This is a genomic window from Spirosoma soli (assembly GCF_042684525.1).
Taxonomy (GTDB): domain Bacteria; phylum Bacteroidota; class Bacteroidia; order Cytophagales; family Spirosomataceae; genus Spirosoma; species Spirosoma soli.
Map to the genome: position 1 here is coordinate 230,686 of NZ_JBHULN010000003.1, position 115,343 is coordinate 346,028.

A 115,343-nucleotide genomic window follows, 5' to 3' on the forward strand; every position below is an offset into this window, starting at 1 on the left:
TAACGAAAACGGGCCTGAGTTGACTCAGGCCCGTTTTCATATCAATAAGCTTACTTTTGTTTACATATCACTTTCGTCGGCTTTCTAGAAACGCTTCAATTCGATCCATGGCCAAGGTCATTTCATCAACGGTGGGCAGGCACACAATCCGGAAATGGTCATCATGGATGTAGTTAAATCCTGTGCCCGATACCACCAGCACTTTCTGCTCAGTCAACAGATTTAATACGAAGTCGTCGTCGTCAGCAAATCGAAACTGAGCCAGGTCAATTTTGGGAAAGATGTACAGGGCTCCTTTAGGCTTTACGCAGGTGACACCCGGAATAGCCGTTACGCGATCGTAGGCCAGCATAATCTGCTTGTGCAGGCGTCCCGTTGGCATCACCAGGTCGTTGATGCTCTGATAACCACCCAGGGCTGTCTGAATAGCGTATTGCGTTGGTACGTTAGCGCACAGGCGCATGCTCGCTAATAACGTCAGGCCTTCAATATAGGACTTAGCCCGGTGCCTGGCTCCGCTCAAGATCAGCCAACCACCCCGAAAACCAGCTGCCCGGTAATTTTTCGAAAGTCCGCCCATAGTGATACACAGGGTGTCATTCACCATCTTGGCGATGGGATAGTGCACGGCTCCATCGTATAGGATTCGGTCGTAAATCTCGTCTGAAAAGACAATGAGCTTATGGCGCTCGGCAATGCGGGCAATACCCTCCAGTACCGACTTGTCATATACAGCACCGGTTGGGTTATTTGGGTTGATAACCACAACAGCCCGTGTACGAGGGGTAATCTTACGTTCGAGATCCGCCAGATCGGGGTTCCAGTCGGCGGCTTCATCACAGACGTAGTGCACGGGTTTACCCCCGCAAAACGCGACAGAGGCCGTCCAGAGCGGATAATCGGGCGATGGAATTAAGACTTCGTCGCCTTCGTTCAGCAGCGCCTGCATCGCCAGCATAATCAACTCACTGACGCCGTTGCCAATGTATATATCGTTAATGGTTATACCGGGTAGGCCAATGTTTTGGGTATGATGCATAACGGCTTTCCGGGCGGAGAATAAGCCCCGGGAGTCAGCATAGCCCTGTGCATTGCGAATGTTTAGGATGATGTCGTGGACAATTTCGTCGGGGGCGTCAAAGCCAAACGTTGCCGGATTGCCAATGTTCAGACTGATGATTTTGTACCCCTGACTTTCCAGCTCGAGCGCTTTCTCGTAAACAGGCCCTCGAATGTCGTATTTAAGGTGCGTAAGCCGATCGCTTTTTAAGATATCCATACCCGGTAATTCCATCCCGCAAAAGTACGGAACCGCCAACGAATACGTCTATCGGTCCGTCATTTTGCACTAAAACGTAAGCAGCTTACTCTATGACAATTGGCGATTCAGTTGTCGAGGCAGCGTCAACATATGATAGAATGGCTTTGATATCGGCATCGGTCAGATTAGTGAAGCTTGACATCGCTATCTGGTTAAACTTATTATAAAGCTGCACGCCATACGAATCGCCAGAGGCTACTACTGCTTGTGAATTACGAATCCACTTTAACAACCATGCTTCGCTGGGGGCTCGTTTTGTAACACCAGCCAGGCCCGGCCCAACAACAATCTCTCCGGTGGTAGCATGACACTGAGCGCAATTGTTTTGAAAGAGAGTTTTGCCATGAAGCTGCTGCTCATTAAGCGCCACCGATTTGTTAATTGACGCCCTTTGCAATGAGGCCTTACTTCTATTTCCGGTATTAGCCTCAGCCACATCATTTGGGTACAAAAAGGCGGAGGTAAACAGCAAAACAACACTTAGGACAACCAGAACAATGAGTCCGGTTAGGGCGGTAGTCAGCGAACGAAATTGATTGGGAGAGAGCATAGACGTAGGTTGTTGATAACGAACGAAATCTACAGGCCAGCCAGGTGAATAGCAACATTCTTATGCTCTTATTTAAATAGCATACCCCGCCCTTCTTTAGGTGCCACGAATAAGCGCTCAGCGATATTCTTTTCCTTTAACGCTTTTCGCAAATCATCTGCGGGCTCAAACAAGCCGTCGTCGCCTTGCTGAAACGTACCAAAATGAATACCGACGGCCTGCCGGGCGTTCAGATCAATGAACGCCTGTACAGCGGTAGCGGGTGAAACATGTACCGGCGCCATGAACCACTCTGGCCGATACGAGCCAATTGGCAACAGGGCAAGTTTGATTGGCCCCGTTTCACTCCGGCTGGCCTGCTCGGCGATTCGCTTAAAATGGGATCCATAACCACTATCGCCACAGAAGTACGTTGTTCCAAACGGGGTGTGAAGCAGATAACCACACCATAGCGTTTCGTTTCGATCGCCCATGCCGCGGTTACTGAAGTGCTGCGCCTGCGTACAGGTGAGCCGCAGTTTATCATTCACCCTCAGCGTATCGCCCCAGTCTAGTTCGCGGCTAGTTCGCCCACCTACCGATCTAGGCAAATACGACACCCCCAGCGGGGTAACGAACAACGGATTATAGGCCTTAACCAATTTCTTAAGCGTAGGTAGGTCAAGGTGATCATAGTGGTTATGACTCAATAACACGACGTCAATGGGTGGCAACTCCTGGAAACGCAATCCAGGTGGGCGTTTGCGCTTCACGCCCAGCCACGACGTCGGTCCTACACGCTTCGACCAAACCGGGTCGGTCAGGATGTTCAGGCCGCTGGTTTGCAGCAAGAATGTAGAGTGGTTGACGAATGTAACGACCAGACTATCGCCCATAACACGTGTGGCTGGTTTGGGGCCAACAAACGCATCGGGTTGTTCGGGCCAGGGGCCTTTATCCCGGTGGAGAAGCCACTTCAATAAGCCTCCTCCTTCCCGCTCAGGCATGCTGGGATTAAAAAACTTCTTACCATCAAAATGATCAGTTATCGGGCCCTTATAGCGGGGTGCGCAAGAGGCTAACGACAGCAGAAAGCAGAGAATAAAGAAACGAGGTAACAATATAGCAGGCATAGAGAATGGCGTATATTGGCTGATGTAACGCTCGATAACCACGCTTAGTTTTAACCGCTGATAGCAACCGGTTTGCTGTTTGCACAAAGGAGTGAGCCCGTCAGGTACCAACATCCTGGTGGCATTTGATAGCGAGCGACTTTGATCGGATAAGAAATAACCAAGAGCATCGCCTAAAACAACCGCATCTGCCTAAAACTTCCCTCGTGCTCCAGCAACCATTGTTTACGCCACAGTCCACCCGCATAGCCCGTGAGGGAACCGTCGGAGCCAATAATGCGATGGCAAGGCACCACAATCCAGAGTGGATTTTTGCCATTAGCCGCAGCGACCGCCCGAATCGATTTCTCGTCGCCCATCCGCCGGGTTAGCGCCAGATACGATAAAGTTGTCCCGAACGGTACGTCCAGAAGGGCCCGCCAAACGTTTTGTTGAAACGGAGTACCCGCGGGATTAATCAGAAAATCGAACATCTTTCGGTCACCGGCAAAGTATTCCTGTAATTGCAGAACGGCCTGTTCCACTGGGCCGGGCAGTATCTCAGCAGGCTGACCATCAGTCGTAACATCAATGCACGAGATGGCGGATACACCGTTATCGTCGCCCGTGATTCGCACCAGTCCAAGCGGGGATTGAAAGTAGGTATTAATCATTTTCTGTAGATCATGTTCACCCGAGTGGTTTAGTGAATCATGCAACGTTTTCAGGTAATAAACCTCTACAATCTTAACTATTTGTTTTGGCAACCGATGCATAAAAAACAGAAAGCCTGCTCTCCGCAGAGTCAGGCTTTCCCGGTAAGGCATGATCGAGTTGTTAGCGTAACGGCTTCGCTAGTTTGACGCAAACTTCAAAATACGTCCTTCACCGTAATCGCAGATGTATAGTTCGTTCTTCTGATCTTCCCCAAAGGCAGAAACAGACCCAGCTCTTGAGATAATTTCCTGATTGTTGGCGGCTTTAGTACCATCTGGCGTTAAGGCCCACACTCGGCCGCTGGCGAAGTCGCCGTAAACATACTTACCACGCAGGTCAGGGTTTGCCGCTCCGCGATAAACAATTCCCCCGGTGATAGAAACGTCGCCATTGCTGTGGCTATACTGCCAAATTGGGCTAACCAGATCCGATGCCTTGGTATCTTTGCTGTTGTAGTCGGCCTTACCTTCTTTGATCCGCCAGCCGTAGTTACCTCCTTTAGTCACAATGTCGACTTCTTCAATTTCATTCTGTCCAACGTCGCCAGCCCATAACTGCCCTTTTTCATCAAAGCTGACACGCCAGGGATTACGTAGTCCGTAGGCAAAAATCTCTTCCCGATAGCCCTCTTTATTGCCTTTAAACGGATTGTCGTTCGGAATACCATAGTGGCCTTTCTCGGTGCTGTTGACATCCACGCGCAGAATTTTACCCAGCCAGCTGCTGCGGTTCTGTCCGTTATTCTGCGGGTCTCCCCCACTTCCACCATCACCCGTTGACACGTAGAGGTAACCATCCGGGCCGAACAAAACTTTACCACCGTTGTGGTTGGAATACGGCTGGCTAAACCTGAACAGGATCACCTCAGACCCCGGATCAACCTCCGAGGAATTAGTTGACGACGCTTTAAAGCGGCTAACAATCGTTTCGCGGGGCTTATCTTTTGTGTAATTGACGTAGAAGAAACCGTTCTGCTTGAAATCAGGATGAAAAGCTAAGCCCAAAAGCCCCATCTCGCCCCCGTATGAAACCTTGTTACGTATGTCAAGGTACGTTCCGGCGGAAGCTGCGTTTGGATTATTATCAAACACCCGAATACGCCCGGCCTGCTCTACAACAAACACGCGGTTTGTGCCATCGTTGGCATGGGTGTACTCTACCGGTGCGCTGAATGTTAACTTTGGATAGGCATTAACTACCTTAGCCGCCAGCCCTGCTGATGGCCCCAGCCCGGTGGAGTCAACTGACACAGCCTCGGGGTCTCTTATACGCTGGCAAGCGGCCGATAGCATCCAGGAGACACCCGACGTAGCCGCCAGCGAAATCACAAACGTGATTATAGCTTTACTGAACATGATGATACGATCTAGTTTAAAGATTTGTAGTACAAATCAGGTTCCAATAGTTGAGGCCGAACTTTGCGGCCTACTTTTTGTTTCAAAATCAACGATCTGTACAAGTATATCAGGTGGCTTTGACGACTTAACGATGTTGCCACCGATGTAGTGATTCTACAGTACGGGGTACAGTTTCCACTATGTACGCACTAATTTATCGCGCGGATGCCTCCTACGCCTGACTCTCTTTATACCGGTACCATTATGACCACCGCCACTAGTACATTTCTTGATCACCTATTGGCCCAGCGGACACAGTACCGCTACAAACTTCCTTCTCGGCCCGACGCCGGGCGGTTCATTGATCACCTCATGCGGTTACTGTTTCCCGTAACGCAGGATTGTCAGTCCTCTTCGCAACATGTGGAGGAGACATACCAAAAACTTCAGGAACAACTGATTTGTCTGCTTCGGCCATTGGAAAAGAATTTACCGGACAGTCCCGTTTCGATTGCCGATCGTTTCTTCGAACGTTTACCGCCTATTTACGATAGCCTGCTGCTCGATGCGCACTCGATCGCCGATAATGACCCGGCTGCTGTTGGCATTGAGGAAGTGATTGCTGTGTATCCGGGCTTTTACGCAATTGCCGTTTACCGAATTGCGCACGAATTGCTCCAACTCAATGTGCCCTTGTTACCCCGAATGTTGACTGAATATGCCCACGGTCAAACCGGAATTGATATTCATCCCGGTGCGCAGATTGGTCGATCGTTTTTCATTGATCATGGCACCGGCGTTGTCATTGGTGAGACGACCATTATCGGCGAAAACGTCAAAATTTACCAGGGTGTTACCTTGGGCGCAACCCACGTAGCGAAATCAATGGCGCAAAAGAAACGCCACCCGACGATTGAAAACAACGTAGTCATCTACGCTAATGCCACCATTCTGGGCGGAAACACCATTGTTGGGCACGACTCTGTAATTGGCGGTAACGTATGGCTCACCAATAGCGTGGAAGCTCATTCGCTGGTTTTTCATCAGCACCAAACCGAGATCCGGCTGAAGTCGCTGGAATCTGGTGAGCCCATCAATTTTGTCATTTAGTCTCCTAAAGCAAGTCTAGTGAGTGAATTAAGTGTAGTAGGTAACTGACTGCGCTTACTTCACTCATTTTACTTAATACTCTGACATCCATGAAAGCGAACTCTATTCTAGACACTATAGGCCAGACCCCCCACGTTCGGCTGAATCGACTCTATCCAGGCTATGAGGTTTGGATGAAACTCGAACGGGCCAACCCCGGAGCGAGCATCAAAGACCGTATCGCCCTGGCCATGATTGAAGACGCCGAAGCCAACGGCCTGCTGACCACTGACAGCACCATTATTGAGCCCACATCGGGCAACACAGGTATAGGACTGGCTATGGTCGCGGCTGTGAAAGGGTACAAACTTATTCTGGTCATGCCGGAATCTATGAGCGTAGAACGGCGTAAGATCATGGCCGCCTACGGTGCTCAGTTCGACCTGACCCCCCGCGAGAAAGGCATGAAAGGAGCCATTGAGCGAGCGCATGAACTGCTTGCCCAAACCCCCGGGGCCTGGATGCCTCAACAATTTGAGAACCCGGCTAACATTGAGGTTCATAAGCGGACGACAGCGCTGGAAATCCTGGCTGACTTTCCTGAGGGTTTCGACGTATTGATTACGGGCGTTGGCACGGGCGGGCACATTACGGGTGTGTCGGAGGTGTTGAAAGAACACTTCCCAAACTTGAAAGTGTACGCTGTTGAGCCCGAAGCGTCTCCGGTTATCACTGGTGGAGCACCGGGTCCGCACCCTATCCAGGGCATTGGTGCGGGCTTTATTCCCCAAAATCTGCACACCAGCGCCATTGATGGTGCTATTGAAGTAAGCAAAGACGATGCTTATACCATGGCGCGCCGGGCCGCATTGGAAGAAGGTTTGTTTATTGGCATCTCGTCGGGGGCGTCGTTAGCGGCCGTCGCTAAAAAACTACCAGACATTACGCCCGGTAGCCGGATTCTTACGTTCTGTTACGACACTGGCGAACGATATCTGTCGATAGAAGGCTTATATCTGTAAACAGAAGCCTTATGCCCGAAAAATCAACAACATTGCGGTTACTTAAAGATAGCCTGTTTATCTGTGCAGGTGTCCTCAGCGCTGGTATGGGCCTTAAAGGATTTCTGCTCTCAAGTCATTTCATTGACGGGGGCGTAACGGGCATTTCTATGCTTGTATCGGAGCTGTCGGGCGTACCCCTCGCCCTATTGCTGCTGCTCATTAATTTACCGTTTATTGCGCTGGGTTATCGCCAATTTGGGCGGGGCTTTGCCTTTAAAAGTATTCTGGCCATTGCCGGGCTTTCGCTGTGTTTGGTCATCGTCCCCTATCCAGATGTAACACCTGACTTACTGTTAACCGCCGTCTTCGGAGGTTTTTTCATAGGAGCTGGTATTGGGTTAGCCATGCGGGGCGGTGCCGTTCTGGATGGTACCGAAATTGCGGCCTTGCTCATCAGCCGAACCAGCGCGACCCTGAAAGTCAGCGACGTTATTCTGCTGCTAAACGTCTTTATTTTCGGAACGGCGGCATTTTTTCTTAGTATTGATCTGGCCCTGTATTCAATGATTACGTATTTCGCAGCGTCCAAAACGGTCGACTTTCTTGTCCACGGAATTGAGGAGTATACAGCTGTGCTTATTATATCCAGGCATAATCAGGACATGCGCGATCGGATCATTGAACGAGGCTGGGGCGTAACGATCTTAAAAGGTCACGGAGGCTACGGAAAACACGGTCACCATCAGGATATGGAGAGTGTTCTTTATGTGGTGCTCACCAGGCTAGAACTGAGCCGGTTACGTAGAATAGTCGGTGAAATAGACGAAAACGCCTTTATCATTCAACACGGAGTTGACGATGTGATGGGCGGCAAAGTAAAGAGCCTACCATTACATTAACGTAGGTAGTCATTGATTGTCCAGGAAGCAGTCATGCATCGTAAGCTTTCGAGTCGTTGTTCTTACCGACGAATGACAACAACTGACTTTCTATTTACCCAGGGCAAATTGCTCGATGGTCATCTGGGGTTTGCCTAAGTCAGCCCAGGTTCGTTTGGCTTCAAACGTTTCTGGGTACTTGTTGAGCGCTTCGGTAATGTGCCACCCATAATCAGCCTGAGTCGAAAATGGTCGCCCTAGTTGCATAAGCCAGGAAGGCGTCGTTAGCACCGATAACTTCTCTTTCTTGTAGGCAGTCACAAAACGCTGGGCTGCTTCGTGCTGTGTCATAGCTTCCGGCCCCTGAATTACGTACTCCTGATGCTGACCCGGTTGTGCTAACCGGAATGCCTCAACGACCTGCCTGCCATAATCCTCACCAGCCACGTACCAGGGCCGAACCTCTGACCGTCCCACCAACAAGATAAACCTTCCGGCCCGCTGGGTCTGAGCCAGTGAATCCATGAAGCAGGATGGATAGAAAAGGCTGTACGGAATCCCTGATTCTTTAATCAGCTTTACGGCGGCCTGCTTGACATTGAACACCCACCACCGGTAGCCATTCGTGCCCTGATACCGCATGATGATGGACGACAGATAACCAATGCGTTGGACACCCGCTTCGTGAGCGGCCTGAATCAGGTTAACGAGCCCCTGGCTTTCCGTATGAAAATCGCTTTGCTTCTCGGTTTGTGCCACCGACAGATTCAGATACACGGCGTCCATACCCTGTAACCCATTAACCAGGCTCGCCCGGTCACGCATATCTCCCTCAACCACCTCGGCTCCCGGAAACATAACGTCAGCCTTGGCTACATGGCGGGCAATGATGCGTACTGAAAAATTGGTTGCGTCTCGGTTCGCCTTCAGAAACGCCTGGGTAACGGGCTGGCCAAGCATTCCGGTCGCGCCGATGATAGCAATGGAAGACATTTTATGAGCAGGTTACGTTCGGGCGCAAGATAGATAACGTAACACAATCCGGGCAGCTCCTCACAAACTTTGTTTAGCGCGCAATACATTGGCTTCCAGCTGGTCATAAGACGAATATCCCCTGGCCACCAGGAATAACTTATCGCCATTGTCTACAATCACCGAGGGAAAGCCATTGATGCCATACTGAGCAACCAGATTAAACTCTGCCCAGGTCTGTTCTTTTATGGCATTATCTGACAGATGCGCGATAAACTCATCGGGGTCAATGTCGAAGGGTTCAACTAACGATCCATAGTTAGTATCCTGATTAAGATCTACTCCATCGCGATAGAGCGCATTCTGAATGGTTGTAGCGAACTCAAGAGCCCGCTCGGGTAATACCGCCTTAAACAAGGTCATGGCCATACCTGGCTTTTCCGAATCGGACGTGTAGTGGCCCGGCTCAAGAATTTGTGTGTGGTAAGCTTCTCCAAAGCTGACACCAGTATGCTCCTCTACAACTTTAGACGCCTGCTCAATGTAAGCTCTCATCTCCGCAATTGGCCTCACCCGGCTTCCGGTCATCATACCGCCACTAAGCACATCGAAGTCAAACGCACCAGAATATGTTGTGTAGAGTCGACGAATGACCGGACTAAAGCCGTAACACCAGCCGCAGAGGGCGTCGTAGATATAAATAATTCGGGGGCTAGCCATACAACGAACAGGGACAATGAATAACGATATACCTACCTACGTAGAAAACCGTTATTCATTGTCCCTGTTCGCGATTCATTTAATTAACGCAGGCCGCGTACAAACCGGCGCATGGCTTCACGATACACTTGCTCTGATTGATCGAGGGGCTGCTGATCCTTTAAAAGCATAGACAGCATGATCATACCGTGCGATACCGACCACCACTCAAAATACAACCGCTTTATACTTTCCTTCGACTTGGGAATGAACGAGAAGATTATTTCGCTGACAATGGTGCTGACGGCCTGCATAGCCTCCGATTCGTAGACAGGCATGTTGCAGTAGGCACCGTCGAGGTTATACATAACCTGATAGATTTCGGGCTGCTGACGGGCAAACTCCCATTGAATGAGCGAGATCTCATAAAGTCGCTTTTCGGGGTCGCGATAAAGCTTAAGAATCCGGTCGTATTCCTGGTATAAGTGACGAAACCCCTCGTTACGAATCTCATCCAATAGCACATCTTTACTATCGAAATATTCATAGACAATGGGGGCACTGTATTCAATCGCATCCGCGATTTTCCGAATTGAAACAGCTTGCCAGCCTTCACGGCGGGCAATTGCCTTTGCTGTGCCTACGATCCCGGAGCGGGTCTGTTCGCGATTACGCGGTTTACGCTCGATGGTTTCCATAAAAGTAGGTTATCAGTCTTTAGTTAACGGTGTTAAATCGGCTGAAAACTACGTATTTATGATGATATTATCCAGATGAAATGCAATTATTCTAAAAATAATTAAATTTTATCTATTATTTATTTCACAATAATTTGATTATTAGTACATTATACAACAAAGTATTTTAATTTGTTAAATTAGTAACTTAAAGCCTCTTAAATAGATTCATTCTTTTTCGGCCAGTAGCCAAACAGCCTCATCACCAAGTGCATATGGTTCTCCATCGACCGTGCCGTAGCAACCAATTATGGTCAATCCCACGTCGGTAAACAACTGATTTAACTCGGCCAGTGTGAAAACATAGTGTTGCGCTGTTCGAGTATGCGTTCTGCCCCCCTGCACGTAGGTTAGATGCGAGTCGATACGACTGGCAAGAGGATCATATTCGTTCTCGACCAGAAACAAAATATCATCGCCAATAGGTTGCCAGCTGCGGGCCTGATAATCAGGCAAAACCGACTCGGCCACCATTTGGGATTGGGCCAGGAACCGTCCTCCCGGTTTGAGCAAACTAGAAATCCTGCCCAAAACCGTTAGCATGTCTGGCCGGGGGAAAAAGCTAAAACTGTTTCCTAGACAATAGGCCGCGTCGAAGGGTGCATTTTGGGAAAGTTCCGCCTGGGGCATGGTCAAGAAATCGTCAGCCAGGGCGTTTATTACTACCTTCTCGCGCTTAGCCACCGTCTGAATTTCAGCGACGTACTCCGTCGATATATCGACTCCGGTTACATGCGCCCCCATTCTGGCTAGCGGAATGGCGTGACGACCATATCCGCAAAAGATATCGAGAAGTCGATCACCCGGACCAAAGTCGAGCGTGTTAACAAGCAGTTCAAGATCGAGTTGAGTTTGTTCCTCGGTTTGAGCCGCTTTCCAGGCTTCCTGAGGTAACCCGTAGAAAAAATTATGATACCAGGCCATCTGAAGAGCTGAAGAGCGAAAGAGTGATGGGGTAGGCTGGGCACTCTTTCGCTCGTTTATTCCCTATTTAATGTGTTCGAGGGTTTCGTTAATCGCGTTAAAGTTGGGCACTTCGCCTGCGTTATCAAGCACCTCAGCGTACTGGATGATCCCGTTGCGATCTACGACAAAAGCTGATCGTTTACTTACGCCTTTCATATTCATAACGAACGTTTCGTAATATGTATCATAGGCCTGTGAAACGTCCTTATTGAAATCAGACAACAAGTCGAACGGCAAATTCTGCTCTTCTTTGAACTTAGCGAGGGTAAAGGGAGAATCGACGGAGATCGCTACGATGTCCGTGTTTAGCCCGGCGTAGACACTGATGTTATCCCGCATTTCACAAAGCTCGGCCGTACAGACACTCGTAAACGCCATTGGAAAGAACAGGATAATCAGATTTCTATCTTTAAAGCTCTCAAGTGAGACTTCTTTTTTGTCACTGTTAAATAGAGTAAAAGCGGGGGCTTTCTGGCCGGGAGACAGCATAAACGATGGTTTGATAGGTAAGAATTACGATTTTGTTTACGACAAAGCTACGGCTTGTGCCATTTTAAAACGTAATTCGTAGCTTGTAAATCGTACATCAATTTATGCAAACATATTGGGGCATTGACTTAGGCGGTACTAAGATTGAGGGGGTTGTTCTCTCCGCGCCTTCGCCCGACGCCGTTCTTATTCGTAAACGCATTGATACAGAAGCTCAAAAAGGTTATGACCACATTCTGAATCAGATTGTGCGGCTCATTGACATGCTGAAAACCGAGACCAACCTCAGTCCCCAACGTATTGGTTTCGGCACCCCAGGCACCTTCGACCCGGCCCGCCAAACCATGAAGAATTGTAACACAACCGCGCTGAATGGCAAACCCATGAAGCAGGACCTGGCGCGGTTACTGGGCTTACCGGTAGAGGTGGCTAACGACGCAAACTGCTTTGCGTTAGCTGAGGCCACCTTGGGTATTGTGCCCGACGTAGTACCTAACTATCAGACAGTTTTCGGTGTCATTATGGGGACTGGCGTTGGGGGCGGTGTTGTTGTGCGAGGACGAGACGGGCAATCGCGCCCTGCGCAACCGTTTGTTCTGAATGGCTTACAGGGAATTGGTGGCGAATGGGGACACAATATTTTGGAAGAGAACGGCTACCCTTGCTACTGTGGTAAACGAGGCTGTACAGAGCAAGTGATTTCGGGGCCGGCCTTACAACGGTACTATCAGCAGTTGAGTGGCGAAGAGCGTACCATGAAAGACATTATGGAGCGGTATACGGCGGGGAATGATCTGTTTGCCAGCCAAACCGTGAATCGGCTATTGGAATATTTCGGACGGGCTATTTCGGTTATCGTCAACATCCTCGACCCCGACGTTATCGTACTGGGCGGGGGCGTCGGCAACGTCGATTTACTCTACACCGAAGGCATTGAGCGGGCCAAGAAGTACGTGTTTAATTCGGGCGAGTTGAGTACTCGTTTCCTGAAGCCGAAGTTGGGGGACAGCGCCGGCGTTTTTGGTGCCGCGATGCTGTGAGCGGCTCATCGTCAGACATCAATTAACAGTTTTGCTTCAATCATTCACCTAGTTGCCCTCACCTGATTTAGGAAGTTAGGGTTATTTTACGGCTAGCTACACAAAAGAAGAGATCGGCACATACCGATCTCTTCCTTATTACCTCAGTAATCTACTACTTATCTCGGTCGTCCGCCACCGCCCCGGTTACCGCCTGCTGGTGCGCCACCGGCAGGAGCACCACCCTGTTGCGGCTGACCACCGCCGTTGTCGCCCCCTTCGTCTTTCAGGTCGTCGTTGCCACCGCGCCCCCGACGGCGTTGGGGTTGATCGAAGCTGAGCTTACCGAACTTGTAGCTGAAGTTAGCCCGTATGCCCGCATTGTAAAGGCTCGTTACGCTGCTCTGGTTGAAAATTGGCGAGCTCGATTCAGATCGGACCACGAATGGATGATTAAAAAAGTTTTCGGCTGCAATACCGAAGCTACCTCGTTTGTCTTTCATGTCTTTTTTGACACCAAGGCTGTAGAAAGCAAATCCGCCCTGATAGCCTTGCAGCTGAATTTGCTTACCTCGAATGAAGCCGAAGCCCTGAACGCCCCATCCGTTCTTCAGGTTCAGGCTCGTAAAGAATCGACCCGTTACGACCCAACCCGAATTGCTGGCGCGGTAGGATAAGATGGAGCTGTTGTTAGTCAAGTTCGCATAATAAGCGTCGAAACCACCACCTACCTGCCATTTTGAGAATAGCGTTGCGTTACCGAATAAATTCACCCCATAAGCTTCTTCCCGACCAATGTTCTCATAGGTGGTTATAATTGGCAGAGGCAACGCCGGGTTTATAATATTACCGAAACCGGTCGTATCAGTAGTGCGTACGCTCGTGATTGAGTTGCTGGTACGCCGGTAAAACAGCGTAGCGTTCACGTAGACACTTTTGATGTAGGCGCTATTGCTGAACTCGAAATTATCCGTTAGCTCAGGCGACAGAAACGCATTACCTTGTGTGATATTCGTTGGGTTGGCAGCATTCGGATTCGGGTTCAGGAACTGAATACCCGGTCGCTGCAATCGGCGGTTGTAAGCCAGTTTAATCGTTTTACCTCCCTTAAGTGCTTTCGAAATGTTAATGCTGGGCACTAAGTTGCTGTAATCTGGAATGCCCAGATCCTGTCCGGCCACAGCCCCTGATTCACCCGCCTGCGTTCTTGAGAAGTCAGCCCGAATGGTTGTGTACTCATACCGGGCTCCTGCTTTAATCGTATACTTATTTTTGGTGGTTATGGTGTACGATAAGTAGCCAGCGGCAATGTTCTGGTCGTAGTTCAGCGTATTGGCCGGACGGGTTGGATCGATTTGAAAAGGCCCAGTACCTACCCCAAAATTATAGCTATAGCTACTCTCCACCCGGCGCGAAATGCCTTTACCACCAAACTCGATCAACTGATTTTTTCCGATAGGAGTTTGGTAGTCAGCCTGAATCGTTGACTCCTGGTTGTAGCTGTTGTTCAGGTTTTGCTGACGTGACGTAACCGTCGCCAAATCGGACGCGTTCAGAATGTCGGCCGTGAAATCGTTATTCCGGTTGTTGCGGCTAAACTGTGCCGAAACGCTTAACTCCTGCTGTGGCTTATAGGTATGCGTGTAATCTATATTGGCATCCACCGTTCCCGATAAGTCTTTTGTCTCTACGTTTCGGGCATTGTAGACCGGGAAATAGGCACCGCTCGACTTAGTTATAAAATTATCCTGATACTGCACGTTATTCCGAGCCCCGTATCGCAAACTGGCGGTAATGGCGCTGTTCTTGCTGATGTCATAGTCAAACCCGAGCGTGTATTGTCCAAAGACACCCTGGTTGCGCGTATCGGCCGACTGCTCGGTGGTATTTACGTTGCTACCGTTGATGGTTTGCTGGGTATTGGCAAACTTACCCCGAACGTTGTAGTTCGCCCGTCCGAATCCGCTCAGGCTAAAGCCCATCTTACCCGTTCGTAGGTTCCCGTTCAGACCAAGGTTACTTCCCCGGTTGCCCACGCCCGAATCCAGATTCAGCGTAAAGCCCTGTAAGGTTGTTTTCTTCGTGATAATGTTGATGATACCGGCAGAGCCTTCGGCGTCATATTTAGCCGATGGCGACGTAATGACCTCAACCGTCTTAATCATATCGGCCGGAATCTGCTTGAGAGCATCGGCTACACTGCTGGCCACAATCGTACTGGGTTTATTATTGATCAACACCCGAACGTTGCTGCTGCCACGCAGACTGACATTACCATCTAAGTCCACCGACAAGAGTGGCACTTTCCGCATGATCTCAGTGGCATCACCACCTTTGCTCGTTACGTCTTTTTCGGCGTTGTATACTAAACGGTCTACCTTCTCTTCAACTAAAGCCGCCTGCCCAACAACATTTACTTCCTTCAACGTCCGAATATCCGGCGCCAATTGTACCGTGCCGAGTGCTACGTCGCCCCGGCGATCAAGCTTAACGCTCGATATGGTTTTGTTGCGATAACCGACAAACGAAATTAACAGTTGAAACTCACCTTGCGGCAACTTATTAAGGGTGAACTTACCCTGATCGTCGGCCACGGTACCGTCAATTGGCTTTTTTGTCTGAGGATTGATCAGGGCGACACTGGCAAACTCAACCGGTTTGTTGGTCGTAGAGTCTACAATGACGCCAGTCAGCTTAGCATTACCCCGGGGTGAGTCGTCGGTAGATGTGCCGGGGATGACACCCGTTGGCCGTTGCCCTCCCCCACCGGGCAAGGTCGGGAACTGCGCCCACGCGGCTCGCGGGGCCACTAATGTTGTTAAACCAACAAATAAAAACGGTAATGCTTTTTTCATGTTCAGGTAACTATTCAATACAGGTTTGGCCCACAAAGTTGAGTTCAGTTCTCTTATAAAGACAACTTAGTTGACCAAATTTCCAGCTAAAATGAAGGTAATCTCAGAATAATACACAAACGGCCTTGTGTAAGTACGAGCGGAAGCTATTACTTAAGCAAAAAGCTCTGGGTGATTTTTGAGTTCTGCGTATTCTGACGGTGCCATTACTTCTGGAACATCACTCGGCTCAGTCCGTGACGTAATGCGTTTGCTGATGCTGATGCTGTGCATCCGGCTCGCCGGATATTGAGCCGCCAGTAGTTTCAAGGCGTCCTGCTCGGTCAGATCGTCGTGCAGCCACGCGTGTTCAGCGTCGGGTGTTAACAGGCAGGGCATCCGTTTCTTGGTGTTATGAATTGCCGCCAGTAACGGATTGGCATCTGTAGTAAGGAGTGTGTACGTGGCTATCAACTCCCCAGTTTCGGGATCGGGCCATTCGTCCCACAAGCCGGCAATAGACGTTATTTTTTGGCTAGTAGACGTAATATAAAAAGGAAACTTCTTGCTGCCCATGGTATGCCACTCGTAGAAACCAGTGACTGGAATCAGACACCGCTTTCCCGACTGAGCGGCCGATCGATAGGACGGTTTTTCGTAAACAGTTTCCGAGCGGGCGTTGATCGTCTTGGTTCGGATGTCGGCGGCATCGTCGCGGGTTTTGGCCCACCTCGGAATCAGGCCCCATTGTATCATCTGGAACCTACCAGGCTCCTGGCGAGTCACAATGGGCCACGTTGGAAATTGGTAGGCATTCGCGTGATAAACGGGCTGAAAGTTTGCCGACGGAGGCATCTGAGCTTCATAGCGAGCTTCGAGCTCAAGAGACGTAACGGCAAGTGATTTATGAAAGCACATGAGCTATGGCATACGCGACAGGGCGTGTCGTACTAAACAAATAAACACCCCCTCCGGTTATGCCAATCACAACAATGTACTGAATACCTTACACCATCTCATGAACCAACCCAATGAGCCAACCGCTACGATTGGCGATACTGACCGCTCGCTGGCCGACCTCGAACGCGACACCTGGCAACAGCTTTCGGCGGCCCTCAGTCAAGACAAAGACGGTTTTAAAACAATGACCCTGGCGACCTCCACCAATACCGGGGCCGATGCGCGCACCGTCGTACTGCGGCAGGTAGATGAAGTTCATAAGTACCTATGGTTTCATACCGATGCCCGCGCCGAGAAAGTCATTCAACTGGAAGCTCATCCCAATGCTACCTTATTACTCTGGGACGAAAACCGCCAGGTTCAACTTCGGCTGCATATCGAAACCCGTTTACACACCGACGACTACGTTGCCGACGAACACTGGGAGAATCTGTGGGTTGGTGGTCGTAAGTCATATTTATCGGAGCGGACTCCCGGCAGCGAGCAGCCAGCCCCATACCCAGGCTTTCCCGAGCACCTGGGCGAGAACCTCCCCAGCGAGCAAGAAAGCAAAGCGGGACGGATCAATTTCGCGGTTATCGAATGTCGCGTGTTGATCATGGAATATCTACACCTCAGCCGCAAAGGCCAAACACGGGCTCAGTTTCAGTATGAACCGGTAGGGAAAATGGTATGGCTGGCCCCATAGTTGGTGTGGCTTCACTCTTAACGCTTACGCTCCCGACGGGCTTGACGCCAGGCTGAAAAATCTTCGTAAAATCGGTCCAGAAATACGGCCGGACTGACGGAATAATACACTCCGTTTAAGGTAGCTGGCCCAATGGGAACCTGTTGCTGAAGAGTGTAACGATAGCCACTCATAAGATTGACGCCGAACCACCGAAGCGCCCGCAACCCCCGCAACGGCGGAAATTTGACGGATACCGACAGGCCAATGCTTAGCGGTACGGCTACGGTTCGACGAGAATCCGCTTGTTGGTTGTCGATGTCAATTACGTCATAGCGTGCCGCACCGAGCCCTACTTCCAGGGGCAAACTTAACTCCCAATATTTTCGTCGGAAGAAATAAGGCTCTATATAAGTCGTTGCGTACTGTAACCGTCGATAAACTACATCGTAGCCTTCCCACGATTCGTGGATTTGCTGACCCGTAAAGTAATATCCAATACCGACTTTAACATTGGCAGGAAGTAAGAATCCCGCCCGGGCTCCCCACACATTAATCGGATTACGTAGCAAAGGTAAATCAGCGTCTTTGAAGTAGAAAAAACGCTGATCAAGTTCAAAAATAAATTTCGGTTTATCGGGATGTTCATTCTTTCTAAACTCCAGCGTATCCCCTGATTCTACTGGCTGAGCGTATAGCTTGAATCCAGCTATCAACCAGAACAGGGCAACGATACGTACAGAATGCAGCATACTACGTTAGAAATTACGAACGAGATTATAACACAAAACCCCGAACATGACCTAGTGTTGTAACGGACGTATAAGCCAGTACGCTGGTCACACCATTTTTGTGTCTATGCCTGTAAGCATTTTATGCTGTCAACAGTTATATGCTTCAATCATCGATTTTTCTTATGGCAGCACATGATCGGGCTTTTAACTATGACATTGATTACCGCACGCTGAATATAAGAGAGCACCCCGAGTTGTACCGTGTTGGAAAAGGTGAGCAGGGCGTACTGTTAGTCCAACCTTACAAATCCGAGATTTTGCCTCATTGGAAGTTTAAAACACCCGAAATCGCTCAGGAGTCGTCAGAAAAGATTTATCAGCTCTTTTTGGAGTATAAAATGAAAGGCGACTTTATTGGCATGGACATGGCCCGCAAATTTCTGCAAATGGGCTATACCCGATCCCGACGATACGCTAACCACAAAACCGGTCAGAAATACGACGGCCCCGTTCCCGACGATCAAAAAGGCCGATCAGGCGCTCACGGCCGCGAGCAGCTTCCGCGCGAGGAAGACCCCATCAAAGCTGAATCGGCCCGAATTTTTTACGGTAAGTACCTCGAAGCGCGCGAAGACCCAGACTATAAACGGCTTAAGAAGGAGTGGCAGGAAAAATATGGGTAGTTCCTAATCCTTTGCGACCTTTGCAGCACCGCTAACGTCATTACAGTGTAAAATCTTACCGCAAACGACGTTACCGGCTTCGCTAAGAACACAAAACCATACTCATGCAACTCCTTGACGGTAAACTCCTTTCGGCACAAATCAAGCAGGAAATTGCGGCTGAAGTCGCGCAGATAAAAACGCAGGGCGGCAAGATTCCCCACCTGGTGGCCATTCTGGTTGGCAACAATGGTGCCTCGGAAACCTACGTAGCCTCGAAGATGAAAAACTGCGAAGAGGTCGGTATGCACTCCACGCTCATCCGTTTCGATCCTTCGGTGTCTGAGGCTGAACTGTTAGATAAAGTCCGCGAGGTAAACAACAACCCCGACATGGATGGTCTGATCGTGCAGCTCCCCCTTCCGGATCATATCTCAGCCGACAAAGTGATGGAAACCATCAACCCCGCGAAGGACGTAGATGGATTTCATCCGATCAACATCGGCCGCATGGCCAAGGGCCTGCCAGCCTACATTTCGGCAACTCCACAGGGCGTGTTAGAGATGATTAAACGCTACGATATCAAAACGGCTGGCAAGCATTGCGTTGTAGTAGGCCGCAGTCAGATTGTGGGTTTGCCCATGTCTATTTTAATGCAGCGGAACGACTATCCCGGCAACTGCACCGTTACCCTAACCCACAGCCGCACGCAAAACCTGGCCGAAATTTGCCGTTCAGCTGACATTCTGGTAGCCGCCCTGGGCCGACCCGAGTTCATCACGGCCGACATGGTTAAAGAAGGCGCCGTTGTGATTGATGTAGGCCTGGAGCGTGTGCCGGATGCATCAAAGAAAAGTGGGTTTGCCTTGAAAGGCGACGTAAAATTTGACGAAGTAGCGCCAAAAACGAGTTTCATTACGCCCGTTCCCGGTGGCGTCGGCCTCATGACCATCTGCTCACTGATGCAGAACACGGTGAAAGCTGCCCGGGGTGAGGTGTACTCTGCATGATTGAGGAAATACAAGATAAAGTGCGAGATAAAAAATAATGAAAAGGAGATGGCATGGCCGGAGGAATCGTTGACTGACACCAACGTCCGATATATTCTTGATCTTGATGGGCAGATTTTTGTCTTTGAAAACGTACCGGCCCGTGTCAACTCGATAACAGGAGAACAGTTTTTTTCCCCAGCAACGGTGCGCCGAATCCAACAAATCGCTTTATCATCTCAGACAGCTAACCGAACAATTGAAGCTGCACAGGGTGAGGTATACAGAGTTTTAAGGTAATTATGTCTCAATTTTTGCCGAATTCGTTCCGTGTACAGTTTTGTCATCAACGTAAAGCCTAAGTCTTATAACAGCAAGAAAGTCCACAGTTACCACAGTCGACTAGAGACCGCTTTTAGAGAAAGTTACCCAGAGCATGTGCCTATACCCGCCGAAATAGAATTATACGGCCTTGTATACCACTTCTTTAAGACTGACATTGGTATTGATGCAGATAACCTAAGTAAGCCCATTTGGGATTCTTTAAAAGATGTCCTGTTTATTGATGATAAGCAGGTAAAAATGCGCACTGCTGGAAGTTTCAATCTGGCCGTAAACGACTTTTGCTATACTTGATGTTTCTGGCTTAGAAGGTAGTATAGGATCACAACTTCTTGACGCCTTTGACACCGAAGAACATGTATTATACATTGAATGTGGTCGTTTTACAGCGGATATGATTCGGTTAAACTTAGAAAGAGATGGAAATTAGGCAACAATATTTGCAGCGTTATCTGCATGACATAGCCATAGATCAACTCATGGACGATTATGAGGCTAAAGGCTATCTGGTGACCAGGGCAGAAAAGGTTGGTGAATATCAAGCCGATTTGGTGGCCAGAAAAGGTGATGAGGTAGTTGTAGTTGAAGTGAAGGCGGGCAAGATGACACCTAAAAAGCGAGAAGAACTTACCGCTATAGGAGACTATGTACGTACAAAAGAAAATTACAAGTTCTTAGTTGTAGTTGCCATTCCGCCCAAGCGTAAGAAAATTACGGTACCGAACATTGAATCGCTGTTGTTGGATTACTTCAAAGAACATATTCCTAATGACTTGCAAAAGCTTTATGCGCAGATAAATATAACCTCTGTTACTAGCGTCAATCTTAATGAAGTTACAGTAAACGAAACAGGTGATATAGTTGTCAATGGAAATGCATTAATAGAAGTTGAGCTCCGCTACGCCAATTCACTTATAGAACCGTTTGATTTTGATGGTATAGCCAGTGTGGAAGTGTTCCCATGTAGCTTTGATGCTGTTCTCACCTATACCTCCGATAAGCAATTAGCTGTTGAGCAAATGAAATCAGTAAGCGTTGACACCTCTGACTAGTTTGAGCTCCTCACCCCTTAACAAACTTTAACAGCCTGTTCCATCCCGAACGGGCTGTTTTTTTGCGTATTTTTGGCGGCAATTACCTAAAAGCAGTCTGCTAATTCTAATTTCATATGCAATCATTTAAACGCCTGAACACCCTCACGGGCTGGCTCGTGTTTGTCGTCGCGCTCATTACCTACGCGAGCACCGTCGAACGGACCGCCAGCTTCTGGGACTGTGGCGAGTTCATTGCGTGTTCGTTTAAGCTTCAGGTACCGCACCCGCCGGGGGCTCCTTTCTTTTTGTTGCTGGGCCGGCTCTTTTCAATGCTGTCGCTCGGCGATTTGACCAGCGTGGCTTACTGGGTCAATATGGCATCAGTGCTGGCGAGTGCCTTCACCATCGCCTTTCTGTTCTGGACAATCACGTTACTAGCCCGAAAGCTTCTGGCTAAGAATGAGTCAGACTACACCACGGCCGATACGCTGCTGGTGATTGGCACAGGAGCGGTTGGCGCGTTAGCCTACACCTTCTCCGATACATTCTGGTTCTCGGCCGTCGAAGCCGAGGTATATGGCATGTCGTCGTTTTTCACGGCCATCGTGGTATGGGCCGCTTTTCAATGGGAACGCATTGAGGACGAAGCAGCTGCTAACCGCTGGCTTATTTTCATTGCTTACCTGACTGGCTTATCCATCGGGGTTCACTTACTGAACTTAGTAACGCTACCCGCGCTGGCGCTGATTTACTACTTCAAAAAGTACCCCAAACCTACGTTCTGGGGCGGGGCGACGGCCTTCGGTATTGGCTTAGTTATTCTCGGCGTCATCAACTCAGGCATCATTCCGGGATTGCCCGGCATGGCGTTTGCCGTTGAGCGGTTCTTCGTCAATACGCTTGGCCTGCCGTTCACGTCGGGGGTTATCTTTTTTACCATCGTTTTCCTTGGCGCGGTTGTCTACGGTATTATCTGGTCGGCTCGCCAGAAGCGCGTGGTGCTGAACACCTCACTGCTGGCGTTGGCGTTCGTCTTGATTGGCTATGCTTCCTACATGCAGGTGTTAGTCAGAGCGGATTTCAACCCGCCCATCAACGAAAACGATCCTAGTGATGAGCTGAACTTCCTGTCGTATTTACGCCGGGAACAATACGGTAGCCGCTCATTGCTATATGGCCCCGTTTTCACGGCCCGCCCTATCGATCAGAAGCAAGGTGCCCCCATGTGGAAAAAAGAAGGTAACAAGTATGTTGTCTTCGATCACCAGCCCGAGTACGTTTACGCACCGGGTGATGAAATGCTTTTCCCTCGAGTCTACAGTAGCCAGCAAAATCACCCTCAGCTGTATCGCCAGATGCTTGGGTTAGCGGAAGGTCAGAAGCCGACTATGGGAGACAACTTGAAGTTCTTGTTCAGCTACCAGCTGGGTCACATGTGGTGGCGCTATCTGATGTGGAACTTCGCCGGGCGGGAAAGCGACGAAGAAGGCGCGGGCTATCTCCTGCCCTGGTCCTCCGACCAGAACGCCCCCGACTTGCTGAAGACCAACAAAGCCCGCGATAACTTCTACATGCTGCCTTTTGTGCTGGGTTTGTTCGGTATCGTCTTCCAGTACTACCGGCGTCGGCGCGATCTGCTGATTGTAGGGTTGCTGTTCCTATTTACCGGTATCGCCCTGCAGGTCTTCCTGAACTCGCCCCCCTCCGAACCTCGTGAGCGGGACTACATCTACGTTGGTTCGTTCTACTTCTTTGCCATTTGGCTGGGATTGGGCGTAATGGCGATTGCCGAAGGACTACGTAACACGCTTAAATCAGCCACCATGCGTAACGGTCTGGTAGCCGGTTTATGTCTGCTGGTACCGGTTATGATGGGCGCCAAGAGCTGGGACAACCACAACCGGAATCACCGCTATCAATCGGTCGACTTTGCCAAGAACTTGCTAAACTCCTGCGCGCCCAATGCCGTGCTATTTACCGGTGGCGACAACGATACGTTCCCGCTTTGGTACGTGCAGGAGGTAGAAGGCTTCCGGCGCGACGTACGGGTGTGTAACCTGAGTTTGCTGGGCACCGAGTGGTACATCCAGCAAATGAAGCGCAAAACCTACGAGTCAGAAGCGCTGCCGATTTCGCTGGAGTTCGACAACTTCAACAAAGGCAAGAACGACATTGTACCGTTCTACGAAGTAGCTGGCGTTAAGAATGGTATTGATCTCAAGCAGTATATCAACCTGATCAAGACGAACAGCCCGGCCGTGCAGGTTCCGTTGACCAATGGCGACATGACCAGTGTATTGCCGTCGTCGGTACTATTCCTACCAATCGATAAGGCAGCCATTGACAAAGCGAATTTCGTACCGGCGGCCCTGCGTCCTCTGATGAAGGATACCTTGCAATGGACCATTGGCAAGAAAGACCTGTATAAGCCTGACCTGATCATGCTCGACATGATTGCCACCAACAACTGGCAGCGGCCTATCTACTTCTCTAGTACGCTCGCGGGCGACAACTATCTGAACCTGAAGAACTACATGCAGTTGGAGGGCTATGCCTATCGGCTGATGCCGGTGGCCGTTCCTGGCGCAACCGATGGGTACGTCAACTCGAACATCATGTACACCAATATGACCAAAAAGACCTTCTGGCGGGAGTTCGACAATCCAGATGTGTATTATGATGAGACGTACAAGGGACCACCGGTAATCTCCGCCCGTATCGCTTTCTTCCGGCTGGCCGATCAGTTCATTCGCGAAGGCAACAAGGCCAAAGCACGCGAAGTACTTGATTACTCGCTGAAAGTGATCCCCGACAAGAGTATACCATTCGACCAGATCTCGTCGAACTACGTACGCTTCTTATTTGAGGTGGGCGATGCCAAAAAGGCACTGGATATAGCGAACACGATGGCGACCCGGGCCGACCAGAACCTAACCTACGCCAAGAGCGGCCAGGGGCGGTTTGGTAACCCGGACGCAGATTTGTACATCCTGCAAACGATTGTTGAGGCCTGCAAAGAAGCTAAGCAAACAGCTGCGGCTAACAAGTTTGAAGCCATCTTCCAGAAGCACATCAACTCATTCAGTTAATCAGCCTGCACCAACTCACTTTAAATAGTTAGAGTTTAGTGTGAATAGGTTAAAAAAAACTCCGGCCTGTTATCGCTACGTAGTGATAACAGGCCGGAGTTTTTTACGCGTACTTGTAGCAAGTAAATCCTCAGAAATCGTTCACGTTATAAGTCGTTGATACAACCCGGTTCCAGTCGGGGTGGCGTTTGAGATACACCGATACAAATGGGCAAAGCGGCACAATCTTCAGGTTATTCCGCTCTACGTATTCTAGTACCCCCTTCACCAGATGCGAACCGACACCCTGCCCTTCCAGACTTGGATCGACTTCAGTATGCGTCAAAGCGAGCGTTTCGTCGTCCACATTTTGGTATTCAACAATCGATAACTTATCATCCGTTTTCAGCTCGAAACGGTGTTTGTGGTGATTATCCGTGATGGTAGTGTCGGCGAGGTTCATCATATTTTGAGGTTGCGTTACCACTTTACCGTAAAACAGGTGTACTTGTTCAGCAATCGGGTTTATTTTCGCAATAAATTCGTAGACCCTCCTCCCGTTATGAACCGCCTTGACCGCCTGACTGCCATTCTAATTCATTTGCAAACCAAGCGGGTTGTCCGCGCCCAGGAGCTTGCTGATCGCTTTGGCATTAGCCTGCGAACTGTTTACCGCGATGTCCGATCGCTGGAAGAAGCAGGCGTTCCCATTGGAGCAGAAGCAGGCGTCGGCTACTTTCTGACGGATTATCACCTGCCACCTGTCATGTTCACCAACGCCGAAGCCAGCGCGTTGCTGCTCGGTGCCAAGCTGATCGAAAAATGGACCGACGATTCAGTACGTACGGAGTTTGATTCTGCTCTCTTCAAGATAAAATCCGTGTTGAGACGTCCTGACCAGGAGCACCTCGACGATTTAGCGCCTAACGTTGATGTTCACCGACCAATTACCCGGACACCTTACGCCAACAGCTTATTGAATGACGTTCAGAAAGCGATCGGTCAGCACCATGTTCTTAAACTTCAGTATCATTCACTCTACAACGATACAGAAACCGAGCGTGAGGTTGAACCGGTTGGCCTATATCACTACGGCTCGGGTTGGCATTTAATTGCGTTTTGCCGAACGCGCCAGGACTACCGCGATTTTCGGGTCGATCGAATACGCGAACTAACTAACACTGGGCAACGATTCGCCCGGCACGAACGCCTGTCGCTTCAGGAATACCTGGACCGCATGGATTGCGACATGCCCTCTATTGCGGCTACCGTTGTTTTTCCTAAAAAAATGGCCCGTTACCTGCAGGAGCAGAAACACATCTACGGGTTTCAAAGCGAAGAAGTTCTTGACGGCTTTGTACGCATTCACTTCTTGACACCTTATGTTGAAGGGCTCGCCCGTTGGCTGCTGATGTACGGAAAATCGGTAACCATAGAGCAACCCGATTTGCTACTGAACATAATGCAGCGATTGACCGAAGAGCTACGCGAGCACTACTTGGCCGAGCAGCCCGTCATGCCTTGACTAGGTAGTCATTCGTGGCCAGGTATAGTCAGGTGTTTGTCAAGCATTGTTACTGCTAAGAAGCATACAACTTACGACCGCCCTGTAGCTCGCCCGGCACTTCTTGACAGCACCTGATCACGAATGACCATTTAATAACATCCATTACGTTCCTGCGACGTTGTAACATCCTGCTGACACACTGTTGTCAGTAGATAGCCTGATCTTTGGGTCATAGTTCACCGCTAGACGCTTAGGATTATGCAGACCCCGCAAGCCCTTTCGACATCCTTCATAGATCATATCCTGCACGCAAGACGCAGGGTTAAAAGTTGGCAGGAAAGTGCATACGATGAACTGGCCAATGGCCCTACGCTTGTTCGTGCAAACGTGATTAACCTGTTAGAGGGAGATGTAGAAGGCGAAAGCTGGGAAGAATACCTGCTCATGTACCGACCCGACGGCTCCTGTAGCTTCGTCAGTATGGAGCGCGTTGTCGGTTGCATAGGCGACCGCTCGGGTAGCTTCGTTTTGCAGAGCGTAGGCAGCTATAAGCAAGGTATAGCCACGGGCCAGCTAACTATAATGCCGGGCAGTGCTACCCGCGGACTAGTTGGTTTGCAAGGTGAAGGCCAGTTTGTAACCTTAGCAGGAAGCCACTCGACCCTTACGCTCACTTGTGCAATTCACATTTAACAAAACTTCGCAGAACCAACAATTCCTATGAAACTGAATGCAAGTATCATCACCCGCCGATTGCTGGAAAGTAAGCAGTTCTACTCTCAGGTTTTGAATTTCGGCGTTACGTTCGAGAACGAATTCTATGTCTTGCTCCATACGCCCAACCATCAGGCTAAACTAGGTTTTTTATTACGTGATCATCCTACGCAGCAGCTCCTGTTTCAACCGGCATTTGCGAAAAAAGGCGTTTACTTAACCATTGAAGTCGCGAATGTGGATGAAGAATAGGAACGTACAAAAGCGTTCGGCGTTCCCATTGCCATTGAACTGCGAGACGAACCCTGGGGCGACCGTCATTTTGCGATTGTCGATCCCGACGGCATCGGCATTGCCCTTGTTACCTACGCTCCTCCCGCAGAGGTCTGACGAACAACGCTATTTATAGGCTGGGATGCCCGTAATCTCTGCCCCCAAAATCAGCAGGTGAATATCGTGTGTACCTTCGTACGTACTAACCGATTCAAGGTTCATTAAGTGGCGCATTACGGGGTAGTCGCCCGTTATGCCCATGCCACCCAGAATCTGACGAGCTTCCCGGGCGATGCGTAAAGCGACTTCGACGTTATTACGCTTGGCGAGCGAAATCTGAGCGGTGGAAGCTTTGTCTTCATTCTTCAGCATACCGAGCCGCCAGCAAAGTAGTTGCGCCTGGGTGATGTCGGTCAGCATTTCGGCTAGCTTTTTTTGTATCAGCTGAAAGCTGGCAATGGGTTTGTTGAACTGAATGCGTTCCAGGGCGTAGCGCCGGGCTACTTCATAGCACTCCATAGCGGCACCCAAGGCGCCCCAGCTAATGCCGTAGCGAGCCTGGTCGAGGCATTTCAAGGCACTCTTCAACCCAAACGCTTCGGGCAACAGATTTTCTTTGGGTACCCGCACATCCTGGAACACCAACTCACCCGTGGTGCTGGCGCGCAGGGACCATTTGTTGTCGATATGGGCCGTTGAAAAGCCTTCCATACCCCGTTCCACAATCAGACCGCGCACTTTACCCTGTTCATTTTTGGCCCAGACAATGGCAATGTCGGCGATGGGCGCGTTGGTGATCCAAAGTTTTGAACCGTTGAGCAGATAATAATCGCTACGCTCAATGAAGTTCGATTCCATACTGCCGGGGTCGGAGCCGTGGTTAGGTTCAGTCAGACCGAAACACCCAAGCAATTCACCTTTGGCCAGCCGGGGCAGATACTTCTGCTTCTGCTCCTTCGACCCGAACGCATAAATCGGATACATGACTAGGGAGCTCTGCACCGACACGCAGGAGCGCAGGCCGGAATCACCCCGCTCGATTTCCTGCGTCATCAGTCCATAGGAGATCTGATCAAGTCCTCCCCCACCGTACTCGGTTGGGATGGTAGCGCCAAATACGCCAATCTGACCAAATTTGGTGACCAGGTGCTGAGGGAACTCCGCCCGTTGCGCGTAATCTTCAACAATGGGTGTTATCTCCCGCTTCACAAAGTCGCGAACGGCCGACCGTACCAACTTGTGCTCGGCCGTCAGCAGGTCATCCAGGCAGTAAAAGTCCGGCGACTCATACGAGTCAACCTTATTACGCGATGAGGTTGTGGTTACGGATTGCATATAGTGTCAACTCCAAACGTAGTCGCTTGTTAGCTATTCTGGCAATTTTTACCAATTCGTTGCCCAGAGGACCCATTCGTGTATGAGACTGCGCTTTTTTTGACAGGATGAACAGGATTAGCTTAACCGCAACCAATCCTGTTCATCCTGTCAAAAACAAATTTATCCGGTACATTAAGCCATTGCCAGTTCCTTATTGTACTTATTGCGGTACTCCAACGGCGACAAGCCTGTTATCTTTTTAAACGTAATCCGGAATGCTTTCGGGTCTGAGTAGCCAACGCTGTACATCACTTCGTTTACGTTACCGCGCGAGGATTCCAGGCTCATTTTAGCCGCTTCGATCTTGACCCGCTGAATGTATTCAACAACGGAATTAGCCGTGGCTTTCTTGAAACGACGCTCCAGATTTCGGCGCCCAATGGCAAACATCGACGCTAGCTGATCGACCGTTATTTTCTCTTCAACGTTCTGCTCAATGTATTCCTGGGCTTTTTTAATTGCCTCATCGCCGTGCCCTTTCTGCCCCTGAAAAATGATGAACGGAGATTGGCTGGTCCGTTCGATCTCGATCTGAAAGGCCTTCGACATAAACACCGCCGTATTCCGCCCCGCGTATTTTTCGATCAGGTACAGAATCAGATTGAGGTATGAAAATGCGCCCCCACTCGAATAAATCCCTTGTTCGTCGGTAATAATCTTGTCTTCAACCAACTGTACATCCGGAAATAACTGCCGGAATTGATTGGCAGCCATCCAGTGCGTAGCGCATTGCTTACCAGCTAACAAGCCTGTAGACGCCAGCAAAAAAGCGCCGACGCACAGACTACCCACTTCGGCTCCTTTCCCATAGTGTTTGGTGATCCAGGGAATGAAATCCTGATTCATAGCCAGTGTTTTCTGAAGATCGCCATCCAGAGCAGGTATGATAATCAAATCAGTTTTTCGGATGTCATCGGCAAGGGCATCGGTGTACACCGTGTACTTACCACCGGCCACGGGCACCTCCTGCGAAAGGCCAACTAACTGCACCTTGCAAAAGGCCGGTTTACCGAGGGTAGATAAGTACTTATTTACTTCGGTGAATACTTGACGAGGCCCCTCAACGCTACCTAGAACAGCGCCCTTAGGCACCAGGATTGATATATGTTTCATGGAGGAAATTAACCAGGTTCTATGTCGCAATCTACCCCAAAATCGTCGGATTTGCACCCCTTACCTTACTATAGGTCCGGCTACCTTTGCTAGGGTGATAGACGAAACCTTTAACCTTTTAAACACCCAATCTAATGAACACGATCAACCCTGCTGCCATGCCCCTGTCAACAGTTACATCAACTGGCAACCGCAAATTCATCACAATTCTGTACTGGACGCTGACGGGTCTTTTCTCGCTGCTGATGCTTATGGATGGCATTGCGGGGGTTACTCGGGAAGAAACGGGCCAGGAAGTAATGCGCCACCTCGGTTACCCAATCTATGCTATGGTCATCTTCGGTATCGCCAAGATTCTGGGAGCCATTGCCCTGATTCAACCGAAATTCCAGACAATTAAAGAATGGGCGTATGCAGGCTTTACAATTAATTTTCTGGGCGCTTTTGCCTCAAGAGCCTTCGTCGGCGACGATACAGGCTTGTTGATAGCGCCCGTTTTCATGCTCGCCGTACTATTCGTTACGTATTTCGTTTGGAAGAAATTTGAACAGGCAAAGAAATCCTGATCAAGTAAACACCTTTTCCAAACCGCTATAAGCAGTACGTTCCAATAACCTATTCTACCTTTAACAGACCCAGGCAATGATCGAAGTGTTTAAGACAGATGTTCGCGATCAGGACCACGCAAATGTGCTCCTCGATTGCCTCCACGAAACCTTTGCAGGTCACACGGCCAGTTTTGATCTGGAAGACTGCGAGAAAATTCTGCGGGTTGAACACAAAAATGGCCTTGTTGAAGCTTCTCTTGTTATCGATCTGCTCAATCAATACGGATTCATCGCTGAGGTGTTACCCGGCGATGAATCTATTGATTCGATGGCTTTACTGCGTTGTTACTTGTTGCCATCGTAATCGTAAAACGGCGTTTTCTGCGGGGGTGTTACCAGAAAGCGTAAAAGCGGCATCTTATTTGTGGTGATTTCCCTAACCCATTTCTGATACCGTGATGCGTATTGTGCTAGCTTTCCTGCTGTATCTGGCCTTCTTGCCTTACGGATATGGTCAGGTAAATCCGCCCGTTAAAACCCAGAAAACCGTCTTTACCCTCAAAGCCGTTGACGACAAAACGTCGGCTGAACTATCGGCTCAATTTACGGTAGAAGCTAAACTAGCGAAAAAGAAGTTCTCGGGTAAGGGTCAATCAGGCAAGCCATTCTCGTTTATACTGACCCGGACCGATACCCTCAATGTTATAAGCAGTGTGCCAGGTTACTATGAAAGTGAAGAATTAATGGTGGTTTCCTGCGACACCTGCCCAGACTATGAATACGTTGTCCGGATGGAAAAAGAAGAACCCAAGCCCGACAGCGTTTTTCGCAACTTGCAGGTCAACCAGGCGTTCCGGCTCGATAATGTGTACTTCGATCAAAGCAGCTACGTGCTACGCTCGGAGTCGTACCCCCAGTTGAATAAACTGGTGAAGACTCTGGTCAATACCCCAAAACTAGTGATTGAGATTGCGGGGCATACCGATAACGTTGGCGACCGGCGACTGAATCAGGCATTGTCGGAAAACCGGGCGAAAATCATTACGACCTACCTGCTTCGGAACGGTATTGCCGAGAATCGACTGCGTTACAATGGCTACGGCGACACACGACCGGCCGCTCCCAACGACTCGGAAGAAAACAAACGCAAGAATCGACGCGTCGAATTTGTCGTGCTGGCTCTGTAAAATTTTAGTTACGAATTGGTTATTAATTGCGTTGTAATGGTGTTCTTGTCTTGAATAACCCACAACCAGTTAATGACAACGAGTGAACAATCAACGGCTTATTTTGTAAAACCCGATTCCATTGTCCGTCGAATCTGGGGCGACGCCGATGTGATATTGTTGGTGTTTGCCGGTTCGGCCGCCGAGTTTGCCCTCAACCGAGCAGTAGACTGGCTATTTTTTACGGGTAAGCTCCCCGCCGATCCGATTGCCCGGCTCTTTTCAACGGTACGTTACGCCCAGGAGATTGTGTTTGCGCCTGAACATAAAGCCCGGCAAGCCATCAGCCGCATGGGAGCTATTCACGGGGGGGTTGAACAGAAACGGGGTTACCAGATTCCAGATTGGGCCTACCGCGATGTGTTATACATGCTCATCGACTATTCACAACGGGCATTTGAAACGCTGCACCGCCCCTTAACCGATGGCGAACGTCAGGAAGTATTCACCACCTTTCGGGCCGTCGGTGCGGGCATGAACGTACCAGATTTGCCCACATCTTATGCCGACTGGACAGTTGACCGGCAGGCTCACCTCAACCGCGACTTGGTACGTAGCGAATACACCAACAAACTGTTTATGCGGTATCGGGAGCAACTAGGCAGTTGGCGGTATGATTTGCTTCGACAGGCGCAGGCCGTACTAGTGCCCGAGCAGGTTAGTAACTTGCTGGGGTTACCCACAAAACCGCTGCTTTCCTACTCCATTGGCTTGTATAAGATCCTGAATGCGGCTGGTTTACGCTCCGTTGTACAGCGAATTCTGTTACCGACTGAGTACCTTGCACAGATTCAGGACTTAGACAAATAAGATTGCCATTTGGTGTTTGTCGCTGGCTGCACCTATCGGCAATCATTTCTTCATCAACATGACTTCGAGTACGCCCATCACCACCTCCGTTTTCGACTTGTTCAAAGTTGGACCGGGGCCATCGAGTTCGCATACGATTGGCCCAATGAAAGCTGCCTTTGACTTTCGACAGCGGTTAGGCAGTCTATCCCCTGATGTTGCCCAACAGGCTGATGCCATTCATGTTCATTTATATGGTTCGCTCAGCGCTACCGGAAAAGGACACGGTACCGACCGGGCTGTCGTAGCGGGTCTGCTGGGTTGGCAACCTGAAACAACCGACCCCGACGCTCTGCTAGGTTTACTAAAAGATTCAGCCGTCGTTTATGCGGTTCCGGTAGGAGATCGAACGATTAGTATCGGCCCAGAGCAAATCTATTTTCAGCGAAAACGATACGATTCTCCCTACGCTAATACCATGGTTCTTCAGTTGCTGGCCCACGACCAGGTCCTGCTGGAAGCAGAGTATTATTCAATTGGGGGCGGGTTCATTATCCGAAAAGGTGAACCCGAAACCCCACTGACGACTGCATCCGTACCGTATCCATACAGCTCGATGGCCGAGTTGAAAGCGCTGCTAAAAGCACACAGCCTTACGCTCGACGAGTTGCTGATCACTAACGAGATGAGGTTGACGGGTAAAAGTCGAAGCGAGGTAAATCGGCGGCTCGATCAGATTTTGGACTTCATGCACAAGGCTGTCCGGCGCGGACTTCGTCAGAAAGGCACCTTGCCCGGCTCGATTAAGCTCAGCCGCAAAGCGCCTATTTTATTTCAGCAGGCCAAGGGCATGAGCCATTCGTCGGATAGCTTTCTGATCTTTCTGAACGCCTACTGCCTGGCCGCATCGGAAGAGAATGCCGCTGGAGGTATTGTTGTGACGGCTCCCACGTCAGGAGCATCGGGCGTCATTCCGGGCCTGACGTATCTGGCCAAACACCATTTTCACTATGACCGGGCGACACTGCGGGCCGGCATGCTGGCGGCTGCGGCCGTTGGTTTTTTGGTGAAGCACAATGCTAGCATCTCCGGGGCAGAAATGGGCTGCATGGGCGAAATTGGTACGGCTTCGGCCATGGGAGCCGCTTTCCTGACACGCTGTGCCCAACCAAACGGGTCAATCAGTGCCATTGAAGCCGCGGCTGAAATTGCCATTGAACACCACCTCGGCATGACCTGCGATCCCATCGGTGGCTACGTTCAGATTCCCTGCATTGAGCGGAACGCCATGGGCGCGGTTAAAGCCTACAACGCCTTTCTGCTGGCTACGTCCGGCGCGGCTTCGTTCCAGAAGATTTCACTCGATGCGGTGATCAAGGTTATGAAAGCCACCGGCCGCGATATGTCGACGAAATATAAGGAGACGTCCGAAGCTGGACTCGCCTTAAGTGCCACAGAGTGTTGATAGTTAGCTAGCTGGAAAAAACAATTAGGGGGCCTTGATGTGTTAACGACACTAAGGTTGATTCAACGACCCCTACCTACTTGTTTTTGCGAACATGGCAACTATCTATACACCCAAGCAGCAACGGGTTTTGCTCATCACGAGCATTATCATCATTGCAGGCTTCATTCTGTACGGCCTAAGCGGTTACGCGTCGGCTTTTCTGGGCGCGGGTATTCTGTACGTCGTATTCCGCCCCTGGTTTACGGCGTTAGCCATTAAACGCAAGTGGAATCGTCCGCTGGTAACGACACTCATCATTATTTTTTCCCTTGTTGTTATCATTCTACCCTTTTTAACCCTGAGCCTGCTGCTCATCAGCCGCATTCAGTACTATAGTCAGAACGCCGACGACATTTTAAATCTGATTCACAAGGGCGAAGAGCTGACTGGTTTTAAAGTTACAAGTCCGCAGAATGTGCGTCAGATTGTGCAACAGGGCGCTACTTACGCCAGTCGGCTGCTCCCATCGTTGGCCGGAGGGGCGTTGAACTTCATTGTCATCATTGGCCTGATGTTCTTTACACTCTACTTCATGTATGTACAACAGGAAACCTTTCAGAAAGGGCTTCAGAAATACCTCCCTTTTAAGCGTGATACGCAGCGAGAGCTGGGCGAATCATTGAAAAACAACGTTAACGCCAACGTGCTGGGTCAGGTACTCGTTTGTTTGGTACAGGGGGCTTTGACGGGCCTGACGCTTTGGATTTTTGGCGTGCCCGATGCACCGTTCTGGGGCGTAGTGGGCTTTTTCATGGCGTTCATACCGGTGCTTGGTACGCCCCTGGTATGGGGCCCCGCCGGTTTGATTAAGCTCTCGCAGGGCGACACCGGCCAGGGCATCGGTATTCTGGTTGTTGGTATCGTCGTCATCATCAATATTGACAACCTCTTACGGATTATGCTTGCCAAGCGCATGGGCGACATTCACCCGCTCGTTACGCTGGCTGGTATCGTATTAGGCGTCCCCATTTTCGGTATTTTGGGATTAGTGATCGGGCCGCTGTTGGTATCGTACTTTATTGTTCTAATTCAAGTCTTTGAACGCGATAACCGCTCACTGGAGCAGGAAGTTGCCGTCGATCAGGTACGAGTACAAGAAGCCGCTGAGCGAGAGACGTAGGAAGCCATATAAACTTTTATTGGTTGCACAAGGCCGTAGTTTGAAACTACGGCCTTGTGTTATCTGGCCTCCGACCGGTGTTCAATAACTAACCAGCCATACACCTGTTGATAGAACTCCCGCACGTATCGACAGGCAACAGTTTAAACTGTTTTTTCAACGTCAACCACAAACCGGCCTACCCCGTTGGCCGATTAGGGTTACTCTACCCACAGCACAATTGGTGCCTTCTTTTATAAACTTTATAATAATAAATTATAAACTTCTTATATATTACACGAAAACAGGTTTATACGATATTATAAGTAGACAATTAATAAATTGCCAGAATATTATATTGTTTTTTATAAATAGATAGTACTTTTGTTAAAAATTAAAATTTGGTTAAAACTATACTTAATCTACTTCATGAGAAAACTTTTATCAGGCAGTTGGCTACTGACTATCCTGTTTGCTTTGCCCGTATTAGCGCAGGATGTTACAGTGAGTGGCCGTGTCACTTCATCAGAAGACGGCTCGGGATTGCCGGGTGTGAGTGTACAGCTCAAAGGCACAACCCGCGGTTCAACCACCGACGCTACCGGAAATTTCCGGTTAAACGCTCCGGCCAACGGTCGACTGGTATTCAGTTACATTGGCTTCTCGTCCCAGGAAATCGTTGTAGGTAACAAGTCGACGATCGACGTTAGCTTGGCTCCCGACGCAGCCAATCTGGACGAAGTAATCGTTACTACGTTTGGAACTGCCAAACGGGCGTCGTTCACAGGCTCAGCTGGTACGCTCTCTCCAGACAAAATTCAAACCCGTGTTGCTACTAATATTTCGCAGATTCTCTCCGGAGCAGTATCGGGTGTTCAGACAACGGCCGGCAATGGGCAACCCGGCGAGGCTCCAGACATCCGTATCCGGGGTTTCGGGTCAATTTCGTCGGGCAGTGATCCACTTTATGTGGTAGATGGTATTCCATACTCAGGTAACATTGCCAGTATTAACCCTAATGACATCGAAAGCGTCTCAGTTTTGAAGGACGCGGCATCAACTGCTTTATATGGTGCCCGAGCTGCTAATGGCGTAGTCGTAGTGACAACTAAGAAAGGCCAGAAAGACCGTAACACAATTAATGTTCGCTACACCAAAGGATTTAGCTCACGAGGTCTTCCGGAGTACGACCGGGTCGGCGTGGGTCAATACTACCCGCTGATGTGGGAAATGTACCGGAATAGCATTGCCTATCGAGCCACGAATCCTGTGGCCCCGGCAACGGCTAATCAGGATGCTACGAACCGATTGATTAGCCTGGTCGGCTACAATGTATATAATGTACCAGATGATCAGGTAGTTGACGTCAATGGGCAAATGAATCCGAATGCTCAGCTCAAATTTTCGCCTGATGATCTGGATTGGGAGAAGCCTATGCTGCGTCAGGGCAACCGCGACGAATTAAACGTAAGCTTTGCTGGTGGGCAAGCTAAGTCGGATTACTTTGTGTCGCTGTCGTACCTGAACGATAAAGGGTACCTGATTCGCTCCGACTTCGAGCGAATCACCGGCCGGCTCAACATTAACTCGCAAATGAAATCCTGGTTCCGGACCGGAGCTAACCTGGCGGCTACCTTTACGAAGTCGAATCAGGCAGATGCGGGGGGTAATGGGGGAAGCACAACATTCGTAAACCCTTTCTTCTTTTCGCGGAATATCGGCCCGATCTATCCGGTTTACGCCTATGATCCGAACAATCCGGGGCAGTTCCTTACGCTACCTAATGGCGACCGACGCTGGGATTACGGTAATCTGACGGCTTTGGGTCTACCAGCCCGGCCTCAGTTTGGGGGCCGCCATTCAGTGGCAGAAACCCTACTGAATCAGAATTACCTTCGTCGAAACGTACTCAGTGCGCGTGGTTACGCCGAGCTTACTTTTCTGAAAGATTTCAAGTTTTCGGCAAATATTGGTACTGACATTACCAATAATAATACCTACACCTATGGAAACCCGGAAGTCGGGGATGGGGCTCCGGCGGGTCGTGCTTCACATGAGTTTCAGAACATCGCCAGTTACAACCTCAACCAATTGCTGAACTACAACAAGTCGGTTGGAAAGCATACGTTGGATGTCTTGTTAGGCCACGAAAACTTCCAGCTCAATGACAATAACCTGGAAGGGTCGCGCTCGCAACAGATTCTGGAAGGTAATTACGAACTGGCCAACTTTACAACAACCACTTTTCTGTCTTCGGTGTACAACACCCGTCGGGTTGAAGGTTATTTCTCGCGTGTTAACTATGACTACGATCAGAAATACTTTCTGTCGGCTTCGATTCGGCGCGATGGCTCAAGTAAGTTTTATACAGATAGCCGTTGGGGAAACTTCTATTCGGTCAGCGGAGCCTGGCGTTTAGATCAGGAAGATTTCTTACGATCTATTCCAAGTATTAACTCGTTAAAACTGAGAACCTCCTACGGACAAACGGGTAATGATGGTGGTGGAAACACAGCTCAATTTGCCCAGAATAACACAATTAGTTATTACGCCTGGCAACCCTTGTATGGCTTAGGCTCCTGGAACAATGCTTCAGAAGCGGGTATTCTGCAAACAAGTCTTGGAAACCGAAACCTGGAGTGGGAGTCAAGTAACGCCTTCGACGTAGCGCTGGAGTTCAGCCTGTTTAAAGGTCGCGTATCAGGCACGGTCGAGTACTTCAACCGCCAGTCTGCCAACCTGATTTTTGCGGTACCTCTACCTTTGTCAGCTGGTATAGCAACCGTTACGCGGAACATTGGTACGATGTATAACCGGGGATTTGAAATAGAACTTGGCATTGAGCCGCTTCGTATCAAGGACTTTGTCTGGCGCATTGATCTGAACGCAACCCGGATCAAGAACCAGATCACAAAAATGCCGGACGAGAACCCTGAAATCATTGACGGAACCAAAAAGCTGGCAGTAGGTCGCTCAGTGTACGACTATTGGGTGCGTGAGTATATGGGCGTTAATCCAGCCACGGGCGAGGCTCAGTACCGGGCCGCTAATTTTGTGGCCAATAACTCACGCATTACCGAAGCCGGCGATACGCTTACAACTAGCCTGAACAACGCTCGTTACCACTATAGCGGCTCGGCCATACCGGCTTTGTCGGGCGGATTTACCAATACGTTCCGCTACAAAGGACTCTCGCTTTCGGCATTAGCCGTCTATCAAATAGGTGGCAAAACATACGATGCTACGTATGCTGCCTTAATGAGTTCGGGGGGCTATGGTAGTGCCAAACACGTAGACATTTTGAGCCGCTGGCAAAATCCTGGCGACATCACCAATGTGCCCCGAATGGACGCAGCCCGGACAACAGATTTTGATGCGGGCACTTCGGACCGGTGGCTCACCGACGCCACATACCTGAACCTCCGTAACGTTACGCTTTCCTACCAGTTACCCAGCACACTGGCTAAAAGACTGTTTCTGGAAGGTGCCCAGGTATACGTAAGTGGTGAAAACCTGCTCATTCTATCCCGCCGGAAGGGTATGAACGTTCAGCAACAATTTAACGGAGTAACCGGCAACGCATTTAGCCCGGCCAGGAGCCTGGTACTGGGTGTTTCGTTTACGCTTTAATCGTCAGCCAACTCATGAAAAAAAGATATTTAACCCTCCTCATGGCCCTTGGCCTGCTCACAACCGCTTGTGAACAAGAGTACCTGGAAACATCTCCCACAGGTAGCGTCGACGCTGGCGCTGCCTATGCCACCACTAAAAACGCGACAGCGGCCATTAACGGTATCTACCGGGCCATGGTAGTGCGATACTTAGACTCTCAGGGGCATTTTGGCCATCCGGCCATGATGATCATTCTGGATGTACTGGGTGAAGATGTGTTGATCAGCAATACGTCGAATACCTGGCATCTTACTGAAACCCGCTGGCAAGCGCACCGTTCAGAAACTTCGGTTGGCGATGAAATGCCTTACCGGATGTATTACCGGATTATTGGTAACGCGAATATTGCCATTGCGAACATCGGCAATGCCGCCGGTACTCAGGCCGAACGTAACCAAATCAAAGGCGAAGCGCTGGGACTACGGGCTTTCTCGTATTTTAATCTGGTGCAGTTGTACGGCAAACGGTATGATGCCGCGGCTAAACCGAATAGTCAACTCGGCGTACCGCTGGTACTGGCCCCCACGACCGAAGGCTTACCCCGCGCTACTGTAGAAGAGGTTTACGCGCAGATTAACAAAGATTTGGCCGAAGCAGCTACCCTGCTCACTTCGACACGTACCTTCAAGTCGCACATTAACCTCGAAGTGATCAAAGGCTTTCAGGCACGGGTGGCACTGACCCAACAGAACTGGGCCGATGCCGCTAAGTATGCCGCTGAAGCCCGCAAAGGGTTCACGCTCATGAGTGTGGCTCAGTATCAGGACGGATTTTCAGACATTAGTAATCCGGAGTGGATATGGGGCTTTGATCATCTCGAAGATCAGTCGGAGTTCTTCGGCGCGTTCCACTCGTATATTTCGAGCAATTTTAACTCCACAAACATCCGTGTGAGCCCCAAAGTCATCAACAGCGCGCTCTACGAACAGATTCCGACGACGGATGTTCGCTCGAAGATGTGGGTAAAAACGCCGACCGCAGCTAATTCAGTTGTGCCAACGGGTGGTGTACGGGTACCCTATATCACGCAGAAGTTTCGGCTGCCGGGGACACCATCGACCAGTACGATGGGCGATATTCCCTACATGCGTGCCGCCGAGATGTACCTGATCGAAGCCGAAGCGCAGGCTCGTTTGGGCAATACGGCCGCAGCGGCCAGTACGTTGTTTGACCTGGTTAGTAAGCGTGACCCATCTTACAAGCTTTCGACCAAAACAGGCACCGGCCTGATTGATGAGATTCTGTTTAACCGGCGCGTCGAGCTCTGGGGTGAAGGCTTCCGCTTTACTGATCTGAAACGCATGGATCTACCGCTAAATCGGAATGGCGCTAACGCGAACAGCGCCGTTGTCGTACTTTTCGATGTCAAGGCGGGAGATAACCAGTGGGAATTCCTGATTCCTCGCCGGGAGCTAAACGCGAACAAGGCCATCAAGCAAAATCCGCTGTAAGAAGCTGCTGATTTCAATACCTAACGGGCCTGACCGAAGACATTCGGTCAGGCCCGTTGTTGTTTAGACGCAGTTCTTTGTAGCCTTGCCAGAGTAGATAATACGTCAAGTTACCGTCATTCTGTGAAAGCCTGAATAAGTCCCTTTAGCTCCTAATATTCCTGAAAACTATCCAGCCGTCGGTTCAGGTCGAAGGCGGCACTGATCAGACCCAGGTGCGTGAACGCTTGCGGGAAATTACCCAGGTGTTCGCCCCGACGACCTAACTGTTCGGCAAATAAGCCCAAATGATTCGCGTAACCCAGCATTTTCTCAAACAAGAGTCTGGCCTTTTCGACCTGCCCCGCCCTGGACAGGCATTCGACGTACCAGAAACTGCACATCGAAAATGTGCCTTCTTCGCCTTCTAAACCATCCTGAGCACCGCTATCGAGTCGGTACCGATACACCAGCGAATCTGACACCAGCTCCTGCTCAATGGCTTCGAGTGTAGACAACCAACGCGGCTCATGCGGATGAATAAACCGGACCAGCGGCATCAGCAGTACCGCAGCATCGAGCGTATTCGAGCCTTTAGACTGCACAAAAGCCTGCTTTTCCTCGCTCCAGAAATTAGTGTAGATGTCCCGGTAAATGTCATCACGTACCTGACGCCACCGTTCAACAGGTGCCGGAAACGCCCGATGGTCCACCACCTTAATGGCCCGGTCCAGCGCTACCCAGCACATCAGGCGAGATTGCAGGAATTCGCACTCTTCACCCCGAACTTCCCAAATGCCATGATCAGCGCGTTGCCAGTTGTCGCAAACGTACTCGATTTGTGGCTCCATTTTCTGCCAGAAAGAGTAGGTTACGGCTCCGTGGTATTTATCGTGCAGGTAAATCGAATCCATTAACTCACCGTAAATGTCGAGCTGAAACTGCGAGTAAGCCCCGTTACCAATTCGCACCGGTGCCGACTGACGGTACCCTTCCAGATGGTTCAGTTCCTGCTCGGGCAGTTCCCGCTCGCCATCAAGCGTGTACATCAACTGCAACGTTTCACCAACTTCATCAATGGCTCCTAACTCCTTTTCAATCCATTGCATAAAAGCAGATGCTTCCTCCTGGTAGCCCAGCCGCAAGAACGCGTACATAACAAAGGCCGCATCCCGAATCCAGGTGTATCGGTAGTCCCAATTGCGGTGACCGCCGATTACGGAAGGCAAGCCGAACGTCGGAGCCGCTACGGTAGAACCAAACTGGAACGAGGTCAGCAGTTTGAGCGTCATAGCCGACCGGTTCACCATCTCACGCCAGCGGCCGGTGTATTTCGATTTGCCCACCCAGGTTTTCCAATAATTGACGGTGTTGTCAAAACCGGTGGTTGTGTAGTGGTGTAACGCATCGTCCACCGATCGCTTTACCTCATCGGACGATGATTCGATTACGAAATGGGCATGCTCTTTCTCGCCTAAGGTAAATTCAGCATAAACATCCTTACCGTCGATTACTAATGGCACGTTACTCATCAGCCGAAACGAAGATTGCGAATTAGCCAGGCTGGTAAACGTAACTTCATGCGGTCCTCCTTCAACCCGGTGTTCCGCGCGGGCGTAATCGAACCGGGGCAGGCAACGCATTCGAAACGGCACCTTTCCGCGGGTGACCACTACGTTGCGGACGAGCACGCAGTTCGTTTCGGCCGTTTTTACCGGCATAAAATCCGTTAGTTCGGCGACTCCCTGATCCGACAGAAAACGGGTCAGCAGCACGGGTGTATCGGGCAGGTACAGCTGCTTAGTTTCTACATCGTCTATCTGAGGACTGATGTCGAAGAAACCGCCTTTCTCGGCATCGAGTAACGACGCAAAAACACTCGGCGAATCGAAGCGGGTAAAGCACATAAAGTCAATGGAACCCGCCATTGAGACTAAGGCAACGGTATGTAGATTTCCGATAATGCCATAATTACCAATGGGTTGATAAGTACCTGGAGACATGATCCTTCGGGTGAATTGATAAATGGACCGTATTCGTCCGTAAGAGTAACCCGAAAAGCCAGTGTCTGTTTTGTCTCAATTAAACCCGGCAAGCGACCTTAGGCTTTTAATAACTGAACCGAGCATGGGTTCAGTTATTAAAAGCCTAATTGATTAAAATCCATGTATTCCCAACTTTGTCTGTATACTCCAATAAACCATACTGTCTAGAGATAACAATATGAGGCATATTCAGGCTTGTGCAATCTTGTGATCCAGTACAGGATGCTTTGAAAACAGTGATTAAGCCACTGTTGTACGGATACTCTTCTGAGTACTGCGCTTTAATTATCGATGACTTTGCATAAATAGATTTCTGCGCCAGTCCTAAGCCGACATACGGCCTGTTCGTATCAAGGCCGTTATAAACGGCGATTAAGTTATTGTCTTTAGCTTCAATTGTAGTTGCAAGCATACTATTTGACCGGGATGTCAAGATGACCTGTTCCCGTTCACAAGCCGCTCCACACTCTTCTCCCCCGCAATATTGTGTTTCGGCCTTGTATTCTATTGTTAGAGTATCCTGCTGGTTGGCTTGGTTCCGAAATACAAAAAAAGGTTTTTGCTTGTAGATGTTCATCCATGACTTGGCTTCAGGGGTTAGCTTACCATCGTTTGGATTCTTACATTCATCGGAGCAAGCGCTGATTAAAGCTATTATACACAATAAGACAAGAAGTCCATTGCTGCTATTGATTAGCACTTTACACATAGAACGGATAGTGGCTAGTTGACTACTATTTTACAGTATAAATTCTTACTTCGATCCTTGGGTAACGTAGAAAACTTTTAGCGCTAGTAGCTTGGAGTTATACAAGCATTGAAGTAAGTGTTCAAATTAACGCTTAATGAATCGACGTAAATATCGTTTATTTCCCGAACGTGCTTCCAGCAGATAAGTCCCTGTCGCTAGACTTGATACATCAACAAGTACTTGTTCATTGAAGTCCATTTTTGATAATGGCATTTTCAATTGGCCGGACAAAGAGTAAACATTCAACTGAAAACAACCTTTATCAGGTACAGTTAACGATACCTTCAGCCAATTTTCGGTTGGAATAGGGTATACTTTAAGATTTACATTCTGCTTTGTTTCCTCAACCACTATTGGTTGAGTAGTAGAATTGGCTAACCGTCCCCCGCAGCTATAGTTCGGAAATAAGGTTTTTCTACCTGAGCTTGTGATGGGCCTCCGCTACCATCAGAGCGACGATGCACCCAAGCTTTAATGGGCATGTTGATAGGTCCAGATAATGCAGTGAATAAGGATTGCGAGGCAATCGTGTTGGCTGTGCCCTTTTTAACGTTATCGAAGTAAGCAGTGTCAATTGAGGCTCCATACTTGCGTAAAATTTTTATCAATGCTTTATTATTACCGTAATAATCATCTTTTTTCGAAGACTCATAATCTTCTATGGATTCTGTTGTCCCGCACTCGGAGACCGGTTTTTTACTAATTTTTACTTCGTTTTGGGCTATACTAAAAATCGAATTTAAGCACAGAAGTAAAGTAAAAGTGAAGAATTTTAAGTAAAGGAGTTTCATTTTATACATGGTTTATTTTTCAGCAAAAAGAATATTATAATGTTAACAAACTATAACTAATTTATTATATGTTTATTAAAATGTTTTTTTACAGCCCAAGTGTATACATAAAAGTACAATTAGCCTACTTATTTATAGATTTTAGTCCTCACGGAATGAGTATATAGACATCATTTATATAGACATCATTAGACAATTGACTTAAACAAGTATTTAAGGACTAAGCAGGAGCTTAACCAAGATGAATTCAACATCCTTTTCTCCTCTTTATTTTTGTTGAGTACCAATATGTAGCACAAATAAAAACGCCGATAACCCTTTCAGAAATTATCGACGTTTTATTAATATTCAACTTGCTTACTGCCGCGTCACTTTACTGGCGCCCGATGTTTCGGAGTCGAGCGAACCAACCTGACCCAGATTGGCATGGCTGGCTCCGCTGGCATCAACCGAGGCCTTATCGACACTCATACCCATAGCGTCTAACTTACTGGCCCCGGTCAGATCGGCCTCCAGCTGTGTAGCACGACCACGGAGCACTACGTTTGATGCGCCCGAGAGACCGATGGTCAGGTTCTTAACATCGCCGTCAAATACAGTGCGACAGGCTCCGCTCATGTCGATGTTGAGGTCGTTGAAGTTTCCGAACTCAACTAAGCTAGCCTTCGACGCTCCCGACAGCTTCAGCTCGTCGATGGATGGGACAGTAATGGTCAGGCCAACGCGGTTACGGTTCCCCCAATCGAATATTCCTTTACGGTCAACCGATACGTCCAGTGTACTACCGTTCACCTTTACCTCAATGTCTTCCAGGTCTTCTTCGCGTCCGTCGGCCACTACCTTATACGTAGTCCCTTTTCGGAAACGTACGACAAAGGCTCCACCAACGTCTACCTTCGAGAAAGCGCTGACGTTAAACTGACGGGTATTGCTCCCAACGTCATCAAAGTCATCGCCGAGTTCATTGGCCACGGCATTTTGTACATCGTCGGTCAGGTCGGTGACGTCATTATCTTCGCTATCGGCATCCCGGTTCTTCTCACGGGGGAAATTAATACAAACCAACCCGTCCACCTTAGTAAACTTCCAGAGACTGGCGTCCATACGATCAATCTCTTTCTCACCGAACTCATTGCGAATGTAGCGGGCGAAATCCTTCGTCATACGGAATGGCTTCTCGTACGGAATCATCAGTTCCATGTCCAGGTCCTGCCCACGCCAGTGCGCCTTGGGCAGCAACTCAAGCGCGTTATCAAACCGCACGACCGAATCTTTGACAGTGTACACATATTTCGTCTGGCGGGCATTGGCCTGCGCTTCGGCCCGGTTACTACCCTGTGCTCTGAATTTCTGTACCAGATTCAACGTAGCCCCCTCATAACCCAACAGTTCAATAGATGGCCGTATGTCCCAGTTGTCGTAATCGTCGTCGACATCGTTTAAGGCAAATGTTGGCACAGCCGCGGGTACGTTGAGTACTTTATTTTCTTCAACGGTTGCCCGGCGCTGGAAGCTGTTGATCAACGGCGCAGTCGTACCCCCAAAGATTACTAAGCTCACCAACCAAACCCCGGCTAATGTTAGTGCAGTACGGCTGCTCAAGACGTTCCGGGTAGTGATGAGCATAATACCTAGAATAGCTAATCCAAACGCGGGAATTATACCGGCCACAAACCCCGAAAGCACCATCGGTACTGACAGATCGGACCGGATCAACTCGGCCGGAAATCCACCAGGTCCAATCGCGGTGGTTGACGACAAGCCGATAGCGGCTGCCAGAAAAGTTAGGCAGACAATCATGAAAGCAAAGGCTATCACCAACATCAGGATACCAGCGAACACCCGAATAATAGATACGACCCCGCTCAGAAGTGGTCCTAGTGCGCTACCTAATCCGCTGATGATGGTAGCAATCGCCCGGAAGGGAAACAGCAGAATCCGGGTAAGGGTACTTTCGCTAGTAGGCGATTCGTTGATATTTAAGTTTTGCTTGATACTGTGCTCAATGTTCGACAACGTAATCGGTTGGCCCTGCATCTCCATTTTTTCGGTCAACGTATTGGCCTGGGGCGAAATAATCCACAGTACCAAATAGAGCAGAAAACCTACGCCGAAGACCACAATACCCAACACGAACAACAACCGAATAACGCCCGTGTCGACCCCGAAATACGAAGCGATACCAGATGCCACGCCCCCTAGCACTTTGTCGTCGGGGTTCCGAAAAAACTTCTTAACCGTTTTGTCTTCTTCTATGGTCACCACGCCAGGCAAGGCAATCCACATAGCGATATAGGCGAAGAGCGTAAAGCCGCTGACAGATCCAAAGAATTCGTCGGGTCCGTTCGTAGCACCGGCCAGCGATGGCAAGCCAACGAATAAGGTTACGAAAATGAGCCGTACCCAGACTACGTCCATGTTGAAGTAGTAGGCTAATCCGGCCGCCACGCCCCCCAACGTTTTCCGGCGCAGGTCACGAACGAGTCGGCGAGGTTCGGCCGCGGGGTTTGATCTATAAGGCGGAGGAGTACCTCCTACGTTTTGGGTGCCCGCGAACCCTTTGCTTCCGGTGCCCGGCCCCTCGCTGAAGGCTGAGTTACGTCCGCCACCGGCTACCAGCACCTCTTCTTCCTCAACGGCTTCGAAATCGGCGACGGTTCCCATGGCCGCAACCAGCTCATTGACATCTTCTAACGAAACAGCCTGCTTATCAGCGGCTTTCAGTTTGGCGAGGAGTTTCTCGGCAATCCGGTTCTCGATGTCGGTCACAATCTCCTGACTGTCTTCGTACGTAGAGAAGTACTGCTGCACCGATGTCAGGTAGTTTTTCAGTTTATCGTAGCCATCTTCTTCGATATGGAAGATGACTCCACTAATATTTATGCTGATGGTCTTTTTCATGGCTGTAGAAAAGAGAATAGGTTAAGCGTTGGTTGAAGGATTAGCAGGATCGGGTGCGGGTGAAACAGTGGCAGAGCCATTAGCGGGCTTTCTATGCTGGTCGGTCTTTCCAATGATGGAATTTACTGACTCTGCCAATTCCTGCCAAGTTTCGTTCAGGGCATCCAACGAATTTCGACCCAGCTCGGTCAGAATGTAGTATTTACGCGGTGGTCCGGAGGTAGATTCTACCCATTTGTAATCGAGCAAGCCAGCGTTTTTGAGCCGGGTCAATAAAGGGTAAAGCGTACCTTCTACAACCATGATACGGGCGGAGGTTAGCTCGTCAAGCATATCGGAGGCATATATTTCGCCCCGCGATATGATATGCAGAATGCAGAATTCCAGTATGCCCTTTCGCATCTGCACCTGAGCGTTTTCGATATTCATTGGTGTACGGCTGTTTCGTTAATTTCTTGGATCAAATGTACAGAAAGGTACTATGCGATGCAAGGTACCTTATAATTATTTCGTTTATTTATGGACTAGTGGTTGAAATAAACTGATGAGTGGTTGTGAGTACAACTGTGAATGAACTGCGTTAAGAGTCAAGAATGATCTTAACATTTTTTGTTTACCGACTCATAACACAACCAAGCTATTTGCCAATCACCCTAGTTTCAAAATCTATTGTTGCGGTCATTTGCGGGATACGGCAAGATATATAGGTCAACATAGTTTTGCCTAACCCATTCATTCACAACCTCATAAGTGAGACGTAAATTCATAAGAAGATAACTTAAAGCAGTTTTGTAGCTCAAATTGACAGCGACACACCAAGCCCAGCGAGCGTCGGTTAAACTGGGGACTTCGTGAGATGGATTATGTACTTAGGGTTGCACTGATTTTCCTTATATTTAATAACCCTAAGCTCACTAATTGTATGAAAGCCTGTATCACAAGTTGGATTTTACTCATCACTGTTGTTACCAGCCTTGCACAACCGGTTGGCGTTGTCGCTATCGAAGACCCCCAATTTGATGCTCAGTTTGTCCAACGGGCAATACCCCAGGTCACCGGTAAACTCCTCCACGTAAGCCCACAGGAAATAAAGGAAACGACCATTACCTATACGCCCGTTACACTTTTAGGACAGAAAACGAAAACTGCTCAGTTAGCCGCGGACGGAAGCTTTCAACTGGAACTGGACTATCCGCTGCCTTACCAGCAGATCTGGGTACACGTTGGCGAGCTGTTTTATACTGGTTTGTACGCCAATAAACAGCTTTATGTCGAGTTAGACGTACCCAAACTAAAAGCAGCCGGAAAGGAGCTTGCTTTTAAGGCAGACGGCGTGCGGTATCTGGGCGAAGATGGGCCACTAAACGAGTACATGAATGAGTATATTCTCTTCAAGCGGGCTGACAAACTGGCCCTTTCTTCTCGCATGCGGCAGGTTCGCCAGTCCCAACACCCGGTGGAGACCGAAGCGCTGGCCGCTTTCACCTCTATTTCCGACACCCTGGAAACGATTCAGGCTGAGTTTGTCGCTACTCATCCGTCTCCCTACGCCTGGCTACTCGAGAATGAGCGCCTGTCCGAGTTTTATAGCCAGATTTGTCTTCATTACCGGGGAGGGCATGCAATGGAAGCGGCTCTTTTCGATCAAATCAAGGCGCATAAGACCTACCTACGATCCAATAGCAGCTGGGTCTTTTACATGTACTTGTCTGCTTATTTTCGCCAGCTCCCCCCCAATCGAATGATTGTCAGTTGGAGAGACGTGGTCCATTTGTCCGATCTAACGGAGTCGGAAAAGGCCGCCATTGATTCCTTACGGAGTACGGAAACGCTTTCGCCCGCACCTGCCCATCGGGCCCAGTGGAAAAAACAGTTGGAGCCACGAATGCGAAAATTGCACCAGGATCGGAGGATTGCTCGAGGGATTCATTGGCTGGATAGTCTCTATTCCCCCTCTAGAGCCGACATCATGAAGTTGCAGTTGAATGACAGTAAGGATATTGCCGAACAGAAAGCGGCCCTGGAACAGATCCTGCCCAGTATGACTACTCGCTGGTGTAAGGTGATAGCCCAGAAAGAATATGATCATGCTGTTGAGCAGCTAGCCTCGGTGAATAGGGCATTGGCCACTTCGGGAAATTCACCCACTGCAGCCGGTTTCGGAAGCCCTTTACAGCAAACTGATTTTGGGGCAACGCTGTACAAGCTCTCGAGCATGAGCGGGGCGGATTTTCTAGCCAGGCTCAGGCAGAGTTTTGCCGGGAAGGCCATCGTCCTTGACCGGTGGGCAACCTGGTGTGCGCCCTGCTTACAAGAAATGCCGCACAGTAAAAAACTGCAGCAGGACGCTAAAGACCTACCGATAGTATTTGTCTATGTTTGTACAGCTCAAGGTTCAGACGAGGACAAGTGGAAACGAAAAATAGCGGAGTTAAAACTGCCAGGTATTCACTTTTTCATTGATGAAGCACTAGATGCGAAACTGGGGGAGTTGTTCTCTTTCAGGGGTTACCCAGGGTATGCCTTCATCGATCAAAAGGGGGTCTATAAGCCAGGGGCTATCACGTGGCTATCAGTGATAAAAGGCAAGGAAGACTTGGCGGCACTGCTAAAGTAAACGGGTGAAGCGTATGAAGTCTGTCAGGGTCTAACATCTACACCTACTAAAAGTGAGCTTGTAAGCGCAGATTAACTCATTCTCACATAACCCTCTTAACTGAGACGGAGAAACGTTCATGAATATTCAGCATTGGCTGGTCATCGAATAAGAAAAGAGTATAACTGTCGTTCATCTTGGGAAGCCGGTTAATCAGTCTTAGTGCCGCATGCTGCATCCCAAGCATCCAATTTTACCCACATTAAGGTGATCAGTCAGGAGATTCAGCCCGTTGACCGTCGTTTACGGAGGCTGGGCTAACCAGTGAAAGTCAGCTTTCACTGAATGGTGATTTTAACAACTGTCAAGCACTATCCATGGCATACGGTTTTAGGTTTCGCCAAATAGTTTAACTTAATTTTGCTTGCTCAGTCACGCTTATTTCCCCAGCCAAACCTTGAATTCTTGGACTCGCTCTGTACTCACAAATACTTCGTGGCGGTGCTTTGGCAGCAGTTCCAGCCTGATTTTGGTGGCCGAGTAAGTGTCAATGGATCGGATGGCGGGGCGAGCTACGATCCATTGCCGGTTCACACGGAAAAAGCGGTCGGGGTTGAGCATTTGATATAACCGGTCCAGGCTGTAGTCCATCGGCAGATGCAGCCCTTCGTGCGGTACTAGAAACGTGGCCCGTTCTTCGAGCAGAAAATAGGCGATGTCGGCGGTTTCGACGCTGTATATTTTGGGGCCGACCGTAACCATGAAGCGGTCTTTGTAAGGTGTTTCCTTTGCTGTATCCAGCAGGCGAAGCAGGGCATCGAGTCCGGGTACGTCCGACCTGTCGACGTTAGCCGCGCTGAACTGAAGTCGTAGGGCCCTAAACTTGTCGATGGCTGCCGTCAGTTCGGCGTAGTTAATGGGTTTGAGCAGGTAGTCGATGCTGTTGACCTTAAACGCCTGCACCATGTATTCGTCGTAGGCGGTCGTGAAAATAATCGGGGTGGTCAGGCCCGTCTGCTGAATGATGCGGAAGCCCAGGCCGTCCTGTAGATGAATGTCCATGAACACCAGATCGACGGCGGGCAACACGGGTTGCCCAAACCAGGCCACGGCCTTTTCGACCGACGGCAGCGTCGCTACCACCGCGATGGTGGGGTCGTATTTGTGGAGCAGGCTTTCCAGCCGCTGGGCCGTCAGCCGCTCGTCTTCAATGAGGACTACGTTCATGGTATAATGGTAAATGGGTGAGTAAGAAGTGGAATTTTGACAACGAACCGCCCCTGCTCCTGGCCGACCCAAACCGCCCGGTCGGTGAGCAGCCTGTAGCGGTTGATGATGTTTTGCAGGCCCACGCCGGTCGACGGTCCCAACTGCTCGCGGGGGCGCAGGTCATTGCTGACCACCAGGCAATCAGCTTCCTGTTCAATGTATACCGTCAGCGGTTCCTCGGGACTCATCCGGTTGTGTTTCACCGCGTTCTCGATCAGCAGTTGCAGGGTCAGGGGCGCAATCTGATAGCGTTTGGTCAAATCGACATCAGCGTCAACCCGCACGTCGAAGCCGCTCTCGAAGCGGATCTTGAGCAAAAAAGTGTACGATTCGAGAAAAGTCAATTCAGTGCGCAGGTCGATGCGGTCGTTGTCTTTCTGTTCGAGAATGTAGCGATAAGCCCGGGAAAGTTTGTCGATAAACTGCTCCGACAGGTCAGGGTCTACGTGTACCAGCGACGAAAGAATACTTAGGCTGTTGAACAGAAAATGGGGGCTAACCTGACTTTTGAGGGCGGCAAACTGCGCCAGCACCGTTTCTTTCCCCAACCGCTCAGTTTGAATCTGATTGTCTCGCAGACGTTGGACCACCCGGCGGTTGGCTGCGATATAAAAGATAGAAAACAGAATTACGATGTTGAGGCCAATGTTGGCCCGGCGGTGATAGGCCCCGGGATCAATCAAGGGCAGTGTAATCCCATTCACCTGTTTGGGAACCGTAACCTGGTTGACGAAAGTAGGCGTGCGCTGAGCCATTTCGAACAGCAGTTCCGATAAATTAGCCAGTAAAATACCGGCCAGGCAGGAACCGAATAAAACCAGCAACTGCACGGCAACCCGGTAGTCCGTAAAAAATTTATCGCCCAGATTGGCCGTTACCCAGTCCAGCCCGTGTTCGTTGAGCAGAATCCAGCCCAAAAAAATCAGGCCGTTTATCAGCCCCAGCATCAGCAAAAACGGTGCTTCTGCCCGCAGGAACGACAGCGTATAGGCGGGCAGGTTCACAAACAGGGTGATGGGAAAATACATCGCCAGTACGCCCAGTGCCGATTGCACACTCTGGAAAAAAGTTAGCCGGTAAACGGTCATAGCAAAGTCATTAACGAATTATTTTACCGCCAGCCGCCCCCCAGTGCGCGGTACAGCGTAACAGTGGCCAAGAGCTGCTGCAGCCGGTCGTTTACGCCGTTGAGCTGCGCCGTCAACAGGTTTTGCTCCGAAGTCAACACGTCGTTGTAGTTGGTAGAGGTGGTGTACCTGAGCAGTTCTTTTGTGAAATCTACTGCTTTTTCCAGCGATTGTAACTGAAGTTGGCGCGAACCCGACTTTTCGACCGCCATCTGGTAGGAATATAATGCATTCGAGACCTCCTGCCCCGCCGTCAGCACCGTCGACTGAAAGGTGTAAAACGCTTCGGCCTGCGTATTTTCGGCGGTCCGCAGCCGCTGGGTGTTCAGCCCCTTGTTGAAGATGGGCTGCGTCAGACCGGCCACCAGACTACCATAAAACGTACCGTCGAAAAACCCTTTCAGCGTACTGGCCGTAGCCCAGCCCGCCGATCCGGTGATGATGAGCGAGGGGTAAAAATACGTTCGGGCCACGTTGGTCAACTCAAAAGCATTGCGGAACGATAGCTCGGCCTGCTGCACGTCGGGCCGGTTGGCCAGCAACTGTGCCGGCAGGCCCGTTTGCAGCGAGGTAACCGGGTGCTGGTCATCGAGCCGGGTGCGCAGAATGCTGTCGGGTTCGGTCGATAGCAAAATACTCAGGGCGTTTTCGGTTTCGCGGATGCTCCGTTTCAGGTCAGGGATGGCCACTTCGGCTGAGTAGCGGTTGGCTTCGCTCTGCACCACATCGGCCCCGGTTACCACGTCGCCCTGCTTCAACGCTTTCATCGTTTCAACGTCGGCCAGCCGGTTTTTCAGCGTCTGCTCGGTAATGGCCAACTGCTTGTCGTAGGCCAGCAGGGTGTAATAATTGGTGGCGATGTCGGCAATTAGCTGCGTTTGCACGGCCCGTTTGTAGGCTTCACTTTGCAGCAGTGAAGCCAGGTAAGCCCGTTTAGTGCTGCGCAGTTTCCCCCAGATATCGGCTTCCCAACTAGCACTGCCCAGCAGCGCGTAAATATCGACGGTGGGCAGGCTCAGCGTCGTGGTTTCGGTGGTGCCTGTACTGCCGGTTGAGGTAGAGCCGATACCGAAACTGCGGATCTGCGCCGACGATGATTTGGACCGGGTGTATTGCGGCCCCACACTCAGCGAGGGCAACAACGCCAACCTGCTTTGCTGCAGGTTGGCCTGGGCCGTTTGCAGCCGCGTAACGGCAATCTTCAGATCCAGGTTATTGTTTATGCCCTGCTCAATGAGCTGTTGCAGCTTCGGATCAGTAAACATCTCGCGCCACGACAGGCTGGCCAGCGTACTCGAATCGGCTGTCTGTACGCCCCGATAGAGTTTGTCGGACGTGATGTCGGGCTGTTTATAAGGCTTCATCAGGGCACAGGAAGCCAGCGTTAAGCTAAGGACGGTCACGACGAGGGGCTGTTTGATGGGTATGGTTTTCATAACTGAATAGTTTGAGCAAATGAGTGGTTGAGCGAATGCTTGATTAATCCTGCCTACTCCCCTGACTTGTGAGACACATACTGGGGAATAGGTAAGACCTAATGACTTACACTCACCCCATTTGGCGATACGCTGATGGGTTTCGCCGGCACAGCGGGAACTGGGGTCACCGGCTGTCCATCGTCGTCCACCGGCTTTGGTGGGCCGCTGATGCGTTCCTGGAGGCTCTGGAAAATAAAAAACAGGGCCGGAATCACGAACACGCCACAGAGGGTACCGATCAGCATACCGCCCACGGCCCCGGTGCCGATAGCCCGGTTACCAACCGCACCGGCTCCACTGGCAAACATGAGTGGCAGTAGCCCGCAGATAAATGCGAACGACGTCATCAGAATGGGTCGTAAGCGGGCCCCCGCCCCCGATACGGCCGCTTCTACCTGATCCATGCCCGCCCGCCGTCGGGCAAGGGCGTATTCCACAATCAGGATAGCGTTTTTAGCCAGCAACCCGATCAGCATAATCAGGCAAATCTGGGTATAGATATTGTTGTCGATGCCCGCGATTTTATCGAACAGAAACGTGCCCGACAACCCAATCGGCAGCGATAGCAGCACCGCAAACGGCAAAAGATAACTCTCGTACTGCGCGCTAAGCAGAAAATAGACGAATACGATACAGAGTATCAGAATATAAGTCGTCTGGCTGCCGCTGTTGAGTTCTTCGCGGGTGATACCCGAAAATTCGTAGCCGTAGCCGACCGGCAGGGTCTGCGCGGCCACCTCGCTGATGGCCGTGATGGCATCGCCTGAACTGAACCCCGGGTTGGGGGCACCTGTCACCGAAGCCGACGAAAACAGGTTAAATCGCGATACGCTTTCCGGCCCGTACACCCGTGTCAGGCTCACAAATTCACTAATGGGGGCCATGGCGTTGGTGGCCGTGCGGACGTAAATTTCACTCAGGCCCTGCTCACTGGCGCGGTAGCGGTAATCGGCCTGCACCATCACCCGGTACTGCTTGCCAAACTGGTTGAAGTTCGAGGCATATAGCCCGCCATAGTAGCCCTGCATGGCTCCGAGCACCGCGTTTACCGCTACGCCCGCTTCCTTGCACTTAGCCACATTGACATCAAGCTGATACTGCGGGAAGTTGGGATTGAAAGCCGTAGTCGCATACTGAATTTCGGGGCGTTTGGCCAGTGCGGCCAGAAACGTCTGGCTTACTTTGTAAAGCTGGGCGGAGGTACCGCCCGACTTATCCTGAATCTGAAACTCGAAACCACCACTGGTGCCAAAGCCCGACACCGTAGGGGGCGAGATGCAGAAAATGCTGGCCCCGCGAATACTGCTCGTCTTGCCCATGATTTCGGCGATGATGCGCGCCAGGGGTTCGTCCGGCCGCTCGTCCCAGAGTTTGGCTTTGATGATGACCATGCTGTAGGCACTGCCCGTACCGGCTATGAAATTCTGACCCACGATGCGCAACGTGTTAGCGACCGCCGGAATCGTGTGGGCTATGCTGTCGACCTGATCTGTAATGGCAGCCGTTCGTTCCATCGACGAAGCCGGGGGCAGGCTGATGAGGGCAAAGATAGTGCCCTGATCTTCATTCGGCACAAAAGACGAAGGGGTGGTGCTCATCAGCCAATACAACGATCCGCCAAACACGGCCACGATTCCCGCCGTCAGCCAGGGGCGGACGGTGAGAAGATGAACCGCCCGTTTGTATTTTCCCGTCATGGCATCGAAGCCGGTGTTGAAAGCGGTGTTGAAGCGGGCTACGAGATTTTTCGGTTGGCGGGTGTCATCGTGCCCGTCGACATGGGGTTTGAGCAACAGGGCGCAGAGTGCGGGGCTGAGCGTGAGGGCATTGACGGCCGAGATGATGATAGCGACCGCCAGCGTCAGCCCGAACTGCTGGTAAAATACGCCCGACGAACCGGTGATAAACGTGACCGGCACAAACACGGCCGCCATTACCAGCGTGATTGAGATGATGACCCCGGAGATGTCGCTCATGGTGTCGACGGCAGCTTTTCGAGCCGATTGGTAGCCCGTATCCAATTTGGCGTGAACGGCCTCAACCACCACAATCGCGTCATCGACCACAATCCCGATGGCCAGTACCAAGGCAAACAAGGTCAGCAGGTTGATGGTATAGCCGAACAGGTTCAGAAAGAAAAACGTACCGACGATGGCGACCGGCACCGAAATGGCCGGAATAAGCGTCGAACGCCAGTCCTGCAAAAAGAGCAGCACCACCAGAATCACCAGTACGAAGGCGATAAGCAGTGTTTCGATTACCTTGTCGATACTGGCATCCAGAAACTCGTTGGCATCGACCAGTACGGTATAGTTAACGCCCGCCGGGAACGATTCGGCGGCCTGGACCAGAATCGCTTTTGCGTCGTTGATGATCTCGCTGGCGTTGGAACCGGCCGTCTGGGCAATGGCAATACCCACCGCCGGTTGGCCGTTGGTTTCATTCTGGCCAGCGTAGCTCTGCGCCCCTAGTTCGATCCGGGCCACGTCTTTCAGCCGCAGTAGCTGCCCGTTACCCACCGACTTGACAATCATGTTGCCAAACTCGGTCGTATCCTGCAACCGGCCCTTATACTTCATGATGTACTGAAACGACTGATCGCTGTTTTCGCCGAATTTGCCGGGCGCAGCCTCGATGTTCTGCTCCGCCAGCAGGACGGTCACGTCGGATGGCACCAGCTTGTAAGCCGCCATCACATCCGGCTTGAGCCAGATGCGCATGGCATAATCGCGGGAGCCGAACGCGTTGGCCGACCCCACGCCGGTGACGCGCTGCAACTGCGGAATCAGATTAATCTTGGCGTAGTTCTGCAAAAACGTTTGGTCGTAGGCTGGGTTGCTACTGTTGAGCGAAAAAATCAGCAGGTTGCTGCTCTGGCTTTTCGTCACGGTCACGCCCGCCTGCGTGACCTCGGCGGGCAGCAGGCTGGTGGCACGGCTCACGCGATTCTGCACGTTCACGGCCGCCAGATCGGGGTTAGTTCCTACTTTAAAATAGACCGTAATGGTACCAGCTCCTTCGTTGGTAGCCGTAGAGGTCATATAGGTCATATTTTCGACGCCGTTGATCTGCTCTTCCAGCGGCACCACGACGCTCTTGAGCACCACGTCGGCGTTGGCTCCCGTGTAGGACGCCGATACCTGAACGGTTGGCGGAGCAATGTCGGGGTACTGAGAGATGGGCAGCGAAACCAGCCCCAGCACACCCAGAATGACGATAAGTATGGAGATAACCGTTGATAAGACCGGTCGCTCGATGAATAGTTTGAACATGATGATTACTGGTTGAGTGAACCGAAGAGACAGAAACCTACCGCCCGGCTACCTGCTTCTGGCCTTGGGTAGTTGGTGGGTTGGCTATGCCAGTGCGGGGAATAATTTTGGTGCCGTCGCGGAGTTCACTGGCTCCTTCGGTCACGACCCGGTCGCCAGCGGTCAGCCCTTTCTGCACCACAAACGACTGGCCATCGGGCGTAGGAGCCACAAGAACCTCCCTGCTTTTGGCCACGCTGTCGCGGCTCACTACGTACAGAAACCGTTTGCCCTGGAGTTCGTACGTAGCACGCTGGGGCACCACCAGCGCGGAATCAATCGGCTGCGGGGTGCGCACCAGGCCACTACTGCCACTTCGCAGCAGCGACTCCGGGTTGGAAAACGTTGCCCGGAAATTGCTCGACCCCGTCTCGGTGTTGATCTGCCCCACGGCGGTCTCGACCCGGCCTTTGTGGTTGTAGACCGACCCATCGGCCAGCACCAGCGACACGTCGGGCATCCGGGCCAGTTTCTGCTGGAGCGTGCCGTTGCCGTTGGTGCGGGTGATGGTCAGCAGTTGCTTTTCGTTCAGGGCGAAATAGGCGTAGACCCGGCTGATGCTGGTAACGGTGGTGAGCGGACTGGTGGTGCTGGCCGTTATGAGGTTGCCGATGCGGTACGGAATTGACCCCACCACCCCATCCACGGGGCTGGTAATCAGCGTGTAGCCCAGGTTAGTACGGGCGTTGGCGAGGGTGGCGTTGGCCTGCGCCAGAGCGGCCTGTTTTGATTCGAGGGTAAACTGCGCCGTCTTTAACTGGTAGTCGCTGACGATCTCCTTCTCGACTAAGGGCCGCACTTTCTCTACCGCCATCTGTGCCGTATTCACGTCGGCTTGGGCGGTGCGAATGGCCGCCTGCGCGGTAATCACATCTTGCGCGTACTGGGGTGCGTTGAGCCGGAACATGCGTTGCCCTTTCCGGACGGTAGCTCCTTCATCGACATAAATAGCCTCGATGTAACCATCGACTTTCGGGCGAATATCGACGTTCTGCGTCCCCTGCACGGTGGCAGGCACGTCGGTAAATAGGGTAGTGCGCTGAGGTTGCACTGTCATCACGGCGTAGGCTTTGGGTCCCTGTGGCGCACCACCCGGACCGTCGGGACTACCGCCCTCTTTTTGCTTGTCGTTGCCTGTGCAGTCCGCCAGCAACAGACTTACGGCTAGCCCCGCTACCGCCGGCCAAGGCGGAGAAAATGTCAACGTTGAGGATTTTCCGGTAAACTTCATGATGTCAGGTCGTTAATACTCCACAAAGATTTTCTGTGAGTAGCACGTCGACAACAGAATGTTGCAGAGACCGTAATTTCAGGAGCGGAAGCGACGAATTAGGCGGCAGAAGGGGGAGTCAGCCTCAAGGCAGTCAGCGTAACACCGCCGGGCTTTCTGTAGGATTAGCCCAATCACCGATGCCGTTTCGGTGTAGACTTGCGATAGTTTACCGGCGAAATCACCCGCACACTTTTCGGTGAGTTAAAGTCGGGTCTAGATTCAACCGACGAGGCTTTTCTTTAAACAGGTTATTTCAGTACAGCTTGCTCCTGTTTAGATACCCTGTTAACTTTTCACACATAGACAGTCCCACTCCGCTTTGGCGTTTTGACGGCACGGTTCGCCGGTGCGATACAACCGTGGTGGTTGGAAATTTGCCGACAGAGGTCCCTCACCTCCTTTTTTGATTATGCCCAACTGTCTCACAGTAACGCTCCTCCTTGAGACACTCGTGTTTAGCAATATTACTAGATGAGAATAAAGCGATACAAAGTAAACTTCGGATCATCCGCATCCTACCTGAACACCAGGTTACTAAGTTGATCAACTTACTGGCTTTAACGCACGAACGACCGGTTGATAATCTGGATTAAAATTTTCGCCGAACTTGGCCATTACGAAAGCCTGCCGGAGCAACTTATCGGCCACCGCCATTAAGGCAACCTAAGAGGCTTTGCCAGCGGCCTTCAATTGCTTGTAACATTCTTAGCTGGGTTTATTATACCTGTGTTAAACGACCGGCAGGTGGCCGGCTCCCAATAAATATTCTACTATACGTACTGATAAATAAGCGCTTGTAAACAGCACACGAACGTTTTGTACTGCTTCACCGGCCCAGCGGTTATGTAGAGTAGCCCGAAGTTCAATATATTTGGCTTAAGCCCATAATCGTCAATAAAGAACGGGGTCGGCGCCCGGCCAAGCGAGCCAGGCGATACCACTTCGCAAATGCATCCAAAGTTGAAAAACCAAGTTTACCATTAACTATGAAGCCCATTTATTATCTTGCCCTGCTAGCCTTCGCTGCTTTATGGGGTTGTAGTAAAAATTTCCGATCTACCCATCAAACCGTTAGCCCTGCTGATCCTAAGGCCACCAAAGAAACAGTTGCCTTGTTCCGCTCGATCTGGAAGTTGCAACAAAAAGGCGTTATGTACGGCCACCAGGATGACCTGATGTATGGCCGTACTTGGTGGGCAGAGAAAGACCGCTCTGACACCAAAGATTTTACCGGCGACTACCCCGCCGTTGCCGGTTTTGAGCTGGGCGATATCGAACTAGGCAAAGCCAGTAGCCTGGACTCGGTTGATTTTAACCAGATGACTGAGCAGATAAAAACGCATTATAAACGAGGGGGCGTTATTACCCTGAGCTGGCATGTCAATAACCCGCTAACCAGTCAACGTCCGGCCGAAAGTCGACAAGTAAAACCAACCGCCTGGGATGTCAGCTCCGACAAAGTGGTCGGCTCCATATTACCGGCTGGGGAGAACCATGCACTCTGTTGAATGAAGAACGCCAACCTGCACGAGCCGTTCGGCTTCTTTCAATAAAGCTTGCTTATAGACGAAGTAGCGATTGACGATACCGTACTTCGGATACTCACGATAACCGATGAAGTTCCGGAGCAGACTATTCTGTTGTTTTGTTGCTTCGGCCTTCTGCTCACCATCCGGTAACTGGGTTAATCGGTCCAATAACTCCTGCTCTTTCTTCAACGCTTCCTGGCGTCCGTACTCAAAGTTCCGGCGGCTGGCCCCAGGCTCGAAGTTTTTGAGAGTACTGAGGATCAGGGGGATCAGTGTCGCTGGTTTTTCGCTCCAACGAGGCCTTGTAATATCGATTTCGCCGACACAGCGCATTCCGTATTTGTCAAGATACGCACCGATAGCGTTCCGAGCTTCCTGTCCACCATCAAACTTAACCAGCTCATCCAGAAAGCTGTCGTCGTTTACCTGCCGAAGGCTGCTCCGCTGCAAATGCACAATAACTTCTGGATACGGACGAATTACATCGGCGACATCCAATAACGCCAGCCCCATTTCAGATGTAATATTGTTTGGTGCAGACTGAGCGAGCGTATCCGCTACATTTTTTTCGCCCAACCACTGCATCATGTTCTCGTTGATCCATGATACAGCATTCATGCCCGTCATAATTGCACCAAAACTTTGCGGATCTGATAAACTCTGCCTTAATCTCAATCGGTCTTCCAGGATAAAGTCTATCAGATCCACGCCCGACTTCGCCTGGATGCCATGTTTTTAACGGTTTCAATCAATGCCTAGCTGTCCTTAATCAAGTCAGAAACGATGGTAGGATCGTTTGGGAGTTGCATTTGAAAGTTTATAGGCGACGAACCTTTATGGCTAGTACCGGGATTCGGTTCAGTATTGTCGTTTGGCAACGACGGGATAAAATCTCCTCGCTCCAAGAGGGTCGTCAGTGCATCCTTTATCTTTTCACAAGTTGTTTCTTTTCGAATCGGTCTATCAAGCCGGTAATTGCCCCTGTCGTTAGCCCCGTTAAATTTGAAAGCTCACCAGCAGTCATTTGCCCTTTCTCTATTAAGAAGCCTAAGTATTTTGGTCTGTTCCTGAAAGCCCTGCCTTTCGAGCCACGCTTCGTGCGTTTGAATAGTGGTGTATGGGTGTTGTTGGTTCAGTTTTCTTATTCGAGTGACTAATCCGTTATCCCTTTATATCTTATCAAGTAAATATCTTAGCTACAAAGCTGTATCTACTCTTGTAATGTGTCTTTTGTAACTATGGCGGTTATTGAGAAGTATTGCACTTTTCTTATAATTTGGCCAATTGATCCCCTCATTAGTCTGTTAGATTACACCCTGTCGGTTTTGTTCTATTCTGCCGTTTAACCGCACTCTACTTTTGTCCGGAAGTGATTCTTCAATTAATAAAGGAATGACGATGGATAATGCAACAGATCAACCGAAGACATTAGTGTTAGGCGGTACCGGAAAAACGGGACGCCGGGTCGTTCAGCAACTGACTGGACAGGGTATAGCCGTGCGCGTAGGCTCCCGGTCGGCTGAGATTCCGTTCGATTGGCTGGATCAGTCGACCTGGAAGCCAGTTGTACAGCATGTGAAAGCCGTATACCTTGCCTACCAACCGGACTTAGCAGTTCCCGGAGCCGTCCGGGCAATTAGCGACTTTACCCAAATGGCTGTTGAAAACGGTGTGCGGCAATTCGTGCTGTTGTCGGGGCGGGGCGAACCCGAAGCGCAGGCGTGTGAGCAGGTAGTGATGCAATCGGGAGCCGACTGGACGATTCTCCGGTCGAGCTGGTTTTGTCAAAACTTTAGTGAGGGCTATCTGCTGGAACCGATCCAGGCCGGTTATGTAGTGCTACCAGTAGCCAGTATAGGCGAACCTTTTATTGACATCGATGATATAGCCGATGTAGCCGTTGCAGCCCTGACTCAACCTGGCCATGGCGGAAAAATATATGAGCTGACAGGCCCTCGGCTGTTAACCTTTGCTGAGGCTGTTGACGAAATCGCCCGTGCTACGGGCCGATCGATTCACTACGAGCAGGTACCCATTGACAATTACAACGCTATGCTTACTGAGTTTGGTGTTCCTAAAGAAGCCATTGACTTGACGACTTATCTGTTCACCGAGGTGATGGATGGTCGCAATGCTACGTTGGCCAACGGTGTCGAACAGGCGCTGGGTCGCCAGCCTACCGATTTTGCTGATTTTGTGCGTAAGTCGATTGGCATGGGGATGTGGACTGAAAAAGCCGCTAATGAAGGCACAGGTTCAATCCGTTCGTCGGAAGTTGAATCGCGTTAGAGAGAAAACGTACCTGCCTGGCCGTCACGCATAGACTATCAACGTGACAATCAACTACTTAATAACAATGAACACGATCTTACTGGGCATCACCGCCACGACAACAGCATTGATGAGTGGGCTTTTTTACGCCTTCTCCTGGGCCGTAATGCCAGGACTGAAACGTTTGCCAGATGCCGCCTACATAGCGGCCATGCAATCCATCAACCGAGCCATTCAGAACCCCGTCTTTTTCGCAGCATTTTTAGGAGCCGCCCTTTTGCTGCCCCTCAGTACGTATCTGGAGTATTCACCTTCAAAACCCGTATCACTACGGTTTTGGCTATTGCTGGTGGCTTCAGTCGTGTATATTGTTGGAGTAATCGGCGTCACGTCGGCAGGCAATGTTCCACTCAATGAAACCCTCGACGCTTTTGATGTGCAATCCGCTTCTGTTTCAGACATTGCCAACCACCGCCGGGCTTTTGAGGTTCGCTGGAGTCAGTTCCATACGATCCGCACTGGAGCATCTTTTTTGACGATTCTTCTCGTTGTGGCCGCTTGTCTTCGTCCAGATACCCATTGAGCCTAACCAGCACGTCCGTTGTTATTCGATCGCTACTCAAAGCCTCAATGTCGTAGGGGCAGCGCAGCCAACTGTTTCTTTAACGTGGCGTGGCATACCCCGCTGAGTCATTGTTTCTCATGGGTTATTATCTACTCTTATTCTCGAACAGATAAACGCCGTTTTTATTAGCTACAACAATGTCTGGCCTGCGGTCGCCATTCATATCCTGGGCCACAATATTAAGTCCGGCACCCGAGTCCGTATCAATTACATGCTCTTTGTAATAAGGGGCTTTGCCCGGAGTGAATTCAAACCACATCAGGATGGGTGCGTCGCTATCGCCGGGATCGCGACCATCGTGAGCCAGAAAGCGTTTTCCGGTGATATAATCAGCCCGCCCATCACCGTTCAGATCGACCATGATTGAGGAGTGCGTTTGGGCGGTTGTGTTGCTCATCAGATGCGTTTTGAAGCTAATTTTACCCGATTCATCGGCAACCTGTTCGTGCCACCAGACTCCCAACGCATGGGCTGATGCAGTTACTACGTCGTTTTTACCGTCGCCGTTTACGTCCAATATGTGCATGTGGGAGCAGGGCTCGCTTATGGGGGTAGGATGAAATACCCAGCTGCCGTTTTGTTTGTCAGCCGATCCTTCAAACCATCCTTCGCGAATCACGACATCATTAAGCCCGTCTTTGTTGAGGTCACCATAGCCGATTCCGTGAGAAAATGGTTCTGTACCCGGAACGTTCTCTTTACTAAGGGCAAAACGCTTCCATTCGGTTTCGCCCGGTTTGCTCGGGGATTTTAGCCAGACAATCTGCTTTTTGTCCTTGTCTCCGCAAAGAATGTCGAGCCGCCCGTCGCCATCTACATCGACAAAACCCGGTGACTCATTGGCGATGCCTACTGAGTCGGCAAGGATGTGTTTCGTCCAGGCTCCCGGTTTGTTTTTAGGATTTTCAAACCAGAAACCCGGTTTCCCTGGAAAGTCAACCACCACGACATCGTCCCAGCCGTCCTGATTCACATCCATGCCCATGTTCAGAAATGAATTGCTGTATTCTTTTCTCGGATCAAACGTACGGGAAGGGGCCATTTCATGGCGTGTCCAGGTTGGAGCTTCGAACCAGTAATAACCCGCAACGATGTCTAACCGTCCATCCTTATTTAAGTCCGCGACGGCTATTCCTTCCGAAATGAAATCGCCGGTGAGCTTTGTCTTTTTGAAGTCATTTGATGGGACAGCCGTTTGGCTAGTGGCAGTTGTTGTACTAGCCGACATCTGCTGGCGCATCTTGAACAGCGGTTTTTCCTGGCCATGCGCGCTTGTTAGCCAACAGGAAACTAGCATTCCAACTAAAACACGTCGGTCATATAGGGCTGTCCGAATATTCATAATTCCAAGGTTGTTTTCGAGGACTGTCAATCAAAACGTTATTCTTCCAATACTTTAGTTAAGAGCTGCTGAATCTCATGGTTTTCGGGCGAATGGTCCATTTTGCCGACCCGCTCGTTCAACTCTTTGAGCAACTTCTTCGAATCCTCCGTACCGATTGACGCAACTCGTTGAATTGTATAGGGCAGATGTTTGGGCATTTTTGATTTTTGAGCGAGTGATAAAGCCCGTTTCATGTCGAGGGTAGCCAATGGTTCGGCGGCATACCAAAGCATCAACGGTAGGTTGTGGTCATCCTTATTGTCTGCTTTCTGGACGAGTGCATCCAGCACATCCCAGCGCTGGTTTGGGTCTAACCGGAGCATGGCCGACGTTAAATAGAGCCGTACGAGAGACGAATTGTCAGTCTGGGCCATCGTCGCAAATTGCTTCAACGTTTCGGGGGAAACCGTTTTGTCTTCGGCTAATAACTGAATGGCCCAGCTTCTTACGTACTCATTATCATTCGTCAGCAAATCGGTTAATTCTTTATCGGTAAGACCCTTCGTCACATGAAGTGTCCATAGTGCGCGGAGTTTGCGGGTTGCATCGGGGTTCTGCGCCAGGATTTCTTTCAGCGCTTTATGTACTTTCTTACTGGCTCCCCGTTCCTGCAACTGCAACCGGGCTTGTCGTACATACCATTCGTTCGGATTCAGGTGGTAATTGACCAATTCCATGTCCGACGCTTTGGCCAGATCGACCTGCACCCACTTGTCATTTTCGTGGCTGATCTTGAAGATGCGCCCCATCGTTTTGTTGTGCACATCCGGGTTTGGGCTGTGGCACTGATTCTTGTCATACCAGTCAATGGCCCAGACAGAACCGCTGGGGTCATACTTCATATTCAGCCATTGTGACCATGAGTCGTTCATGGCCATAAAATCCGGTCTATGACTGACCGTATAACCAGAGCCGGACCGTGTTGGGTGGTCTCGGTTCAAACGTGCTCCGTTGATGTTGTTCATGAAAATTTCGTTGTGGTACTCCTTCGGCCAGCTATTCCCCAGGTAAATCATAGCGCCCGCATGCGCATGGCCACCCCCCGCCGAAGCCGACCGGAAATTACCGGCATGGGGTCCGCGTTCGCCTACCCAATGCACATGGTCGGCGTGGGTTTTGATATCGTCGTAGGTGTACGGGTTAAAGTGATTACCGGCCTGACGTACGTAGCGCCCACCCTGAATCATGTGATACATGTGCGGAATGACGCAGGCGGTGATAAAGGCATGACCGTAGTCGTTAAAATCGAGGCCCCATGGATTGCTGGTCCCTTCGGCAAATAATTCAAACTGATGCGTAGTGGGGTGGTATCGCCAGACACCAGCGTTAAGTTTTGTTCGTTCCGAATCAGGCGCTCCTGGCTTACCAACATTCGACTGGGTAAACACCCCGTGGGTGCCATATAACCAGCCATCGGGTCCCCAGCGTAAGCTATTCAATGTTTCGTGAGTATCCTGAGTCCCCCAGCCATCGAGCAGTTTTTGGGGAGGCCCGGCGGGCTTGTCCGTTTTGAAGTCTGCCGGAATAAACAGCAGATACGGAGCTGCGCCAAGCCATACGCCCCCCATTCCTACCTCAATACCACTAACCAGATTCAGTCCTTCGGCGAAGACCTTTCGCTTGTCCAGCGTACCATCGCCATTCGTGTCCTCAAAAATTAGAATACGATCTCTGCCCTGACCCTCGGGAGCCGGAACGGGATAGGTGTGCCCTTCTACAACCCAAAGCCTGCCACGAAAATCGGTGGTGAAGCAGATCGGTCGAATAATATCCGGCTCAGCAGCAGCCAGCGTTATTTTGAATCCCTTGGGTGGCGTCATCACTCTGGCGGCTTCGATACCCGAAAGTCCGGCATGTAAAACGGGGTCAAGGGGCGGAAGAACAATGATGTCTTTTTGCTTTAACTCGTTCGGAAAGGCAGGACGGGTTGAATAAAAAAGGAATTCGTCAAAATTTATGTGTGCCCATTTGTCATTCGGGATATAAGGTATCTGGGAAACACCGGTTTCGTTATCGATAATCCGGATAAAAATTTCCTGATTTAGATACGGTTGTAGATCGACAACTACCGGCTGAAGCGTAGCGCGGCCCTGGCCGGTGCTGTGGTAAATGACTTTATCCGTTCCTGCCTGTACCAACTCGACGCGCGTGTCCTGCAACGCTCCTCCCGACACGTTAAAAGCGGCAAAGGGATGCGTTACTTTAAACGGCACTGAGGTTAAGGTACCCGTCTGTTTATAATGAACGGTTCCCCCGCTGCTCAGAAAATACTTCCCCTTAAAGCCAAGCCGCATATCTTTTTCATGAACCGGAGATGGGTCCTGGCCAAAAAGCGGGTTTGCAAAGGCATCACCGGTGGCCGTCCAGTCTTTCAGATCGCCTGTCTCAAAATTCAGGTTTAGTGGCTGTCCATTTTTCATCGGGACCTGTCCGGCAATGGTCACATCCGAAATAGCTCCCTCTACCACCTCAACGTTGCCGACCATGCCCGCGGCCCGATGGCCTGGCAACGAACAGAAATAGGTATCGTTTTTATCAGCTTGAAACGTAATACTAGCGCTTGTGCCCTTTTCCTGGAGTGTCTTGCTTTTGATGCCAAGCTTTTCCAGCGCGATATCATGGGTCATAAGCTCACCATTGACAATTGTAATGCGAACCCGATCGCCTTTATGGGCTTTCAGGGTAGGATTACGGGCTCCATCTTTTGCAAAATAACCCAGCATGGTGGTTTCCAGCACGTACTCACGGTCAACCCTCGAGGTGTCTTTAGGCTGCACAGACTTGGTTTGGGTGGCCTGGGCCAGGCAATCTGTTTCAGCGAGTAAAAACTGGGTCGTGAGGAAGAAGGGTAGGATCAAACGAAACTTGTCCATAAGAAAAAGTCATAGGAAGTTGAGAAAAGGCAGACTTTCAAGGGTTTAAAGCAAAAGCAGATTGTAGCGGGAACATCACTATCAATTACTGGGAATTTGGTTGCTAGCTAGACAACTGCGCTCATCAAAGTTCGACGATCACCAAGTCCCTAAACTCAACCTGGGCCATTCCCCCTTCATGCAGTTGAACAGCAATAACTCCTTTCTGAGGAACTTGGCTATCTTGCTCTGTGTAATCACACGTTTTTACGCCATTGATATAGAGTTCATGGCGATTGCCTTTACACCGGATTATATAACTGTTCCAGCCGTCTTCCTTGAGGATTCGTTTAAGAACGCTCAAATCACCACCGACTAACTTACCCCGGCGGTGTTCATCATAAATATCACCCCAAAAGCCATTTCCGATATCGGCCTGGTAGCCTACCATTTTGCCCCCGTCAACAAGCGAGCGATACTGAATACCGCTGTTGATCATGCCAGTAGCCGGATTTCCTGATAACCGAAAAAGGCAGCGGAATTCAAAATCACCATACTCTTTTAACGTATATAGGTAGCTATTCGCTGGTATTTTCCGTACACCATCACCGCCCTTAATTAGGCTATCAGCGACATACCAAAGGTCTTTGTCGGCCGGGTTGAGCGTCTTCCAGCCAGTCAGGGTTTTACCATCAAACAATACCTCCGTTTTGGCCACTTTTTGGGCATAAATCGGCAGGCTAATAACGAGCTGGGCTAATAAGAAAAAGTGGAGCCTTAGAACACCCTTGAGCTTGGTTGGCCGAATACGGTAACAATGACGAACTGGGTGCATGTTATGTGCGGGTTAGCTTAAACGCATAATACGGAAAGTATAGTACTAAACCGATCTACCAACCCTGGCATCATTTTCTAAGCCGCTGAGAAGAATACAGTTACTGAACGGTTACGCGGTTTTTCGGTAGGCTGGTCGGAATGACGTACCAGCTTACCGAAAAAACCGCGCATTCAGGTAAAATTGATGTCAAAACGAAACCTTAAACAGGTTCATATCCATTGATTGAGGCTTCCGCCAACTTTAGTGAAATCCAGATTGGGTAATTGTTACACCGTTAATCTTAATTCTAAGCAATCGTAGGCGACGATTCAGATCCCGGATATCTTTCTGATACTGTTGATAAGCGAACGGATTACTTTCTTTCAAGCCACTCCGGGGTCCATATAGTTGAACTAGCCTATCACGACGGGCCGTTAATTGTTCGTAGAGTTGAGTTAAAATGGACATACTTGATAACCAATTCATTTAACTTAGGAGAAACCGGTGACACCCAGCTTTTGCAAGGGAGCTTCGCGAAAGTCCTTATTGAATAGCGAGTAGGCGCTCATTGGTCACTACCTGCGTATTAGAACTCAATCTAACTTGCTTGACAATGCGGCTGGTAGCCGATTGGATTTCTAACTCGTAGAGGCCATCAGCCAAATCACTCACGTTAAACTGGATAGCAACTTTGGTTTGTTTGCGGCCGATATGCTGGGCAAACAGGACATAGCTTTGCCCGGCTTCATGCAGAGTGATACGTAAGGGCTCAGCCGTTGTTTTGGCTATGGCCAGTCGGATTTTATTAGCATTATTAACGTAACAGACGGCTTCAAAGGAAGCCGGTTTGGTAGGCTCTTTCGGATGAGCGAGTAAGGAAGTAGCGCTTAACAGAAACAGAGCGATAAACGTCTTAGCAAAGGCAGCCGTCAGTAAATTGTTCATGAGCGTGAGTTGTTTTGAGTGATTATTATGTCTCTCACCCTATGCCAACAAGCATGCCACCTCAAATAACAAATTGATTATCAGATGTTTTTCAAATATTCCAGGCTACCTCCTTGTACGGTAACGGACAAGCCTAGTCCGTTACCGTACGAATCGGACAAGCAACCCCAGCTCGCGGTAACAGTTTACACGTTTCAGCAAAAGCACCGTCTGTAACTGGCATCGCTCCAATTCGACAGCTTTTTTCGCTGGCGCTTCCCTGATGATGTCAGCTTACGAATAACGTCCGTGCGGTACAATTCATGAGAGCTTTCTTACATGATACGTTGTTTGACCAATGACAAAAAAAGTCCGGGTTAGATGCCTGGTTCTCTATACAATTCATCTACCAGGATACAAGCTAAGTTGCTTTCAATACCTACTAAACCGTTGTGTAGATTCGCATGCAATTCACAACAATGAACAGAATAGGGAACCAAAGTCCTAGCTTAACTGCCGGATCTGAATAATCTTTGTAGACTTACGGGTGAATCATCTAAAGCAGCAGTGGGTTGTCTGCTTAGATTCTCCTTCACATAGCGTACACGACCATGGCCAACGTGTTAATTCAGTTTGCGCATCCAGTTTTAAGCAAATCCAGAGTACATAAGACACTACTTAACCAGTGTTCAAACCTAACCAACGTAACAATTAACGATCTCTACGAGCGGTATCCAGACTTATACATTGATATTGAGCGGGAACAACGCCTTTTGCTCAAGCATGACATTATAATTTTTCAACATCCCTTCTACTGGTACAGCAGTCCCGCCATTGTTAAGCAGTGGTTCGACCTGGTGCTTGAGCACAACTGGGCCTATGGCTCAAAGGGAAACGCGCTGGTCGGCAAAAAGATGATGAGCGTCATTTCATGCGGGGGCAGCCGGGAGGCTTACAGTCCGGAAGGCTCGAACCGTTACACCGTGAATCAGTTTCTGGCTCCGTTCGACCAGACGGCTACGTTGTGTAAAATGACATACCTCCCTCCTTTTGTCATTCACCGAACCCATCGACTTGCTCAAACGCAACTGGATGAATATGGTCAGCAGTATAGAACCATGTTGTTGGCACTGGCCGGTGAGCGCATGGAGCTCCCGATTTTTCAAGGGAAAGATTACATGAATGATTTTATTCCCACTCTGGATGGTCAACTAAACTGACCCGGCCGTTCATCTTTCACTCAACCTACTATGCAGGAAACGTTCTTCTTCCAGGCAATGGTCTATCTGGCCGCAGCCGTTATTATGGTTCCCATCGCCAAAAAGGTGGGATTAGGCTCGGTTCTTGGCTATCTACTCGCCGGCATCATTATTGGCCCTGCCTGTCTACAGTTTGTCGGGCACGAAGGCACCGATATCATGCACTTCGCTGAGTTTGGTGTGGTCATGATGTTGTTTGTCATTGGCCTTGAGCTAGAGCCGTCGCGGTTGTGGCGATTACGTAAAGCCATCTTAGGCATGGGTGGTCTTCAGATTGCGGGGACTACGGTGGTCGTAACTGGGCTAGCTGTAGCGTTGGGTATCGACGTAAAGCAAGCTCTGATTTTAGGCATGATCTTGTCCATGTCGTCGACAGCCATTGTGCTGCAATCACTCAACGAAAAAGGGCTGATGCAGACGGCTGCGGGTCAGGCTTCGTTTGCCGTACTATTGTTTCAGGACATTGCCGTTATCCCAATGCTGGCTTTATTTCCTCTGTTAGCCACTGCGCCCGCCACCAGCACCGGCACGGATAACCATGGCAACGGCAGCCTGCTTGATGCCTTACCCACCTGGGCACAGCCCGTAGTTGTGTTAGGCGCCGTGGCAGCTATTATTGTGGCAGGCCGTTACCTGACTCCTCCGTTGTTCCGCATTATTGCCAAAACAGGCATGCGGGAGATGTTTACCGCAACGGCGCTGCTGTTAGTAGTGAGCATTGCGGTACTGATGACAACCGTTGGACTCAGTCCGGCACTGGGTACGTTTCTGGCGGGGGTTGTGCTCGCGAATAGCGAGTACCGTCATGAGTTAGAGAGCGACATTGACCCCTTCAAAGGTCTGCTGTTGGGCTTGTTTTTTATGGCGGTAGGCGCATCCATCGATTTCAATCTGATACTGGCGAATCCGCTTTTAATTTTCGGTTTAGTAACGGGGGTTATGGTTTGCAAATTAGCGGTGCTGTTTGGGCTAGGTAAAGGATTTGCGCTCTCTACGGACCAGACTCTTATTTTTAGTTTTGGCTTATGTCAGGTTGGTGAGTTTGCGTTTGTCTTATTCAGTTTCACGACTCAGGAAGGAGTACTACCCAAAGAGCTTACTGACATCATGACGGCTGTTGTGGCCATCAGCATGGCTTTTACGCCCTTAGTCATGCTCCTGAACGAACGACTTTTACTGCCCCGAATAGGCACGAAAGAAGAAGATACGAAAGAAAGTGACGTTGTCGCCCAGGACAACCCGGTGATTATTGCCGGCTACGGCCATTTCGGCAATACCGTAGGCCGGTTTTTACAAGCTAACAATGTAGGGACCACGGTACTCGACATTGACAGTGATAACGTAGACTGGCTGCGCCGAATGGGCTTCAAGGTGTATTATGGCGATGCCAGTCGGCACGATTTGCTGGAAATTGCGGGGGCTGGAAAAGCCAAAATCATTGTAATTGCCATCAATGACCCGGAAAAAAGGCTCGAACTCGTAGAAACGGTAAAGAAACATTTTCCCGATCTGCACATTCTGGTCCGGTCTACCAATCGGTACGATGCCTACGACTTGATGAACGCGGGTATGCTGCACATCTACCGCGAAACGCTCGATACGAGTCTGCGGCTTGGTGTCGATGCCTTAACGCTACTGGGCTACCGGGCTCACGAGGCATCACGTGCCGCAAAGATGTTTTTTATGCACGACGAGCGGACCTTAAAAAAGCTATCGGCCATTCGCAATGAAGATGAATACGTCAGTGCAGCCCGCGAAACCATGGAGGAGCTGGAGCGGGTTATTCAGGCCGACCGCAACACACCTACACTGCACATCGACGAAGGCTGGGACGAGGAGAGTTTGATAACAGACGTGAAAGAAGCCCAGGAATAATCACCGAATGGGTCTTCTTTAGCAGGGTTAAGATTAGGGCAGGTCGTTGGCCTGTTCGCGCACGGAGGAGGGTAACCCAACGCGTTGGTAAAGTTTGGCCAGGCGGTGGGCATGTTCATCGTAAGCTTGTTCAAATAACGACACCGCTCGTTCGGGGCCTACTACGTTGCTGGCGGAAAGCACGGTGGGCGGATGACCGGCTTCGGTAAGAAGTCGGGCTACTTCCGCTTTCAGACAGTTCACAACGACGGCCCCGCCTACCGTCGAGCCAGGCGCTACGGGCGTATCCAGGCCCGGCACGGTAACCATTGCGTCGCCAGTGGGGGCTCCGGTGTCCAGCACCAGATCAGCAAAGTCGCTCAGCTTTTTACCATCCGCCCGTTTACTAATGCTTTTGTCGGCATGCTGTTTCGTAATGAGTGCCACCACGCGTATGCCCTGCTGCTGGAAGATCTCGGCCATCTCGATGGGTACTACGTTACTACCGCTGGACGAAATAACGAAGGCCGAATCCTGAGCGGAGAGATCGAAGTTGCGCAGAATCCGTCCGGCAAGGCCCGGCACATTTTCCAGAAACATTGCCTGACGTTGCCCATTTGCGCCAACCACCAGATTATGAAACGATAAGGACAGTTCTACTATCGGGTTGAAGCCAGGAAATGAGCCGTAGCGGGGCCACATCTCTTCGACCATGATTCGACTGTGGCCGCTCCCAAACAAGTGCACCATCCGCCCCGCCAGAATGGTTTGGCTAAACCACTGTGCCGCCCGTTGAATAGCGGCTGTCTGCTGCTCTATAACGTCCAGCATTAGCCGGGTGTGTAGTATGTACTGAGTTGTTACGTTCATCATAAAGTAGCTGCGAATTTACCGGGTCAGACAGGCTGCGGCTCCAATAGCCCCCGCCCATTCGTCGAAATAAGCCTTGCAAACTAGTGTCTTTTTACCGGCGGGCCGCCATTCGAACACATCCAGAAACGTCTGAAGCGGCCCAAACAAGGCATCGGCGGCCTGGATGATTCCCCCACCCAGTATAATCAGTTCCGGAGATAACAGGTTGGCCATTGATGCTAACGATACCGCCAGACGACGGATGGACGTCAGCCAAACAAGTGTAGCCAGTGGTTCGCCCTGGCGGTAGGCGTCGACTAGTGCCTGAGTCGTTGGGTAACGGCCATACGATCGGCGGCCCACCGTTACATTGCCGATAGCATCTTCGAGGCTACCCGGCATGTTGGTAATATCCATCTGCTCGTTGTCGGCTTCGACGCTAATGTGCCCCGCATGGCCTGCCATTTGGAAAAAGCCCTGATACAATTGACCGCCGATCAGCAAGCCACCGCCAACGCCTGTACCGAGAGTGAGCATGAGAACATGGCTGAAGTTGCGAGCCGCTCCTAACCTGGCCTCGGCCATCAGGGCTGCGTGAGCATCGTTGATCACATAGACGGGCTCCCTCAACCAGGCCGACCAGTCGAAGCCTTCCAGTCCCTGCAAACGACCAGGCATACAGGCAATCGCTGAGTTTTGGGCGTTAGGCAGTCCCGGAGCCGCGAGGCCTACGCCCAGAACGGGCTGGGCTGCATCAGCTTTTAATTGCGTAACGACTCGCGTCACCACTGATTTCCAGTCATTATCGATACCATCGTTGGTTGGCACCATTCGCTTCTGCAACACCTCTCCGGTGTCGGTATTAAGTAACACGCCTTTAATGCGGGTTCCGCCGAGGTCGATGCCGATTGCCAGATTCAATGCTTTTTTAGAGAGAACAGAAGTTGGTGAGAATAACCGCCCTAATGTTAACAATAATCAATGACAACTCCCGACACCTCATAAATTCATCCTGTTAAAAGCTAATTGTGTTGGTCATTAAACGACTACTGAAAAGGGCTTACTTTGTGCAATAGTTAACGTACAGATGCTTATACCTCAATAATAGGTAGTGACGATGATGACCAAAAATGTCATTCTATTTTTTCTGCTACTGCCTGGTTGGACAGTCGCTACTTACGGACAGAAAACCGAAGTTGACGCTTTGGTCAATGCCTACTATACTAAAAATAATTTTAATGGAACGGTGCTCATTGCCAGGAAAGGCAAAATAGACTATGTAACCTATGTAGGGCTCGCCAATCGGGAGGATAGTGTGACTTATTCACCTAAATCCAGATTCCATATCTTTTCGATTACCAAAACGTTTACGGCTACCCTGATTATGCAGCTCTATGAGCAGGGTAAAATTCATTTAGACTCGTCGATTGCTACTTACTATCCTGAGTATAAAGGCGAAGCCGCTAAGAAAGCCACCATCCGAAATTTACTAACTTACAGTAGCGGCCGTGAAAATAAAGATGTGCAAACAATAGCCGAAGCCTATAACACAACGATATGGCCTTTGGATAGCTTCATTACTCGGTACTGTTCTGATCGATTAATCACCACACCCGGCACTACCTTTCATTATAACAACGGCGACTTCATACTACTGGGTAAAATCATTGAGCGATTGTATGGGGAGTCCTACCAGGAGATATTACGGAAGAAAATTCTGATTCCACTCAAAATGCTTGATACTGATTATCTGCATCATGACGATGTTGTTCCTCATATTGACCGAGCTTACTTTCACCAGGATACAACGCCAATTACCTTTTCCAGACCGACCAACTACTACATTGACAATTATTTTTCGGCGGGGGCTATGTATTCCACGCCTAAAGATCTGCTCTTATTTGATCGGGCACTTTTTCACTATACATTGCTAAAAAAAGAAACGGTTCAACTCATGCTTACCTCTTACAAGCACTTAGGTGATGTTGGCTTGGGCTTTTGGGTTTATCCGAAAAAAATTGGTCAACACGACTACATAGTGGCCGAGCGACAAGGGTATGGGTATGGCCATCATTCAAACTGGGTTCACCTTGTCGATCAGGACATAACGCTTATCTTATTAAGCAATACGAATACGGTTGATTTAAACAAAATGCGATGGGAAGTCCTTTCGGCCTATCTAAAAGCCAAGCTGCGTGCCATTAAATGACTACTAAAATTGAATTACTTAATGAAGTAAAATTATTCCGGTCAGAGATGGCAACGGCCACCCGGCGGATAACGCCTGAGCATAGTCTGAGACTATGCTCAACATGAACTAAACTGTCGACCAGCCTGATATGAATAAGCTTAATCTTCTTTCTATCCAAACGATTCCCGGGCGTAAGTACGTAAAGTAGTTAAGGCAATATTGACTGTATTGTAAACTGTCTTCATGGCAATATCCATCACCTCCGACACTTGTTGGTAAGTCAACCCCTTCATATACACCAAATACAATATCTCTTTCTGCCGCTTGGGTAGTTTATTCAAGTGGGCGGTGATCAACAGCTTTTGTTGTTCAACCAACTGCTCTTCAACCAGCGTCTGCTCATAGGATTGAATCGAAAATTCAGCATTGGTAAACAAATATTCCACGGAATCGAGCTTATTCAACCGAGCAATCGTATCCAACAGCCGACGACGTAAGGCCCGGTATAGATAGAACCGGATGTTGTCGGTAGCGCCCAGCCGAGACCGGCTTTCGTGCAGGTGCAGAAACAATTCATGCAGACAATCTTCCACAACCTGCCGATTTCGGACCAGGTTATAGCCATACCGATATAAGTCGGCCGCAAACAAATCGTATACCTGCGTAAAGGCGTCGCGGCTACCGCCACGAAAGGTATCCCACAAATGGATATGTTGGTCGGGCGTAAGCCGGTCAGTCATAGGAGTAGGCTGTCTATTGAATCTTTACCAGACTTTTATCGGCAATGAGAATGGGCGCGTCGTAGATGGGAATGTCGGTGAACGTGTAAATGTCACCTGCTTTCTTCCACTGACTGGCCGGGATTTCGTACACACCGCCCGTGATGATGTCCACATAAACCGGAGTGTCTATGTTGCCGTTGGCGAAGGTAAACGTCAGGTTCCGGGTTTTGGTCGATTCGGTCGGGATGTAATCATCCGTCCAGATGGTATACAGTTGTTTTTTCGTGTCTTTGTGCTGATAGGCATAGACGGCCAGGCTCCGATCAGTACCCGGCGAGTAGGTCATTTCGGCCTTGTTTTCAGGAACAAAAGAGCGGTTATAAGTATGCTTCAGCTTCTTGACCCGTTGCAGCGAATGGTCGAAGATGGCCGTTACGTTCTGGATGGCGTAGTAAGCGATTTTGGGCCGAATGGCCTTCTTTGTCGAGTCAGACTTGATAATACCTTTGTAGTTGAGCCGGTTGATGGGGCCGTTGGTGTACGCCATTTCGATGATGCCGAAAATGCTCGTCTCAATATCGTGGCCCAGATCGCCCAGCATCCGGCGGGTGTCCCACTTGGCCTGCGACAGCTCCGACCATTCGTAGTCGCCCAACGCGCCCCGGCCAAAACCTGGACTCGATGGTGCTCCGTTTTCCCCTTGTCGCAAGGATATATTCGGTGCGTACTTATCCAGAACAGCCCGCAGCTGCATCACTTTCGGATAATGAGAATCGGGGTTGTAGGTGTAGTCGTGGTACGTGAAATTATCGAACAGGTTGATCTTCTTTTTTTCAGCCAGCGTCTTGAAAAACAGATCGGCGTAGTCGAGGTCAATGTGCCCGAGGGCCAGGCCTGACACCTTTGCTTCGGGCTGGACACGCTTGATAATATCGATGGTTCGGATGTTCAGCGCAGCGGCTTTGTCGGCCGTGTTTTCCTGGTTGTCGCCGAAATTGGGCTCATTCCAGATTTCCCAATTAACGACCTTGCCTTTGTAGCGTTTTACCAATGCTTCCACCCAGCGGTCCCAGGCTTCGAGGGCTTCTTTTGAGGTAGGCACACCCGCCCCTAAATTCGACCCGCCCCCATTGGGGTAATTATGGTTTCCGTAAGAGGTCTGGAGCCAGGGCTGGAAACCGCGTTTGTGAGCGTCGTCAATGATATGATCCAGCCAGGCCCAGTCGTATTGGCCCTTGACCTTTTCGGTTTTATCCCAGCCGGCCTGCATCCGCAACCGCTTGATACCCAGCGGAGCAATGTATTCTTTGTATTGATCATAATCGGTGAAGTCGCGGTCCATCGTCTCGCAGCCAATCAGCCAGTTCGAGGATTCAATCTCGTTCGTTGAGCGGGGCTTCACGCTGCCCAAATACGGTAACGAAATTTTGAAATCGGTTTTTACACGATCTTTACCCGTGTCAATTTGCTGTGCGTTACCCCATTGACTACTTACAACCAGCAGCATGAAAAGCCACCCGCGTAGCTGAGAAAATGGATGAGCGTGTTCGTACACAGTTTTTACGTGCTTCGTTGGTTCAGTCAGAGTAGGGTTCTCGAATTTCATGCGTATTAGTTCTATCAGATTGTGGGATCTCATTTTACACTACCCGGAATGGCTTTCACGCGCAGACTGGCGGCTGTCTTCGCCGGTGTAGACAGCCGAATGACAATACGGCTTAGTCCCGGATTTGGCGAATCTTGCATCGCCCGGGCGGCCGAAACATCCTCAATGTCAATCGTCGCGCCTGCCAACGGCTCGACTGTCAACGCCAGCGACTGACCATCCTGACGTAATAGTAAGCCCTGCGAAGTTTTGGTTACCTCGGCTTTAGTAAGCCATTGCCAGGACGCCTGAACCGGCCGGTCTCCCGCCGTCCACTGATCGTCAATGGCCACCGAGCGATCGGCACGAAGCGTTACGTTTCGTTGAACACGGGCGACCTGATTCCGGTATAGGGGCGTCAAATAAACCGTGTTTCCCACCGCGCCTTTTTCAGCGGGCAAGGTCGTAATCTCGGCTTTGCCGGTGATGTCCTGACGAGCGCCATCAAACCGGAGAATGTTATGGCCTTCGGGCCCCACCCGGAAGGTGTTCCAGCGGGTGCTATTCTGTGAATAGTCCCAAAGCGTGAGTTTGGCAGCCCGCATTTTATCGTAGCTCTCCGTTCCCAGGTCAATCGCCCAGCGAACGCCATCGGCTTCCAGAATAAAACTGCCTACATCCATGTGCGCGTGCGAATGATTAGGTGTACCCCCTTTGATGGCCACGAACGTAGCGCGTGGGTCATTCCAGGCCGAGCGCATAACGGCAATGGGCAGTACGCCCGTAGCCGTCCAGTGAAGGGGTAGTGTGTTATCGCCGACCGGCACGCCCGGTTCCCACCAGAGTAGTTCCAGAGGTAGATGGCGGCTGCGAGCCTGCGCCGTTTTCTGATCGCCACCCGCTTTCAAACCAGAAGCCAGACTGGCTAAATCGGCCAGTTCCTGTGTGGCAAGATCCCGGCGCTTCAGTTCACGGGCGAACCACAGCATGATAGGCTCGTTCTGCTTCTCAAGGTGGTAGTCGGAGAAGTTAAAATCCAGCCCACTCGGCGCAACCATTTGCAGGTTAAAATCGGCCGTCTTCAGAAAGCCGGGCAGCTTTTCGAGGCCATAACTATTCCCCAGCGCCGACCGGAGCGCTTCGATCAGAAGAACATGAAACGACGTACCGTACGACCAGTAGCTTGGTCCTTCGGGGTAAGAACCATCGGGCGCATACACGGCTCCAGCTTTAGGTACGTTTTTAATGGCCCGGTTTACGATTTGCTGGGCTAGTTCGGGATCTCGTTCCGCAATGGCTAACGCGCCCACACTCAAGCCAGCATTACAAACCTGATTCCAATTATAGTCCCCATCGACCCAGCCATTGACTCCTTCCTGCACGTCGAGGGAGGGTTGAAGTGCATTCGTTATAATGGCCTGCGCAATGTGCTCACGTTCATCCGCGGACAGGTCGTCGTAGAGCCAATCCAGGCCAATACCGGCAGCCAGTGCCGCTTCACCCACATCCAGAAAATGGTTCGTACCCCAGTTTTTCAGGTCGGCAAGCGCACGAAGTTCCTGTCGGGCTCGCTCAACGTAACGTTTGTCGCCACCAAGCCGGTACGCCATAGCCAGGGTGATGATTCGGCCCTGAACCTGCCGCATCGGCCCCATCAAGAAGCCCGTCGTTGTGTACGTGGTTGGGCTTGTCGTGAGTAGTTGATCGGCTTCCTGCTGGATCAGCTTCCTGATCTGCCGCGATACAGCATCGTTCTGCGTCTTCAGCGTTGCAAAACGAGATGCACTCGCCAGGACACGGGGATGTGCAGGCAGGTTCTGTAACTGGACCTGCGCGTTGACACTTGCCCACACACCCGTGAGCAGCACCAGGAGTAAATGGGTTATACGTCGCATTGCAGCATGTATTTCATTCCCGCCGGATTGGCGTCGATGGTTTCAAACACACGCTTGGCGTCCGTTAAAGGCGACACCTGCGTGATCAGGTTGTCCAGCGGCAACTCACCCGAGGCCGCCAGTTGAATGGCCTGCTCGAAATCTTCGGGTTCGTAAACCCGCGCTCCGATGAGCCGCAGTTCGCGCCAGAAAAAACGAAACAGATCGACAGGTTTGGGGTCCGCATGAATCGCTACCATCACGATGCGGCCCCGCGCCCGCGCTACGTTTGTCATAGCCTGCACGCCAGCAGCTACGCCCGATACTTCAAATACGACGTCGGCCATTGCCTCGTTGGTAAACCACTCTACCTCAGCGACCAGATCTGTATCTTTCGGATTCACCGTAGTCAGGCCCATAGCCTGGGCCAGTTCCAGACGCGCGGGGTTGGGCTCCGAAATCAGTACGTGAGCGCCTTTGTGCTTAGCCACCAGCGCAATCAGCATCCCAATGGGACCGCCACCGATAACGACTGCGTTTTCACCGGCCTGCAATTCACCGAGTCGTACGTCGTGGCAGGCCACGGCCAGCGGCTCAATCAACGCGCCGAGTTTCAGCGACAGGTTTTCGGGCAGCCGGTGCAGCGTGTGAGCCGGTACGTTCCAATGCGACTGCATCCCCCCCGGCGAGTCGATGCCAATGAAGGTCAGGTTTTTACCGATGTGCCGCTGCCCGTTGTCGGATGGGTCGTCCGCGCCCGGTTGCAGGGGGCGTACCGTCACGCGGTCGCCAATCTGCCAGCCGGTAACGCCTTCGCCCAGGGCGGCAATTTCGGCCGATACTTCATGGCCAATGACTTGTGGTAGTCGCAGCCGATGGGCCATAGCGCCGTGATAGATATGAACGTCGGTGCCGCACACACCACAGTAAGCCACCCGGAGCTGCACCTCGCCCGGCTGGGGAGGCTGAATCGTGGCGGGTTGTATGTTAAATTCTTGGTTACCGGTGTAATAAGCCGCTTGCATTGGGGTAATGAGTTAAGAGATTGTAATGGGCAGAGGTCGTTCTAAAATCTGGAGCATGTTGCCGTCCGGGTCGAAGAAATTGCGGACCCGGCCACCACCAATCGCGTTGATGAGCTCACCGCCCCACGTAACGCCGTGTTGGTCGAGCCAGGTAATGGCCTGTTCAATGTTAGCAACGCGAAGGGCCAGATGCGACCAGCCGGGCGTCCAGGTGGTGCGAACGGGCCGGGACGTGTCGTCCTTCGGCATGATCTCCAGCAACGTATTGTCGGGGGCGACAAGCATCCAAACCGGCTTCGGGTGTCTGAACCATTTTTTGTAGCCGAGAACCGTACAATACCAGTCGGCTAAGGCTTCGACATCATCGGCGGCTACGGCGGGGTGATCGACTCCCCAGAATAGCGTTTCACTCATGGTTTAGTCAATAATTTTTTCTGGATAAATACGTCGGCATAGCGGTTCCCCAGCATTCGGGCGGAGGGCGTATCAAAGTGCGTTGAATCACCTTTGTCGGTTAAGCCAGCCGATACGACGCAATACGTATCAGGCACCCGGCCAGGTAGCTGTTGCAGGGTTGCATTGATCTTCCCAGCATCTGGATTGCGTTTAACGACAAAGTCACCCAGCGTGCCGACGACAACCGGCACATGCGGGGCATTCAGGTCGTTGCGTAATCGCTGTATCAACTCAGCCAGTTTTGCCCCGTATGCCGGTGCTTTTTCAGGACTTGAATCGCTTTCGCCCTGGTGCCAGATAATCCCCACCAGCTCACCGTTCGCCAATGCTTTCCTCGCCCGACGCAACGCATCATCGTAGGGATACGATTTGGTCGGTTCGTAATACGCTCCCGGCTTCCAGACATCGATGCCCGATCCACCCACGGCGCAGGGAATCAACCCGATGTTTTGGTTCGGAAAGGCTTCAGCCATTCGTTTCCCAAAGGCAAATCCTGGCCCAACGCCTATTACGGCGGGTTTATCGAAGTGCATCGGCTCGTGGGCCGGTGCCCAGGTTTCTTCTTTGGTCAGCATCCAGACGCGATTGTTAGGCTGTTGATCTTGTGCTTCGGGTGTGCCGCGACCGGCCATATTCGACTGACCAATCAGCAGAAATAAGCGGAGACGCGGTGGCACGTCCTGTTTAAGGGCCGTACCTATCAGAAGCAGTACCAGGGCGAGCAAATTGATTTTCATGGTCGTTGTTTTACCACAAAACCAGCCGTTTCTTCCGTTATACTAACCTGATTTTGTCCAGTTGCTATCCGCAAGGCCAGCGGCTGCGCCAGTGCCCCCGACAGTTGAATACGCAACGCCTGTTTCTCCACGATAACCTCGTTACCGTCCTGCGTAATGCGCCACTCGTCGAGTTCAGCTACGTCGTCGGCAATTAGGATGCTAAGCCGCGTTACGTCCGTTGATGCCTGCGCATCGGTATGCCGGAATAATAAGCCGCTGCCCGGCAGTCCTTCGCCCAATTGAGCCGGTTCGGGGTGATACGCGTCGTGAACATAGCCGTAGACCGGGCCAGACAGCACAGCCGGACCCAATTGCCGCAACCGCAACCCGCTTTGATGACGATGAAGCGTCAACTCGTTTCCGTTCGTCTGCACGATAGATTGACCATCGCGGTTGTTCAGCAGCCAGTTCCAGACAGTACGGACGGGTTCGCTGGCCCGAATGCGGTCAATCACGAACGTTACGTGCGGACCGACCTGCAACCAGCAACGGGTGAACTCCTGAATCGGCGATCCGTACGAAGCCGCCACCTCCGACACCACCCAAGATACCTCACCGACCCGTTCGCTATGCAGCAAACGACCACCGCGCTCGACCGGCGGGCCAACAGTACCGTCGGTACGGATTAGTCGCCGGGCGAGAACGTTTTGTTGTTCGAGAAGCTTAATCTTGGCTAAATCTTCCTGTAACCCCAGCGAGTCCTGCTCGACCGGAGTGCCGGACCACAGAAACGTGCAGGAGTTATGCGTCTGCGTGGCGCTTTCCAGCCCATGAATCAGGTTTCGGTAGCAGCTGTGGCCCGGATCAACCAGCAGTCGTTCTTTGTTATACGCCAGCATGAAGCTGTTCAGGTCGCCCTGCAAATGACCCGGTGCAAAAACGCCGTCGTTATTACCACCCTGAATCGCCAGGACCGACTTACCGTTCCAACCATCCCGAACGAACGTATTGCCGTTGGAAAAAGAGGCCGTCAGCGGAAGATTGGTCGCTTCGGGCGATAACGCCTGACCAACCTTTGTCAGGAGCGGCAAGGTCAGAAAACCCCAGTCGTTGCGCATCCCGAAAGTTGCCAGATCATGCGGTCCCTGCGTTGGACTCGGTTCGTAATATTCCTGAAAGATCCAACGGGCCAACCCAGCCTGAACCGGGTCATCGTAACGAGCCGCTACGTGCAGGAGCAAATCACCGGAGGGACGAAATAGGGCCGCTGAGTCGTTGAAGTTGACCGCGCGGGCACGAGGTTCGTCGCCCCAGGAAATCATCGCTTTGCGATACAACATGCTCTGCGCCATCCAGCCCATGCCGCGTCCGTAGGCTCCAATGTCAAGCTGGGTAGCCAGAGCCGGATACTTCCGGGCCAGCGATTCGTACGCCAGCATGAGCGCATTGGCCAGATAATTGCCATACTGCAACGATTCGCCGTAGCTGCCGTCGGGCTGAAAGGCCTGCGCCATGCGGGTCAGCTCCGGTGTAAATTCATCCAGTAGGTTTTCGTTACCCAGCGCGGCTGATGCCACCAGCGCCCCCGAGGCCAGAATGCCCCGCCAATTAGCCAGGTGGCTGTTTTTCTGAAGCCACCGCCGACACAACACCACGCCTTTGTCGTATAAGATTTCGCGGATTTCCGCTTGTTCAGCGTCGGCGAACACGTCATCTGCCAAGTCGAGTACGGCCGCAACTCCCCAACAGACGTGTGCCGTTTCCAGATGCCCCGTCAATGGCTCGGCATGGCTCCGAAACCACGGCCCTACCCAATCGCCAATCGGCCGACGAGCGATGGTCAACGTCGTACTCCGTAGCCAGGCAGCTAATTCCTCAGTCGGTTCCAGGGCGTACTGCATGGCCGCGTCGGAGAGGTATTCGGCACAGGGATACCACCAGCCAAGGGTAATGGTTTCAGCTTGCAAACCAGGCACTGCCAACCGGCTCGTCACCCGCTGCCTGAGCGCCTGACGAAATCGTTTGGTAACCGGGTCCTGGCTGGTCAGGATGGCATCTTTTTCTTCGCTGGACAGAAACAGCTTGAGCGTTGCAATGGCTTCCATTAGAAATACCCGCCGTTTTTCACTACGTCGGTTGGTTTCATCCCGCTCTCGACCATCTCCCGGATTTCGTCTTCCTTGTGCATGATTTTTTCAGCGGCAATTAATACGTCATACGCGATGTGTTGCGGAATCGAAATTACCCCATCAATGTCGCCGAACACCCAGTCGCCGGGCTTCACGGTCACCTCGCCCATCAGCACCGGTTTCTGGTAATGGTACATCCGAAAACGGCCCAGCATACCGGTGTTCGCTTTGTATTTATGAAAGACCGGAAAGCCCTGATCGAGAATCGCCTGTGTGTCACGAATACCATTCACGACCGCGCCCCGGCACCCCACTTTCATGGCAGCCATGGTCATGACTTCACCCCATTGCGAGGTAACCGTGTCGCCCGTGCAATCCCAGATCACGACCGAATCCGTGTGCAGGTCTTCGAGCATCTGCGCCCGCATCTCAAACTCGCCATCGGTTGTAATGTCCGGCCCACCTTTTACGGTAAAAGCCAGCCCGGCCATTTTCATGGCTTCACGTAGAGGGGAAAATTCGGGTGGCAAACTGGTCGCGTGCATGTTGTAATTAAACCGCAGCACATCGTTTACCGCGCCGGTGTAGAGCCGCAGGTATCGCTCCCGCATCTCGGCGACGGAAATCGGGAAAGGCGATGACGTCTTGGCATGGCCGTTGCCATTACCATTGGCGGCCGACGTTGCGGTATGGAGTAGGTTCGTTATCATCCGGCTAGAAAGTTCATGTTGTCGAAATTGATTTCGCGGATCACAACGTAATCCGGTTGGTTGAGCACGAAAGTGATGACGTTGGCTACGTCGTCCACTTTCAGGAATTTTTCCCGGGGCACTTTGCGGTCACCCCAGTAATCACTGTCCGTTGGACCGGGATTTACGTCGGTTACTTTGATACCTTCTTTAATAACCTGATCGGCCAGACCACTGCTCAGGCCACGTGCCCCAAATTTGGAGGCTGCATAGACCGGCGCGTTGGGGTTGGTACGTTGGCCAGCCATGGATATAACCGTAATAATGTGCCCTTGCCTTTTAGGCTTCATCACCTTCAGGGCTTCGCGGTTACACAGAAACACGCCCCGCATGTTGACGTTGACCATCTGTTCGTAGGTCTCCAGATCGGTTTGCGAGAGGTCGGTAGTCAGTACACCCATGCCCGCGTTATTGAGCAAGACGTCAATTGTTCCGAACGCTTCCAGGCAAGCCGCAAAACCGGCTTGTACGTCCGCTTCCACGCTCACGTCGCCTTTGAACGAACGGAGATTTTCGTGTTGCACGTCGTCGCTGAGCTGGCGGGTGCGGCTAAAGTCAAAGACTTTGGCTCCTTTGTCGAGGAGTTGAAGCGCCGTGGCCCGGCCAATACCGCCTGATGCGCCAGTAATTAGACAAACTTTGTTTTCGAGGTAATTCATTGTGTTCAGGTTGAGCCGTTGAAGCGGTTGTATTAATGTTCGAGTTTGGATAAGGTTGTTACAGTGGGGGTTTCTTCGTCGGTGATATCGACAGGTTTTCTCCGAAATGTCGGACCAGTCCAGTACCAGAGTACACCGGACAAAATCAGGCAGATGACACCGGCACCGAAGGCAAACCGGCCGCTCGTTTCGCTGATCGATGGCGTACTCATGACCATGAACAAACCACCTGTCACGACCAGCGCCACAGCGTAGAGTCGATTCATCGACCGCATAAATACTGGATTCTCTTTGGGTTTTTCGGCTTCGGTTAATGGCGTGGATAGACGACGAAAGAAGGTTTCTACGCGCTGACGATAGGCCGTTTCGGGTTTGGTTACAACACCCGACAAGAGGAAGATACCGATGCAGGCAACGATCTCGATAAAGGTGGCGACCTCCCACGCAACTTGAGGCATGGTGTTGAGAACGAGTCCAATCACCATCCCGCCGATAACAGTTGCCAACGCACCCCAGGGCTGCGGCCGTTTGAGCACGATACCCAGCACGAGCGGCAACGTCATTGGGATAGCGAACAGTCCGGTAAACAACTTATTAGCTTCAAACGCGCCCCCAAAGCCCCCGACGAACAGGGCACCTACCGTTATCAGGCCGCCAAGCAGGAGCGTCATCATCCGACCCACCCAGAGCGTTTCTTTGTCCGTCGCGTTCTTGTTGAATAGTCGCTGATAAATGTCGCGGGTCAAAACGCCCGCCGTTACGTTGTATTCGCCACTCAGCACCGACATGGTAGCTGCGAACATGGCCGCGACCATCAGGCCCATAATGCCCTCCGGCAGTAGCTTCAGACACACGCTCACGTACGCCATTTCGGGGTTTTCGAGGTTTGGAATAATGGCGCGGGCTGCAATAGACGGGAACAGGAAAATGATGGGAAAGCAGAAAAAGAAAACGGCCGTCAGCAATCCCTGCTTCTGGCTAGCGCGTTCGTCGCGCACGCTGTAGAACCGCTGAATGAACGTCCAGTTACCGCTGTATTTAACCAGAATCATCAGGTAGTACACGCCCAGATAAAGCGGCATGCCTTTGGGGCCGTTGAACGGGTCGAAGTGGTCGGGAATGGCTAACTTCATGTTCGCCAGTCCACCGGCCGCATTAATCGTCAACGGCACCAGAATTAGGGTCGCCACCATCAGGATGATGAACTGCACCACGTCCGTCACCACTACGGCCCACAGGCCACCAGCAATGGTATACAGCGCGACAATGACTCCACAAACCAGAATCGCACTCTCCAGGCTCATGTTGGTCGATGCTTTCACGAACAGGCCCAGGGCGTAGAGCCGCACCATGTTATCGAGAATCTTGAAAAACACCCCCGACCACGCAAACACCTGCCGAACCGAGCCGTTGAAGCGAGTTTCAAGAAACTCCATTGGCGTTAGAATACCCGCCCGACGCCAGCGTTTGGCGAAGATGGCGACACCGAGCAGGGCGGGGAGTACCGTACTCCAGATCAGCGTCAGGGCGACAAAGCCATGCTGGTAGGCAATGCCCGCGTAAGCCACGAACATGAACGTACTGAACTTGGTCATGAAGTTGCTGATGGCGCCCGATACCCACGGGATCGCGTTGCCTCCTTTGAAGTAATCGCCAATGTTCTTGACGAATTTGCCCAGAAAAAGGCCGATGCCCGCCATGAGTCCCATGTAAATGGCGATGGCCCAGTAATCGAGTGCTTGTAGCTGACCCATAGATTTGAAACGGTTAAGCAGGAAAAGGATAAGAGATTTGTGTTGCTTGATGAAGGAAACGGCTGGTTCTATGTCGGATTCAAGGGCTTATTCGGATTGTTCTTTTAGCTTGAAATAACAGAATAGCGGCCAGGTGTGCGGATGATTGCAATACCCCTGAAATGCCCTTCGTATGTCGGGTTCCCAGAAGCTGTACAGCCCCTGTCGGGTAGACAGCGTTGAGTTTATATCATCGGGGGCGGTCCACTGCCCTACCCAATAATCGGGGTAGTGCGTCGCATAATTTTGAAAGGAGAAGGCGTGTAACAACGACATCGCTTCGGCTTTATCGAACGTAGCGACGCCCAGCAGAACCGGATACTCCAGCGAATACCAGATGGCCCCATCTTCGCCATCACCGCGGCTACTCCACAGTGGTTTTTCCCGGATGCGGAATCCGGTTTGTTCCGGCGAAAAATTCCTGCTTTTCACATACTGGTAGATCTCCTTTTTCTTAGCTTCTGGCAAATCGGGTATCTGCAACAAGTAACCCTGCGGTTCGAGGCATACGTTGTCTACTCCAAACTGTAATTTGTCATTCAGATAGGCACGGGCCGAGAATTGGCGGTTTCCAAAATCGTCGAAGTAGGCTTTCGCGACACTCGACCGGTAACTTTCCAGGGCAGTGATGAACGAGTCAGCATCAGGGTTCTTTGCTTGTTTCAAGGCACTGATCAGCTTAGGAAAGATGGCCAGCACCATCGCCGAATTCAGGTGTGATTCCGCCGTTGACGCATAGAGGTTAGGAGAGTATTTATGAAAAAAGCTATCGCTCCAATCGGAGTTCAGCATTTTGACCAAACCATGCGAACCTCTGCCTACTTCATCCCGCAGATAGATAAACTGCTTTTTCAGAATGGACAATACGGCGTCCGATTTTCCATTCTCGGCTGGATAATACGGTACTTTTTCGTTTAGAAAGCTGTAGTCTTTGGTAATCAGTAGATACTCAGACAGCGTATTGAAAAGAAAAAGCTGTTCGTCGCTTTCCTTGTAAATAGATGGGACCGTGTAACCATAACCAGCATTCCCTCGTTTTATCTCACCATCCTCTTCCGAATGCTTCATGACATAGCGAATGCTCGATTTGGCGAGGGCTGGATTCGTATAACAGGCCGGGAGTGCCGCTTGCAGATGGTCGCGATTCGAGATATTATCCCCAAAATGGTAAGCGTACACCGTGCCCTGTGGAATGAATGTTTCTTGGTAGTAGGCACTGTACTTAGCCGATGCTTCAACCATGTGAGCGTTCCATAACATCTCCCGTTTCAGCAGTTCATCTTTTTCAGCTGACAGATCTGGTAGCTTACGTTTCCACTGAGCAGCGAATAAACCCTCTGCCGGATTATTGACTTGGGCATCAGTTAGCAAATCAGCCACCTGCTGTTGAACTGAAGGGAATGGTTCGGAATCACGAATGCCAATGATGATATAAAACGACTGTGTTTCGCCGGGCTTAACCGAAGTTTTCAACTCGGCCGTTAAGGTGTCCTTGTTCGTTGATACCTGTGCCAGCTGTTTCCCTGTAGGATTAACGTGCATAAAGACAGCCGGTGGCGCAATGTCGTATTGATACCGCTGCTCTTTTGTCGGCGAGGTCAGGAAGGTATTGGGTGCACAGGTTATGCTGGCAACGGCTGTTTGCTTACGTTCATCAACCGTAAAGGCTGATTGATACGCGAGCGGCCTGTTTTTCTTATCCGTAAATTGAGTGCCGATTTGAACGAAGTTCACCAGCATCCGTTCCGAATACGTCAGTTCTCGGGTTTTATTACCCTTGTTGGTTAGCGTTACTGTAACTACGAATGCCGGATTTCCTGTATGTATTTTTTGCGAAGGCTTGACGGAAATAATTCGTGTGCAGGCTAGTCCATCCTCTAAGGGATACTCGTACCGGGCGAAACCAACCCCGAACCTTTTCTTCACGGACACATCGCTGCCGGTGGAGGGAATGCCTACCAGGTTTATTTCTTTCTGTCCATCGCGGAGTTCCGCATCATTCCAGCCGTAGTTGGCCTGTTCAGCCGCGTTGATGCGCGCCCATGCCCGCTCTCCAGTCAAGAATTGATACCGCCCACTGGCATGAGCGAACAGCGTCATTTTGTAATTGCCTAGTAAAAAATAAGGGTCGTTGGGCAGCATGGCGTCTTTCCCTGTTTTATCCACTGCTTTTACGGGCAACAAACCCTTGTACTCATAGACCGGTAAGCCCATAGAGGACAAATGCCAAGCCCCTATCTGGCCATAAGAAGCCTGCACGACCAGCAAAAGGAAAAACACGAGCCTAGGTTTCATTACGTTTTAGTTAATCAGAACCAGCGCTTTTTCAGCAACCAAAATCGGTGAGTCGTATACGGGAATATTCCTGAAGGTGTATGTCGTCCCGGACTTACTCCACTGTGCCTTTGGAATCTCGTACACGTGCCCCGTTAACAAATCCACCCAGACCGGCGTATCGAAATTTCCGTTTTCAACGGTGAGATCAATGGGTGTCGTCTGGAACAGATTGGTTGGCATCTTAGCATCAAGCCAAACAGAGATAAGCTGCTTTTTTCCCGCTTTTTGTTGATAGCCAAAAACCGATACAGAATCACCCGTGGTCATAATTTTCATCTCTGGTCGGAGTTCGAGCCGATTATCAAAAATGCTGGCTACGTTCTGCACGGCATAATACGCCACTTTGGGGCGGATAACCGTTTTCTCCAGATCGGACTGAATCAGTCCTTTCATGTTCAGCACCGGCGGGTCGCCACCGTATCGGATGTCGATGATGGTAAACACCGACGTTTCAATGTCCCGGCCCAGATCGCCCAGCAACCGGCGCATGTCATACTTGGCCTGGCTGTACTCCGTCCAGTAGTATTTGTCGAGCGCATAGCTGGGAATGTAGCCCGATGGCGCTCCATTTTCGCCCTGCCGGAGCCGTAGTTTCGGTGAGTATTTCGCCAACACCCGCTTGAACGCGTTCACCCCTTTGTACGATTGTTCAGGCCGGAAAGCGTAGCTATGGTACGATACCCAGGTGAACAAATCCAGTTTTTTCTGGTCGGCCAGCACCTTCAGGGCGCGGTCGAGGTAGACCGTATCGGTATGTGTAGCGAGTGCGAAGGCGGCAATTTTGGCATCGGGTTGAATCCGTTTGATGATATCGGCGGTACGAATGTTCAGTTCAGCGGTGGTTTCGGGCGTAATTTTCTGCATCGGATGGTCCGGCTCGTTCCAGATTTCCCACTCCTTCACGCGGTCTTTGTACCGGGTCACCAGCGCTTCTACCCAGCGGTCGTAAGCAGCATAGCCTTCAGGCGACGTCATCAGGCTATTCAGTAAACCTGTTCTGCCTCCTCCTTCGTAGATCGGATTGCCGTACGACGTTTCGAGCCAGGGTTCTACCCCATTGGCGGCAGCAAAGTCTATGATTTCATCAAGCCATTTCCAGTCATACACCCCTTTAACCTTCTCGCACTTCGCCCAGCCCGCTTGTAACCGAATTTTCTTCACACCCAATGGTGGCAGATATGCTTTGTACGCCTGGAAGTCGGTAAAGTCGCGGTCGAGCGTTTCGCAGCCGACTGTGATGCGTGACGATTCAATGTCCTTCGTTGATCGGGGTTTGAGTGTACCAATTTGTTTCAACGAAATCGTCAATGGCGTTTTTACCCGATCGGCCGATGTATCAATGAACTGGGCGACTGCGGTGCTCAGCCCCAGCCGAAGAACGGTCGGAATTAGGAGAAATCGGAACCAGTATAATGGGTTTGAACGCATATTAACTAACTCGTTATTAGATATTTACATAGCTCACTATCGCTCTATCATTGAAACCTGATCAGGCTTTTGTCCGCAATCAGAATAGGAGCGTCGTAAACGGGTATATTTTTAAACACATACGTCGTCCCGGTTTTCGCCCAGTCAGTGACCGGAATGTCGTACACGCGACCAGTGATGATATCGACGTACACAGGCTTGTCGAAATTGCCGTTTAAAAAGGTGAAATTGATTGATTTCGTCTGGTTGGATTCGACTGGTATGCACTCGTTATTCCAGATTGTATAGAGTTGTTTCTTCGAATCCTTGTGCTCGTATCCATATACGGCCAGACTGCGGTCCGTGCTTTTGTTGTATTTCACTTCCCCTGGAGCCGTTTTTGAGTTGGTGTTAAACGTCGGTTTCAGCGCCTTGATACGTTGCAGAGAATGGTCGAAAATTGACGCTACGTGTTGCATGGCATAATAGGCGATCTTAGGCCGGATGGCCCGCTTGGTTGAATCCGACTCGATGATTCCCTTCACATTAAGCTTAGTAATGGGACTTCCAACTGACGTATAGTTCATATCAATAATCCCCAAAATACTGCACTCGATATCATGACCCAAGTCGCCGAGCATGCGCCGGGTGTTCCATTTCGCCTGGGTCAGTTCCGACCAGTTGTAGTCGCCCAGTGCGCCCCGACCAGAGCCCCCAAATGAAGGACTGCCGTTTTCACCCTGACGAAGCTTCACGTCAGGAGCGTATTGGTCGAGTACCCGACGAAGTTCGGCTACATGCCAGTAATTGGCGTCGGGATTGTAGACATAGTCGTGATACGTCATATTGTCGAATAATTTCATCTTCCCTTTCTGATGCAGAATCTTGAAAAAAGCGTCGGCATACTCCAGGTCAATGTGGCCCATCGACAAACCCGAAATTTTTGCTTCGGGCTGAATACGCTTGATGATGTCGGCCGTGCGGATGTTAAGATCAGCCACCATTTCCGGCGTATTAATGGTGTTGTCGCCAAAATTAGGTTCGTTCCAGACCTCCCATTCTTTAACCTTGTCCTTATAGCGAGTCACCAGCGCGGTCACCCACTTATCCCAGGCATTCAGGGCTTCGGGCGACGTAGGTAAGCCAGCGCTCAGGTTGATCCCTCCCCCGCCCGGATAAATGGGATTGCCGTACGACGTTTCCAGCCAGGGTATGATGCCACGGCTGGTTGCATCATTAATAATTCGGTCGAGCCACGCCCAGTCGTACTGGCCGGGGCGGCCCTCTGCTTTCACTTTCTCCGTTTTGGCCCAGCCTGCCTGCAACCGAATGCGTTTGATGCCAAGTGGAGCTAAGTACGTTTTATACTGCTCATAATCGGCCATATCCCGGTCGAGGGTTTCGCAGCCAAGCAGCCAGTTTGACGATTCAATTTCAGTTGTACTACGTGGTTTTATAATTCCCAAACGGGGAAATGATATTGATAAATCCGTTGTGACCCGGTCTGGCGTGACCCGGTCTGGCGTGACCCGGTCTGGCGTGACCCGGTCTGGCGAGTTGTCGGCAGACTGCGCCCAGCTTTGCCCTGACCAAAGGTTAACTACTACAAGCGCCCAATAAAAATAACCTATTCCCAATACGTTCATTATCAAAGCATTGTTAATCAAGTCAATCGACCCGCTTTTCTGATTTACCACTTATTATAACACGCTTACCAACGCGGCTCGGTCGGCAATCAGTACCGGATAATCAGGCACCGGGACCGCCGTAAACGTCACTCGGTTACCAGTTTTGCTCCACTGTTCTTTCGGAATGTTGTATACCTTACCCGTGATCAGATCCACAAAAACCGGCTGTTTGAACTGCCCCTCCACCGTCAGCGTCGTGGGCTTGGGGGTGTACTCGTCGGCAGGCCGGGCTTCTTTGTTCCACAGCGTCACCAAACTGCCGCCGTTGGTTTTGTGCCGGTAGGCAAAGGCACTGACCGTTTCCTGGCTGACGTTAGGCTTCACCTGTTGCAACGTCTCGATCTGATCGTCGAACAGGGAAAACACATGCTGAGCCGCCTGGTATGCCCGTTTCGGGCGTTTAATGGTTTTGTCTGGATTGGTTTGCAGTAAACCCTTTGTATTCACGCCAACCATGTGATCGCCAGCCGCGTAATGAATGTCGGAGATGGTGAACAGGTTGGTCGATATACCGCGTCCGTGGTCGCCGAGCATCCGACGGAGGTCCCACTTGGCTTGAGTCAACTCACTCCAGTCCTGATCGCGGAGGGCGCCGATGGTAACAGCCTTAGGCGTTGACGGTGCGCCGTTTTCGCCCTGCATAAACACAATCTTGGGATTATAGGACCAGACAAGCTTTCGCATCTCTTCAATTTTGGGATACGACGTATCCGGATTGTGCGCGTAACCGTGATAAGTCAGAATGTCGACCAGATCCAGTGCATTCTCACGTTTGAGTACCTCAAAGAAGTCGCGCATCCAGTCTAGTTTCGTGACGCTGGCCATACCGAGGGCAAAGAGCCGGGCGTTGGGTTGTATGCTCTTTACGAAGCGGGCTGTACGGATATAAAATACGCCTAATTCTGTGCCCGTGTTTAGCGGATTGCCGTCGGGTTCGTTCCAGATTTCCCACTCCGGCACCTGGTCTTTGTAGCGCGTCACCATCGCCCGCACCCAGTTGTCCCAGGCAGCTAACCCTTCGGCCGAAGTCGGGATACGGCCCATCAGCTTCGCTTCACCACCGCCTTCGTAAATCGGGTTGCCGTACGACAGCTCAACCCAGGGCGACACGCCACGCGAAGCCGCGTCGGGTATGACGGCGTCCAACCAGGCAAAATCGTATTGGCCTCTCACTTTCTCGCACTTCGACCAGCCGCCCTGTAAGCGTATCCGTTTGGCACCCAGCGGCCCGAGGTACGTCTTATAAGATTGGTAGTCCGTATAGTCCCGGTCGAGTGTTTCGCCCCCGATGCTCCAGGTGCTGGATTTAATGTCTTTAGCGTCGCGGGTTTTCAGCTTGCCAACCTCTTTCCAATTGGGTTTAGCCAGGGCTAGAGTTTCGCTTTTCAAGACGGGCTCACCTCCGTTCGGTTGAGCGGTAAGTGTGCCGGACAGCAGCAAACATGCAAATAAAACAAGCGTATTATTCATACATCGAGGGCGGCTAGAATTGTAAGCGATACGTATTGAGCTGCCGACCGTTAAAACTGGTTTTCAATTGATTATCGGCCGGGCTTAACTCCTGCTCATTGGTTTCAATGTGCGTGGTTTGCCAGGCTCTGCGAACAGGCAATGCCAGGTTTAACGTAGGCGTAGTAGTAGTCTTTTCCAGGTTCCAGAATCGGGCAATCAATCCATTCTTAATGCCTTCTTCACTGGGTTTCAGACTCCAGAGCAGCACACTCGGCGCATCGGTCTTCAGTAACGAAAAGGTTGTTTCGGGGAAGACTGACTGCGTACCGGTTACCGCTCCCGTTACCAATGGATTCTGATGTTCGAGCGAGAACTTCATGGCGGTCAGGGCATTGAATGCGCTTGAACGGGTGGTGAGGGCAAAATGATAGCGTAAGGCTTTTGCTCCGTTTTGATTGTAAATGCCTAACCGCAACGTATCCTTTTTGCCCGACCCGTACGTATCGACCTGACCTCCCGCCAGGGCGTTGAACTGCGACGACGTTTCCCAAAGCGAATCGGGCGCACTTTGGCCCAGCTTGAAGAAACTACAATCCTGGTTGGAGATCGTAACGCCGTAATTCGGTTCGCCAACGTCGGCAAAGTGGTTGAACGTCTGCCAGTCATACCGTGCGTTCTGGCTGGCATAATGACCACCGCGCGTTTCTTTCCTGGCCGTCAGAATAGCCCCCAACTCTTCATGATTGGTGGTTGGGTTGGTCAGATTTAGCGAAAACGACCACGTTTTTACGTCGCCGAAGTTCGCCTGAATGCTATCTTCAATGTCGATGCGGCTCGGGTTGTTAGCAAACAGTGTTACCCGAACTGTATGAGCAATGGGATCATTGGAAACGGCTTTGAGCGTGACCGAAACGGGGCCCTTATCTTCGATTACGAGTGGGTTACCAGCCTCGGGATTTTTCGTGCCTAAATCATTCAGCAACCGAGCATTTTGCATACGTACCAACTGACGGTTATTGGCTTTACGGTCGTACAACTCGCTGATCACTCCCGACTTTTTCAGTCGAATCCGAAAGTATTCATTCTGAATAAACTCCCCCATTATCTGCGCGGCATCCGGCTGTTTTTTACCCGCTCCCTGCTGTATCTCGTACACCTTATACCCCACTGACGGTACGTTCTCGGCCAGAATCCGGACGAACGTCTTACCGCCTTTCTGGATTCGCTGGCTAACTACTTCACGGTTCGTTTCAAGGTCGATCACCCGAACAGGGCCTGTTCCGGCATACGCAACGTCGGCCGCATCAGTACGTGACCAGTTCAGCGAGTTGAATACGTAAAACCGTTGGTTATCTGTCTTCTTCAGCTGCTGGCCCATCGCCAGGGTCCCCCGGTTGAACAGCGTATCGACGTAGCCGACAATCCGATGATGCAGTTTGGTCTGCCAGTTGGCCCGGTCCTTCTTGGACACAGGTCCATCGGCTGTCCAGTCGTGTTCCCAGTATAGACCGTAGGCTTCCCAGGCCAGATTACGCGCTTCCTGTAAATCGCGCCCAAAGGTGCTGTCCTTCAGGGAAACTAGCGCCGATAGCGCTTCGGCCGAGCGTAGTTTTTCCGTTGCCCGCCGAATGTGGGCTGTGGTTTCGTTCATCGACACGGGGTACAGGTCCCATTCGTTGCCGTAACTTACCGACTCAGCCGGGAGCTTCGCATACGTGCGCTCTACATCGGCAAAGAAATCTTCTTCATTAGAGACTCGCACCTTGCGCGTATCGGTCGAATACTGTTGGGCCGCTTTGATAAACGGGGGCGACACGTACGTATCCAGATCATCCCAACCGTAGCCAAACGCACCCGCTACGTTAAAGGGATAGGTTGACTCTTCGGATAGGGTATTACACATGGCCGTCATGTCCTCGACCACCTTACCCATGTCGCCGACAATATCGGTTGGCGCTTTCTCCCGACGTGCTTCGGCATAACCGCCCAGCGTTCGGCCGTTGTAGATCGGTCGGTTATACCATTTCATCGTTACGTGCCGGCCATCCTGCCCCATGTAGCGGTAGAGTTGGTTTCGGCGATGCGCCAAACTCACGTTTGATATACGGCTGGCGCAACCGCACACGCCACGCCAGCTATACTTTGCCCCAGAGCCAGCCCAAAGTGAACTTAACCCAAGTGGCAACGTCTGATTTTCCATGCACACGGCCAGGCGGAATCGCAGGTTCCACTGGCGTTCGAGCTGGCCCGCGTAGTACATGCCCCGGAGTACGGCTTCCGTCGGTTGACCACCGTATGTACTCACCAGCCCATTCAGCGGACTGCTGATGTGCCCTGTGCGAATGCGACCAATCAGCCGTTCGAACTGGGCCGGACTGCGGAACTTCTGATACGTTCGCAGCCAGTAGCTTCCATCGCAGTTGAACCGCGCCTGAAAATCGTCGGGGTTATGCTGCGTTGAGTCGATCTGATTCAGGTAATAGTCGAGCATCCGCACAAACACCGTGTCGTACTGCGCTTCGTTGCCCGTCCACATATAATCCGTATGGTCGTCATTCGCCAGGTACAGTCGTTTGACCGGCTGCGCCCAAAGCGAAGACACCATAAAAATTAGACAGACAGATACCAGATAGCAGGTTGCTCGTTTCATACCAAAAACGCTAAAGAATTCAGGTCACTATTAACCGGTCAAACTCAATACCCAGGGTTCTGCGTCAGTGTCTTGTTGAGAAGGATTTCCCGCTGCGGAATCAGGTACAAATTATTGAAAGGCTGCACTTTAGCGCCTTTTGCCTGCATGACCGGCACGAAGCGATTCGTGCGGACCAGATCAAACCAGCGGTGGCCTTCAAACGCCAGTTCAACCCGCCGTTCCTGCTCCATCGCTAAGCGAAAATCAGCCTGCGACAAACCTGACTTATCGGCCAGTCCGGCCCGTTTGCGAATCTGATTCAGGTAGGGCAGCGCTTCGGTTGTGCGACCTAATTCGTTGAGGGTTTCGCCGTACATGAGCAAGACGTCGGCGTAACGTAATAGCGGGAAATCAACGTCTGAATCACCATTCAACGCCCCTTGTTGGCGGTATTTTACAACGTAGCGCTCATTGACCGTCGTGCCATTCGTCGCTTTATACGAGCTGGCCATCGACGCATCTTTCCGCAAATCACCCGGCTCGTAAGCGGCTTCCATATCTGCAGTGGGTCTGTTGAAACCGCCCCCGGTTCCGCCACCAGCCCCCAATAGCGCGACACCCGAATTGACCGCGGCCCAGTTCGACCACAAATCGCTTCCTTGCCCGATCTGGCCGGGTTCATTTCCCTGACCAAGCAAGCCTGATTTATACTGCACGGCCAAAATGTATTCTTTATTAGCCGCGAATGATGTAGTAGCCGGGAATATATCAGCGTACTTAGCCATCAGGCTATACGCATTGCCATCGATCACCTCTTTAAGTTTGGCAGCCGCCGTGTCGTACTGCTTCAGGGTCAAGTAGACTTTACCCAGCAACGTTTTGGCCGCCCAGGAGGAAGCCCGACCTGCTTCGGCAGCAGGGATTGTAGCGGGCAGTTTCGTTTCAGCCGTTTTTAAATCGTCGATGATCTGGGCATAAACGTCGGCAGCGGGCGACCGGGGAATACTATTCGCATCGTACGGCGACGTAATTTCGTGAACAGATAGCTGAACATCACCGAAGAAACGCACCAGATTAAAGTAGAACCAAGCGCGCATGAACTTGGCTTCGCCTTCAAACCGGTCTTTTGACGCCTGTGGAATGTTGGCCGCCGGTAAGCGATCCAGAATTGAGTTGGTGCGGGCAATGCCGACGTAATGACCCGTCCAGGCGGTTGAGATCGTTGAACTGGATAGCGAAAAGTTGTAATCTTCAAAATAGTATAACTCCGTTGCGGTTCCTCCCCGCGCTTGTCCGGTTTCTGTATTATCGGTGGATAGTTCGGTCATGTATAAATACGGGCCGCTTCCCTGACCAATAATGCCTGTGTTCTTGAATGTGCCATACACCCCAATCACTGCATTATTAAAATCAGAAGCCGTCTTGTAAAAATTAGCCTCGCTCCGTTCAGTTTGGGGCACCTGATCGAGTGATATATCACTGCATGAGCAGAGCCAGCAGCCCATCAGAACGATTGAAAATAAGGAAGTTTTCATCGAAAGATCCGATTTGAAAATGAGGTGATCAGAATGAAAGATTTAGGCCGAATGTAATCGTACGAGCCTGCGGATACGCACCGAAGTCAAGTCCGAACGAGGTCAGGTTATCCCCGCTGGCATTGGTTTCAGGGTCGTAGCCCAGATAGCTCGTGATCGTGTATACGTTGGTCGCTGTGGCATAAACCCGGGCAGAGCCGATACCGATGCGATTTACCAGTGCACTGGGCAAACTGTAGGCGAGCGTAACGTTCCGAATTCGCCAGAACGATGCGTCGAACAGATAAGCTGAGCTGAACTGCGTATTGTCGTTTTTACCGCCCCGAATAGCCCGGCCTAAGAGACCGTTGCCGGGTTGATCCGGCGAAATCCACCGATTGTCATACACGTACTTTGCGTTGTTCTGAACCCCGGAGTTATTGAGATAGAACGAGTTGTTGTAAACCTGCTGCCCCACGTTGCCGCTGGTCATGATGTCCAGCGAGAAGTTTTTGTACGTGAATGTGTTGTTGAAGCCAAAGTAGTATTTCGGGAAAGGGCTACCAATCACTTCTTTGTCATTGTCATTGATAACGCCGTTGCCATCAATATCTTTCCATTTTACGTCGCCAGCGTGGGCGTTCGGTTGTGCGGTGTATTCTTTAGCTTCCTGCTCGGTCTGAAAAATCCCAAGAAACCGGCGTCCCCAGAAACTACCGATCGGATACCCCACCTGCGTTACAGCATAGGCAGGCCGTCCGGCCGACGCGCTGAAGATACGGTCAGCATCGCTACTCATCTCCAGCACCTTGTTTCGGTTGAAGGTAATGTTAACATTCGTGCTCCATTTGAGTGCACCAACCAGATTACGCGAGCTCAGGCTCAACTCCACCCCCTTATTTTCTACCTTGCCCAAGTTGACTACCGCCGTCGTCAGTCCCGTTACAGCCGGGGTCTGGATCGTAAATAGCATGTCGGTATTTACCTTGCGGTAATAGTCGCCGGTTACCGAAATACGACCATTGAGCACAGCAAAATCAACACCCACATCAACCTGTCGGGTCGATTCCCAGCCCAGGTCAGGGTTCGTGAACGATGAGCGGCTCAACCCAGGTGTCAGCGCGTCGCCGACAATGTACCGAACGCTCGACAACTGCCCAATGGCCCGATAATTACCAATTGCATTGTTGCCCGTCAGGCCGTAACTGGCTCTGAATTTGAGGTCGCTCACCAGCGTCTGTCCTTTCATGAACGGCTCTTCGGACACCCGCCAGCCAACAGAAGCTGATGGGAACGTACCCCAGCGGTTATCGGCCCCGAAGCGCGACGAACCATCGCGTCGGAGGGTCGCCGTAATCAGGTACTTGTCGCGGTAGGCATAGTTAACGCGGGCCAGATACGACAGCAAGGTATACACCTGAATGTTTTCGCCCCCGCTCGTAACGGTTCCGCCGTTGATGTTGGAGATTAGGTTGTCGGGGAAGTTATTCGCCGTTGCGGTGATGCTATTGCTGTAAGAACGCTGTGCCGTGAAACCAACGACGGCATCCAGGCTGTGGCTACCAAACTGCTTTTTGTAACTCAACGTGTTCTCGTTCAGCCAGCTGTTATCTTCGCTATTGGTCGAGGTTGCGGTAGATGGGTTGCTTGGATTGATGGAGTTCGGCTGCCAGGTCCGTCGCTTAGAAAAGTTCAGATCAGTACCGAACGTAACCCGAAGCCGTAGGTCCTTCGTGAACAAGTAGTCGGCATAGGCATTCCCCAGAAACCGAAATAGTGAAGGCTGAATCTTGTACTCATTCGCGATTTGTACCGGATTTGCTATTGACGGCTGTCCTTCGGTGGCATTCACATACGAGCTATAGGTTCCATCGGAATTATAAACTGGGATAAACGGAGGCATCGATTGCGCAGCACTCAAAATACCCAAAGCGCCGTAATGGCCTTCGGCCTGAACGTCATTCTGTTTTGTGTAGCTAGGCGCGAGTGATACGCCAACGCTCAATTTCTCTGACAGCTTACCATCCAGATTCGCCCGGAACGTGTACCGTTTCAGGTCCGAGTTGATGATTATTCCTTTCTGATCGAAGTACCCTCCCGAGAGAGCGTACCGAAAATTATCGGTGCCACCCGAGGCCGAAAGCTGATAACTGGTAATGGGTGCGGTGCGAAAGATGGCGTCCTGCCAGTCGGTGGTCGTTAAGGTAGACGGGTCCCGGAAACTGGCCGGAAACTGATATGAAATAGCCCGTTTGCTATTAGGATCATTGACATTAGCGCCAACTACGTTGTCGAGATAAGACGCATTACGCGCTTCGATTACCCAGGCTGCGTACTCCTGGGCGTTCATCATCTCAATCTTTTTGGCTACCTGCTGAAACCCGGTGTAAGCGTCTAATTCAATACGTGCCTTTCCTGATTTCCCCTTTTTAGTGGTAACAATGATGACGCCATTCGATCCGCGCGACCCGTAAATAGCCGTGGCCGAGGCATCTTTCAATACGTCAATCGTTTCAATATCGGCCGGATTAATACTGTTTAGCGGATTGCCAACGCCCGAATTATTGACGGGGAAGCCATCGATAACAAACAGCGGGTCATTGCCGCCAGTAATGGAGCTGATACCCCGCACCAGAATGCTGGTATTACCACCGGGAGCACCCGAGGTGTTCGTAATCTGCAAGCCCGCTACCTGTCCCTTCAGCGCCTGATCGAACCCCGACACCGGTACTTTCTGAATATCGCGGGAACCGACCGTCGCAATCGCTCCGGTCAGGTCTTTTTTCTGCTGGGTACCATACCCTACTACTACGACCTCGTTTAAGGTTTTGTCGCCCGGAGCTAGCTGCACATCAACGGTCGACCGGTTATTGATTGCCGTCTCCTGAGTCAGGTAGCCCACATATGAGACCACTAGCGTAGCATTAGCCGCCGGTGCTGACAACCGATAAATTCCTTCTGCATTGGTAGTTGTACCGTTACTTGTATTCTTAATCAGCACCGTTACGCCGGGTAAGGGCTGCCCCGTTTCATCGGTTACCCGTCCCGATACGGTGCTGGGTGTTTGAGCTAGTAGTTGGCTTGTTGATAGGAGCCAGACCAACCCCAGGAGAGCAACCCGGTATGGAAATAGTGAGAGGTTATTCATAAGGGCTTTAGTTTAAATTCAACAATGATAAATATAAATTCATCAATGCAATACTAAAACGAACAGTTATAACCACCAAATTTTTTCACTTATTTATTTTTTATAGTACTATTCCTAGTTTAGTCGTAATTCGAAAAATCATAGATTATGCGTTTATTAAGCACCATTGAGCTATTTCGTATTAGAAAAGTGCAATAGTATGGAAAACGCTTTTAAACCTTATTTTATATTTTGATCTATATAGAGTAACATTGCGCTTACTATCACAATGATAAATTATGACTGTATTAACGCAATTTGACTTATCGGGTAAAACGGCGCTCGTCACAGGATGCAAACGAGGGATTGGGCGTGCTATGGCCGTAGCTTTAGCAGAAGCTGGCGCCGACATTGTTGGCGTATCGGCCTCGCTGGAACTTCAGGGAAGCGCCGTGGAGCAAGACGTGACAGCACTTGGTCGAATGTTTCGGGCTTATCAGTGCAATTTGAGTGACCGTGCTGCGCTGTATTCGTTTTTAGAGAATCTGAAAAGCGATGTTCCAGTCATTGATATACTGGTAAACAACGCCGGCACGATTTTACGCAAGCCTGCTGCTGAACACCCTGATGAGTATTGGGATGAAGTTATTGATACAAACCTGAACGCACCCTTCATCCTAACCCGCGAAATTGGCAAGGATATGGTGGCTCGCGGATCGGGTAAAATTATTTTTACCGCTTCGCTACTCACCTTTCAAGGTGGTATCACCGTTCCGGGTTATGCCGCCAGCAAGGGAGCGATTGGGAGCTTGGTGAAAGCATTTGCCAATGAGTGGGCGGCTAAGGGCGTTAACGTAAATGCCATTGCACCGGGTTACATCGCCACGGATAACACAGAAGCGCTTCGCAAAGACGCCGACCGTAGTCAAAGTATTCTGGCCCGAATCCCGGCTGGACGTTGGGGCGAGTCAGACGATTTTAAAGGACCAACTGTGTTTTTAGCCTCTGATGCATCTCGCTACGTTCACGGCACTATTCTGACCGTAGACGGCGGATGGATGGGGCGGTAATAAAGAGCGAATAAGTGAAAGGGTGATATGTCAAGCTGAGCAACAGGACGGTAGCTATAATGCATGTGGGCTCCGTATGGCAGAACGCTCTTTCGCTCATTCACTCATTCACTCTTTAAATCATCAATCATGGTTTTAGTCATTGTCAAAGCGCTGGATATATTGGAATGGGTGGCTCGTGAACCGGGAAAGGCGCACTCACTCACGGAGATCGCCGAAGCCCTGCAAATGAATCAGGCAACTTGCGTTAATATTCTACAGACGCTGGTAACCAAGAATTACCTGGAACATTTAGGCCGTAAGAAAGGCTACCGGCTTGGACCAATGGCTTACAACCTGACGAATAACCTCTCGTATAGTCAGAATCTGGTCGAAGCGGCTAAAGATGAAATGGAAAAGCTGACGGCTCAGCTCAATGAAACGTCTATTTTGGGCATCATCCGCAACCAGAAACGGTTCATCGTCCATCTGGTCAACAGCGATCAGGATTTACAGGTACGCAGCCGCACAGAACGTAACGTATATGAGACAGCAACCGGACGCCTATTGCTCGCCTTTATGCCGGATAAAGAGCGGGATGGCTTTCTGCAAAGTAATGGCTTCCCATCGACTGATACATGGCCGGAAGCCGCCACGCCCGACGATCTTGATTCTGCTTTAATCAAGATACGCACTGAAGAGTTAGCTGTTACACATTCCAGGACGCACATCATAGGCCTGGCAGTTCCCATCCGAAAGAGTAGTCAGGTCGTGGCCAGTTTGAGTGTCTTCTTGCCGGAGATCCGCTGCTCAACGTCTCGTCAGAAAGAGATTGTACAGGCGCTGCGACAAGCCGCTCGGGTTATAAACGAACGGCTCGACGCATAGTATACGGGCATATAGCCTAGCGCCTTCTGCCTGATTAGACTTATGTTGCTTGATTAGTATCCAGGAAAGACCAGACTTTACAGGCTCCCAGTATCACCCCTGTAAGATAACCATCACACCTTCATCTCCCACCCTTTTTCGTATTCTCGCTTCCACAATTGCGTGGCGGGTTTGTTGTCTTTGATATGGCCATTGGTCGCATCGCAGTGGAGGGTTGTGCCAGTACGCTGGGCGATGTTAGCCAGGTGACAGAGCAAGACGCTTTTGTGCCCTTCTTCAATGGGCGCCGTTAGTTTGGCATCCTCCCGGATGGTTTCCACGAAGTTGGCAAAGTGTGTCATCTCCAGGTCACCCGTTGCGCTGACGGTGTTGTTGGGGTCTAGTTTCGTAGATGGCTTGATCTCCTTAACAAGCTTGTTCTTGTCATCAAAAATCTGGTAGTCGCCCCCACCTTTATTGACCAGCGTACCCTTATCGCCGTAAATAATAAAGCCCCGACCGCTATCTTCAATAGGAAAGGAGCTGCAACTACGCCCTTCCCAGGTGATGGCTTTCCCGTTATCGAACTCGAACGTAGCCACCTGCGTATCGGGTGTCTCCCAGTCATCTTTGTAGGCATAGCGGCCACCCGACGAGGTCACTTTCGACGGAAAGTCAACGCCCAAGAACCAGCGGCAACAGTCAATTTCGTGATTGCCGTTGTTACAAGCTTCGCCCGTCCCCCAGTTCCAGAACCAGTGCCAATTGTAATGCACCAGATTATCGCGGTAATCCTGCCGGGGAGCGGGGCCTTGCCAGAGGTTAAAATCCAGCGTGGGCGGTACGGCCACTTTCTTACCCACGCCAATGGGCTTGCGGGCGTTGGTATACCACGACTTCGCGAAATAGGGATTCCCAATGATTCCACCCCGCACTTCGTTGACGGCCTGAATCAGGGCTGGAAACGACCGGCGCTGGCTCCCTACCTGAATCAGTTTATTGTATTTGCCCCGTGCCTGAATGAGCAGCTCGCTCTCGTATGGGTTCTGACTACAGGGTTTTTCTACGTACACATGCTTACCATTAGCAATGCCCATCAGAGCTGCCGGAGCATGCCAGTGATCCGGAGCGGCAATGAGTAGCGCGTCGAAGTCTTTCCTGGTTACTAATTCGCGGATATCCTTGATGATCGTCGGTTGGCGACTGGCGTCTTTTACGGCGTCCATGCCGTTTTTCAGTGCCTTCTCTTCGACGTCACAGAGGTAGCCCACCTCGACATTGGGCAGCTTTGAGAATGCTTTGGCGTGGTAAGCTCCGCGGCTATTAACGCCCATGACGGCTACGACAACCTTATTGCTAGGTGCGTTTTTGCCGTAAATGGGGAAGTTTAAGATTGTGGTGCTGGCGGTGGCCACAGCGGTATTTCTGATAAATTTCCGGCGATCCATAGCAATCAGGTTTGGGTATCGTACGCTAGTTTACAGTATGAAAGTACAGGGTTACACGATCCCTACTCACAGCCAGGTTTCCTTTACTAATTGGAAGGTTTTATCGTAGCGGTCGTTCACAGTAGCCAGGGCTTTCTGAACATTCTGTTGAGCTGATTTATAATTTTTTGCGACCTCCATCAGTCGGTCCGTAATCTGTTGACCCGTGGTCTGTTCAATCTCAAATGTCCAGTTACCCAGGCCCAGGTCGTAATACATCTGGCCCTTGATGGTGTCCTGTGGTTGGCGAAGGTAAAAGCAGGGGGTTCCATTCACGGCGGCTATAATGGGCGAGTGGCACTCGAAACTGAGTACTGTGTGCGCCTGGGCATAGACCCCAGCGGCTTCGTCGGGCAACCAATATGGATGCCGAACGACCTTCGCCTTCACATCGGCGGGCAAGGGATCAATCAGTAATTCATCCATAATGTCCACCTGGTACGTCATCTCGGGACATACCAGCACTTTGTTTCCAGTCTGGCGCACCCAGGCAATCATGGCTTCCCGGAGTTTGGCGTGATCGGCTTCTTTCCACTTATCGTTGAGCTCGTTAACCTCCCGAATCTTCTCCTCACTCCACCCCGTATTCTGCTTGATTTTGTAGTAAGGCGTAACCCGAAGCCGGGGAATAGCGCAGATGAACTGACGCGGTTTCAGCTCGTTAGCGGCAAGAAATGCCCTCGCCTTTTCGTCATCGCGGATGGTCAGGGCAAACGTAGCGTCGGGCGCAAAAGCGATGTGATTACCCGACAAACCAACCTTGCGCAATGCCTCAATACTCGCCGTCTCGCGGGTGAAAATCAGGGAGGCTTTGGCCAGCAGCGTTTTCAACTCCGGAGGTATAGTCTGAATTGTGACTCCGAAAATACCGAATGGCTTGCGGGTCTGCTCATGCCAGGCTTCCAGGTAATCGGCTGCCAACACCGACGGCCCTGAGCCATGCAGGAAAAAATCGGCTTGCTGAAACGCCTGCTTCACTTCTTCCGATTGGGGCACATTCGCGTTAACACCACCGTGAATGATGCGCACATCCGGGTAATAATGGTTCAGCATAGCCTCTACTTTTTCACTGCGACTGCGCTTCCACAGAATGAGTTTGGCCTGGGGCAGGCGTTTCTTTAGGAGGGCAATCAACCCCGGCGTATGGGCGATATCACCAATATTGACATCCTGCCAGCCCGACGTAAACAAAATAACCGGGTCAGGTTTGCCGCTCGCCACCCCAATTCGGCTTGCCAGCAAGGATGCGCTCAGGAAGCTGGCCTGACGGAGAAACTCCCGGCGGTTACTGTTCAAGGAATCACTCATATTTATATCGGTCTCAGGTTACGTTTATCGCATAATAGCCTCCTTACTAAAGGAGACACTTACTCATGTTACTGGTTTTGCCGGCCTTATTCGCCCTATTTTTTTATGGCGAATAAGGCCGGCAAAAAGCTGGTTGAGGCTTCACTCAAAGAGCACCGACTTAGAAAGCACCCTTTGGCTATATCGTTACTGTTTCAGCACCTTGATAGATTTGGTTTGTCGGGTGGTAGAAACACGTAATAGGAGCATGCCGGTTGATTGCCGACGCAGGTCGAATACGTGCCGTTCTGTCGCCGTTCCGTGTTCAACGAACCGGTTCTCTACCGTGTGTCCTCTGCTGTCGGTTAGCAGTAATCGCAGCGCTTGCCCCTCGCCCCCCGCAATTTCTACCGTTACCTGTTCACGAGCGGGATTGCCTAACACTCGTACTTGCAACTGGCTCTGCAATTCACCAGCGCCCACCCGGCCGCTACCACCACCGCAAGCTGACAGCCAATTGTAGCTGAATGTTGTTTCATTGGGTGTACCGGTTTGCGCTGCTTTTAGCACTACAGTCGGATTGTCGGTATACAGATTCAACGTGTAGGGACCGGGCTGGGTGGTCGGCGGCAGCTCGTTGACAACCGAGAAGCTGACGGGTTGCCCGCTCAGACCCGCATATTGGGGCGTGAATGTCACTGACCGTTCACCAGTACTTACCGTCTGACAACTCACTGTGGTTACGGCTGTGATAGCAAACGGATTACCGCTACAAGCAGCCAGCCAGTTATAGCTGAAGCTTATGTCGCCTTCTGTACCTCCCTGCTTTGCTTTAAGCGTAACAACCGGATTATCGGTATACAAACTCAGGGTGTACGGCCCCGCATTAGTTGTAGGAGCCATTTCGTTGACCACTGAAAAGCTGACGGGTTGCCCACTTAGACCGGCGTACTGAGGGGTGAACGTTACGGACCGTAAATCGGCGCTCACCGTTTGACAATTCGTCGTGGTTACCGACGTAATAGCGAAACGAGCCGGCAACGGGTCAGGCCCCTGGAATTCAAAGGCGCCCATATCTACACCGGCCCCCTGCGGCCGATCTATACCAAGAATGTCTTTAACCGTGTACTGCCCCGGCGCAGCGCTACCCACGTTGATAGCAGGGCTGGTCGTCGATAGCCGGAAATCACTAGTAGCGGCATCCACAAACTGAGGGTCCTGCCCGGTTATGTTCTGATTGCCGCTGAAGAAGGAAATGCCTGTACCTTCAAACGTCAGGTTGTTGTTATGTACGATCGTCGACGAGTTAACTTCGGTTACTTTCTCACCCGGACGTCCGTAAAAAATATTGTTATATACACTGATATTCTTGGAACCCTGGGCAATGAACTCGCTCTGAATATCGTCGGTCACCTCGCCAGTAGCGGGGCTGTTTACGGTATTGGTTACCCCATTCTGGTAAGTCGTGTTGTTGATAATCGTAACATTGTCGCTGAAGTTGATATTGATACCCCGACCACCGTTTAAGTACGACAGGTTATTCTCGATCAGGAACCGACCTGTGTAACCGCCCAGCGAGTTTTTGCTGGCGATGTTATTATCGAGAATGATACCGTTACCGTCGTAAGTTCTACATGTATTGGCACCCCCATTTTTCCAGCGGACAAACAGACGGTTGCCGTATGTACGATTGTTTCGAATGATTATGCTAGGAGCGTTACCGGGGTGGTTATCATAGTTCCAGCTATTCAGAAAGCTGATACCGCTGGTGCCGTACACGGTGTACCAGGAGTTGTTGTACGACACATTATTCTCGAAGGTAATGTAGTCGGACTGGATAGCGCTAAGCCCCCCTCCTCCGCAATCATGCACAACATTATTCTTTACTTCAATATGATGGCAGTGCAGATTAGCACCATTGCGCCCATCAATGGAGATACCGTTGCCATTAAGCGCATTAGGCGGAGTTCCCGTCGGATTCACGCAGCTACCCGGCTGTGTATACGCCTGGGGTAAGGTTACATTAGCATTGTTGCCGATGATCTCAAATCCCTGGATGCGCAGGTAGGCCACACCGGGAAATACCTGGATAGCGTTCGCTCCGGTTAACGAAAGTACCGGGCGGTCGTTCTGGTAGTTTTTCAGCGTAATCCAGTTCGCTTCTGTGCCCGTACGCCGAATGCTGACTACGTTACCTGATGTGGTATACGTACCGGCCATAACATTCACTACATCACCGGGTTTGACGAGCTGAATGGCGGCCTGAATAGTGCTTAGGGGTGTACTTGGACTTAGACCATTATTGCTGGTAGTACCCAGCGGAGGTGGTGCTACGTAATAATTGATGTTGCTGGCAACCGTGGGTTCATATACATCAACCGGTACCGACGACGATACCAGTGTAGTAGCATCTGAAAACGTTACCCGTGTCCTTAGTTCATTATACGATAACTGGCCCGCCGGAACGGCCCAGGTAAAGCTATAGGGGGCAGTCGCATCTTCGCCCAGTACGGTGGTGCCCGTGGCAGGAGCCGTTGCGGCCGAACTAAGCAGAAACTCCACTTTGGTTACGGTTTTACCAGTAGCCGGCGACGCAGTAGCTGCAATAACGACCTGCGTTCCGGTGATGAACGAGGATCTGAACCCCGGAAATGAAATATTGGTTGATTGCCCCATTACAGGTTCGAGCACTCCCCAGCAACACAATGTCACAATAAGCCCCGCGCACCATTGAATTCTAGTAATGCTGTTGCTAAGAGGCCGCACCCAGCGAGTAAACCACATATGGCTAAACAGGGCAATACATGTAAAAAGAAAATTCTTCATCTGTATGTATCGTTAAAATTTTTCGTTTTAGAACTGGTTATACGGCGAAGTCTGAATGAACTCAACCATTTTTCAGACGCGAAGAGAAAGTGCTTCCCCATACAAGTGAGGAAGCGTTTACTGATTCAAAACCTATGATTAATAAGCGTTAACCATCCGAGCCATTCGGCAGGCTACTATGGAATGGTTAGGGTTGTTGTTTTTTTAACAGCATAGTCGCTTCCGGTAATACCCGTAGCAGTAAGCGTAACTGTATAGGTACCAGCCTTGGTATAGGTGTAGATCGGTGCCGGGTCGGTAACAGGTGCTGTACCATCACCAAAGTCCCAAGAGTAGCCAACGGCGTTCAGCGAGGTATTGGTGAACGTAATCTTCTGCGGTGTAGCCGCATCTGCTTTGGTAGTGAAGTTGGGAGTTGCTTTTAAAATAGTAGGATCGAAAGAGATTAAGGTGGTTTTAAGAAGCGGATTTACAGGCGATGCTGAGCTGTTTATTCCGACCCCGATAGCTAATTTTTGCGATGGGTTTGCTAATAGATAGTTTAAGTCAATCTTCAGATCGAACGCGGCCGAATTCTTACCAGCTCCAATCGTCACCGCAGCGGGTAGAACAAGTTTATCAACGGGCAGTACTACAGTACCGACCAGCGCGCTGGAACTGATTAGCCGACTAACGGTATCCGGGTTAGCCGCAATTGTTACCGGTAGATCACCATCTACGGAAACGCCACCCCGGTAAACACCCAGCGGGACAACCACTTTCTTGCTGGCCAGATCAACGGTGAACCGATACGTTCCGGTGGTTGAAATACTATTAATGATAAACAAGCCATTTTTGGCCGTTGGCATGTATAGAATCTGCTGCGGATAATCGGCTTGGGCGAGTTCCTCATACTTGCAGGAAGTCAATAAAAGACCGCCCCCGAAGCAGACTAGAACAAACCGTAGTAGGTTAGCAAGAGAAAGCATGTGTTTATGAGATTGATAGAGTCGATTACATCTGGGCTAAGTTGTAGCCTGGCCTTTGAACTACATTTTGCTAGGCCAAGTTGGAACTTGGCCCAGACGCTTTACTTACCAGCCCGGATTCTGAACGATACCTTTTGAGACATTTATCTCGCCCTGGGGTATTGGATAAAGGTACATCTTAGGCTCAAACACGCGATTTTCAACCACAACCGGGGTGTACTTGAAGGTTCCATCGGCGTTTCTGGTGATGTCGACGCCCATCAGGGGAGCCCCTAAATACTGCGGCCCCTGCATCCACCGGCGCACGTCCCACCCCCGGTGATCTTCAAAGGCCAGCTCAACCCGGCGTTCGTTTCTGATTCGCTCCCGCATCTCGGCCTGCGACAGACCCGCGGGCAACGGGGGCATAGCTACCCCTGCCCGGGCACGCACCCGATCGACGTACGTTTTGATGTCGGCATGACCCGGCGAAGCTTCGTTTAGCGCTTCGGCGTAGTTCAGATAGATTTCGGCCAGGCGAAAGAGATTCCACGAATACACACTGGTGTTATTCAGCAGTAGGTTGAGGTTTTCGTTGACGTATTTTTTCAGGTAATAGCCAGTCTTGGTGGCGTTGACAATGCCTTTCCCATCGCGTCCACCAATCCAGCTTTCCACCGGCCTTCCTTTGAACGTTGTGTTGTTCAAAATGATGTTTAATCCCAGGCGAGGGTCGCGGTTTGCATACGGGTTGGCCGCATGAGCCGGGTTGTTCCAGTCGAAGTTGGTGCCGTTCCTCATCTCATAGGCATCAACCAGGTTCTGCGAAGGGGTTGTACCACTATTTCCCAGGTCGTAGCCGATGGGGTAATTGGCCCTTTCGAACTCATTGCTGGCGGCCCGCCGACGAGACAAGATGACCTCGGGCGTTGTGAAGCTATTGGTGATGAACAGGTTGCGGTAGTTATTGTGCAGTGCATACCCGGTTCCGGCCAGGTCAATCACCGCCTTAGCCGCGTCGGCCGCGGCCTTCCAGCGGGCCTGTCTGTCTGCTGTGGTCAGCGAAATCAGTTCGGGTTTTGCGTAGCCACCGGCCCAGGTCGGTGTATTAAACAAATCGCTGGCGGCATACAACAACACCCGGCTTTTCAACGCCAGCGCGGCTCCCCGGGTGGCTCGCCCCAGATCCGTATTCGAATACGTTACCGGCAAATTTTTGGCTGCCGAGTCGCACTCCGCCGTAACGTATTGGATACATTCTGCCAACGTATTACGGGTGACATCCCCAAAATTATCGTCAACTGAGTAAATATTGGAAATGATGGGTACTCCCCCGTAGCGCTTTACTAACTCGAAATAGAAATACGCTCTCAGAAATCGGGCTTCGTACTTCCACCGCTGTATGTCGGCCAGGCGATTTCGGTAAACGGTTTGCGCGGAGGGTGCCGGGTCGAGTTTATACTGATCCAGGTTAACGCTATCCGACGAAACCAGAAACTGATTGGCCTTCCGGATGCCCCGGTAGAAATTTGCCCACAGGTTCTCAGGCGTATCAATTGAATTCCAGGAGCCATTGTTGAACTTTTGAACGTTGGATGTTTCCAGCGTGTGCTCAGCTTCATCGGTAGCCGATGCGGTCATAGCCCCGTCGATTTGCAGATAACCGCCCGGGATATCCGTATATAAAGAGTTAACCCGATTCAGGGTAAAATCGTAGGAACGAGTTACCTGCTGTGGGGTAAGGTCTGTGTTGAGTTCCCGGTCCAGGTTCTCGCAGCCACTTAGCCCCACAACGACAGCTATACTCAGTATGGAAAGAATCGATTTCATGTTTTTGTCTTGTTGAACGCCCGGTTAAAACTGAAGTCTGACACCTGCACTCACCGTGCGCAGGGCTGGATAGCCGCTACTAACCTCCGGGTCGATATAGCCCTGCATGTAATCGAGCGAGAACAAATTCGTTCCGTTAACAAACACCCTGGCCTTGGTTATCTGGGCTTTATTAAGGAGCGAAACAGGGAGCGTATAGCCTAATTCGAGACTGCGCAATTTGATAAAGCTACCGTCGCGCTGCCAGAAGCTGGAGAACTGATAGTTGTTCAAATTATTAGATGCCGACAGTCGGGGATACGTAGCCGTAGCGGCTGTTTCGGGGGTCCAGCGATCCAAAGCAATCGGCGCAACCTGCCCGTTGTTCTGAAACGCGTGAAACTGGCTTCCGCCGAAATAAGCCGTTCTGCCGGTAACGCCCTGGAATAGAAAATCCAGATCAAAGCCTTTGTACTGTAGCTTCGAATGTAGACTCACGGTAAGGGTTGGAACCGACGTATTGCCAATTGGACGAGTATCGTTCTGATCGATGACGCCATCGCCATTCTGATCTTTATACTTGATATCACCCGGTTGCAGCGACGAAAAAATCTGCCGGGGACTGGCCGCAATCTCGGCCTGGTCTTTGAAAAGACCGAGCGCTTCCAGACCAAATGGCTGACCAACGGGGCGTCCCGTTGTGTACTGGTAATCAAACAACCGGATGGCTTCGGCATTATAAACAATCTTGTTCTGGGCGTACCAGCTGCTGGCTTCAACCATGTACTGAAACGCGCTGGTAGCAGAAGTCCCTGCGGCAGACTGGTTGCTGTACCGGATGGTAGCCTCAAAACCCTTATTGTCAATTTCACCCTGGTTCAGAAGGGGTAGCACTACCCCCGTATACTGCGGCACCGTTCGGTTAGGCGATACCAAAATACCAGACCGGTTATTCCGGAACAGGTCAAGCGTAAAATCCAGTCGCTTGGCGAGGGTTAATTCAACACCAAGATTTACCGTTTTTTGTCTTTCCCAGGTCACGTCCGGGTTGAATGCCCCTTCAGCTAAGCCAAACACCTGCGTATTGTTGTTTCCCAGGTAATAGGCATCCGTGTAGGGATAGCGCTGTTCGAAAATGAACCGGTTGTTAACGCCAATCTGATCGCTGCCTGTCAGGCCATACGAGCCACGGAGTTTTAGATACGTAATGGCGGAGTTCTCTTTCAGGAAGTTTTCGTTCGAGACAATCCAGCCCAGTGAAGCCGCCGGAAAGAACCCGTAGCGCCGATCTTTCGGGAAGTTTTCGGAGCCCATATACCCGAAAGAAAACTCACCGATGTACGTATTGCGGTTTGAATAGGTAATGCGTCCTCCACCACCCACGTGCTTGAAGGGTAGACTCTGGATCGCTGATGTGGTTGGGTTAACGTTGGTATAACTATCTGAGTTATACATTAGCAAAGCCGAAATCCCGTGTTTACCAAACGTGCGGTCGTAGTTCAGGAAACCCTGGAAGATCACGTTGCGCCACTGGTCTGAGTTGGCCTCGTTACCGACCAGTGAGGTATTCTGACCAAAGCGGCTGTAAAACACTTCACCCGACGCGTTTCTGGTGGCGAAAGCCCGCTCGTAAGTCTTGGTCTTGTCGGAGAAACTTCGAAAAAAGCTGTTGAACGACACAGCCGCTGAAATACTTAATCCCTGAGCGATCATGTCCAGTTGCTCAGTCAGCTTTAACGTTGACTGGAGCGTTCGGCCGTTGGAGGTGTACGAACCCGTCCGAAGCAGATTGCCCAGCGGATTAGTCAGCGCGCTGGTTCCTCCAAAGCTGCCATCCTGGTTATAGACCGGAAACGCATTGGGGGGCAGTTTAGCCAGAGCACTAAACACGGTATCGGTCTTAGTAGCCGCCGGATTGGCTTTATCTTCCACGCTGCCGCCCAGGGTAAGCGAAGCCGACAGGCGTTTGGTCAGATTAATGTCAACGTTCGACCGGAAATTGAAGCGGGAGTATTTTGAGTTAACGCTTTCGGGGTCCAGATCGCCCACGTTTTTGTATAGACCGTTGCTCTGAATAGCGTTTAATAACACAAAATAGCGAACAGTGCTGCTTCCCCCTCTAAAATTCAGATTGTAGTTTGAGATCGGCGCTGTTTTCTTCAGCACCTCGTTGTACCAGTTTACGTTCGGGTAGAAATAGGGATCACTGCCCGTTCGGTAGGCTTCCAGATCGGCATCGGTGTAGCGAGGGGCTTTTCCGTCGTTCCGTAAACCTTCGTTATACAGACGGGCGTAGTCGTATGAACCCAAAAACTGAGGCAGTCGCGAAGCCGTATGAAACCCCTGCTGAGTGCTGAAGTTAACAACCAACGGCCCATCACTGCCTCGTTTGGTGGTAACGAGCAGCACACCGTTAGCCCCGCGCAGCCCGTAGATGGCCGTTGCCGACGCATCTTTCAGTAAGGAGATCGACTCGATTTCGTCGGGCACCAGTTGCTCGTACGAACTCTCGAACCCATCGACCATAATCAGCAGATTGCGTCCAGACCCTCCGAAGGTGTTAATACCTCGTCCGATAAGCGTTGGCGTATCGTTACCGGGTTCTCCCCCACTCTGCTGCACCGTAAGGCCGGGTATGCGGCCAAACAGCGTATTGCCCAGGTTGGTAGCAAAGTTTTTTTGCAGATCGCTGCCCGAAACGGTCGACAGCGCACTGGTGATTTTCCAGAGGGGTTGCCGTCCGTAGGCAATGGGTAACTCAGCATTCCGGTTATCGTAAGGCGGTATAGGAGCGATTGTCTTCACGGAATCAGTACCCGCCTGTTGGCTCCGGCCCATCTGGCTAATGAGGCCTAACAGAAAAATCAATCGGATAGTAAGGTAGTGGTTAGCGTTCATAGGTGTCGTAGCGATTGATTTACCAACCTGGATTCTGGACGAGGTAGCCCTTAAAAACTTCGTTATTCAGGAAGGGATGCAGATACATCTGGGGCAGGAACGTACGGTTTTCAATGACGTAAGGCTCATACCGAAACTCCGTGCTGTTCGCAATTTTGTAGATCTTAATGCCGTACATTGCCCCAGTCATGACACCCTCATTTTGGGCAATCATCCAGCGCCGGATGTCCCATAAGCGATGGTCTTCAAACGCCAGCTCAATGTCGCGCTCGTTACGAACCCGCTCTCTGAACTGCTCTTTGGTCAGGCCCGTGGGCAGTTTAGGCATGCCCGACCGCTGCCGGATTGCATTGACGGCATCGTAAGCAGCGGGTACGGGCCCCTGCGCTTCGTTCAACGCTTCGGCATAATTGAGGTACGCTTCGGCCAGCCGGAAGACGATTGAATTCGGTACGGCACCACTAGCGGTCGACAACTGGTCGGGGATGAGTTTTTTCATCCACGCACCGCCCCAGCAGCCATCGGCATTCCGACCGCCCTGAAAGGTTTCGAGTGCTGGCCAATCCCGGTTCCAGAACGAGCCGACGTAACCAACCGTCTGAGCAAAGCGGGGGTCTAACTCCGAGTATTTTTTGAGCAGGTCAGAACCGCCCCCGTTCAGATTCCAGGTTTGTGGCGTGCCATCTTTTTTCTCATACTTGCGGACAAAGTTGTGAATGACTGAAACCCCGCCCCAGGCGTTGGCAATTGAAACCGGCTGAATCCCGTACCACGGAAACTGCGTTCGCCCCCGGCTACCATACGCTTTTTCGGCGAGCACGATTTCGGTATTATCATTCTGCTCCCAGGCAAACTTGTAGTTCTTATCGACGCCTTTGTCCGTAATCAATGCAAACCCACCAGCAGTGGCCAAGTCCAGGGACGCTTTGGCCGCGTCGGCCGCCAGTTGCCAGCGGTTATTATCCTGATTGCCGTAGCAAATGAGCTTGTTATTTTGACCCAGACTCAGGTAAGGACTAGCCGTGTTGAACAACGGACTAGCCGCAAATAAGAGCGTCCGGGCTTTCAGCATCTGGGCCACCGTTTTGGTAGCTCGTCCGCGGAAGTTGGGCGTGTAGGCAGCGGGCAGCAGCGAAACGGCTTCGTCGCAATCTTTAGTGATAAAGTTAACGACGTCTTCCACGGTACTCCGTTTCACGTTTACATCATCCGTCACCCCCAGACGTTTATCAACGATTGGAACCCCGCCGTACCGTTTGAGCATTTCAAAGTAATTCAGCGCCCGGATAAACTTCACTTCGCCCATCACCTGATTCTTATACGCTTCGTCCAGGCCGGGTACGTCATTGATCCGCTCCAGAATGATATTACAGTTCCGAATAACCGTCCAGCGGATGTAGTAGCGATAATCCTCCTGCCCCACTAACCCATCGTTCGCCGTAATCGTGGCGGCATTCCATTGCTGTGTATGGAAAAAAGTCACTTCCGATTCAGCTTCATCGGTAATACCCGCGTTGATGGTAGTCGTTCGCGTCGTAGGAATCAGGTTCGCGTCGTTGTACGTAAAAATTGAGTGAATACCGATGCGATAGGTACTGGTAATGAACGTTTCCAGTTGAACCCTGGACGAGAAAACAGTGCTTTCCGTTACGTCAACCCCCGGAGCTTTATCCAGGAATTCGGTTATCTTCTGGTCGCAGGATGATGCGATCAGTAGCAGCGCCCCACAAAAAACGATGTTGATTATTGACTTCATGGTGGGTTAAAATCTGAGGTTTAGGCCAACGTTGATCACGCGCGTAAGTGGGTAAGGCTCTTCGTTGGTGATTCCCGGTGGTTGCTCGGGATCGACACCCGGAAACACCGAACTCCAGGTGTAAAGGTTATTGGCATTCACGTAGATCCGGCTGGCGCTAAGGCCAATACGGCTCAGTAGCGTTACGGGAAAATTGTAACCGATCTCGACGTTTTTTAGCCGTACGTAGCTGGCGTCCCGCGTCCAGAACGAGGAGGCCTGATAATTATGCTTCTGCACATCGTCGCCAATAGACAGGTGCGGGAAGTCGATGGGCAGGCCCTTTTCCAGACGCTCCGGCGACCAGCTATTGAGCAGATAATCAACGGCTCCCGAATTTTCGAAGAAACCCCGAATCTGCCGTCGACTGTAGGCAATTGATACGTTGTCGGCCCCCTGGAACAGCACCGATAGGTCGAAGCCTTTATAATTGCCTCCGAACGAGACCCCGAATATCTTTTCTGGGAAATTGGAGTAACCGATGGGTACCTGATCATCGTTGTTGATAACGCCATCGCCGTTCACATCTTTGTACTTGATGTCACCGGGCTGAATTCGGTTGTTATTCCAGGACGATACCGGGCGGTTCGCGTCGTTGACTTCTTCCCAGGTGTTGTACAACCCTTCGGCCACTAACCCAAAGTATTGGCCAAAACGCTGGCCGGTACGGTACTGGTAGGAGAAGGGACGCGGAATCTCATCCTGAAATTCTACCTTGTTCCGGGCAAACGTAAAGTTTCCTTTCACGAAGAAGTTGAGGTTACCGACGCGGTCATTATACGTAATGTCGCCATCAAAACCCCGGTTACGCATCCGGCCCAGATTATAGGCGGGCAAGATCGAGCCTACGATAATGGGCACCGTTCCCCGGTTGGCCAGAATATTGTTTCGCTGCTCGCTGAAGAAATCGGCCGTAACGCCGATTTTACCCTTCCAGAACGCGAGTTCTACGCCCAGGTTTTGCTTAATAGCCCGCTCCCAGGTCACATCAACATT

Annotated in this window: 90 protein-coding genes and 1 pseudogene (1 of these 91 running past the window's edge); 31 read left to right on the forward strand and 60 right to left on the reverse strand. The window is 50.9% G+C overall.

What is annotated here, in order from left to right:
• Positions 1 to 67: 67 nt before the first annotated feature.
• From ACFSUS_RS07090 to ACFSUS_RS07110, 5 genes are all read right to left on the reverse strand, one after another.
• Positions 68 to 1,279, reverse strand: a complete 1,212-nt coding sequence (locus tag ACFSUS_RS07090) for a pyridoxal phosphate-dependent aminotransferase (protein ID WP_381521019.1) — start codon at positions 1,277 to 1,279, stop codon at positions 68 to 70.
• Positions 1,280 to 1,364: 85 nt separating this feature from the next.
• Positions 1,365 to 1,871 carry a c-type cytochrome gene (locus ACFSUS_RS07095; protein ID WP_381521021.1) on the reverse strand — a complete coding sequence of 169 codons (507 nt, stop codon included), beginning with the start codon at positions 1,869 to 1,871 and terminating at the stop codon, positions 1,365 to 1,367.
• A gap of 68 nt (positions 1,872 to 1,939) precedes the next feature.
• Complete coding sequence (locus ACFSUS_RS07100) at positions 1,940 to 2,983, reverse strand: MBL fold metallo-hydrolase (protein ID WP_381521023.1); 1,044 nt, start codon at positions 2,981 to 2,983, stop codon at positions 1,940 to 1,942.
• 173 nt (positions 2,984 to 3,156) lie between these two features.
• A complete protein-coding gene (locus ACFSUS_RS07105; RefSeq protein ID WP_381521299.1) occupies positions 3,157 to 3,636 on the reverse strand; it encodes a methylated-DNA--[protein]-cysteine S-methyltransferase in 480 nt (159 codons plus the stop codon).
• Positions 3,637 to 3,816: 180 nt separating this feature from the next.
• Positions 3,817 to 5,034, reverse strand: a complete 1,218-nt coding sequence (locus ACFSUS_RS07110) for a PQQ-dependent sugar dehydrogenase (RefSeq protein WP_381521025.1) — start codon at positions 5,032 to 5,034, stop codon at positions 3,817 to 3,819.
• 246 nt (positions 5,035 to 5,280) lie between these two features.
• On the opposite strand from ACFSUS_RS07110, the gene ACFSUS_RS07115 reads away from it, so the two are divergent.
• The 3 genes from ACFSUS_RS07115 (at position 5,281) to ACFSUS_RS07125 (ending at position 8,008) form a co-directional block, all read left to right on the forward strand.
• Positions 5,281 to 6,126 carry a serine O-acetyltransferase gene (locus ACFSUS_RS07115; protein ID WP_381521027.1) on the forward strand — a complete coding sequence of 282 codons (846 nt, stop codon included), beginning with the start codon at positions 5,281 to 5,283 and terminating at the stop codon, positions 6,124 to 6,126.
• Positions 6,127 to 6,215: 89 nt separating this feature from the next.
• A complete protein-coding gene (gene cysK / locus ACFSUS_RS07120) occupies positions 6,216 to 7,127 on the forward strand; it encodes a cysteine synthase A (RefSeq protein ID WP_381521029.1) in 912 nt (303 codons plus the stop codon).
• An 11-nt stretch (positions 7,128 to 7,138) separates the two neighbouring features.
• On the forward strand, positions 7,139 to 8,008 hold the full coding sequence (locus tag ACFSUS_RS07125; protein WP_381521031.1) for a YitT family protein: 870 nt from the start codon (positions 7,139 to 7,141) through the stop codon (positions 8,006 to 8,008).
• A gap of 90 nt (positions 8,009 to 8,098) precedes the next feature.
• Here ACFSUS_RS07125 and ACFSUS_RS07130 read toward each other — a convergent pair whose 3' ends face one another.
• The 5 genes from ACFSUS_RS07130 to ACFSUS_RS07150 form a co-directional block, all read right to left on the reverse strand.
• A complete protein-coding gene (locus ACFSUS_RS07130; protein ID WP_381521032.1) occupies positions 8,099 to 8,980 on the reverse strand; it encodes an SDR family oxidoreductase in 882 nt (293 codons plus the stop codon).
• 60 nt (positions 8,981 to 9,040) lie between these two features.
• Positions 9,041 to 9,679, reverse strand: a complete 639-nt coding sequence (locus ACFSUS_RS07135) for a DsbA family protein (protein WP_381521034.1) — start codon at positions 9,677 to 9,679, stop codon at positions 9,041 to 9,043.
• Between the two features lie 83 nt (positions 9,680 to 9,762).
• A complete protein-coding gene (locus ACFSUS_RS07140; RefSeq protein ID WP_381521036.1) occupies positions 9,763 to 10,356 on the reverse strand; it encodes a TetR/AcrR family transcriptional regulator in 594 nt (197 codons plus the stop codon).
• Positions 10,357 to 10,563: 207 nt separating this feature from the next.
• Positions 10,564 to 11,319 carry an SAM-dependent methyltransferase gene (locus tag ACFSUS_RS07145; RefSeq protein WP_381521037.1) on the reverse strand — a complete coding sequence of 252 codons (756 nt, stop codon included), beginning with the start codon at positions 11,317 to 11,319 and terminating at the stop codon, positions 10,564 to 10,566.
• 63 nt (positions 11,320 to 11,382) lie between these two features.
• Positions 11,383 to 11,850, reverse strand: coding sequence for a redoxin domain-containing protein (locus ACFSUS_RS07150; protein ID WP_381521039.1), 468 nt, complete (start codon positions 11,848 to 11,850; stop codon positions 11,383 to 11,385).
• Between the two features lie 104 nt (positions 11,851 to 11,954).
• On the opposite strand from ACFSUS_RS07150, the gene ACFSUS_RS07155 reads away from it, so the two are divergent.
• Positions 11,955 to 12,890 carry an ROK family protein gene (locus ACFSUS_RS07155; RefSeq protein ID WP_381521041.1) on the forward strand — a complete coding sequence of 312 codons (936 nt, stop codon included), beginning with the start codon at positions 11,955 to 11,957 and terminating at the stop codon, positions 12,888 to 12,890.
• Between the two features lie 158 nt (positions 12,891 to 13,048).
• Here ACFSUS_RS07155 and ACFSUS_RS07160 read toward each other — a convergent pair whose 3' ends face one another.
• Both ACFSUS_RS07160 and ACFSUS_RS07165 read right to left on the reverse strand, forming a co-directional pair.
• Positions 13,049 to 15,724, reverse strand: a complete 2,676-nt coding sequence (locus ACFSUS_RS07160) for a TonB-dependent receptor domain-containing protein (protein WP_381521043.1) — start codon at positions 15,722 to 15,724, stop codon at positions 13,049 to 13,051.
• 153 nt (positions 15,725 to 15,877) lie between these two features.
• Positions 15,878 to 16,621 carry an SOS response-associated peptidase gene (locus tag ACFSUS_RS07165; protein WP_381521045.1) on the reverse strand — a complete coding sequence of 248 codons (744 nt, stop codon included), beginning with the start codon at positions 16,619 to 16,621 and terminating at the stop codon, positions 15,878 to 15,880.
• Between the two features lie 100 nt (positions 16,622 to 16,721).
• Between ACFSUS_RS07165 and ACFSUS_RS07170 the strand changes: the two genes are divergently transcribed.
• On the forward strand, positions 16,722 to 17,351 hold the full coding sequence (locus ACFSUS_RS07170; protein WP_381521047.1) for a pyridoxamine 5'-phosphate oxidase family protein: 630 nt from the start codon (positions 16,722 to 16,724) through the stop codon (positions 17,349 to 17,351).
• A gap of 17 nt (positions 17,352 to 17,368) precedes the next feature.
• Here ACFSUS_RS07170 and ACFSUS_RS07175 read toward each other — a convergent pair whose 3' ends face one another.
• A complete protein-coding gene (locus tag ACFSUS_RS07175) occupies positions 17,369 to 18,082 on the reverse strand; it encodes a hypothetical protein (RefSeq protein WP_381521048.1) in 714 nt (237 codons plus the stop codon).
• Between the two features lie 164 nt (positions 18,083 to 18,246).
• Between ACFSUS_RS07175 and ACFSUS_RS07180 the strand changes: the two genes are divergently transcribed.
• The 5 genes from ACFSUS_RS07180 (at position 18,247) to ACFSUS_RS07200 (ending at position 24,180) form a co-directional block, all read left to right on the forward strand.
• Positions 18,247 to 18,747, forward strand: a complete 501-nt coding sequence (locus tag ACFSUS_RS07180; RefSeq protein WP_381521049.1) for a DUF4385 domain-containing protein — start codon at positions 18,247 to 18,249, stop codon at positions 18,745 to 18,747.
• Positions 18,748 to 18,851: 104 nt separating this feature from the next.
• Positions 18,852 to 19,736: a bifunctional 5,10-methylenetetrahydrofolate dehydrogenase/5,10-methenyltetrahydrofolate cyclohydrolase gene (locus ACFSUS_RS07185; RefSeq protein WP_381521051.1), complete on the forward strand. Its 885-nt coding sequence runs from the start codon at positions 18,852 to 18,854 to the stop codon at positions 19,734 to 19,736.
• A 309-nt stretch (positions 19,737 to 20,045) separates the two neighbouring features.
• The gene (locus ACFSUS_RS07190; protein WP_381521053.1) at positions 20,046 to 20,351 is read left to right on the forward strand and encodes a RusA family crossover junction endodeoxyribonuclease; all 306 of its coding nucleotides are present in this window, start codon (positions 20,046 to 20,048) and stop codon (positions 20,349 to 20,351) included.
• 125 nt (positions 20,352 to 20,476) lie between these two features.
• Complete coding sequence (locus ACFSUS_RS07195; RefSeq protein ID WP_381521055.1) at positions 20,477 to 21,109, forward strand: hypothetical protein; 633 nt, start codon at positions 20,477 to 20,479, stop codon at positions 21,107 to 21,109.
• A 116-nt stretch (positions 21,110 to 21,225) separates the two neighbouring features.
• Positions 21,226 to 24,180, forward strand: coding sequence for a glycosyltransferase family 117 protein (locus ACFSUS_RS07200; protein WP_381521057.1), 2,955 nt, complete (start codon positions 21,226 to 21,228; stop codon positions 24,178 to 24,180).
• 130 nt (positions 24,181 to 24,310) lie between these two features.
• On the opposite strand, the gene ACFSUS_RS07205 is transcribed toward ACFSUS_RS07200, so the two are convergent.
• A complete protein-coding gene (locus tag ACFSUS_RS07205; protein WP_381521059.1) occupies positions 24,311 to 24,625 on the reverse strand; it encodes a GNAT family N-acetyltransferase in 315 nt (104 codons plus the stop codon).
• A gap of 96 nt (positions 24,626 to 24,721) precedes the next feature.
• On the opposite strand from ACFSUS_RS07205, the gene ACFSUS_RS07210 reads away from it, so the two are divergent.
• The 4 genes and pseudogenes from ACFSUS_RS07210 to ACFSUS_RS07225 all read left to right on the forward strand — a co-directional run.
• Positions 24,722 to 25,684 (forward strand): helix-turn-helix transcriptional regulator, encoded by a 963-nt coding sequence (locus ACFSUS_RS07210; protein WP_381521061.1) that lies wholly within the window; start codon positions 24,722 to 24,724, stop codon positions 25,682 to 25,684.
• A 240-nt stretch (positions 25,685 to 25,924) separates the two neighbouring features.
• Complete coding sequence (locus ACFSUS_RS07215) at positions 25,925 to 26,359, forward strand: DUF3224 domain-containing protein (protein WP_381521063.1); 435 nt, start codon at positions 25,925 to 25,927, stop codon at positions 26,357 to 26,359.
• Between the two features lie 27 nt (positions 26,360 to 26,386).
• Positions 26,387 to 26,632 carry a VOC family protein gene (locus ACFSUS_RS07220; RefSeq protein ID WP_381521065.1) on the forward strand — a complete coding sequence of 82 codons (246 nt, stop codon included), beginning with the start codon at positions 26,387 to 26,389 and terminating at the stop codon, positions 26,630 to 26,632.
• Between the two features lie 12 nt (positions 26,633 to 26,644).
• Positions 26,645 to 26,770, forward strand: a pseudogene (locus ACFSUS_RS07225) (VOC family protein); the annotation flags it as partial.
• A gap of 9 nt (positions 26,771 to 26,779) precedes the next feature.
• Here ACFSUS_RS07225 and ACFSUS_RS07230 read toward each other — a convergent pair.
• Positions 26,780 to 27,988 carry an acyl-CoA dehydrogenase family protein gene (locus ACFSUS_RS07230; protein ID WP_381521066.1) on the reverse strand — a complete coding sequence of 403 codons (1,209 nt, stop codon included), beginning with the start codon at positions 27,986 to 27,988 and terminating at the stop codon, positions 26,780 to 26,782.
• 174 nt (positions 27,989 to 28,162) lie between these two features.
• Entirely contained in the window at positions 28,163 to 29,143 is a 981-nt protein-coding gene (locus ACFSUS_RS07235; RefSeq protein ID WP_381521068.1) for a GlxA family transcriptional regulator, read from the reverse strand.
• 134 nt (positions 29,144 to 29,277) lie between these two features.
• On the opposite strand from ACFSUS_RS07235, the gene ACFSUS_RS07240 reads away from it, so the two are divergent.
• The 8 genes from ACFSUS_RS07240 (at position 29,278) to ACFSUS_RS07275 (ending at position 39,435) form a co-directional block, all read left to right on the forward strand.
• Positions 29,278 to 29,709, forward strand: a complete 432-nt coding sequence (locus ACFSUS_RS07240) for a DoxX family protein (protein ID WP_381521069.1) — start codon at positions 29,278 to 29,280, stop codon at positions 29,707 to 29,709.
• A gap of 76 nt (positions 29,710 to 29,785) precedes the next feature.
• On the forward strand, positions 29,786 to 30,055 hold the full coding sequence (locus ACFSUS_RS07245) for a hypothetical protein (protein WP_381521071.1): 270 nt from the start codon (positions 29,786 to 29,788) through the stop codon (positions 30,053 to 30,055).
• Between the two features lie 94 nt (positions 30,056 to 30,149).
• Complete coding sequence (locus tag ACFSUS_RS07250; protein WP_381521072.1) at positions 30,150 to 30,878, forward strand: OmpA family protein; 729 nt, start codon at positions 30,150 to 30,152, stop codon at positions 30,876 to 30,878.
• Positions 30,879 to 30,950: 72 nt separating this feature from the next.
• Positions 30,951 to 31,727: an oxygenase MpaB family protein gene (locus ACFSUS_RS07255; RefSeq protein ID WP_381521074.1), complete on the forward strand. Its 777-nt coding sequence runs from the start codon at positions 30,951 to 30,953 to the stop codon at positions 31,725 to 31,727.
• Positions 31,728 to 31,785: 58 nt separating this feature from the next.
• A complete protein-coding gene (locus tag ACFSUS_RS07260) occupies positions 31,786 to 33,171 on the forward strand; it encodes an L-serine ammonia-lyase (protein ID WP_381521076.1) in 1,386 nt (461 codons plus the stop codon).
• A gap of 94 nt (positions 33,172 to 33,265) precedes the next feature.
• Positions 33,266 to 34,333 carry an AI-2E family transporter gene (locus tag ACFSUS_RS07265; RefSeq protein ID WP_381521079.1) on the forward strand — a complete coding sequence of 356 codons (1,068 nt, stop codon included), beginning with the start codon at positions 33,266 to 33,268 and terminating at the stop codon, positions 34,331 to 34,333.
• A gap of 408 nt (positions 34,334 to 34,741) precedes the next feature.
• On the forward strand, positions 34,742 to 37,942 hold the full coding sequence (locus ACFSUS_RS07270; RefSeq protein ID WP_381521080.1) for a SusC/RagA family TonB-linked outer membrane protein: 3,201 nt from the start codon (positions 34,742 to 34,744) through the stop codon (positions 37,940 to 37,942).
• Positions 37,943 to 37,956: 14 nt separating this feature from the next.
• Positions 37,957 to 39,435, forward strand: a complete 1,479-nt coding sequence (locus ACFSUS_RS07275; RefSeq protein ID WP_381521082.1) for a RagB/SusD family nutrient uptake outer membrane protein — start codon at positions 37,957 to 37,959, stop codon at positions 39,433 to 39,435.
• Positions 39,436 to 39,587: 152 nt separating this feature from the next.
• On the opposite strand, the gene ACFSUS_RS07280 is transcribed toward ACFSUS_RS07275, so the two are convergent.
• The 6 genes from ACFSUS_RS07280 to ACFSUS_RS07305 form a co-directional block, all read right to left on the reverse strand.
• Positions 39,588 to 41,417: a glycoside hydrolase family 15 protein gene (locus ACFSUS_RS07280; protein ID WP_381521084.1), complete on the reverse strand. Its 1,830-nt coding sequence runs from the start codon at positions 41,415 to 41,417 to the stop codon at positions 39,588 to 39,590.
• Positions 41,418 to 41,562: 145 nt separating this feature from the next.
• On the reverse strand, positions 41,563 to 42,168 hold the full coding sequence (locus tag ACFSUS_RS07285; RefSeq protein WP_381521086.1) for a hypothetical protein: 606 nt from the start codon (positions 42,166 to 42,168) through the stop codon (positions 41,563 to 41,565).
• A 126-nt stretch (positions 42,169 to 42,294) separates the two neighbouring features.
• On the reverse strand, positions 42,295 to 42,561 hold the full coding sequence (locus tag ACFSUS_RS07290) for a T9SS type A sorting domain-containing protein (protein WP_381521088.1): 267 nt from the start codon (positions 42,559 to 42,561) through the stop codon (positions 42,295 to 42,297).
• A gap of 23 nt (positions 42,562 to 42,584) precedes the next feature.
• Positions 42,585 to 43,001 carry a hypothetical protein gene (locus ACFSUS_RS07295; RefSeq protein WP_381521089.1) on the reverse strand — a complete coding sequence of 139 codons (417 nt, stop codon included), beginning with the start codon at positions 42,999 to 43,001 and terminating at the stop codon, positions 42,585 to 42,587.
• A gap of 357 nt (positions 43,002 to 43,358) precedes the next feature.
• Complete coding sequence (locus ACFSUS_RS07300) at positions 43,359 to 45,902, reverse strand: PspC domain-containing protein (protein WP_381521091.1); 2,544 nt, start codon at positions 45,900 to 45,902, stop codon at positions 43,359 to 43,361.
• Positions 45,903 to 45,923: 21 nt separating this feature from the next.
• The gene (locus tag ACFSUS_RS07305; protein ID WP_381521093.1) at positions 45,924 to 46,331 is read right to left on the reverse strand and encodes a PadR family transcriptional regulator; all 408 of its coding nucleotides are present in this window, start codon (positions 46,329 to 46,331) and stop codon (positions 45,924 to 45,926) included.
• Positions 46,332 to 46,824: 493 nt separating this feature from the next.
• Between ACFSUS_RS07305 and ACFSUS_RS07310 the strand changes: the two genes are divergently transcribed.
• Positions 46,825 to 48,519, forward strand: a complete 1,695-nt coding sequence (locus ACFSUS_RS07310; protein WP_381521094.1) for a TlpA family protein disulfide reductase — start codon at positions 46,825 to 46,827, stop codon at positions 48,517 to 48,519.
• A 417-nt stretch (positions 48,520 to 48,936) separates the two neighbouring features.
• Here the strand turns inward: ACFSUS_RS07310 and ACFSUS_RS07315 are convergent, their stop codons facing one another.
• The 5 genes from ACFSUS_RS07315 to ACFSUS_RS07335 all read right to left on the reverse strand — a co-directional run bounded on the left by ACFSUS_RS07315 (position 48,937) and on the right by ACFSUS_RS07335 (position 56,914).
• Positions 48,937 to 49,725 carry a LytR/AlgR family response regulator transcription factor gene (locus ACFSUS_RS07315; protein WP_381521096.1) on the reverse strand — a complete coding sequence of 263 codons (789 nt, stop codon included), beginning with the start codon at positions 49,723 to 49,725 and terminating at the stop codon, positions 48,937 to 48,939.
• Complete coding sequence (locus ACFSUS_RS07320) at positions 49,722 to 50,855, reverse strand: sensor histidine kinase (RefSeq protein WP_381521097.1); 1,134 nt, start codon at positions 50,853 to 50,855, stop codon at positions 49,722 to 49,724. The genes ACFSUS_RS07315 and ACFSUS_RS07320 overlap by 4 nt, the downstream gene beginning before the upstream one ends.
• Positions 50,856 to 50,878: 23 nt before the next feature.
• Positions 50,879 to 52,330 (reverse strand): efflux transporter outer membrane subunit, encoded by a 1,452-nt coding sequence (locus tag ACFSUS_RS07325; protein WP_381521099.1) that lies wholly within the window; start codon positions 52,328 to 52,330, stop codon positions 50,879 to 50,881.
• Between the two features lie 98 nt (positions 52,331 to 52,428).
• Positions 52,429 to 55,644: an efflux RND transporter permease subunit gene (locus ACFSUS_RS07330; RefSeq protein ID WP_381521101.1), complete on the reverse strand. Its 3,216-nt coding sequence runs from the start codon at positions 55,642 to 55,644 to the stop codon at positions 52,429 to 52,431.
• A 37-nt stretch (positions 55,645 to 55,681) separates the two neighbouring features.
• Positions 55,682 to 56,914, reverse strand: coding sequence for an efflux RND transporter periplasmic adaptor subunit (locus ACFSUS_RS07335; protein ID WP_381521104.1), 1,233 nt, complete (start codon positions 56,912 to 56,914; stop codon positions 55,682 to 55,684).
• A 1,028-nt stretch (positions 56,915 to 57,942) separates the two neighbouring features.
• Between ACFSUS_RS07335 and ACFSUS_RS07340 the strand changes: the two genes are divergently transcribed.
• Complete coding sequence (locus ACFSUS_RS07340; protein WP_381521107.1) at positions 57,943 to 58,464, forward strand: glycosyl hydrolase; 522 nt, start codon at positions 57,943 to 57,945, stop codon at positions 58,462 to 58,464.
• On the opposite strand, the gene ACFSUS_RS07345 is transcribed toward ACFSUS_RS07340, so the two are convergent.
• Together ACFSUS_RS07345 and ACFSUS_RS29165 are read right to left on the reverse strand one after the other, a co-directional pair.
• The gene (locus tag ACFSUS_RS07345; protein ID WP_381521109.1) at positions 58,432 to 59,103 is read right to left on the reverse strand and encodes a PEP-utilizing enzyme; all 672 of its coding nucleotides are present in this window, start codon (positions 59,101 to 59,103) and stop codon (positions 58,432 to 58,434) included. The two genes, ACFSUS_RS07340 and ACFSUS_RS07345, sit on opposite strands and share 33 nt — an antisense overlap.
• Positions 59,104 to 59,410: 307 nt before the next feature.
• Entirely contained in the window at positions 59,411 to 59,509 is a 99-nt protein-coding gene (locus tag ACFSUS_RS29165) for a hypothetical protein (RefSeq protein WP_456243008.1), read from the reverse strand.
• Between the two features lie 374 nt (positions 59,510 to 59,883).
• Here ACFSUS_RS29165 and ACFSUS_RS07355 point away from each other — a divergent pair, with 374 nt between their 5' ends.
• The gene (locus ACFSUS_RS07355) at positions 59,884 to 60,774 is read left to right on the forward strand and encodes an NAD(P)H-binding protein (protein ID WP_381521111.1); all 891 of its coding nucleotides are present in this window, start codon (positions 59,884 to 59,886) and stop codon (positions 60,772 to 60,774) included.
• A 67-nt stretch (positions 60,775 to 60,841) separates the two neighbouring features.
• On the forward strand, positions 60,842 to 61,339 hold the full coding sequence (locus tag ACFSUS_RS07360) for an anthrone oxygenase family protein (RefSeq protein WP_381521113.1): 498 nt from the start codon (positions 60,842 to 60,844) through the stop codon (positions 61,337 to 61,339).
• A 127-nt stretch (positions 61,340 to 61,466) separates the two neighbouring features.
• Here ACFSUS_RS07360 and ACFSUS_RS07365 read toward each other — a convergent pair whose 3' ends face one another.
• From ACFSUS_RS07365 to ACFSUS_RS07380, 4 genes are all read right to left on the reverse strand, one after another.
• Positions 61,467 to 62,621, reverse strand: a complete 1,155-nt coding sequence (locus tag ACFSUS_RS07365) for an FG-GAP repeat domain-containing protein (protein WP_381521300.1) — start codon at positions 62,619 to 62,621, stop codon at positions 61,467 to 61,469.
• Between the two features lie 140 nt (positions 62,622 to 62,761).
• Positions 62,762 to 65,638, reverse strand: a complete 2,877-nt coding sequence (locus tag ACFSUS_RS07370; RefSeq protein ID WP_381521115.1) for a PVC-type heme-binding CxxCH protein — start codon at positions 65,636 to 65,638, stop codon at positions 62,762 to 62,764.
• Positions 65,639 to 65,762: 124 nt separating this feature from the next.
• Complete coding sequence (locus ACFSUS_RS07375) at positions 65,763 to 66,452, reverse strand: 3-keto-disaccharide hydrolase (RefSeq protein ID WP_381521117.1); 690 nt, start codon at positions 66,450 to 66,452, stop codon at positions 65,763 to 65,765.
• 525 nt (positions 66,453 to 66,977) lie between these two features.
• The gene (locus ACFSUS_RS07380) at positions 66,978 to 67,379 is read right to left on the reverse strand and encodes a hypothetical protein (RefSeq protein ID WP_381521119.1); all 402 of its coding nucleotides are present in this window, start codon (positions 67,377 to 67,379) and stop codon (positions 66,978 to 66,980) included.
• 590 nt (positions 67,380 to 67,969) lie between these two features.
• On the opposite strand from ACFSUS_RS07380, the gene kefF reads away from it, so the two are divergent.
• Positions 67,970 to 68,578 carry a glutathione-regulated potassium-efflux system oxidoreductase KefF gene (gene kefF / locus ACFSUS_RS07385; RefSeq protein WP_381521121.1) on the forward strand — a complete coding sequence of 203 codons (609 nt, stop codon included), beginning with the start codon at positions 67,970 to 67,972 and terminating at the stop codon, positions 68,576 to 68,578.
• Positions 68,579 to 68,608: 30 nt separating this feature from the next.
• Positions 68,609 to 70,492 carry a monovalent cation:proton antiporter-2 (CPA2) family protein gene (locus ACFSUS_RS07390; RefSeq protein WP_381521123.1) on the forward strand — a complete coding sequence of 628 codons (1,884 nt, stop codon included), beginning with the start codon at positions 68,609 to 68,611 and terminating at the stop codon, positions 70,490 to 70,492.
• 33 nt (positions 70,493 to 70,525) lie between these two features.
• On the opposite strand, the gene ACFSUS_RS07395 is transcribed toward ACFSUS_RS07390, so the two are convergent.
• Both ACFSUS_RS07395 and ACFSUS_RS07400 read right to left on the reverse strand, forming a co-directional pair.
• A complete protein-coding gene (locus ACFSUS_RS07395; protein WP_381521302.1) occupies positions 70,526 to 71,341 on the reverse strand; it encodes a sugar isomerase domain-containing protein in 816 nt (271 codons plus the stop codon).
• A gap of 18 nt (positions 71,342 to 71,359) precedes the next feature.
• Complete coding sequence (locus tag ACFSUS_RS07400) at positions 71,360 to 72,244, reverse strand: ROK family protein (RefSeq protein ID WP_381521125.1); 885 nt, start codon at positions 72,242 to 72,244, stop codon at positions 71,360 to 71,362.
• Positions 72,245 to 72,440: 196 nt separating this feature from the next.
• Between ACFSUS_RS07400 and ACFSUS_RS07405 the strand changes: the two genes are divergently transcribed.
• Positions 72,441 to 73,532, forward strand: a complete 1,092-nt coding sequence (locus tag ACFSUS_RS07405) for a serine hydrolase domain-containing protein (protein ID WP_381521127.1) — start codon at positions 72,441 to 72,443, stop codon at positions 73,530 to 73,532.
• A 152-nt stretch (positions 73,533 to 73,684) separates the two neighbouring features.
• Here the strand turns inward: ACFSUS_RS07405 and ACFSUS_RS07410 are convergent, their stop codons facing one another.
• From ACFSUS_RS07410 to ACFSUS_RS07490, 17 genes are all read right to left on the reverse strand, one after another.
• Positions 73,685 to 74,254 (reverse strand): RNA polymerase sigma factor, encoded by a 570-nt coding sequence (locus ACFSUS_RS07410; RefSeq protein ID WP_381521129.1) that lies wholly within the window; start codon positions 74,252 to 74,254, stop codon positions 73,685 to 73,687.
• A 13-nt stretch (positions 74,255 to 74,267) separates the two neighbouring features.
• A complete protein-coding gene (locus ACFSUS_RS07415; protein WP_381521304.1) occupies positions 74,268 to 75,743 on the reverse strand; it encodes a GH39 family glycosyl hydrolase in 1,476 nt (491 codons plus the stop codon).
• 128 nt (positions 75,744 to 75,871) lie between these two features.
• Positions 75,872 to 77,716, reverse strand: a complete 1,845-nt coding sequence (locus ACFSUS_RS07420) for a heparinase II/III domain-containing protein (RefSeq protein ID WP_381521131.1) — start codon at positions 77,714 to 77,716, stop codon at positions 75,872 to 75,874.
• The gene (locus tag ACFSUS_RS07425; RefSeq protein WP_381521133.1) at positions 77,704 to 78,720 is read right to left on the reverse strand and encodes a zinc-dependent alcohol dehydrogenase; all 1,017 of its coding nucleotides are present in this window, start codon (positions 78,718 to 78,720) and stop codon (positions 77,704 to 77,706) included. The genes ACFSUS_RS07420 and ACFSUS_RS07425 overlap by 13 nt, the downstream gene beginning before the upstream one ends.
• 12 nt (positions 78,721 to 78,732) lie before the next feature.
• The gene (locus ACFSUS_RS07430) at positions 78,733 to 79,134 is read right to left on the reverse strand and encodes a VOC family protein (protein WP_381521135.1); all 402 of its coding nucleotides are present in this window, start codon (positions 79,132 to 79,134) and stop codon (positions 78,733 to 78,735) included.
• The gene (locus ACFSUS_RS07435) at positions 79,131 to 79,913 is read right to left on the reverse strand and encodes a sialate O-acetylesterase (protein ID WP_381521137.1); all 783 of its coding nucleotides are present in this window, start codon (positions 79,911 to 79,913) and stop codon (positions 79,131 to 79,133) included. The genes ACFSUS_RS07430 and ACFSUS_RS07435 overlap by 4 nt, the downstream gene beginning before the upstream one ends.
• Positions 79,910 to 82,000, reverse strand: a complete 2,091-nt coding sequence (locus tag ACFSUS_RS07440; RefSeq protein WP_381521139.1) for a hypothetical protein — start codon at positions 81,998 to 82,000, stop codon at positions 79,910 to 79,912. Before ACFSUS_RS07440 ends, ACFSUS_RS07435 begins: the two co-directional genes overlap by 4 nt.
• Positions 82,000 to 82,734: an RraA family protein gene (locus ACFSUS_RS07445; RefSeq protein ID WP_381521141.1), complete on the reverse strand. Its 735-nt coding sequence runs from the start codon at positions 82,732 to 82,734 to the stop codon at positions 82,000 to 82,002. The genes ACFSUS_RS07440 and ACFSUS_RS07445 overlap by 1 nt, the downstream gene beginning before the upstream one ends.
• Positions 82,731 to 83,432, reverse strand: a complete 702-nt coding sequence (locus tag ACFSUS_RS07450; protein ID WP_381521143.1) for an SDR family oxidoreductase — start codon at positions 83,430 to 83,432, stop codon at positions 82,731 to 82,733. Before ACFSUS_RS07450 ends, ACFSUS_RS07445 begins: the two co-directional genes overlap by 4 nt.
• A gap of 32 nt (positions 83,433 to 83,464) precedes the next feature.
• Positions 83,465 to 85,186, reverse strand: coding sequence for a sodium:solute symporter family protein (locus ACFSUS_RS07455; protein ID WP_381521145.1), 1,722 nt, complete (start codon positions 85,184 to 85,186; stop codon positions 83,465 to 83,467).
• 87 nt (positions 85,187 to 85,273) lie between these two features.
• Positions 85,274 to 87,520, reverse strand: a complete 2,247-nt coding sequence (locus ACFSUS_RS07460) for a GH36-type glycosyl hydrolase domain-containing protein (RefSeq protein ID WP_381521147.1) — start codon at positions 87,518 to 87,520, stop codon at positions 85,274 to 85,276.
• Positions 87,521 to 87,526: 6 nt separating this feature from the next.
• A complete protein-coding gene (locus ACFSUS_RS07465) occupies positions 87,527 to 88,990 on the reverse strand; it encodes a GH39 family glycosyl hydrolase (RefSeq protein ID WP_381521149.1) in 1,464 nt (487 codons plus the stop codon).
• A 47-nt stretch (positions 88,991 to 89,037) separates the two neighbouring features.
• On the reverse strand, positions 89,038 to 90,615 hold the full coding sequence (locus tag ACFSUS_RS07470; protein ID WP_381521151.1) for a GH39 family glycosyl hydrolase: 1,578 nt from the start codon (positions 90,613 to 90,615) through the stop codon (positions 89,038 to 89,040).
• Positions 90,616 to 90,669: 54 nt separating this feature from the next.
• Complete coding sequence (locus tag ACFSUS_RS07475; protein WP_381521153.1) at positions 90,670 to 92,127, reverse strand: GH39 family glycosyl hydrolase; 1,458 nt, start codon at positions 92,125 to 92,127, stop codon at positions 90,670 to 90,672.
• Positions 92,128 to 92,140: 13 nt separating this feature from the next.
• Positions 92,141 to 94,759: a glycosyl hydrolase-related protein gene (locus ACFSUS_RS07480; RefSeq protein WP_381521155.1), complete on the reverse strand. Its 2,619-nt coding sequence runs from the start codon at positions 94,757 to 94,759 to the stop codon at positions 92,141 to 92,143.
• 44 nt (positions 94,760 to 94,803) lie between these two features.
• On the reverse strand, positions 94,804 to 96,276 hold the full coding sequence (locus ACFSUS_RS07485) for a RagB/SusD family nutrient uptake outer membrane protein (protein WP_381521157.1): 1,473 nt from the start codon (positions 96,274 to 96,276) through the stop codon (positions 94,804 to 94,806).
• A gap of 28 nt (positions 96,277 to 96,304) precedes the next feature.
• Positions 96,305 to 99,403 (reverse strand): SusC/RagA family TonB-linked outer membrane protein, encoded by a 3,099-nt coding sequence (locus ACFSUS_RS07490; RefSeq protein WP_381521159.1) that lies wholly within the window; start codon positions 99,401 to 99,403, stop codon positions 96,305 to 96,307.
• Positions 99,404 to 99,681: 278 nt separating this feature from the next.
• On the opposite strand from ACFSUS_RS07490, the gene ACFSUS_RS07495 reads away from it, so the two are divergent.
• A complete protein-coding gene (locus tag ACFSUS_RS07495) occupies positions 99,682 to 100,452 on the forward strand; it encodes an SDR family oxidoreductase (RefSeq protein WP_381521161.1) in 771 nt (256 codons plus the stop codon).
• Positions 100,453 to 100,581: 129 nt separating this feature from the next.
• Complete coding sequence (locus ACFSUS_RS07500; RefSeq protein ID WP_381521163.1) at positions 100,582 to 101,319, forward strand: IclR family transcriptional regulator; 738 nt, start codon at positions 100,582 to 100,584, stop codon at positions 101,317 to 101,319.
• A gap of 113 nt (positions 101,320 to 101,432) precedes the next feature.
• On the opposite strand, the gene ACFSUS_RS07505 is transcribed toward ACFSUS_RS07500, so the two are convergent.
• The 8 genes from ACFSUS_RS07505 to ACFSUS_RS07540 form a co-directional block, all read right to left on the reverse strand.
• Positions 101,433 to 102,746 carry a Gfo/Idh/MocA family protein gene (locus tag ACFSUS_RS07505; protein WP_381521166.1) on the reverse strand — a complete coding sequence of 438 codons (1,314 nt, stop codon included), beginning with the start codon at positions 102,744 to 102,746 and terminating at the stop codon, positions 101,433 to 101,435.
• Between the two features lie 66 nt (positions 102,747 to 102,812).
• A complete protein-coding gene (locus ACFSUS_RS07510; RefSeq protein ID WP_381521168.1) occupies positions 102,813 to 104,093 on the reverse strand; it encodes a polysaccharide pyruvyl transferase family protein in 1,281 nt (426 codons plus the stop codon).
• Positions 104,094 to 104,279: 186 nt separating this feature from the next.
• Positions 104,280 to 106,898 (reverse strand): choice-of-anchor Q domain-containing protein, encoded by a 2,619-nt coding sequence (locus ACFSUS_RS07515; protein ID WP_381521170.1) that lies wholly within the window; start codon positions 106,896 to 106,898, stop codon positions 104,280 to 104,282.
• A 176-nt stretch (positions 106,899 to 107,074) separates the two neighbouring features.
• Complete coding sequence (locus ACFSUS_RS07520) at positions 107,075 to 107,866, reverse strand: PKD domain-containing protein (protein WP_381521172.1); 792 nt, start codon at positions 107,864 to 107,866, stop codon at positions 107,075 to 107,077.
• Positions 107,867 to 107,971: 105 nt separating this feature from the next.
• A complete protein-coding gene (locus ACFSUS_RS07525; protein WP_381521174.1) occupies positions 107,972 to 109,675 on the reverse strand; it encodes a RagB/SusD family nutrient uptake outer membrane protein in 1,704 nt (567 codons plus the stop codon).
• Between the two features lie 24 nt (positions 109,676 to 109,699).
• Positions 109,700 to 112,552 carry a SusC/RagA family TonB-linked outer membrane protein gene (locus ACFSUS_RS07530; protein WP_381521176.1) on the reverse strand — a complete coding sequence of 951 codons (2,853 nt, stop codon included), beginning with the start codon at positions 112,550 to 112,552 and terminating at the stop codon, positions 109,700 to 109,702.
• Positions 112,553 to 112,571: 19 nt separating this feature from the next.
• Entirely contained in the window at positions 112,572 to 114,308 is a 1,737-nt protein-coding gene (locus tag ACFSUS_RS07535; protein ID WP_381521178.1) for a RagB/SusD family nutrient uptake outer membrane protein, read from the reverse strand.
• Between the two features lie 6 nt (positions 114,309 to 114,314).
• Positions 114,315 to 115,343 carry the 3' portion of a SusC/RagA family TonB-linked outer membrane protein gene (locus tag ACFSUS_RS07540; protein ID WP_381521180.1) on the reverse strand. 2,517 nt of this gene lie beyond the right edge of the window, so 1,029 of the gene's 3,546 nt are visible here — the last part of the coding sequence; the start codon falls outside the window, past its right edge; the stop codon is at positions 114,315 to 114,317.

What these genes read in the sequence shown, in the direction of transcription:
- ACFSUS_RS07090 (WP_381521019.1), bottom strand. Translation starts at nt 1,279, where the DNA reads ATGGATATCTTAAAAAGCGATCGGCTTACGCACCTTAAATACGACATT.
- ACFSUS_RS07145 (WP_381521037.1), bottom strand. Translation starts at nt 11,319, where the DNA reads ATGGCCTGGTATCATAATTTTTTCTACGGGTTACCTCAGGAAGCCTGG.
- ACFSUS_RS07185 (WP_381521051.1), top strand. Translation starts at nt 18,852, where the DNA reads ATGCAACTCCTTGACGGTAAACTCCTTTCGGCACAAATCAAGCAGGAA.
- ACFSUS_RS07285 (WP_381521086.1), bottom strand. Translation starts at nt 42,168, where the DNA reads ATGTGTAAAGTGCTAATCAATAGCAGCAATGGACTTCTTGTCTTATTG.
- ACFSUS_RS07325 (WP_381521099.1), bottom strand. Translation starts at nt 52,330, where the DNA reads ATGAAAACCATACCCATCAAACAGCCCCTCGTCGTGACCGTCCTTAGC.
- ACFSUS_RS07505 (WP_381521166.1), bottom strand. Translation starts at nt 102,746, where the DNA reads ATGGATCGCCGGAAATTTATCAGAAATACCGCTGTGGCCACCGCCAGC.
- ACFSUS_RS07105 (WP_381521299.1), bottom strand. Translation starts at nt 3,636, where the DNA reads ATGATTAATACCTACTTTCAATCCCCGCTTGGACTGGTGCGAATCACG.
- ACFSUS_RS07155 (WP_381521041.1), top strand. Translation starts at nt 11,955, where the DNA reads ATGCAAACATATTGGGGCATTGACTTAGGCGGTACTAAGATTGAGGGG.
- ACFSUS_RS07330 (WP_381521101.1), bottom strand. Translation starts at nt 55,644, where the DNA reads ATGTTCAAACTATTCATCGAGCGACCGGTCTTATCAACGGTTATCTCC.
- ACFSUS_RS07370 (WP_381521115.1), bottom strand. Translation starts at nt 65,638, where the DNA reads ATGGACAAGTTTCGTTTGATCCTACCCTTCTTCCTCACGACCCAGTTT.
- ACFSUS_RS07135 (WP_381521034.1), bottom strand. Translation starts at nt 9,679, where the DNA reads ATGGCTAGCCCCCGAATTATTTATATCTACGACGCCCTCTGCGGCTGG.
- ACFSUS_RS07205 (WP_381521059.1), bottom strand. Translation starts at nt 24,625, where the DNA reads ATGATGAACCTCGCCGACACTACCATCACGGATAATCACCACAAACAC.
- ACFSUS_RS07300 (WP_381521091.1), bottom strand. Translation starts at nt 45,902, where the DNA reads ATGAAAAAGACCATCAGCATAAATATTAGTGGAGTCATCTTCCATATC.
- ACFSUS_RS07235 (WP_381521068.1), bottom strand. Translation starts at nt 29,143, where the DNA reads ATGAAACATATATCAATCCTGGTGCCTAAGGGCGCTGTTCTAGGTAGC.
- ACFSUS_RS07270 (WP_381521080.1), top strand. Translation starts at nt 34,742, where the DNA reads ATGAGAAAACTTTTATCAGGCAGTTGGCTACTGACTATCCTGTTTGCT.
- ACFSUS_RS07455 (WP_381521145.1), bottom strand. Translation starts at nt 85,186, where the DNA reads ATGGGTCAGCTACAAGCACTCGATTACTGGGCCATCGCCATTTACATG.
- ACFSUS_RS07305 (WP_381521093.1), bottom strand. Translation starts at nt 46,331, where the DNA reads ATGAATATCGAAAACGCTCAGGTGCAGATGCGAAAGGGCATACTGGAA.
- ACFSUS_RS07435 (WP_381521137.1), bottom strand. Translation starts at nt 79,913, where the DNA reads ATGAAAATCAATTTGCTCGCCCTGGTACTGCTTCTGATAGGTACGGCC.
- ACFSUS_RS07470 (WP_381521151.1), bottom strand. Translation starts at nt 90,615, where the DNA reads ATGAACGTATTGGGAATAGGTTATTTTTATTGGGCGCTTGTAGTAGTT.
- ACFSUS_RS07345 (WP_381521109.1), bottom strand. Translation starts at nt 59,103, where the DNA reads ATGAATGCTGTATCATGGATCAACGAGAACATGATGCAGTGGTTGGGC.
- ACFSUS_RS07280 (WP_381521084.1), bottom strand. Translation starts at nt 41,417, where the DNA reads ATGTCTCCAGGTACTTATCAACCCATTGGTAATTATGGCATTATCGGA.
- ACFSUS_RS07525 (WP_381521174.1), bottom strand. Translation starts at nt 109,675, where the DNA reads ATGAAATCGATTCTTTCCATACTGAGTATAGCTGTCGTTGTGGGGCTA.
- ACFSUS_RS07150 (WP_381521039.1), bottom strand. Translation starts at nt 11,850, where the DNA reads ATGCTGTCTCCCGGCCAGAAAGCCCCCGCTTTTACTCTATTTAACAGT.
- ACFSUS_RS07355 (WP_381521111.1), top strand. Translation starts at nt 59,884, where the DNA reads ATGGATAATGCAACAGATCAACCGAAGACATTAGTGTTAGGCGGTACC.
- ACFSUS_RS07530 (WP_381521176.1), bottom strand. Translation starts at nt 112,552, where the DNA reads ATGAACGCTAACCACTACCTTACTATCCGATTGATTTTTCTGTTAGGC.
- ACFSUS_RS07260 (WP_381521076.1), top strand. Translation starts at nt 31,786, where the DNA reads ATGACTTCGAGTACGCCCATCACCACCTCCGTTTTCGACTTGTTCAAA.
- ACFSUS_RS07170 (WP_381521047.1), top strand. Translation starts at nt 16,722, where the DNA reads ATGAACCAACCCAATGAGCCAACCGCTACGATTGGCGATACTGACCGC.
- ACFSUS_RS07340 (WP_381521107.1), top strand. Translation starts at nt 57,943, where the DNA reads ATGAAGCCCATTTATTATCTTGCCCTGCTAGCCTTCGCTGCTTTATGG.
- ACFSUS_RS07480 (WP_381521155.1), bottom strand. Translation starts at nt 94,759, where the DNA reads ATGAAACGAGCAACCTGCTATCTGGTATCTGTCTGTCTAATTTTTATG.
- ACFSUS_RS07220 (WP_381521065.1), top strand. Translation starts at nt 26,387, where the DNA reads ATGAAACTGAATGCAAGTATCATCACCCGCCGATTGCTGGAAAGTAAG.
- ACFSUS_RS07420 (WP_381521131.1), bottom strand. Translation starts at nt 77,716, where the DNA reads ATGCGACGTATAACCCATTTACTCCTGGTGCTGCTCACGGGTGTGTGG.
- ACFSUS_RS07390 (WP_381521123.1), top strand. Translation starts at nt 68,609, where the DNA reads ATGCAGGAAACGTTCTTCTTCCAGGCAATGGTCTATCTGGCCGCAGCC.
- ACFSUS_RS07465 (WP_381521149.1), bottom strand. Translation starts at nt 88,990, where the DNA reads ATGCGTTCAAACCCATTATACTGGTTCCGATTTCTCCTAATTCCGACC.
- cysK (WP_381521029.1), top strand. Translation starts at nt 6,216, where the DNA reads ATGAAAGCGAACTCTATTCTAGACACTATAGGCCAGACCCCCCACGTT.
- ACFSUS_RS29165 (WP_456243008.1), bottom strand. Translation starts at nt 59,509, where the DNA reads ATGACTGCTGGTGAGCTTTCAAATTTAACGGGGCTAACGACAGGGGCA.
- ACFSUS_RS07335 (WP_381521104.1), bottom strand. Translation starts at nt 56,914, where the DNA reads ATGAAGTTTACCGGAAAATCCTCAACGTTGACATTTTCTCCGCCTTGG.
- ACFSUS_RS07500 (WP_381521163.1), top strand. Translation starts at nt 100,582, where the DNA reads ATGGTTTTAGTCATTGTCAAAGCGCTGGATATATTGGAATGGGTGGCT.
- ACFSUS_RS07110 (WP_381521025.1), bottom strand. Translation starts at nt 5,034, where the DNA reads ATGTTCAGTAAAGCTATAATCACGTTTGTGATTTCGCTGGCGGCTACG.
- ACFSUS_RS07535 (WP_381521178.1), bottom strand. Translation starts at nt 114,308, where the DNA reads ATGAAGTCAATAATCAACATCGTTTTTTGTGGGGCGCTGCTACTGATC.
- ACFSUS_RS07490 (WP_381521159.1), bottom strand. Translation starts at nt 99,403, where the DNA reads ATGAATAACCTCTCACTATTTCCATACCGGGTTGCTCTCCTGGGGTTG.
- ACFSUS_RS07440 (WP_381521139.1), bottom strand. Translation starts at nt 82,000, where the DNA reads ATGGAAGCCATTGCAACGCTCAAGCTGTTTCTGTCCAGCGAAGAAAAA.
- ACFSUS_RS07265 (WP_381521079.1), top strand. Translation starts at nt 33,266, where the DNA reads ATGGCAACTATCTATACACCCAAGCAGCAACGGGTTTTGCTCATCACG.
- ACFSUS_RS07315 (WP_381521096.1), bottom strand. Translation starts at nt 49,725, where the DNA reads ATGAACGTAGTCCTCATTGAAGACGAGCGGCTGACGGCCCAGCGGCTG.
- ACFSUS_RS07395 (WP_381521302.1), bottom strand. Translation starts at nt 71,341, where the DNA reads ATGAACGTAACAACTCAGTACATACTACACACCCGGCTAATGCTGGAC.
- ACFSUS_RS07210 (WP_381521061.1), top strand. Translation starts at nt 24,722, where the DNA reads ATGAACCGCCTTGACCGCCTGACTGCCATTCTAATTCATTTGCAAACC.
- ACFSUS_RS07100 (WP_381521023.1), bottom strand. Translation starts at nt 2,983, where the DNA reads ATGCCTGCTATATTGTTACCTCGTTTCTTTATTCTCTGCTTTCTGCTG.
- ACFSUS_RS07140 (WP_381521036.1), bottom strand. Translation starts at nt 10,356, where the DNA reads ATGGAAACCATCGAGCGTAAACCGCGTAATCGCGAACAGACCCGCTCC.
- ACFSUS_RS07230 (WP_381521066.1), bottom strand. Translation starts at nt 27,988, where the DNA reads ATGCAATCCGTAACCACAACCTCATCGCGTAATAAGGTTGACTCGTAT.
- ACFSUS_RS07180 (WP_381521049.1), top strand. Translation starts at nt 18,247, where the DNA reads ATGGCAGCACATGATCGGGCTTTTAACTATGACATTGATTACCGCACG.
- ACFSUS_RS07275 (WP_381521082.1), top strand. Translation starts at nt 37,957, where the DNA reads ATGAAAAAAAGATATTTAACCCTCCTCATGGCCCTTGGCCTGCTCACA.
- ACFSUS_RS07295 (WP_381521089.1), bottom strand. Translation starts at nt 43,001, where the DNA reads ATGAAACTCCTTTACTTAAAATTCTTCACTTTTACTTTACTTCTGTGC.
- ACFSUS_RS07250 (WP_381521072.1), top strand. Translation starts at nt 30,150, where the DNA reads ATGCGTATTGTGCTAGCTTTCCTGCTGTATCTGGCCTTCTTGCCTTAC.
- ACFSUS_RS07375 (WP_381521117.1), bottom strand. Translation starts at nt 66,452, where the DNA reads ATGCACCCAGTTCGTCATTGTTACCGTATTCGGCCAACCAAGCTCAAG.
- ACFSUS_RS07475 (WP_381521153.1), bottom strand. Translation starts at nt 92,127, where the DNA reads ATGAATAATACGCTTGTTTTATTTGCATGTTTGCTGCTGTCCGGCACA.
- ACFSUS_RS07245 (WP_381521071.1), top strand. Translation starts at nt 29,786, where the DNA reads ATGATCGAAGTGTTTAAGACAGATGTTCGCGATCAGGACCACGCAAAT.
- ACFSUS_RS07125 (WP_381521031.1), top strand. Translation starts at nt 7,139, where the DNA reads ATGCCCGAAAAATCAACAACATTGCGGTTACTTAAAGATAGCCTGTTT.
- ACFSUS_RS07195 (WP_381521055.1), top strand. Translation starts at nt 20,477, where the DNA reads ATGGAAATTAGGCAACAATATTTGCAGCGTTATCTGCATGACATAGCC.
- ACFSUS_RS07320 (WP_381521097.1), bottom strand. Translation starts at nt 50,855, where the DNA reads ATGACCGTTTACCGGCTAACTTTTTTCCAGAGTGTGCAATCGGCACTG.
- ACFSUS_RS07095 (WP_381521021.1), bottom strand. Translation starts at nt 1,871, where the DNA reads ATGCTCTCTCCCAATCAATTTCGTTCGCTGACTACCGCCCTAACCGGA.
- ACFSUS_RS07130 (WP_381521032.1), bottom strand. Translation starts at nt 8,980, where the DNA reads ATGTCTTCCATTGCTATCATCGGCGCGACCGGAATGCTTGGCCAGCCC.
- ACFSUS_RS07515 (WP_381521170.1), bottom strand. Translation starts at nt 106,898, where the DNA reads ATGAAGAATTTTCTTTTTACATGTATTGCCCTGTTTAGCCATATGTGG.
- ACFSUS_RS07405 (WP_381521127.1), top strand. Translation starts at nt 72,441, where the DNA reads ATGATGACCAAAAATGTCATTCTATTTTTTCTGCTACTGCCTGGTTGG.
- ACFSUS_RS07380 (WP_381521119.1), bottom strand. Translation starts at nt 67,379, where the DNA reads ATGAACAATTTACTGACGGCTGCCTTTGCTAAGACGTTTATCGCTCTG.
- ACFSUS_RS07460 (WP_381521147.1), bottom strand. Translation starts at nt 87,520, where the DNA reads ATGAAACCTAGGCTCGTGTTTTTCCTTTTGCTGGTCGTGCAGGCTTCT.
- ACFSUS_RS07425 (WP_381521133.1), bottom strand. Translation starts at nt 78,720, where the DNA reads ATGCAAGCGGCTTATTACACCGGTAACCAAGAATTTAACATACAACCC.
- ACFSUS_RS07495 (WP_381521161.1), top strand. Translation starts at nt 99,682, where the DNA reads ATGACTGTATTAACGCAATTTGACTTATCGGGTAAAACGGCGCTCGTC.
- ACFSUS_RS07215 (WP_381521063.1), top strand. Translation starts at nt 25,925, where the DNA reads ATGCAGACCCCGCAAGCCCTTTCGACATCCTTCATAGATCATATCCTG.
- ACFSUS_RS07240 (WP_381521069.1), top strand. Translation starts at nt 29,278, where the DNA reads ATGAACACGATCAACCCTGCTGCCATGCCCCTGTCAACAGTTACATCA.
- ACFSUS_RS07415 (WP_381521304.1), bottom strand. Translation starts at nt 75,743, where the DNA reads ATGCTGCTGGTTGTAAGTAGTCAATGGGGTAACGCACAGCAAATTGAC.
- ACFSUS_RS07430 (WP_381521135.1), bottom strand. Translation starts at nt 79,134, where the DNA reads ATGAGTGAAACGCTATTCTGGGGAGTCGATCACCCCGCCGTAGCCGCC.
- ACFSUS_RS07410 (WP_381521129.1), bottom strand. Translation starts at nt 74,254, where the DNA reads ATGACTGACCGGCTTACGCCCGACCAACATATCCATTTGTGGGATACC.
- ACFSUS_RS07510 (WP_381521168.1), bottom strand. Translation starts at nt 104,093, where the DNA reads ATGAGTGATTCCTTGAACAGTAACCGCCGGGAGTTTCTCCGTCAGGCC.
- ACFSUS_RS07485 (WP_381521157.1), bottom strand. Translation starts at nt 96,276, where the DNA reads ATGAAAACTTCCTTATTTTCAATCGTTCTGATGGGCTGCTGGCTCTGC.
- ACFSUS_RS07115 (WP_381521027.1), top strand. Translation starts at nt 5,281, where the DNA reads ATGACCACCGCCACTAGTACATTTCTTGATCACCTATTGGCCCAGCGG.
- ACFSUS_RS07175 (WP_381521048.1), bottom strand. Translation starts at nt 18,082, where the DNA reads ATGCTGCATTCTGTACGTATCGTTGCCCTGTTCTGGTTGATAGCTGGA.
- ACFSUS_RS07160 (WP_381521043.1), bottom strand. Translation starts at nt 15,724, where the DNA reads ATGAAAAAAGCATTACCGTTTTTATTTGTTGGTTTAACAACATTAGTG.
- kefF (WP_381521121.1), top strand. Translation starts at nt 67,970, where the DNA reads ATGGCCAACGTGTTAATTCAGTTTGCGCATCCAGTTTTAAGCAAATCC.
- ACFSUS_RS07520 (WP_381521172.1), bottom strand. Translation starts at nt 107,866, where the DNA reads ATGCTTTCTCTTGCTAACCTACTACGGTTTGTTCTAGTCTGCTTCGGG.
- ACFSUS_RS07310 (WP_381521094.1), top strand. Translation starts at nt 46,825, where the DNA reads ATGAAAGCCTGTATCACAAGTTGGATTTTACTCATCACTGTTGTTACC.
- ACFSUS_RS07200 (WP_381521057.1), top strand. Translation starts at nt 21,226, where the DNA reads ATGCAATCATTTAAACGCCTGAACACCCTCACGGGCTGGCTCGTGTTT.
- ACFSUS_RS07365 (WP_381521300.1), bottom strand. Translation starts at nt 62,621, where the DNA reads ATGCGCCAGCAGATGTCGGCTAGTACAACAACTGCCACTAGCCAAACG.
- ACFSUS_RS07165 (WP_381521045.1), bottom strand. Translation starts at nt 16,621, where the DNA reads ATGTGCTTTCATAAATCACTTGCCGTTACGTCTCTTGAGCTCGAAGCT.
- ACFSUS_RS07450 (WP_381521143.1), bottom strand. Translation starts at nt 83,432, where the DNA reads ATGAATTACCTCGAAAACAAAGTTTGTCTAATTACTGGCGCATCAGGC.
- ACFSUS_RS07255 (WP_381521074.1), top strand. Translation starts at nt 30,951, where the DNA reads ATGACAACGAGTGAACAATCAACGGCTTATTTTGTAAAACCCGATTCC.
- ACFSUS_RS07360 (WP_381521113.1), top strand. Translation starts at nt 60,842, where the DNA reads ATGAACACGATCTTACTGGGCATCACCGCCACGACAACAGCATTGATG.
- ACFSUS_RS07445 (WP_381521141.1), bottom strand. Translation starts at nt 82,734, where the DNA reads ATGATAACGAACCTACTCCATACCGCAACGTCGGCCGCCAATGGTAAT.